The organism is Streptomyces sp. OZ13, from assembly GCF_052068155.1.
Classification (GTDB): Bacteria; Actinomycetota; Actinomycetes; order Streptomycetales; family Streptomycetaceae; genus Streptomyces.
Map to the genome: position 1 here is coordinate 450,613 of NZ_JBQHCZ010000002.1, position 111,573 is coordinate 562,185.

The window sequence follows — 111,573 nt, forward strand, 5'->3', positions numbered from 1 at the left end:
CAAGCAGACGCTGAACGTCGGCATCTACTCACTGTCCACCGGTGTGCCCGAGAACATCCTGATAGCGGCGCTCACCATCGCCTCCATACCGACGCTGCTCATCTTCCTCCTCTTCCAGCGCAGCATCATGAGCGGACTCACCGCTGGCGGCCTCAAGGGCTGACAGGCCCGGCGCCGCCCTCGCGCCCCCGCCCCCGCGCTCACCCATGAAGCCTCCGCCGCCGGCCCGTCCTTGACGCCTCGCTGTCCGGGCCGGCGGTGGAGATCCCTCTGCCCGAAAGGACCTCCCGTGGCAGCCCCTCATTCGGACCGCACCGACAACTGGTGGCGCAGCGCCGCCATCTACCAGGTGTACCCGCGCAGCTTCGCCGACGGCGACGGCGACGGCACCGGGGACCTCGCCGGCGTACGGGCCAGGCTGCCGTATCTGGCCGAGCTGGGCGTCGACGCCGTCTGGTTCACGCCCTGGTACCTCTCGCCGCTGGCCGACGGCGGCTACGACGTCGCCGACTATCGCACCATCGACCCGGCGTTCGGCACCCTGGCCGAGGCGGAGAAGCTGATCGCGGAGGCCCGCGAGCTGAACATCCGCACCATCGTCGACATCGTCCCCAACCATGTATCCGACCAGCACGCCTGGTTCCGTGCCGCACTCGCCGCGGGACCGGGCAGCCCGGAACGGGAGCTGTTCCACTTCCGCCCCGGACGCGGCGAGAACGGCGAACTGCCGCCCAACGACTGGCCCTCGCAGTTCGCCGGCAGCACCTGGACCAGGGTCGAGGACGGCGAGTGGTACCTCCACCTCTTCACACCCCAGCAGCCCGACCTGAACTGGGCACATCCGGCCGTCCGCGAGGAACACGAGGACGTACTGCGCTTCTGGTTCGAGCGCGGCGTGGCCGGCGTACGGATCGACTCCGCCGCCCTGCCGGCCAAGGACCCCGACCTGGCCGACTTCGTCGACGGCCGCGACCCGCACCCCTACATCGACCGCGACGAACTCCACGACATCTACCGCTCCTGGCGGGCCGTCGCCGACGAGTACGGCGCGGTCTTCGTCGGCGAGGTGTGGCTGCCCGACGCCGAACGATTCGCCCGCTACCTGCGCCCCGACGAACTGCACACCGCCTTCAACTTCAACTTCCTCAGCAGCCCCTGGGACGCGCGGCGGCTGCGCCGCACGATCGACGACACGCTCGCCGAGCACGCGCCCGTCGGCGCCCCCGCGACCTGGGTGCTGTGCAACCACGACGTCACCCGCACCGTCACCCGCTACGGCCGCGAGGACACCGCCTTCGACTTCGCCGCCAAGGCCTTCGGCACACCCACCGATCTGGAACTGGGCACCCGGCGCGCCCGCGCCGCCGCACTGCTCACCCTCGCGCTGCCGGGAGCCGTCTACCTCTACCAGGGCGAGGAACTGGGACTGCCGGAGGCGGAGATCCCCCCGGACCGCATCCAGGACCCGATGCACCACCGCTCCGGGGGGACGGACCCGGGCCGGGACGGCTGCCGGGTGCCGCTGCCCTGGACCGCGGACGCCCCGTACAGCGGATTCGGCTCCCGGACCGAACCGTGGCTGCCGCAACCGGCGGACTGGGCCGCCTACGCCGCGGACCGCCAGGCCGGCGACCCCGGGTCGATGCTCAGCCTCTACCGGGAAGCCCTGCGGCTGCGCCGCACCGAGCCCGGCTTCGGCGACGGCCCGTTCACCTGGCTGCCCGCCGGCGGCCCCGCCGTGCTCGCCTTCGCCCGGCCCGGCGGGCTGGTGTGCGTGGTGAACTTCGGCGCGGAACCCGTCCGGCTCCCGCCGCACACACGCCTGCTGCTCGCCAGCGGCCCGCTGGACGACGGCGGACGGCTGCCGCAGGACACGGCGGTGTGGCTGCGGACCTGACCGGCCGCGCCGACGCCGGCGGGGGGACGGCGAGGGCCCGGGACGCGTCGCGTCCCGGGCCCTCGCCGATCGGTCAGGCGGCGTTACCGGCGCTCATCGCGCGGTGCGCGCGGATGATGTCCGTGTAGCGGTGGCCGCTGCCCTTGATCGTGCGGCGCTGCGTGGCGTAGTCGACATGGACGAGGCCGAAGCGCTTGTCGTAGCCGTACGCCCACTCGAAGTTGTCCAGCAGGGACCAGGCGAAGTAGCCGGCCAGCGGGGCGCCCTTGCGGACGGCGCGGGCACAGGCGGCCAGGTGCTCCTCCAGGTACCGGGCACGCTCCCGGTCGTCGATGCTGCCGTCGGCACGGACGACGTCCGGGTAGGCGGAACCGTTCTCCGTGACGTAGAGCCTGTGCGCGCCGTACTCGTCGGTGAGCCGCAGCAGCAGCGCCTCGATGCCGTTCGCGTCGATCTCCCAGTCCATGCCGGTGCGCGGCACGCCGGGACGCTCGACCTGCCGGGCGAAGGGCGCGGGACCGGTGGGATCGTCGGTGACGACCGCGGGGAAGTAGTAGTTCAGCCCCAGCCAGTCCAACGGCGCGGCGATGGTCTCCATGTCGCCCGGCAGCTCGGGCAGTTCGACGCCGTACACCTCGAGCATGTCGGCGGGGAAACCGCGCCCGTGGACGGGGTCGAGCCACCACCGGTTGGTGTGGCCGTCCATCCGCCGGGCCGCCGCGACGTCCTCGTCGCGGTCGCTCGCGGGAGCCACCGTGGACAGGTTGTTGACGATCCCGACCTGCGCGCCGGGCGCCGCGGCCCGGATCGCCCCGGCGGCCAGGCCGTGACCGAGCAGCAGGTGGTAGGAGGCGCGGACGGCGGCGGTCAGATCGGTCGCTCCGGGGGCCATCCGGCCCTCCAGGTGCCCGATCCACGCGGAACACAGCGGCTCGTTGAGCGTGGCCCAGTGCTTGACGCGGTCGCCGAGCCGTTCGGCGACGGCGGAGGCGTACGCGGCGAGGTGGTGCGCGGTGTCCCTTTCCGGCCAGCCGCCCCGGTCCTGAAGGGCCTGGGGGAGGTCCCAGTGGTAGACCGTGACGGACGGGGTGATGCCCGCCTCGAGCAGTCCGTCCACGAGCTGGTCGTAGAAGTCGAGGCCCTTGGCGTTGACCTCGCTGTCACCTCCCGGCACGACGCGGGGCCAGGCGACGGAGAGGCGGTAGGCGTTGGTTCCCAGCTGCTTCATCAGCGCGATGTCCTCGCGCCAGCGGTGGTAGTGGTCGCAAGCGACATCGCCGTGGTCGTCGCCCGCGATCCTGCCGGGGGTGTGCGAGAACGTGTCCCAGATGGACGGCGACCTGCCGTCCTCGGCGACCGCGCCCTCGATCTGGTAGGCGGAGGTGGCGGTGCCCCAGGCGAAGTCCTGCGGGAGGGCGGCGATGTCGGTGAACTCGGTCACGGACGTCCTTTCTGACAAGGGATCAGGGGATGGCGCGGCGGAGCGCCGGTCACTTCACGGCGCCGGCGGTGAGTCCGGTGACCAGGTAGCGCTGGAGGAGGAGGAAGCCCGCCACCACGGGGACGGAGACCACGAGGGACGCGGCCATGATCTGGTTCCAGTACACGTCGTTCTGCGTCGAGTAGCCCTGGAGGCCGACGGCGAGCGTGCGTGTGGTGTCGTTGGTCATGACGGACGCGAAGAGGACCTCTCCCCACGCCGTCATGAAGGCGTAGACGGCGACGGCGACGATGCCCGGGATCGCCGCCGGCACGACGACCCGGAAGAGGGCCTTCAGCGGCCCGCAGCCGTCGACCAGCGCGGCTTCGTCCAGTTCCCTGGGCACCGAGTCGAAGTAGCCGATCAGCATCCAGATGGAGAACGGCAGCGAGAACGTGAGATAGGTGAGGATCAGCCCGCCGCGTGAACCGAACAGCGCGACACCGGTCGTGTTCCCGATGTTGACGAAGATCAGGAACAACGGCAGCAGGAACAGGATGCCGGGGAACATCTGCGTCGACAGCACGGACACGGTGAACAGCCGCTTGCCCCGGAAGCGGTACCGGCTGACGGCATAGGCGGCGAAGATCGCGATGATCACCGAGCAGACGGTGGCCGCACCCGCCACGATCAGGGAGTTGACGAAGTACTTCGCCAGCGGGACGGTCTCCCAGATGTCGAAGTACGGGCGGATCGTCAGCCCGCTCGGCATCCAGCGGAACTCGCTCGACACGTCCTCCAGCGGTTTGAGCGAGCTGGAGACCATGACGTACACGGGCAGCAGCACGAAGCCCGACAGCAGGGTCAGGAAGATCCGCCGCGACCACACGAAGGACCGCGGCGCGGCCATCGGGGACCTGGGCACGGCGGTGCCGGTTTCCGGAGAGCTATGCATCGGTGGCCTTCCTCCCGCGGGAGGTGAAGAAGAGGTAGACGCCCGTCACCAGCAGCAGGAAGAGCAGCAGCAGTACGGACATGGCCGCGCCGGCGCCGAAGTTCCAGGTGGCGAACGACGACTGGTAGATGTGGATGGAGATGAGATCGGCGGCTTCCGGCGCCGACTTGCCGAACAGCACGAACGGCGTGTTGAAGTCGTTGAACGTCCACAGGAAGAGCACCAGCACCAGCACCTGGTTGACGCTCCGCAGCGACGGCAGCGTGATCTTGCGGATCTGCTGCCACACACCGGCGCCGTCGAGCGCTCCCGCCTCGTACAGCTCCCTGGGGATGTTCTGCAGACCGGCCATGACGATGAGGAAGGCGAACGGCCAGCCCTTCCATACGGAGACGATGAGCAGTGCCCAGAAGCTGTTGTCCCCGATCAGCCAGAAGGAAGGGCTGTCGGTGAGCCCCAGCTGGTCGTGGAGCACATGGTTGATCAGTCCGTTGTCGCGCTGGAACATGAACGACCAGGTGATGACGGCGGCGTAGACGGGCAGCGCGTACGGCACCAGGAACAGGGCCCGCAGGAAGCCGCGGCCCTTGAACGTCTCCTGCATGAAGACCGCCGCAGCGGTGCCGAGCAGCCAGCACAGGCCGACGGACAGGACGGTGAACAGGCACGTGGTCGTGAACGACCTGAGCAGTGACTCGCCGGCCGGTGTGTCGAAGTCGACCGCGAATCGGAAGTTCTCCAGGCCCCGCCACGGGGCGGCTCCCCAGTCGCGCAGGTAGAACTGGGTGAGCTCCTTGAAGCTCATCGCGACGCCGATGACGATCGGCAGCAGGTGGATAAGGATCTCCAGCAGCAGCGCCGGGAGCAGCAGCAGGTACGGCAGCGCCGTGCGGCGGGTCCGCCCGGGGCGGCGCGGGCCGCGCGCCGCCCCGGGGGAGTTCTTCCGCACGGCCGGTTCCCCGGTGGCCGGGACGACGGTCGTGTTCATGAGAGTGTCGCTCACTGCTGGGGCATCTGCTGCTGGGCCTTGGCCAGTTCGGCCTTGACGGACTCGGTGGTCACCTCGCCGCCGTCGGCGGCGGAGGCGAAGAGGTTCTTGACCGCGGTGCCCACGACCGTCTCGAACTGCGACTCGCTCGGGACCTGGGGGAGCGCCTCGGCGCTGGTGGCGAGGGTGTCACGCAGCACCTTCAGCTCCGGCCGGTCGAACGCGGGGTCGCTCTGCGCGGCCTTGACCGGCGGTATGGACCCGTAGGTCTTGCAGAGCAGCTTCTGCTCCTCGTCGCTGGTCATGAACTTCACGAACTCCAGGGCCCCGTCCAGGTTCTTGGTGTTCTTGAAGACGGCCATGTTGATGCCGGCGACCATGGAGTTGACGTTCTTGCCCTGGCCCGGGGCGCCGGACCGGACGGGCACCGGCGCGACGCCCCACTCGTCGTCGCTCATGCCCTGGGACTTGAACGTGGAGGCGGCCGCCTGCCACAGCACCATCGCTGTCTTGTCCTTGGCGAAGTCGCTCAGCGACTGGTTCTGGGCGTACTCGGCGTTGCCCGGGGCGATGATCTTGTCCTTCGCCATGAAGTCCACGTACTGCTTCACGGCGGCGACGGCGCCGTCGGAGGTGAAGTCGGGCCTGCCCTCGGCGTCGAAGAAGTCGGCTCCGTGCTGCTGGCCGAGGACGAACACCTGATGGATGTTGTTGGACAGGTTCGCACCCTCCGCGCCGAGGGCCCACTTGCCGTCCTTCGACAGCTTCTTGCCAGTCGCGACCATCTCGTCCCAGGTGGCCGGCGGCTTCTCGATCCCGGCGTCCGCGAACATCTTCTTGTTGTAGTAGAGCGCGTACGACATCGAGTACAGGGGCACCGCGGCCGGGTCGGAGCCGGCCGCGCCGGTCGAGCCGAGCGCGGCCTCCACGAAGCGGTCCTTGCCGCCGATCTTGGAGAAGTTCTTCTCGTCCCACGGCAGCAGCGCGCCGGTGGACTGGAGGGACGCGGACCAGGTGTTGCCGATGTTCAGGACGTCGGGGCCCTGGCCGGAGGTGGTGGCGGTCATGATCCGGGTCAGCAGGTCCGACCACGGAACGACCTCGAGCTTGACCTTGATGCCGGTCTTCTGCTCGAACTTCTTCAGCTCCGGCTCGAGGATCTTCTTGTCGGCCTCGATGTTCGGACCCTGGTTCGACGCCCAGTAGGTGAGGGTCTTCGGCGACTCGTTGGAACCGCCGCCTCCGGCGGACGAGCCGCCGCCGCACGCGGTCGCGGTGGCGAGCAGGGAGACGGCGACTGCACCACTGGCTACCGCTCTGTATCTGCGCATAACTCCAGGTGTCCCTTCCGGAGGGGTGGTGCCGCGGGGAGGGGTCGACAGGCTGCGGCTTCAACCTCTGAATGCCTCACGGCTTAATTTAGGACGTGAGTTAAGCTTTCGCGGGCGGCATCGTCAAGGGGTGGAACCCGGCGCACTTCCGGGACAGCGCAGGCCGAAGGAGCGAAGGATGTCTGGACGAAGCGGGCGAACGGTCAATGACCTGCGGCGGAGCAATCGCGCGACGGTACTGCAACGGTTGTATTTCGATGGCCCCATGAGCAGGCAGGCCCTCGGTCCCGCCACCGGGCTGAGCTCCGGCACCATCAGCAACGTCGTCGGCGAACTCATGGGCGACGGCCTGGTGGAGGAAGCCGGCAGCATCGAGTCCGACGGCGGCCGCCCCCGGACCCTCGTCCGCGTCGCGCCCGGCAGCGGGTGCCTGATCGGTGTCGACGTCGGGGAAACCCGGGTGCGGGTGGAGCTGTTCGACCTCACGCTCACCGAACTGGCCGGCACCGAACGGCCCTTGAACGGAGTCGGATACGACGTCGGCGTCATCGTGGAGCACGTCCGCCACGCCATGGAAGAAGTGCTGCACGCGACGGGAGTCGGCGTCGACGGACTCCTCGGTGTGGGCGTCGGCGTGCCCGGCATCGTCGCCGCCGCACCAGGGTGCGGGGCGGTGGTCCACGGCCAGACCATCGGCTGGGACGCGGTCCCGCTGGAATCCCTGCTGCGTGCCTCCTGCCGGCTGCCCGACACGGTGCCGTTCTTCATCGAGAACGGCGCGAGGACCCTCGGCCAGGCGGAGATGTGGTTCGGGGCCGGCCGCGGCGCGCAGAGCGTGGCCGTGATCCTCTTCGGCTCCGGCGTGGGCGCCTGCCATGTCACGGACACCGCCGAACAGGGCAGGGCCCTGGAATGGGGCCATCTGACGGTCAACGTCGGCGGCCGCCGCTGCCGTTGCGGAGCGCTGGGCTGCCTGGAGGCGTACGCGGGGGCGGAGGCCCTGGTGGACCGGTGGCGCGAGGCGGGCGGCAGGCCGCCGGAGGGGGCCGACGAGGAGACGGCACTGACGGCGCTGCTCTCCGCGGCGTACCCGGGCGGCGGTGAGGGGACGTGCCCCGGCGACGGTGACGGGGCGGATCCGAACGGCGGTGAAGGGGTTGGTCGGGTCGGCGGTGACGGGACGTGCCGGGACGGCGGTCAGGAGGCGGATCCTGTGGCGCTCGCGGTCGTCGAGGAGACGGCGGAGTACCTCGGTGCCGGGCTGTCCGGCCTGATCAATCTCTTCCAGCCCGAGCGCATCCTCATCGGCGGATGGGCCGGACTCCAGCTCGGCCCGCGCTTTCTCGACGCCGTGAGGGAGCACGCCACTGCGTACTCGCTCCGTTATCCGGCCGGACGGGTGACCATCGACCTGGGCCAACTGGGGCCGGACGCGGTCACGGTCGGTGCGGCCACCCTGCCGCTGGCCGGCTTCCTGGCGGGCGGTGGCAGGCCGGCGGAGCCGGTGCGCGAAGCGGTACCGCCGGCGTGGCGGTCCGCGTTGGACGGCCGGGTGCCGAGCTGACAGCGGGGGAGTGGAGGGGGCAACCCCACCGGGCCCGGCCCAGGTTCGTGCGCCGGCCGCCGGTGCTGACCCCGGCGCTGCCGTCCGGCTTGAGACAATGGAACCGCACACCCCTGACCTACTGCTGAGGAGGCCGCCGTGGCAGTCGAACCCGACCGGCCCGCCCGCTCGCAGGCCGGGTCCGTCCGGATCGTGGAAGCGGACGGCCGGCACGCCGTCCTCGTCTTCTCCGGCGTCCTGGACACTCACGCGCTGCGTAGGCTCGAGGAACGGCTCCTCGACCCACGGCTGCGACAGTCGGGCACCTGGGTGCTGGAGATGAGCGGTCTCGAACGGATCGACCTCGCGTGCGCCTACGGCCTGCTCCGCGCCGTGACCGTCGCGCCGGAGCCGGTCGGCATCACCGTCCGAGGCGCCCGCCGTGGCGTGGTGCGGACCTTGCGGCACGCGGGAGTCCACGCGGTGGCCACGATCGAGACCTGACCGGCCACGCCGGTCCCGGGCTGTGCCATGCCGCCCGGAGCCCGATGCGCCGGCGCCCTGCCGTGACGACCCCTCCCTCACCGCCGGCCCATCATGGACCCGGCTGCCGGACCGTAAGAGGGCGCCCTACCGCCCGGCCGGCCGGGCGCCGTCCCGCGCGGTGCGGGCCCCGTCGAGGAAGGCGCCGAGCCCGGCGTCGAAGGTCACCGACGAGCCGGTGAACAGTACCGTCCCGTCGGGCGCGACGTAGACCTTGCCGCCGCCCCGGACGGCATGCACGACGCACACGCCCGCGCCGTCCTCCAGCTCGACGACATTCAGGTTCCCGCCGGGCGTGACGTCCGTCAGCCAGGTCCTTCCGACTTCCGCCAGTCGTTCTACGTCGATCGTGCTCACCGGCCGTGCCTCCTTCCGCTGCGGGGTTGTGTCGGCATCCCGTCCGTCGCATCCGGCACCGGGCGCACGGGCACCGCTGCCGGTGGACGGCTCGACCAGGATCTCGCAACCCTCCGCCGGGATGCGGGCACGTTTGGGACGGCCCGTTCCGCGATGGTGCACAGCCCGATGGCGTGTGCGATGCAGCAGCACGGCATCCGGGCGCGGCAGCGGGAGCCAGGCAGGCGCTGCTCCGGGAGGGGAGGCGCCTGTTCTCAGGCAGTGGCTACGGCGCTGTCGGCCTGGCGGAGATCGTCCAGGCAGCCGGGGTGACCAAGGGGGCGCTCTGCCGCCACTTCACCGGCAAGACGGACCTATTCCGCGCCGTCCTGGAGGAGCTGCGGCAGGAAGTGGGCCGACGCGTGGCTGCGGTCGCCGACGCCGAAGGTGACCCGTGGGCCCAGCTGACCGCCGGCTGCCAGGAGTTCCTCACGGCGACCACTGATCCGGACGTCCAACAGGTCATGCTCGGGCCTGCTGTGCTGGGACGGAGCCAATGGCGCGCGCGATGGACGAGGCCGCCCTCTGGCTGGCGTCCTCCTCCGACCCCGAAGATCTGCCCCAAACCAAAGCCGCGCTGGGGCAACTGCTTCAGGCGCTGCGCGCAGACGGGGGCGCGGATGCCCGAGTTGCTTCAGCATGCCCGCCCTGACCGGCGTCCGTTACGACCCCAACTCCCGGTGCTTCTACGACTGCAGGCGCACCGATGGGTGAGCGGCGGAGCAGACAGCGCACGGCGGCATCTCGTCGACCGCGCGGGTGAATGTTGTGCCGACGGGTCCATCGGGAGCTTGGCTCGACCAGACAGCGCGCCATACTGTGCAAATGTCCGCACAGGAGAGAATTCCCCCGCTGATCCACCAAACGTGGAAAGACTCTGACATCCCTGCGGAATGGCAGGAGTGGGCCGATTCCTGGCGTCTGCACCACCCCGACTGGGGGTATCGGCTGTGGACCGATGCGGACAATCGCGCATTCCTCGAGGAGCACTATCCGTGGTTCCTGCCGATTTACGACGGCTACCCCGAAGCAATCATGCGGGCAGACGCAATTCGTTATTTTCTGCTCGACCACTTCGGCGGGCTGTACGTGGATCTGGACTTCGAGTGTCTGCGGTCCGCCTCCGGCATTCTTGACGGGCGCGACCTCGTCCTCGGCTGCGAGCCGGACGTGCACACCCGGCTGCTTCTGGCTCGCCGGCGCGGATTCGACCGCATCGTCGGCAACGCGTTCATGGCGTCGCGGCCGGGCCACCCGTTCTGGACCCACGTGCACCGCCAACTCGTCAGTGCGCACAAGCTGCCCAGCACCTTGGACGCGACAGGCCCGTTCTTCCTCACCCGAGCGGTCGACAGCGCCCCTGCGACCGACTCGATCACGGTTCTCCGCCCGGAGGTGCTGTACCCAAAGGTGAGCCCGTACGCGACAGAGCTGTTCGGGCCGCAGGAAACCGACTACGACAGCGCGTACGCGGTGCACCACTGGTCGGACAGTTGGGCGTTCGATACGTCCGCGCCGCCGCGGATGTCCGCCGGTAAACGGTTTCCGTTCTGGGTGAGCCAGGAACTGCAACCGTCTGCTGACGGCATGCTCAGCCTTGACACCCAGCGCCGCCGCTGGGCCTCGGGCGCGCCGGCACCGACGGTGTCATGCCTGATGGTCACCAAGGACCGCTCGGCGACGGCGCGACGGGCGATCACGTGTTTCCGTAACCAGACCTACCGGAATCTGGAACTGGTAGTCGTGGAGGACGGCACGGACGACGCCCTGGAGCAGCACATCCGCAATCTGAGCGATCCTCGGATCTGCTATCACCGGCTCCCCCCGGAGGGGCGGACGCTGGGCGAGCTGCGCAACGAGGCGGTGGACCGGGCCACCGGGCCCTATGTGTGCCAGTGGGACGACGACGACCTGTACGACCCGGAGCGGGTCGAGACGCAGATGGCGGCGATTCTCGCGCTCGGCACCGAGGCGTGCTTCCTCGCCCGGGAGCAACTGTGGTGGCCGGACCGGCGCAAGCTCGGGGTCTCCTGCGCACGGGTCTGGGAAGGGTCGATGGTGTGTGCGACCGACCGGATCCCGCGCTACCCGGCCCAACGCCGGGGCGAGGACACCCCGGTGGCGGAAGAAGTGGTGCGGACCTGCCGGGTCGTAACGGTCGACGCGCCCCAGCTGTACACGTATGTGTGTCATGGGGCCAACACGTTCAACGAGTCCCATTTCGCGGAACACTTTGACGTGGCGACCGAGATCTGGGCCGAACCCGCTGTTTACGCCGAGCGGTTGCTGGCCATGGCGGCCCGGCTGCCGATCGAGCCCAAGGACATCGCCCATGCGGAGACCGGCACCACCATCGCCCGCACCCCCGAGCGGAAACCGCGGCCGACTGCCGTGCCCGCGACGGCCGCGGCGAGTGAGCGGCCCTTGCTGCTGGTACTCAGCCCGCTCAAGGACGCTGCCGCGTTCCTTCCCGGCTATCTGAACCGCCTTCGCACGCTGGACTACCCCCGCGAGGCGATCTCGTTGGGGCTGCTGGAGGGCGACAGCAGGGACGCGACACCGGAGATGCTCCAGCAGGTCCTGCCAGGGCTCGAGGCGGAGTACCGGCGGGTCACGCTTGTGCGCCGGGATTACGGGCTCCAGTTGGCCGGACCTCGTTGGGAACCCGGCATCCAGCGCCGGCGCCGGTCGGTGCTGGCCAAGGTACGCAACCACCTGGTCTCCCGGGCCCTCGTCGACGAAGAGTGGGTCCTGTGGCTCGACGTCGATGTCACCGGCTACCCGGCCGACCTGGTCCAGCGTCTGCTCGGCGCACGCAAGGACATCGTCGTTCCGCACTGTGCCACCGCGCCCGGTGGGCCTACGTACGATCTCAACACCTTCGTCCTTCACCCGAGGGCCGGCACGCTCAACTGGTCCCAGTGGCTGCGTGACGGCATCCTGCAGCCCCCGAGGGGGTTCGGCCGGATGTACCTCGACGAGTTGCGCGGGGAGGGGCTGCTTCGCGTCGACTCGGTCGGCGGCACCGCATTGCTGGTACGCGCCGACCTTCACCGTGACGGTCTGATCTTCCCGTCCTTCCCTTATCAGCACCTCATCGAGACCGAGGGTTTCGCCGCGATGGCCCGGGACATGGGTGCCGCTTGCTGGGCAATGCCCGACCTGGAAGTGCTGCACCCGCACCATGCCCAGGCGCCCGCGCACGCCGAGGCCGTTCCGGTTCCCTGAGGCAGGGCCGCGATGGGCCGGCACAGCCGGCCCATCGCGGAGAGTAGTCGTTTTGACACATTTGGTAGTCAAACTTACGGTGGTCCTACTGCCCTGCCGCGACGTTCATCGGCATCCCGGGGCAGATCCCCCACAGAAAGGCGCCACCGTGAAAGCCCGCGCCATCACTTCCCTGGCTCTTCCCGCCGTTCTGGCCACTGCCGGACTGGTCGGCACCGCAGAGGCGGCTTACGCCTCCCTCGGTCCGGATCCGGCGGCCTCCGCGAAGCACGGACAGCAGATACAGCCCATAGGTGACGTCACCCTCACACAGGGGACCCATCCCCACTGCCCCCCGTTCGGCAACGTCACAGTCACGGACTACGGACACTGCTGCACGCCCGTCGGCAACGTCACGATCCCGGACTACGGGTACTGCTGCACGCCTGTCGGCAACGTCACGGTCGCGGACTACGGGTACTGCTGCACGCCCGTCGGCAACGTCACGATCCCGGACTACGGATACTGCCGCGACGACGATCACCACGACCACAGGCCCAACAGGCCTCACCACGCGGCGCTCGAACTCCACAGCTAGCACGCGGTTCGGCAGGTCGGCTACGGCGCGGCCCCGGAACGGGGACGGGGGCGGCGCCGCCCGACCTGCCACCCGCGACCACACTTCGAGGATCCTCCTCTCCCGTTTCCGTTCCGAAGCGAAGGACGGCGCATGCCCAGTTCCCACCCCGTGGTCTCGGTGGTCATCCCGTGCCATGACTACGGCCGTTATCTGCCCGAGGCGGTGTCCAGCGTCGTTTCCCAGACGTTCCGCGACTGGGAGATCGTCATCGTCGACGACGGCAGTACCGACAACAGCGTCGAGGTGGCCGAGGCCCTGATCGCCCGTAATCCCGACCGGCGCATCAGGCTGCTCCAGCAGGCCAATGCCGGGGTGTCCGCCGCACGGAACACCGGGATCGAGGCCAGCGCCGGCCGGTACATCCTTCCATTGGACGCCGACGATGTGATCGCAGCCACGATGCTGGAGAAGACCGTCGCGGTCCTGGACGGCGACCCCGGCATCGCCATCGCCTCGACCGATGTGTTCGCCTTCACCGACGACGATCTGCCTCCGCAGGCGATGCCCTTCCCCGCCTACAGCAGGGAACTGCTGCTTCAGCGGCTGATCATGTTCTACTGCTCGCTGTTCCGCCGCGAGGCATGGGAGACCGTCGGCGGGTACAACGAGAGCATGAAGGCCGGAGAGGACTGGGATTTCTGGGTCGGCTGCGTGGAGCACGGTTTTGATGCTCACCACATCCATGAGCCGCTGTTCGGGGCGCGCAACAAGGACACAGGACTGCACGTGGAAGCCGTCGAGAACGATCTGGCGATCCGAGCGCGGATCGTGGCCAACCACCCGGGCCTTTTCAAGCCGATCACCCGCAACTGGGCGGAGGCCGTACTAGGCCAGGACGCGGACGCCTGTCTGCGGGACGAGCACGTGCCCGACGACATCCTCACCCGCGCTGCCGAGATGGACCAGTTCCTGACTGCGGTCATGGCCCTGCAGCGCACGACGCGGGTGCAGTACTACCACATCAAGCGGCTGGAGAAGGCTCTGGCCGCTCAAACCGACACCGCCGGCCCGCCCACCCGTGAAAAGGACGCGTCCGCGACGGTTCCCGCCCTTTGACGGCTGCCGGAACGCACCCTCGCGGAGCCTACGCAGCAGGGACGCCGGCACTACGGGCTGATCCAGAATCTTGCCCGTACGGCCGGAACGTCGCTCTGGCGACAGAAGAAGGCGCCTGATGGGACCCAGGTCAGGCGCCTTCCTCAGCCCTGAAGGCATCTTCGCCCGGGACGACTTCGCGGCACCGTGCACGCTGTACGAGCAGCCGTACCTGCCCGGCACACGCGCGAACCCAGGCGCTACGCAGGCCGGAGCGATGAAGTTCAGACGCGTTCCATCGGACGGTGCGGACCCGCGGGCAGTTCGACGGCGATCGTGTCGCCGGGGCGGACGGTACCTCCCTGCCGGACCACGCCCATGATCCCGGACTTGAAGGTGAAGTCGCCCGTCGTCGCGTCGAGTTCGAAGACCTCCTTCAGGAGGCCCTGCTGGAACGTGTTGATCTGTGAGCACGGATTGCGCAGCCCCGTCACCTCCACGATCGCCTCCTCGCCGAGGCGCAGCAGCGCCCCGGTGGGCAGCCCGAGCAGGTCGATCCCGCGCGTGGAGATGTTCTCGCCGAGCTCACCCGCGGCCACGGTGAAACCTTTCGTGGCGAGCTCGTCGAACAATTCCTCGTGCATGAGGTGCACTTGGCGCAGGTTGGGCAGGTGCGGCTCGTGCTGCATGCGGAACCGGTGCTTGACCGTTTCCCCGGCGTGGACATCGCCCTCCACGCCGAGACCGGCGAGCAGCGTGATGCTCTCGCGGTTCGGCTTGCTGAACGAATACGTCCCGTTGCTGCTCACAGCTGTGACCCGCGCCATCGTCGTGCCCACTTCTCCTCGCCCGGTACGACCTTCGGTACGGCCAGCGTACTCAACGGTGAACGGCAGTCCGCCGGCGTGAAGGCGGGGAGCGGCGGCCGTTCGGCAGAACCTCGTCGAGCGGGCCGCCCACCCCGGTCCGCCGGGCCGGCCGCGAGGTCTCCGGGGTTCAGTCCTTCTTGGTCGATGAACCTCCACCGGAGACCTCGCTCGCCTCACGATCACGACACGTCCGTCACACCGGACGTCCAGGTAGGCCTCAGGTGCCCGGTGCCGAGGCGTGTCCGATGAACATCAGAGCGGGTTGAGGCGGGCTTTGAGCAGGCAGAACTCATTGCCTTCCGGGTCGGCCAGCACATGCCACTGTTCTTCGCCGGTCTGGCCGATGTCGGCCGGGCGCGCACCGAGCTTCAGCAGGCGCTCGAGCTCGGCGTCCTGATCACGGTCCGTGGCGTTGACGTCGATGTGCAGCCGGGACTTCCCCTTCTCCGGTTCGTCCCTGCGACTGAGGAAGATCGTCGGCTGCGGACCGCCGAACCCTTCGCGCGGCCCGATCTCCACCGAGCCGTCGTCCTCGCGATCGAGCACGACGAAGTCCAGGACCTCGCACCAGAACCGTGCCAGCACCTCGGGGTCGCGGCAACCGAGCACCAGTTCACCGATACGACATGCCATTGACGAAACCTCTTCTCCGCCTGGGAACCGCCGGGGAGGCCACATGCGAACTCGTGGCCACAGCAGCGAGAACAACCCCGCGACCGTACCGGACCAGGCGATCACGGGCGAGGTGATTTCGGGGCCGACCCTGTCCGGGCCGCGGCCGCCGTCACCGTCGGTCCGAGCCCACTCCGGCTGCGCTCATGATCCGCCGCACGGCACCCGGCCGTCCCGCACCCACGGCCGCAGCTTCTCGGGATTCCGGACCGCCCAGATGCGGGTGACGCGGCCGTCGGCGACATCGAACGACGCCACGGTCATGACGGCGCCGGCACGCTGGGCCACCAGCCCCGGCGCACCGTTGACCGAACGTTCCAGGAGTTGGAGCCCCGGAGCCTTGTCGGCGATGGCGACCATGTACTGGGCGATGCGCGCACCGCCTTCGATCGGGCGCAGGACGGTACCGACCATGCCGCCGCCGTCGGCGGTCATCACGGCGGCCGGGTCGAGGAGGTCGACGAGGGCCGCGATGTCCTTGGCCTCCCATGCCTCTTTGACACGCCGTACCGCGTCGGCCTGTCCGGCCGCCGTCACCGGAGCCCGAGCGACACGCACCCGCCGCCGGGCGGAGGCCGCGAGCTGCTTGCAGGCGGCAGGGGTCCGGCCGAGGATGTCCGCGATCTCGGCGAACGGGTACCGGAAGACGTCGTGCAGGACGAACGCCACCCGCTCGGCGGGCGTCATCGACTCCATGACGACGAGGAGGGCCATGGCCACCGATTCGTCCAGGACCATCTGGCCGGCGGGGTCGGTGCCATGGCCGTGGCCCCGCTCGGCGTGGTCGGGCAGCGGTTCGGGCAACCACGCGCCGACATAGCGTTCACGCCGCGCCCGCGCCGAGCCGAGCACGTCCAGGCAGATGCGGCCGGTGACCTTCGTCAGCCAGGCCCCGGGGGACAGGATCTCGTCCTGGCGGCTTCGCGGCAGCGCGTACCAGCGCGCGTAGGCCTCCTGCACGGCGTCCTCCGACTCGGCCAGCGATCCGAGCAACCGGTAGGCGACATTGATCAGTTGGCGCCGCTCACCGGCTATCTCATCGGTGCTCGTCCCAGCCGTCCCCATGCTCCCGACCGCCTCCTCGCCTTACCTTTCGCAGGCCCGCGTCGTCGGCCTGGTGAGACCTTATCGATCTACTGCCCCCAGGGCGGAAAAGGGGACCGTGGCATGGCAACCCGGACGACGGCACAGCGGCGCTTCTCGTTCCTGCAGATCGCGATCACTCTGCAGACCCTGACCCTCTTCCTTCAAGCGGTCTCCGCCGGGATGCTGCTGACCTCGTCCTACGGAGCGACGCTTCACAGTGTCGGAGCCCGCGTGATGTACGGGGCGTCGATGCTGTATCTGTTCGCGGCGGTGGCGGCGTGGAAGCCGGGTGGCGGCTCGCCCCGGCCCGTCCTGCACGCGTCCGGCTTCCTCGTCCTCGCCTCGGCCCAGGTCGTGCTCGGCATCGCGCACATACCGTCGCTCCATGTCCCGCTGGGCGTCCTGATGTTCGGACTGAGCGTGCTGGCACTGGCGCGGCGCTGAAGTCGGAACCGGGGCGTACAGGGGACCAGCCGTGGCCTGCCCGGCGGATCCGGCACGCAAGGGTCCCCGGCGAGCGGTCGGCACCGCTCGCCGGGGACCGTTCAGCCCTTGGGGCTACGGCTTCTCCCCGGCGTGGAGAGCACTCACCTCCTCGGCGGTGAGTGCCTTGTCGAAGGCGTGGACCTGGTCGATCGAACCGTTCCAGAAGTCGACGTTCCCGCCGTTCCACCGGGCACGGCCGACGGAGAGGGGGCCGGTGCTGACGTCGGCCGGGCCGGGCTCGGCGGTCGCCACCAGCTTGCCGTCGAGGTACAGCTTGATGTCGTTGCCCACGGTGTCGCGCACGCCGACGAGGTGGTACCAGCGACCGAGTTGGGGCACCGTCTCCACGCGGGCGCGGTGGCCGCCGGGTGTGCTGAACGCGAAGGCACCCTGCCCGTACTGGAGGTAGAACGGATTCTCCTGGCGGCGGCCGTCCTGGCTGACGGCGGTCGCGTAGTTGCCGGGGACCGCGTCGAGCGTGACCCAGGCGGAGACGGAGTAGCTCTTGGTGGTGTCGAGCACCGGGCCCTCGGTCTCGGCGAACTGGCCCTGGCCGTCGAACTTCAGCGCGCTGCCGCTGACGCCCGGCGTCCAAGTGGTGCCTGCGGTGAGCTCCAGGGGCTTGTTGTTGGGACCCTCGTCCCGTGCGGTGGTTCCCTGGCCCTCGTCGAGGGCCCAGTGGCCGCCGCCCTTCAGCTCGTCGCGCTCGCCCGCGGCGGCGCCGGCCGCGATGATCCTCCGGTTGATGTCGCGCACCTTGACCGGGTCGACCTTGATCTCCCGGCGGTCGTAGGTGTACAGCCCGTTGAGTTCGTTCTCCAGGTCGGAGATCTGGGTGTATACGGAGCCGGACAGTTCGGCGCCGGCCTGCTCGAGGTAGAACTTCTCGGTGTTCTCGACGTACTTGCGGGTGAGCGCGTCCTTGTCGGCCACACCGCTGTAGATCACCGTGGGAGCGCCCGGCCACATGTGGCCCGGGGTGCGCAGCGTGAAGCCTCCGTGCTCGCCGTCCATCGCGGCCCGGTTCGCGTCGGGGAAGGCCGGGTCGGTGTTGTTGTAGTCGTGGTGGTCGATGATGTCGCCCTTGCCCGAGTCGCCCTTGGAGTTGCAGCAGTTGACGCCGCTGTGGGCATTGACGACACGGGACGGGTCGGCGGCCTTGACCGACTCGGCGATGCGGCCGCTCTCCTCACGGTTCCACTCGCCCCAGCCTTCGTTGAAGACGATCCAGCCGATGACGGAGGGCGAGTTGTGATGCTGGCGCATCATCTCCCGGCCCTGGTCGACGAAGGCCTTCTGTCCTGTCTCGTTGGTGATGTTCCCGGAGACGAAGTCCTGCCAGACCAGCAGGCCGAGCCGGTCCGCGTGGTAGAACCAGCGCGGCGACTCCACCTTGATGTGCTTGCGGACGGCGTTGAAGCCGAGCTTCTTGTGGGCCTGGAGGTCGAAGGCCAAGGCTTTGTCGCTGGGCGGGGTGTAGAGCCCGTCGGGCCAGAATCCCTGGTCGAGCGTGGCGAGGGAGAAGACCGGCTTGCCGTTGAGCACGAGCTTCTGGAAGCCGCCGACCTTCTCGATCCCGATCTTGCGCATCCCGAAGTAGCTGTCGATCCTGTCGGTCGACCTGCCGTCGGTCAGCTTGACGTCGAGGTCGTACAGGTACGGGTCGTCCGGGGTCCACAGGTGCTGCTTCGCCACGGGCAGCCGCAGCTTGCTGTTGGCGGGCCCGCTGACCCTTCCGACGACCTCGCCGTTCGTGTCGCGGGCGACGGCCTCGACACGGGCGTTCGCGGAGGCGTCGTCGGACTCGACGGTCACCGCCAGGCTGCTGGTGTCGATGTCGGGCGTGGTGACGACGTCGTCGATCGAGGCGTCGGCGACGGGTTCCATCCAGACCGTCTGCCAGATGCCCGAGGTCTGGGTGTAGAAGATGCCGCTGGGGTTGGTGGACTGCTTGCCCATCGGCTGGTTGGCGCCGCCGGTGTCGGTGACCGCGACGACGACCTCCTGCGGTCCGGTGCCCTTGAGCGCGTCCGTGACGTCGGCGCTGAAGGCGTTGTAACCGCCGGTGTGTTCGGCGACCTGCTTGCCGTTGACCCAGACACGGGCCCGGTAGTCGACGGCGCCGAAGTTGAGCTTCAGCCGGTTGCCCCTGCCGACCTTCCAGTCACGGGGCACGTTCACCAGCTTGCGGTAGAACATGTGGTCCTCGTGCCGCTCGAGCCCGGACAGCTGCGACTCGACCGGGAACGGCACGATGATCTTCTCGTCGAGGTCCTTGCCGAAGACCGGCTGCTCGCCCGCGCCGGCGCCACTGAACTGCCAGGGTCCGTTCAGGTTCTTCCACTTGCCCCGCACCTGCTGCGGGCGGGGGTACTCGGGCAGCGGGTTGTTCTTGTCGACCTTGTCGCCCCATGCCGTGGTGAGCCGGTGTGTGGAGGCGTTCCGCGCCGAGCGGATGATCTGCGGCACGGTCTCGGTGCCGGCCTTGAGGCCGCCTTCACCGTCGTAGACCACCTTGACCTGCTGGTTCTTCTGGATCGGCGCCGCGAGGGTGACCAGCAGGGAGTTGGGGTCGCCGGAGTCGACCGCGACCGAGCTGATCGGCATGGCCGTCGTGTCGGCCTCGATCTTCAGGTGGTCCTTGACCGCCTCGATGTCGCCGACCTCGTTCTCGAACCGGGCCCGTAGCTGCCGGCCGTCCTCGGCGACGGACAGTTCCACCGGGTAGACCTGGAAGCCGGCGGGCGGGGTGAAGGCCGTCTCGGGCACGAGCTGCTTGCCCATCGACGGACTCGACCACCGCAGGAACATGTTCGCCCCGCCGAAGTCCTGGAACATCTCCAGACGGAACTCGAGCTTCTCGCCGGCGGTCAGCCTGACCGGCGCGCTGGTCTGCTCCCTGTCCCAGTCCGGCTCCCAGTGGTCGATGACGGGCTTGCCGTCGATGAACAGCCGGAAGCCGTTGTCGCCGATGCCGTAAAAGGTGTAGTCCCCGGTGGCGGGCGCCTCGATCATGCCTGTCCAGCGGGCGGTGGTGTGCTCCGCGCGCCCGGTCAGCGACTCGAATGTGGCCGCGAGGCCGGGGAAGTTGACCTGCGGATCGAGCGATACGCCGCCGAGGTCGGCGAAGTCCCGGGCACCGGGCGCCGACATGCTGAAGTACTCGCCCTTGAGGCCGTGCACCTCGATGGCGGCGTTCTCGGCGGCGGACCCGGACACGGTGCTGATCGGCTCGGCGGCCGACGCGGTGGGCACCAGGCCGCTGACCGGCAGCGTCAGGACGGCTGCGGTCAGCAGGGCCCACAACCTGGTTCTGGGGCGGGTGAGTTGTCTTGTCATCGAATCTTTCCTCGCACAGAGGGATCGGAGCCGGGCCTGTGAGGAGTGATGCGCAGATGGGATCCGGTGATGGGGGTGTCCGCCCTCGAGGAAGGCGGCCTCCGCGTCCGGGCACGCTCGTCGAGCGGCCTCGGCCGTCGGCCGCCCACGGGGGCAGGGCACCGGCGCAGGCAGCGGCCGGCGTCCCTCGCCGGCCACCGTTCCATCGTTGGAAAACTGTGTGCAGCGGAATGAGAGCACGCCGCCCGGCGGCTGTCCAGGCCCCGCGCAGGCCGGCTCCACGGACCGGCCCTGACGTCAACGGGCGCGCGTGCCAACACATTTGGGAAACGTCACGCAACACCCTTGCCGCATGTCGACCGGCAGCTATATAACGTTGTAAATCCGGGGTCGTCAACGGCCGTTCGGACGCGTTCCACCTTCTTTTCCCAGGTCAGAGTGTTTCTGACCAGAGCCTGCCGTACCGGTCGCAGGCTGACTCTCCGTACCCACGTCGCCCGACCGCACGCCACTCGGCGGTGCGCTCACCCCCGCCTAGGAGTGTCCTGAGATGACCATCCCGAAGAGATCTCGCTCGCTCACCGTCGCCTGTCTGCTCGCCGCGACCGCGACGCTGGCCGTGTCCGGCTGCGCGAAGTCGGAGACCACGAGCAACGCCGGCGGTGACAGCAGCCAGGCCGCCCAGGCGGCCGAGACGCCCGCCGCAAGCTCCGGCGCCGGCTGCACGCTCGAGACCTACGGTGCCCCGAAGCTCGACCTGAAGGACGCGGTCGTCGGCTTCTCCCAGTCGGAGAAGGAGGCCAACCCCTTCCGTATCGCGGAGACGCAGTCCATCAAGGACGAGGCCGCGAAGTTGGGCGTCAAGAAGCTGCTCACCACCAACGCCCAGTCCCAGCTGTCCAAGCAGATCAGCGACATCCAGGACATGCTCGCCCAGGGCGCCCAGTTCCTCATCGTCGCCCCCCTGAACTCCGACGGCCTGGAGCCCGCGTTCAAGGCCGCCGCGGCCAAGAAGGTCCCCGTCCTCACCATCGACCGCAAGGTCAATGCCGGTGCCTGCAAGGACTATCTGGCCTTCCTGGGCTCGGACTTCGTCGAACAGGGCAAGCGTGCCGCCGACGCGATGATCAAGGCGACCGGCGGCAAGGGCAAGGTCGCCATCCTCCTCGGGGCCTCCGGCAACAACGTCACCACCGACCGCACCAAGGGCTTCGTCGACCAGGTCGCCGCCAAGGCGCCCGGTCTGGAGATCGTCGCCCAGCAGACCGGCGAGTTCGCCCGCGACAAGGGCCAGCAGGTCATGGAGCAACTCATCCAGTCCAAGCCGGACATCACCGCCGTCTACGCGGAGAACGACGAGATGGCACTCGGCGCCGTCACCGCCCTGAAGTCCGCCGGCAAGAAGCCCGGCAAGGACGTCAAGGTCGTCTCCATCGACGGCACGCGCAACGCCGTCCAGGCCCTGGTCAACGGCGAGATGAACGCCGTCATCGAGTCCAACCCGCGCTTCGGTCCGCTCGCGTTCGCCACCGCGCAGAAGTTCTACGCCGGTGAGGAGATCCCGGAGAACGTGATCATCAGCGACCGCGCCTACGACGAGTCCAACGCCAAGGCGTCCATCGGTGGAGCGTACTGACCGAGCTCGCTCCGGGCCGCCGCGGTGCTCATGCCCGCGGCGGCCCGGGAACCATCCCACACGATCTCCGGAAGGCCGAGTTCATGGCATCCCCCGAAGCGGCAGCGTCCGCGGCGACCGGCGAACCGCCGTCACCCACGCCGACGGTGCTGGAGGCCCGCGGCGTCAGCAAACGCTTCCCGGGCGTGGTTGCCCTCGACGACGTCTCGTTCACCCTGCGTGCGGGAGAGACCCACGCGCTCGTCGGCGAGAACGGGGCTGGCAAGTCCACGCTGATCAAGGTACTGACCGGCGTCCACCGCCCCGACGGCGGCGAGTTGCTGCTGTCAGGTCAGCAGGTGCACTTCGCCCGGCCCTTCGAGGCGCAGCAGGCCGGCATCTCCACGATCTACCAAGAGGTGAACCTCGTCCCCTTGATGAGCGTGGCCCGCAACATCTTCCTCGGGCGCGAACCGAGGACCCGGCTGGGACTCATCGACTTCGGGCGGATGCACAGCGAGGCCGCCACCCTGCTGGAAGGCTTCCGCGTCACCGTGGACCCCCGCCGGCCCCTGCACACGCTGGGCGTCGGCACCCAGCAGATGGTCGCGCTCGCCCGCGCCGTGTCGGTCAGGGCCCAAGTGGTGATCATGGACGAGCCCACCTCGTCCCTGGAGCCGCGCGAGGTCGAGACCCTGTTCCGGGTCATCGGCGATCTGCGCCGGCAGAACATCGCCGTCCTCTACGTGAGCCACCGCATGGACGAGCTGTACCGCGTCTGCGACCGCGTCACCGTGCTCCGCGACGGCCGGCACATCCACACCGGCGACCTGGCGGACCTCGAGCGGGTGCAGCTGGTGTCCATGATGCTCGGCCGGGAGATCACCGAGGTCCGCCGGCACGGTGTGACCAGCTTCGGCGACGAGGACCACGACATCGCGCGCAAGCCGGTCCTCACCGCGAACGGACTGACCAGCAGGCATCGGCTCGACGACATATCGCTGGATCTGCACCCCGGCGAAGTGCTCGGTCTCGGCGGCCTGTTGGGATCGGGACGCAGCGAGACGGCCAAGGCGCTCGCCGGCGCGCTGGCCCTGGACAAGGGAACGATCAGCGTGGCCGGCCGGGTGCTCCGCCGGATCTCGTCCGCGAGCGCGATCCGCGCCGGGATCAGCCTGCTGCCCGAGGACCGGAAGGCCGAGGGCATCGTGCCGGGCCTCTCCGTACGCGAGAACATCGTGCTCGCCGCCCTGCCCCGACTCTCCCGCGGCGGCATCGTCTCCCGCAAGCGGCAGGACCGCGTCGTCGACATCTTCATGAAGCGTCTGCGCATCAAGGCGTCGAGCCCGGAGCAGAAGGTCGGCGAACTGTCGGGCGGCAACCAGCAGAAGGTGCTGCTCGCCCGCTGGCTGTGCCTGGAACCCAAGGTGCTGCTGCTCGACGAGCCCACCCGCGGCATCGACGTCGGCGCCAAGGCCGAGGTGCAGGCGCTCATCGACGAGCTCGCGCAGGAAGGGCTCGCGGTGCTGCTGATCTCCTCCGACATCGAGGAACTCATCGAAGGGTCCGACCGGATCGTGGTCCTGCGGGGCGGGGCGACGGCAGGCGAGCTGACGGGCGACCAGGTCAGCGAGGCCGCGCTGCTCGCGGTGCTCGCCGACCACGCGCCGGCGCCGGTGCCGCCGGGGGCGGAGACCGGCGCCGATGCCGATGCGGGGGCGGAGACCGGCGCCGATGCCGATGCGGGTGCGGGTGCGGGTGCGGGTGCGGGTGCGGACGGCGACGCCGGGGCCGCCGACCCGCTGGACCCGGCCCCGGACGCGGGCCCCGGCGCGACCGCGGGCCGAGCCGCACTTCCTGACTCCGCCTCGGCCCCGCTGCCGGACCCGGCTCCGAACCGGGGCGCGGGCCCCACCCCGGCCGCGACCCCCACCCCGGCCGCGACCCCCACCCCGGACGCGGTCCCGGCCCCGCTTCCGGACCGGGAGGAGGCCCCTGCCCCGGACGCCGGCTCCGACGCGGCACCGGGCCGAGCCGCACTTCCGGACCCGGCCCAGGCACCGGATCCGGCCCCGGTTCCAGGCCGGGCCGCAGCCGATGTCCCCGCCGATCTCGCGGCCGACGCCCCGGCCGCCGATGTCCCGGCCGTCAAGGAGGACCTCCGATGACCACCCACGCCCCCGCAGCGCCGGGGCGGAGCCTGCCACGGCTGCCCGGACCCGCGTGGTTCCAGGAGTACGGCGTGTACGCCGCGGTGGCCGCGCTCCTCCTCTTCAACGCCTTCTTCACCGAGCACTTCCTCACCGCCGACAACCTCCGCACCCAGCTGATCCAGGTCGCCCCCGTCGTCATCGTGGCCCTGGGCATGGCCCTGGTGATCGGCACCGAGGGCGTCGACCTGTCGGTGGGTTCCGCCATGGCACTGGCGGCAGCCGTCCTGCCGCTCTACCTCGGCTACGGCCTCGTTCCCGCTCTGCTGATCGCGCTCCTCGCCGGAGCGGTGGTCGGCGCGGTGAACGGCACCCTCGTCTCGGTGGTGGGCCTTCAACCCATCGTCGCCACACTCGCACTGTTCGTCGGAGGCCGGGGGATCGCCCTGGTCATGGCGGACGGGCAGCTGAAGCAGATCGCCAATCCCGACCTGCTGGCCCTCGGCACCGGGAGCTTCCTCGGCATCCCGCTCGTCGTACTCATCGCCGGAGTCCTGGCGCTCGCCGTCGCCTTCCTCGTCCACCGAACCACCTTCGGACGGCAGGTCGTCGCGATCGGCGGCAACCGGCCCGCCGCGGCCCTGGCCGGCCTGCCCGTCAAGCGCGTCCTCACCGGTGTCTACATCCTGTGCGGCGTACTCGCGGCACTCGCCGGCATCCTGGCCACCGCCCGCCTCACCGCGAGCGATCCCTCCTCCCTGGGCAACCTGATGGAGCTGTCCGCGATCACCGCCGTGGTCGTGGGCGGGACACCGCTCAGCGGTGGCTCCATCCGGGTGCTGGGCACCGTCGCCGGTGCACTGCTGATGCAGCTGCTGCGCGCCACGCTCGTCAAGCACGACCTGCCCGACTCGACCGCCCAGATCGCCCAGGCGGCCATCATCATCGTCGCCGTCTACGTCGCACGGGAGCGCCGATCCCGATGAAACTCTCCTCAGTTCTCGACCCCGCCGGGACACGAGCCCCGTCGCCCGGGCCCGGCGGGCACGCCGGCCCGGAGGCCGGGACCGGTGTGTCCGGCGGACAGCGCGTCGCCTCGCTCGTCCAGCGGCAGGGCGTGCTCGCCGTCCTGCTCCTCGTCGTCGTGATCGCCTCCTTCATCTACCCGACGTTCGCCACGCTCGACAACGCCCGTGGTGTGACGGTGCAGGCGTCCTTCCTCGCCATCGTCGCGCTGGGCATGACCATGGTGATCATCACCGGTGGCATCGACCTCTCCGTCGGCTCGGTCTTCGCCCTCGGCGGCGTGCTCGCCGCATGGGCCTCCCAATGGGGCGCACTCCCGGCGCTGTTGGTGCCGCTGGTGGTGTGCGGAGCGATCGGCGCGCTCAACGGGGTGCTCATCGCCCGCGTGGGCATGGCCCCCTTCATCGTCACGCTCGCCTCCCTGCTGGGCGCCCGTGGGCTGCTGCTCGCCATCACCGACGAGGGCGCCACCACCTATCTGGTGCCCAAGGACTCGGCGTTCGCCGAGCTCGGCCAGGGCAGCGTTTGGGGCTTCGGCCACCCGATCCTGATCGCCCTGGTGCTCTTCGCCGCCGGCGGCGTGGTGCTCCAGCGCACCTCGTTCGGGCAGACGCTCTTCGCGGTGGGCGGCAGCAGCGACGCCGCCGTGCTCATGGGGCTTCCCGTGGCACGGGTCAAGCTCACCGTCTATCTGCTGAGCGGACTGCTGGCCGGCCTGGCCGGGGCGATCAACGCGGCACGGCTCTCCTCGGGCGTGACCATCATCGGCGTCGGCATGGAACTCGACGCGATCGCCGCCGTCGTCATCGGCGGCACCCTCCTCGTCGGCGGCGCCGGCTCCCTCAGCGGCACGCTGTGGGGCGTGCTCCTGCTGGCGGTGATCCAGAACCTCATCAACCAGATCGGTTCGCTCAACTCGTCCTACCAGTCCGTGGTGAGCGGCGGATTCCTCATCGTCGTCGTGGTCGCGCAGCGGTACCTGGCGCGAAGCCGAAGAACCGCTTGAGCCGGGCGGCGGCCCGCGGACCTCGGGGGGACCGGGTCCGCGGGCCGCCGCCCGGGCGACCACCCCGAGCCCGGACAACCCGGCCGCCTTCCGGTCGGCTCGAGTCGAACACAAGGAGTGCCGTGGGCGTCAGCCTCAAGGACGTCGCGCAGCGGGCAGGCGTGTCGATCAAGACCGTGTCGAACGTGGTGAACAACTATCCCCATGTCACACCGCACATGCGCGCCAAGGTGCAACAGGCCATCGACGAACTCGGTTACCGTCCCAACCTCACGGCACGCCATCTGCGCAAGGGGCGCACCGGCATCATCGCCTTCGCCGTTCCCGAACTCGGCAACCCCTACTTCGCGGAGCTGGCCGGCGCCGTCATCGACGCCGCCGCCCGCCACGACTACACGGTGCTCGTCGATCACACCGCCGGCCTGCGCGAGCGGGAGCTGCTGGTCAGCCAGGAGTTCCGGTCGCACGTCATCGACGGACTGATCCTCAGCCCCATCCATCTGGAGACCGAGGACCTGATCGGCCGTCAGGAGACCTCGCCACTGGTGCTGCTGGGGGAGCGGGAGTACGAGGCCCCGTACGACCAGATCGCCATCGACAACGTGGCCGCCGCCCGCACCGCCGTACGACACCTGCTGGACCTGGGCCGCGAGCGCATCGCCTTCCTCGGCTCACGCACCGACCGCGAGCGCCGGCCCGCCCACCTGCGACTGCGCGGCTGGCGCGAGGAACTCGCCGCCTCCGGCCGGGAACCGGACGAGACGCTCGTCGTCGCCACCGACGGCTACGGGCGCGCCGACGGCGCCGCCGCCATGGCCGCTCTGCTCGACCGGGGCCGGCAGCCCGACGCCGTGTTCGCCTACAACGACCTGATCGCCATGGGAGCGATGCGCACGCTCACCGAACGCGGACTCGCCGTCCCGGACGACGTCGCCGTGGTGGGCTTCGACGACATCGAGGAGAGCCGCTACGGCAGCGTCACACTCACCACCGTCTCTCCCGACAAGCAGGCCATCGCCCGGCTGGCCGTGGAGAGTCTTGTCGAACGGCTCGCCGGTCACGTCATGGCCGAGCCGCGCAGGGCGAGACCCGGCTACCGGCTCGTGGTGCGTGAATCGACCGGCCCCGCAGAGGCGCGGGAGGCCGCCCGCGAACCGGTTCATGAAGCCGGCTCCGCACCGGTTCAGGAAGCCGGTCCCGCACCGGCGACGTAGAGAGACCGGAACCCGCCGCCGACGACGACCCGGCATCAGCCCGGCGACGCTCCGGCACGATCCCGGCGACCACCGCGATCCGCCCCCCACCGGCCCACCGTGTTCTATGGGGACACCATCCGCCACGAGGACTCAACATGCCCCGACCCACCGCGCAGCACAGGCCGTTCGGAAGTACACCGAGCGGAGAGGACATCGGCCTGTGGCGACTGGAATCCGGCACCGGCGTGTACGCCGAGGTCCTCACCTACGGCGGCATCCTGCACGCACTCGGCGTGCCCGGCACCGGGGGCGACACCGCCTCCGTGGTCCTCTCCCTGCCCTCCGCCGACCAGTACGCGGAGAAGAGCCCCTACTTCGGCGCCCTCATCGGCCGGTACGCCAACCGCATCGCCCATGGCCGCTTCACCCTCGACGGGGCGACCCATCACGTCCCCGTCAACGACCGCGGGCACGCACTGCACGGCGGTCCGGAAGGCTTCGACACGAAGCTCTGGCACGCCACCCCGCTGGTCGAGGACGACAGGGCGGCGGTGCGGCTCTCGTTGCACAGCCCTGACGGCGAGATGGGCTTTCCCGGCGCGCTCGATGTCACCGTCACCTACGCGCTCGACCCCTCCGGCACCCTCTCCCTGTCCTTCACCGCGGAGACGGACCGGCCGACGGTGGTCAACCTCTGCAACCACGCCTACTTCAACCTCGCCGGGGCCGGCGACATCCTGGCCCACACGCTTCAGGTCGACGCCCCCGCGTACCTGCCGGTCCGAGAGGACGGCATCCCGACGGGCCCGGCACTCGACGTCGCGGGCACGCCCTTCGATCTGACGGCACCCGCGCTTCTGGGGGACCGGCTGTCGGCACCGGACGCCCAGATGGAACGGGCCGGGGGCTTCGACCACTGCTGGGTCCTGTCTGCCGCCCCCGCCGGCACACTGCGGCGCGCCGCCCGGCTCACCGCCCCGGCCGAGGAACGGGTCATGGAGGTGTGGACGACGGAACCAGGACTGCAGGTCTACACCGCCAACCAGCTCAACGGCTCACTCATGGACGGCCACGGACGCAGCCTCGGCCGCCACAGCGCCGTGTGCCTGGAGACCCAGCATTTCCCTGACGCGCCCAACCGTCCTGACTACCCGAGCACCGTCCTGCGCCCCGGCGCGACGCTGACCAGCCGCACGGAGTTCCGCTTCCCGCACCTGCCGACGTGATCCCCCGTCACTGCCGCAGGGCTGCCCGCAGCCACGCCGCCGCGGCGATCAGCAGCAGGCCCTGGGTGCCCACCGTGACCCACAGCCCCCGGCCCGCCCCGAGCCACATGAACAGCAGCGGGCCCCCGAGGATCACCACCGTCGTGGCGGTCAGCGCCGCCGCCGCACCGACTGCCCTCGCCCCCCGGACGGGGGGCCGAGGAACCCGTTGAAGTTCATGAGGAACGTCAGGGCCCAGCACCCGAACCCCGAGCCCAATACCACCAGTACCGTGCCCACGGCCACCGCGAGGTCGACCGCCCAGTGCGCCATGCCCATGCGGGGAGTGTGCTCCTGCCGGAACTCGACAGGCATGAGTACGGGTACTCGACCGCTGCTCCAGGAGCGCCCGCCACGGCACGCACGTCCGTGGTGTCAGGAGATGTCCGCGCCCCGCAGCAGCAGTTGCACCACCGCCAGCGCGGCAACAGCGATCGCGGCCCGGAAAGGCCACTTCCTGTTGCCGTGCCGCACGGCCGTGGCAGCCACCGCCGCACACCCGGCCGTGGCGGCGACGGCCTGTCCGATCACCCCGGGCGTGCCCGGAGGCCCGGCGGTGAGCACGCCGAGAGCCGTCAGCATCACCGCGGGAGCGAGCCACCGGCACGCGGTGGGCCCCATGCGCTGCGGCAGGCCCCGGACACCGGTCGCGAGATCGTCGTCGATGTCCGGGAGGACGTTGACGAGGTGTGCCCCGACGCCGAGCACGGCGCTCCCGACCGTCGCCCACCAGGCGGGCCACGGCTGGGACGGCAGTCCGAGCGTGACGAACGCGGGCAGTGAGGCGAACCCGAGGGCGTAGGGGAGCGGGGAGAGCACGGTGCCTTTCAGGAGGAGGTTGTAGGCCCAGCCTCCGGCCACCACTCCGGCCAGGTGCACCGTCGCCGCCGTCACCCCGCTGAGCAGGGACAGCGGCACGCAGAGAGCCAGCGCCACCGCGGCCGCCCTCGCCACCACGTGCTGCGCCAGGGTGCCGGCGGCCACCGGTTTGTCCCGGCGGCCGACCGCGGTGTCCCGCCGCGCGTCGACGGCGTCGTTGCACCACCCGACGGAGAGCTGTCCGGCCAGCACCGCGGCCGCGACGCCCAGCGAACCGGCGGGCCCGCGGCCGGCCGACAGGGCCAGCGCGGTGACGAACACCGTCACGGCGACCGTCGCCTCCGGGTGGCACGCACGCAGCAACACCAGTAGCCGGTGTGTCGCCCGAGGGGAAGTCGCGCAGGGGTATAGAGACACGGGTGCAAGGTAATGACCGGATCGACCGTGAGGAGACATCCCGGTATGCGTGTCCCCGCGCTCGATGAAATGGCCCCCGCCCCCTCCTTCGCGTCGAACCGGACCACCACCGTCGTCGCTGTGCGGACCGCTCTGCCGTCGCACCGGTACGCCCAGAGCGACCTGACCGAGCTGATCGGTGATCTGTGCCTGCCGCCGGGCGAGGACCGGGGCCTGCTGCGCCGCCTGCACCGCTCGGCGGGAGTGCGTACCCGTCACCTCGCCCTGCCCATCGAGCGGTACCCGGGGCTGACCGACTTCGGGCGGTCCAACACCGCCTGGATCGAGGCCGGTCTCGCGCTCGGCGAGGAAGCACTGGTGGGCGCCTTCGAAAGCGCCGGGATCACAGCGGCGGACGTGGACCTCCTGGTCTGCACGTCCATCACCGGAGTCGCCGCTCCGTCGCTCGACGCCCGCCTCGCCGTTCGGACGGGAATGCGGCCGGACGTGAAAAGGATCCCCGTGTTCGGACTGGGATGCGTTGCGGGCGCCGCGGGTCTGGGCCGGATCCACGACTACCTGTGCGGCCATCCGGAGGACACCGCGGTACTCCTCAGCGTCGAACTCTGTTCGCTGACCCTCCAGCAGCGCGACGGATCGCTCGCCAACCTCGTGGCGGGGGCACTCTTCGGGGACGGCGCGGCAGCAGTCGTCGCCCGCGGCGGCCGGGCGGCGGGGCCGGACGCCGGCCGGCCGCGGGTGGTGGCCACACAGGGCCGGCTGTACCCGGACACCGAACACCTGCTGGGCTGGCAGATCGGCGCCGGCGGCTTCCGCGTCGTCGTCGACGCCGGCATCCCCGACATCGTCCGGGCCCGCCTAGGCCCGGACCTGCGGGCCTTCCTCGCCGCCCGCGGCCTCGGCCCGGACGATGTCGGCACCTGGATCTGCCACCCCGGGGGCCCGAAGGTGCTCTCCGCGGTCGCCGACACGCTCGACCTGCCCGAAGGCGCCCTGGAGTCCGCCTGGAAGTCACTGGCGAGCGTGGGGAACCTGTCCTCCGCCTCCGTGCTGAGGCTTCTCGAGGACATCGACACGACCGGGCGTCCCGCACCCGGGACCTGGGGCGTACTGCTCGCCATGGGCCCCGGGTTCTGCACCGAGTTCGTCCTCCTGCGCTGGTGAGGAAACGCTGATGCTCTGGTACACCGTGCTCGTATCCGCCGTCGCGGCGGAACGCGTCGTGGAACTCGTCGTCGCCAGGCGCAACGCCGCCTGGACCCTGGCCCGTGCCGGCGTCGAGCACGGCCGCGGACACTATCCCGTCATGGTGGCCCTTCACACGGCTCTGCTCGCGGGCTGCCTGATCGAGGTGGCGATCGCCGACCGGCCGTTCGTCCCCGCCCTCGGCTGGTCCATGCTGGGCGTCGTCGTGCTGGCCCAGGCACTGCGCTGGTGGTGCATCAGGACCCTCGGCCCCTACTGGAACACCCGTGTCATCGTCGTTCCCGGAGCGCGCCTGGTCCGGGCCGGCCCCTACCGTTTCGCCCGCCACCCGAACTACGTCGCCGTCGTCGCGGAGATCGCGGCCCTGCCACTGGTGCACTCCGCCTGGCTGACGGCCGTCTTGCTCACCGCGGCGAACGCGGTACTGATGGGCGTCCGCGTCCGCTGCGAGAACACCGCCCTCGCCCAGGCCGTGCCGGCATGAGCCCGGCTCACGACCTCCTGGTCGTCGGAGGCGGGCCCGCCGGCTTGGCCACCGCGTTGCACGCCGCGCGGGCGGGCTTCGACGTCGTCGTGGCCGAGCCGCGCACAGCGCCGATCGACAAGGCGTGCGGCGAGGGACTCATGCCTGGCGCGGTACGGGCGCTGCAGGCGCTGGGCCTGAAGGTCCCCGGCCAGCCGATCGCCGGCATCCGTTACGTGCAGGGCACGCGCGCGGTAGAGGCCGCGTTCCGGCAGGGTCACGGCCTCGGCGTGCGCCGCACCAGCCTCCACGTGGCCCTCCACAAGGCGGTCGTCGACGAGGGAGTCCCCGTACTGCCCCTCCGGGTCAAAGGCGTGTCCCAGGACGCCACGGGTGTGACCGAGTGCGGCACCGGCCTGCGCGCCAGATGGCTGGTCGCCGCGGACGGCCTCCACTCGCCGGTGAGGCGGTCGCTCGGACTGGTGACCACCTGCCGCGGCACGCCTCGGTACGGATTGCGCCGGCACTACGCGGTGCCGTCGCGGTCCCCGTACGTCGAAGTCCACTGGGGCCCGCACGGGGAGGTCTATGTGACACCGCTCGGCCCCCGGCTCGTGGGCGTCGCCCTGCTGACCTCTCGGCGCTCGTCGTTCGGCGCGCAGCTCGCCGGCTTCCCCGAACTCGCCGCCCGGTTCCACGCCGGGGCGGCCGTGACGGACGTCCGCGGCGCGGGGCCGCTGCGGCAGTCGGCCGGCGCCCGCGTCCACGGTCGCGTGCTGCTGGTGGGCGACGCCGCCGGATACATTGACGCGATCACCGGGGAAGGTCTCTCGCTGGCCCTGACGGGCGCCGAAGTGCTGGTCGACCATCTGCGCCGCGGGACGCCCGCCGCCTACGAGTCGGCCTGGCGTGCGGCCACCCGGCGACACAGGTTCCTGACCGAGGGGCTCGTGCGGGCCCGGCAGCAGCCCCTGCTGGCCCGGCTGATCGTTCCCACGGCCAGAAGACTCCCGGGCGTGTTCACCGCCGCGGTGAACGCCCTCGCGTGACCGGATGCCCGCCCCCGCCGCCGTCCCGCATGTGCTGCGGCCGCGCCATCAGCACGGCGACGTCGTCCTGCGGGCGTACGGGCAGCAGTTGCCGCAGGACGCCGTCACAGAGTTCCTCCAGCGGCTGCTGATCATGGTCCCGCAGCGCATGGGCCAGTCGGCCGAGGCCCTGATCGAGGTCGCGGCCGCGGGTCTCGATGAGGCCGTCGGTGTACAGGACCAGCAGACTGCCCGGAGGCAGCGGGATCCGCTCGGCCCGGAAGTCCTGCCCTCCCGTTCCCAGCGGAGTGCCCGGAGGGCCGTCCAGGTAGGTGATCGCTCCGCCGGGCGACGCGACGGCCGGCGGAGGGTGGCCGGCCCTGGCGATCAGACATCCGCCGGAGACGGGATCGTGGACGGCGTAGACGCAGGTCGCCATCTCGTCCTGTCCCATGTCGGCCACCACGGCGTCGAGCGAGCGGAGTACCTGCGCGGGCGGGATGTCGCTCCGCGCGAGCGTCCGCACCGCGGTGCGCAGCTGCCCCATGACGGCCGCGGCGTGGATGCCGTGGCCCATGACGTCTCCGATGACCAGTCCGGTTCTGCCCCCGGGCAGCGTGATGACGTCGAACCAGTCGCCGCCGACATCGTGTTCGCTGGCGGGCAGGTAGCGGCCGGTGAGCTCGAGGCCGCCGACCGTGGGGAGCTCGCTGTTGGTCAGGCTGCGCTGCAGAGTGAGGGCCGCCGCGCGCTGGCGGGTGTACATGAGCGCGTTGTCGATGTTCAGTGCCGCTCGTGCGACGAGTTCGTCGATGAGGACGCAGTCCTGCTCGTCGAAGGGCTCGTGACTGCTGAGCCGCGTCACCACGACGGCCCCGAGTACCTTGCCCCGCGCGACCAGCGGGATCAGCCGAGCCGAGCCGAGGGTCTTGAGGTACGCGCGCAGGTCGTCGGCCCGGGGGTCGGTGATCAACGCCGGCACGTCGGAGCGGTACAGATCGGTCGGACGCCCGTCGGCGATGACCCGTTCGTACAGGGATCCTTGCGGAATCCGGGACATCATGCCGGGCACGAGTTTCGCCGTGGGGGCGGACGGATCCGGGAAGGTGGCGGCCATCCGGCGGACCACACCGTGCGTGGATGCCGCGGACTCGTCCGGTTCGATGAGCTCTTCGAGGAGTTGCACGTCGGCCGAGTCGGCGAGCTGGGGCACCAGCACCTGCACCACCTCCTCCGCGGTCTGCCGCAGGTCCAAGGTGGTGCCGATACGAGTACCGGCCTCCGCGAGCAGGGCGAAGCGGCGCCGGGCGCGCTCGGCCTCGATCTCGGCCCGCTGGCCTTCGGTGATGTCGATGAGGGAGGCGATCAGCCCCAGCGTCCGGCCCGAGCCGTCGACCAGCGGAGCGTACGAGCAGGACCAGGTCCGGTCCCGCTCCGGGTCGGCGGCGGTCCGGCCCGTACGGCGGACGTCGACGACCGCGGTGCCCCGGTCCAGAACTTCCCGCATCGTCGATTCGAGTCCGGCGGCGTTGACGCCGGGCACCACTTCCGAGAGCCGTTTGCCCAGATGCTCGGCGGCGGAGACACCGTTCATCCGTGCCAGGGCGTCGTTGACCCGCAGGAAACGCAGATCGGTGCCGAGGGTGGCCAGGCCGATGGGCGACTGGGTGAAGAGACTCTCCAGGGCCGCCAGCGATTCCCGCATACGCAGCACCTGCGAGGTCTCCACGGCGATGAGGAGGGCCCCCGGCTGTCCCTGCGCGTCGGCGGCCGGGACGATCCACATCTCCATGGTCACGCGGTGGCCGTCACGATGGCGCACGGACAGGGTCCCGACCACGGTTTCCCCGGCGTGGACGCGGCGCGTGAGCTGATCGGCCAGGGGGCCGTTGCCCTCGGGCACCAGCAAGGCGGACGCGGGCCGGCCGAGAATGTCCTCGGGCCGGTGCCCGAGCAGGTCCTGGGCGGCCAGGGACCACTCCACGACGCGTCCCTCCGCGTCTTCCCTCCACAGCGCGATCGGAAGCAGTTCGCGGAGCACGCCCGCGTATCCGACAGCGCCTACGGGCGGCACCTGGCCCGCCGACCGGTGAGCGTCCAATGAGACCTCACTACAAATGGATCATTTAATACCAAATCACCCTATCCGAGACTCCGTGGTCGGGCCCGGCCCGGCACGGATCGGCCTTACTCGGGCACGGCGTCGGGGTTCTGCGCGGCGTCCTTGCGGCCCTGCGGTGTCGGCTTCGCGTGGATGTACAGCTGCCGGCGGTCCGCCACATCGACGTGCGGGGGCAGCGGCAGTTCGAAGCGCACCGGGCGGCCGTGGTCCGCCATCTGCCGCGCGGGGTTGTAGACCCGGTTGAAGCGCCACAGCATCCGGGCGAAGTTCGTCTGGCCCCGGGCCAGGTTGGCCGCCAGGATGCGCCCCGCGCCGAACGCGGTCCGCAGGCCGAGGTGCTTACGGTTGATCACCGACTGCGTGCGCACCAGCTCGCGGTAGAACTCCTCCAGGGGCAGCGTCGTCGGCACGACCGCGTGCTGGATGTCGAAGAGCCGGTAGTCGCGGGTCGTCAGCTTCCGTGCCTCGGTGTGCCAGATCTCCGTCCCCGGATACGGAGTCATCACGGTGAGGTGGACGATCTCCGGAACAGAAAGGGCGAATTCCCGGACGACCCGGAACCGCTCCCGGTCCCAGGCCGGATCGACGATCAGGTTGATGGCGACGGTGATACCGAGCTTCCGCGCCGTCTCGAGGGCGTGGAAGTTCTCATCAGGGCTGATGCGCTTCCGGTAGAGGTCGAGCCCTTCGGCGTCGATCGCCTCCATACCGAGGAACATGTATTTCAGGCCGAGACGTGACCAGCGCTCGAAGATCTCCCTGTTGCGCAGCAGAACATCGGCACGGGTCTCGAGGTAATAGCTCTTGCGGATACGGCGGCGTTCCAGCTCCGCGGCGATCCCGTCGCCGTGTTCGGGACGGATGAAGGCGACGTCGTCGACGATGAAGACGTTCCGCTCCCGGATGCTCGCCATTTCCTCCGCGGCGACCTGCGGAGAAGCCTTTCGGTAACTGCGGCCGTAGAAGGTCCAGGCGGAGCAGAAAGAGCAGTCCCAGGGGCAGCCGCGGGTGAATTCGATGGAGGCGCAGGGGTCGAGCTCGCCGATGAAGTAGCGGCGGCGGTGCCGCAGGAGATCGCGCGCGGGGCGAGGGGAGTCGATGCTGTGCAGCATCGCGGGCGCCGGGCCCCGGCCCTCCAGGGTGACCGCCCCGGGCACGGAGGACAGGCCGCCGTCGCGGGCGGCGTCGAGGAGCGGCCCGATCGCCGTCTCACCCTCGCCGCGAGCCACCGCGTCCACGGCGCCGTCGGCCTGCTCCAGGACGTCGTCGGCGACGAAGGACACGCTGTGCCCGCCGAAGAAGACAAAGACGCCGGGCAGCCTGCGCTTGGCGTCCTGGGCGATCTCGATCGCCTCGGGAATGTTCGCCAGGTAATTGAGAGAAACGCCGATGGCCTCCGGCCGGAAGGATTCCATAAGGCGCGTCAGCGCCGTATGCGACTCGGTCTGCAGGTCGATCACCCGCACCTCATGACCCGATTCCCGTGCCGCACCCGCGACACGCTCGAGGCCCAGCGGCTCCAGACGCAGGAAGATCTCCGAATACATGAGCGCGCTCGGATGAATCAACAGCAACCGCATGCCGGCCTCCAACTCGTAGAAGAGGAAAACCCACACCCTTGTGCGAGCACTCCGGGCCCTGTCGGTCACCCTCGTGGCCGCGCTGCGGAGTGCGAGACGGTGGCATGAGATGTCGGCAAGCAAACACCTCGTCACATCCGAGTCGCGGGACCTGACGGAGGAGAGCGCCCTTCGTGTCTCGTTTCCGACTCGCATGGCGGCACGTCACGGGCCGGAGCGGGGGCGGCTGCGTGTACGGCGGCAGGCGTCCGTGTGAGCGGTGGTGGCCGTCAGCTCCTGCACGTCCCTGTCCGACCCGTCATCCGGCGCAGGTGCAGCACGGCACACACCGGGGCCGATACGGGACCGACGAAAGGCGGCCGTGTCGATCGGTGCCAGGACGCTTATGGTGCACAGACAGGGCCATGTACGTCGTGACCGCCGTAAGTCGTGGTATCCCGGGCGGATGACGGCAGGATGACGCCGGCCTGACAGCAGGTCCGTAGCCCCGGGCTGTTCGTGACCCGTGGGCCAGGACGGAGAAGCGGTCCCCGCATCCTCACTCGCAAGGTGTCGTTCATCGCGGGCGCCGTCACCACGAAGGCCGACCTGACGACGGACGGTGAAGGGGCGTTCCACCACGAGCAGCGGCCCGTGGGTGGCGGCGCCGCCGGTAGGCGGGCTCGTCATCGCGCGTGACCAGGGCGGGGCTGCCGCGAGCGGCAGGCTGAGGAATTTCGTCCCCGCGCCCATGGGGCGAACCCGCGATGAGTACGCCGTGAGTTCACCCGCTGAGCTCAGCGTGTCAGCTCAGCCGGTGGCGAACGTCCGGCGCCCAGAAGGTCCTTGTGCGGGAGATCAGTGGGGGATGCCGTCGATCAGGTCCCGTGCGCCCTGGCGCAGCAGCGCGACCGCGACGGAGGTGCCCAGGGTGGCGGGGTCGAGGCGTCCGGCCCACTCGTGGGCGTTGAGGATCACCTTGCCGTCGGGGGAGAAGACCTTCGCCCGCAGGGACAGTTCACCGTTCCGCTCGCACCGGGCGTAGCCCGCGATGGGGCTGTTGCAGTGCCCTTGCAGCACATGGAGGAACATGCGCTCGGCCGTTACCTCCCGGTGCGTGCCGGGGTGGCCCAGGTCGCTCACCGTGTCGATCAGCGCCGAGTCGCCCTCCCGGCACTGCAGGGCCAGGACCCCCGCGCCGATCGGCGGGCACATCACCTCGGTCGACAGCGTCTGAGTGATCACGTCCGCCCGCCCGATGCGCTCCAGTCCCGACACGGCCAGGAGCAGCGCGTCCGCGTCGCCCGCGGCCAGCTTCTCCAGGCGCCGGTTGGCGTTGCCCCTCATCGGCACGCACTCCAGGTGCGGGTGCGAGACGGCCAGTTGGGCGGTGCGGCGCACGGAAGAGGTGCCGATGCGGGTGCCTTCGGGCAGCTCGTCGAGCGTCAGGCCGCCCGGGTGGATCAGCGCGTCGCGTACGTCGTCGCGCTCCAGGAACGCCGCGAACACCGTTCCCGCCGGCAACGGCCGGTCCGCGGGCACATCCTTGACGCAGTGCACCGCGAGATCGGCCTCGCCCGCGAGCAGAGCGGCGTCGACCTCCTTGGTGAACGCGCCCTTCCCTTCGACGAGGGACAGGTCGCCCATCCATTTGTCGCCGGTGGTCTTGACCGGGACGACCACGGTCGTGATGCCGGGGTGGAGTGATGCCAACTCGGCGCGGACGCGCTCCACCTGGGCGAGCGCCATGGGGGAGTCGCGGGAGACGATGCGGATCCGGTCAGGGGTGGACATGGCGTCCACGATAGACCGCGGGACAGGGCGCTACGGTCCCGGACACCGACGCGCCCCCGTCCCGATACGGTGAGTTGCTGTGCCGCCGGCAGGACGCGGGCCGTCGTCGCCGGTGCACCCCGGCCGTCCCTCGCCGGTTCGCCCGTTGCGCCCGCCGGATCGCGCGCCTGGGAAGGGCCGGCCGGAAGCAACGGCCCCGACCCGGCAGCCCTATCGGAACGCGGCGACGTAACGCCGCGACCAGTCGGCGAAGGTACGCGGCGCACGGCCGAGAACACGCTCGACATCGGGGCTGACGCGCTGTTCCGCGCCGGTCGGTTCGCCGAGGATGGCCAGGGTCGTCTCCACCACCGGTTCGGGCATGAACCGCAGCATCTCCTCGCGGGCCTCTTCGCGGGTCTGCTCCATGAACCGGACCGGTTCACCGAGCGCTTCGCCGATCGCCGCGGCCCGCTGCCGGGGCGTGCTCGGCGCGGGTCCCGTCAACTCGTAGATGCGTCCGCCGTGTCCGTCCTCACGCAGCGCCACGGCGGCGACCTCGGCGATGTCGTCCGGGTCGACGGTGGGCAGGCCGACGTCACCGAAGGGTGCGGCGACGCTCCGGTGCGCGCGGACCGTCTCGGCCCAGGCGTAGGCGTTGGAGTTGAAGCCACCGGGCCGCAGGATCGTCCACGTCATGCCGGACTCGCGTACGGCGTCCTCGATCGTGCGCGCCGTGTCCCCGTGCGAGGCCGACTGCGGCCTGGTCGCGACTCCTTGGGAGGACAGCAGGACGACCCGGCCGACTCCTCCGGCCTTGGCGACGTCCAGGATCTCGTACGGGTTCAGCAGATGCGCGCTCGCACCGCCGTTCTGCAGGAACAACGCGTCGGCGCCGTCGAACACGGGGCGCAGGCTCTCCGCGTCGGTCAGGTCCGCCGCCCGGTGCGGGACGGCCTTCGGGACGTCCGCGTCCTTGATGGTCCGGGACGTCGCGGTCACCCGCTCACCGCCGGCCGCGAGGACCTGTACCAGCGAGCGTCCGACATTGCCGGTCGCCCCCGTCACTACGATCATGACAACTCCTCTGTGTTTCCAATGTGGTTACCGATGCACGGGCTACGGGTCGGAGTGCCGCCGACCTCTTGTCCGGGCGATGTGGGGACGCTAACACCGGCGGTATAGTAGGTACCTACAGGAAAGTGGCTAACCGATAGGGATGTGTATGGCACGCGAAGCGACCCGGACGCCGCCCGCCGCGTCCGACCCGGAGCTGGCCTGCCCGATCGGGCCGGTCGTCGACATCGTGTTCAGCCGGTGGACCACACCGATCCTGTGGAGCCTGCACACCTACGGGCGGCAGCGATTCGTCGAACTGGAACGGCGGATCGCCAGGATCACCCCGAAGGTGCTGACGCAGCGGCTGAGGCAACTGGAACGCGACGGCCTCGTCGTACGCACCTACCATCCCGAGGTCCCCCCTCGGGTCGAGTACGAGATCAGCGAACTCGGCCGCAGTCTCGCCCCGCTCTTCGCGCACCTGGCCGAATGGGCCGCCGACAACCTGGACAAGGTCGAGCAGGCGCGGCACGACTACGACACCGTTCCGGTCCGCTGATTCACCTGGTCGGCGGCCGTCCCGCCGCCGGATGGCCGGGCCGTGTGCGCCGCTGCCCGTTGCCCATCGCGCCGACGACCCGTTACCACGGTGTGTCCGGACCGATGGATGGAGGCGACATGGGGATCCTCGACAGCGCGCGCGTGGCCGTTCGGCTGCCGGCACAGGACCTGGAGCGAGCGAGGCGCTTCTACTCCGAGAAGCTCGGGCTCGAACCCGTCGACGAGCGCCCGGGCGGGCTCCTCTATCGCTGCGGGGGCGCGGACTTCGCCCTGTTCCGGTCCGCGGGAGCTTCGCCCGGGACCTTCACGCAGATGGCGTTGGAGGTCGACGACCTCCGGGCCGCCATGGACGAGCTCAAGCGGCGCGGCGTGGTGTTCGAAGAGGTCGATCTGCCCGGTCTGAAGACCGTGGACGGCATCGCCGAGATCCAGGGGAACTATCCGAGCAAGGGCGCGACGGGCGAGCTCGGGTGCTGGTTCCGTGACAGCGAAGGCAACATGCTGGGACTCGGCCAGCCGGTCCGCTGACGGACCACCGCGCGTACCGCTCGGCGAGGCGGCGACCTGTAGGGGCCGGTGGTGCTGGGCTTCAGGGCTGAGCAGCGGCCCCCGGCCGCTATCCCCGTCGTGGACTGCGGACCTGACACGGTGTCGTCTACGTGGAATCGGCCGACGAGACGATGACGGCCGGATGCGTCGGCATGGATCTGATGCCTGTCGAGCGGATGCTCCGGCAAGGCCGACTTCACGGCCGGATGCGTCGCTCGGCGGCGTCGAACGCGGGCGCGAGCGGGGCCAGCGCCGTGCGGAGTTGGTCGGGCAGTGAGCCGGAGGGCACGACCAGCCCTCCGGCGCCGAGACTCCCCGCGACCCCTGCGTTCCCGGCCGGCCGGAGCCAGCCTTCCAGCGCGATGCGCACCGCCGCGGCCACGCTCGCCGCGAGAACGCGGGCCGTGTGCGCGCCGGCGTCGACCAGGCGTTCGGCGATCACCGCCGTGAGAGGGGGCTCGATGCCGGCGGTGGAATCGAGGAACGCGTCGCGCAGCGCGGTCCGGGTGATGATCAGCAGCAGCGCCTGATGTTCGCGCTCGCCGGTGTTCGCGTACTGCTCGATCACCGCTTCGGTGACGGCGTCAGCCAGGCGCACTTCCGCGGGCCGGGCCGCGACCGCCGCCGCGATCCGCGCCTCCCGGTCAGCGGTGACAGCGGAGACGATCGCCTGCTCGCGGCTGGCGAAGTAGTTGTTGTAGGTGCGCGGCGAGACCCCGGCCGCCTCGGCGATGTCCTCGACCCGCACTTGGTCGGGTCCGCGCTCCACGGCCAGGCGCAGGGCCGCCTCGCGCAGCGCCTCGCGCGTGGCCTGCTTCTTCCGCTCCCGCAGCCCTGGTGGTGGTGTCGTCACGGCGTCAGCGTTCCATAAAAGTCGCGCGCACGCAATCTTGCGTGCGCGCACTTTTCTTGTCAGTCTCGACCGACCGAGACCGACAGGACCGAGACCGACAGACAGGGACGTCACCATGCGCGCCAGAGGAATGACCTACGACACCGGATTCGTCGTGCACGGCCAGATGTCGCGCGAGCACTTCCACCCCGAGGTGGTCCGGCGCGAGCTCGCCATCATCCGCGACGACCTGCACTGCAACGCGATCCAGATCATCGGCGGCGACCCGGACCGACTGGAACTGGCTGCCACCGCCGCCGCCGAACTCGGCCTGGAGGTCTGGTTCTCGCCCTATCCGCTGGAACTGGGTCCGGAGCAGATCCTCACCCTCTTCCGCGACTGCGCCGAGCGAGCGGAACGGCTCCGGCAGCAGGGGGCCGGCGTCGTGTTCGTCGCCGGGGTCGAGCTGAGCGTGATGAACCGCGGGTTCCTGCCCGGAGAGAGCCCCGAGGAGCGGGTCGAGCAACTGATGAGCCGACCCGAGCGGCGGGCGGAAGCGATGCGCGAGCTCGGCGTGCGCATCAACGCATTCCTCCGCGACGCCGCGGCCGCGGTCCGCGAGCGCTTCCAGGGCAAACTCACCTACGCATCCATCCAGTTCGAGCAGGTCGACTGGACTCCCTTCGACATCGTGACGTTCGAGCTGATCCGCTCCGCCGAGGTCGCCGACCGATTCCGGGACGCGGTGCGCACCCTGGCCCGTGACCCGAAGCCGCTCGCCATCACCGGATTCGGCACCGCGGCCTACCGCGGCGCTGGGGACCGCGGTGGGCGGGTGCTGGAAGTGGTCGAGTACGACCCTGGGACCAGGGCCCCGGTACGGCTCAACGGCGTGTACGAGCGTGACGAGGCCGGCCACTTTCTCGGATGTCGAAGGGGCTCTGGCCTGTTTCGGGATCAGTGTGCAGGTCCACCGGCTGATCCACGGCCTCTCCGTGCCGACCTCTCTGACACGGCGGTACGGGGAGTTCGCGCCCCGCGCCCGGTTCACGGAACTGCAAACCGCGATCCTGTCTCTGGGGCGTACCGTCGAGCCCGACGACCTCACGGGGGACGTCCACCGCTATCGCTTGCCCGGGTCCGATGCTCGCATCTTCGTCATCAGCGACCCCGACCCGTATGGGGCCGGCGCCCATGATCTCGATGATCAGGAGGCTCATCAGGCGGGCGACGTGTGGGCATTGAGCGTGTCCCCGGCATGGTGGGGAGCTGCACCAGGGGCCGAGGCGCGGTGACGGTCAACGCCCGTCAGCGAACGTGGTCGCTCTTCGGCCCGATGCCTTCGATCCTGGTCGGAGTTCCCTCCGGGCCGAACGAGTGGTGGAAGGTGAAGGCGTGCGGCGCGGAGCCGTGGTCGTGGAGGTGTTCCAGCCTGGAAACCCCGTCCTGCCAGGTGGGTATCGCGCCGTCGGAGATCCACCAGATCACGTAACTTGGGTGCCCTGTCCTCTCGAACCAGTCGTAACGCCTGTTCAACGCCTCACGGTGCAGCCCGGTGTAGACGGCGTCGAAGGCGGGGCGCAGGTCGGTCCAGAGTGAGAGGATCGCGGCCAGGGCGGTGGTTTCCACCGTGTGGCCCTTGCCGTACCAAGTCGGTACGGCGAACTCTCCCCATGCACCCCAGTCCGCCTCGAAGAGCATGCCGCGGTCACCGTCTGCCGCTTCAGCACGCGCGAGGTACCCGGGGTGCTGGCTGATCTTCCGGTAGACGGCCTCACCACTGTCATAGAGCTCGCGCGTGAGAGGTCCGGGATCGGCGAGAGGTGACTTCAGGACGCCGAATGTGTACAGCACAAGATGGGGCATGCGTCTCTCCCTGGTCGGGGTGCCTGGTGTGGACCCGGTTCGGTGGCTTACGCACGGGGCGAGGATCCGTGGGGCGCGATCAACTCATTCCGTCGCGGGCGGCTCAGCCTGAAGGAAGTCCTGTGCGACCGTGGGCGATCGCCGAAGACCAGGTGAAGGTAGCTGTCTCTGCGGGCCATGTCGAAGTTGCGTTTTCCCTGTCCAAGTGGCCTCTTGCGCCGGTCATTGCGGGTGCTGGGGCGGTGACGGGCGGGGCAGGTTGCGGGGTACCAGGAGATCCACTCCGGCCGATCGGTTCGCCCGCCATGCCCGTCCGCACCCCTGACCGACAGCCCCGGCGCAGCCCCCTCGTCGGACCGATGATGCCGCCCCGGCCGTCGGGCTTCGGCGGATACCCCGCCGGCCGGGCCCGCTCCGCGTCCGCAAGCCCCCGCCCCTCGCGCAGCACAATGCTCCGGGAACCCTGGCAATCGCCTGATTCGCCGGACAGGAACCAGACGGCCGGGCGGAGCCGGGATCGAAAAGCAACTTCCGTCCTTGACTAAACAATTGCTCTACTAAACCGTTTACTGGACAACGTTGTCAATCCAGTGCACAGTAACGCCCCGGAGTGATGAATCCGCTCCCTCCAGGGAAAGGGCGAACGTGATGGTGTACGGAGCACTGGACATCGGGGGCACGAAGATCGCCGGCGCGCTCGTGGACGAGGAGGGCGGGCTGCTCGTGCGGGCCGAGCGGGCCACCCCCGCCCGGCGGCCGGCCGAAGAGCTGATGGGTGCCGTGACGGCGGTACTCGACGAGCTGGCCTCGCACCGCGCATGGGACGCGCTGTCCTGTCTCGGAATCGCGAGCGCCGGTCCCCTCGACACGGCGGCCGGCACGGTGAGCCCGGTCAACATCCCCGCCTGGCGCCGGTTTCCGCTGGTCGAGCGGGTGCGCGCGCATCCGCGGACGCCGCTCGGTCTCCGTCCCGTACTGGTGGGTGACGCCGTGGCGATGACAGCGGCCGAACACTGGCTCGGCGCGGCCCGCGGGGTGGACAACGCCCTGTGCATGGTGGTGTCGACCGGTGTCGGCGGCGGACTCGTACTGAACGGCCGCCTCCACCCCGGGCGTTCGGGGAACGCCGGCCACATAGGCCACATCACCGTGGACCTGGACGGGCCCCTCTGCGCCTGCGGCGCCCCCGGCTGTGTCGAGGGGCTGGCCAGCGGCACCGCCATCGCGGCCCACGCCCGGGCCGCCGGCTGGACCGCCCCGCCCGGTGCGACGCCGGACGCCGCGGCGGTCGCGGCCGCGGCCAGGGGAGGGGACGTCCGTGCGCAAGCGGCGTACGAGCGCGCCGCGCAGGCGCTGGCTGCGGCGATCGCGGCGACGACCGCTCTCGTCGAACTGGACCTGGTGGTGATCGGAGGCGGCGTGGCACAGGCCGGTGACACCCTCTTCACGCCCCTGCGCCGCCGCATGGCGGACTACGCCGTGCTCGACTTCACCCGTGACGTGCCGATCGTGCCGGCCCGGCTCGCCCTCGACGCCGGGCTCATCGGGGCCGCGGCTGTCGCGTCGGCCGCTGCCGGCCATCCGGCCGTGCAGGTGGCGGCGCCCCGCCCGTAAGGGGGGCGGGGCAGTGGCGCAAACGGTGTCCACGGAGTCGGCCGAGATGAACAACTACTAAACTTAACCGGTTTGGCTTCAAGTGTTGTGTCCATGTCTTTCGGCGCCTAACCTCTCTTCCAGTCGCCCGTACGAAAGACGAACTGCCACCGCTCGACGCTGCTTTGACCGGCAAAAGGCGGCAGTCCGTCCGGGTGACCTCTTCTTCCCGCCGACCGGTGGGAGCCGCAGTCAATACCCGGTCGGCGGGGACCCTGTCCCCGCCCTGCGGCGTATCCCTTGCGATACCTGCCGAATTCCGGACGTTCAGAGTTCCGAATCCGGACTCCGGATGCATTGCGGCAGGGGGACAAGAGCGTCCGAACGACATGACACTTCCGCGCGCCCGGGCCACCGCGCCCGACGCACGCGTGCAACCACGTTGGGAGCAGACCATGAGAAGGAAACTGGCCACCGCGGCGGGAGCGCTGCTGGCCATGGCCGCCACCCTGTTCGCCGCCCCCGCCCCGGCCCACTCGGCGGAGGCGGCGTCCGGGTTCCACATCAGCGAAGGCCGGCTGCTGGACGCCGGCGGCAACGACTTCGTCCTGCGGGGCGTCAACCACGCCCACACCTGGTATCCGAGCCGTACGACCCAGGCGCTCAAGGACATCAAGGCGCTGGGTGCCAACTCCGTACGGGTCGTACTGAGTACGGGCGACCAGTGGACCAGGAACGACGCAGCCGACGTCGCGAACGTTGTCGCGCAGTGCAAGGCGAACCGGCTCGTCTGCGTCCTCGAGGCGCACGACACGACCGGGTACGGCGAGGCCGGTGCCGCGGTCCCCCTCTCCCGCGCGGTCGACTACTGGATCGACGTCCAGGCCGCGGTCAAGGGCCAGGAGAAGTACGTCATCCTCAACATCGGCAACGAGCCCTACGGGAACTCCGGATACAGCGCCTGGACATCCGGCACGACCGACGCGATCAAGCGGCTGCGCGCCGCCGGATTCGACCACACCCTCATGGTGGACGCGCCGAACTGGGGCCAGGACTGGTCGTTCACCATGCGGGACAACGCCGCCGGCGTCTTCGCCGCCGACCCCGACCGGAACACCATGTTCTCGATCCACATGTACGGCGTCTTCGACACCGCGACCGAGGTCAGGGACTACCTCAACCGGTTCGTGTCCAACGGACTTCCCATCCTCGTCGGCGAATTCGGCGACGCCCACTCGGACGGCAACCCCGACGAGGACGCCATCATGGCGACGGCCGAGCAGCTCGACGTCGGCTACATGGGCTGGTCGTGGAGCGGCAACGGCGGCGGCGTCGAATACCTCGACATGGCCACCGGCTTCAACGCCTCCCAGCTCAGCCCCTGGGGTCAGCGCATCTTCAACGGCGCCGACGGGATCAAGCAGACCGCACGCGAGGCCGGCGTCTTCACCGGCGGCCCGGCGGCCGGCGGCTGCCAGGTCACGTACCGGCTGAGCGACTGGGGCAGCTCCTTCAACGCCGATGTGACGATCCGCAACACCGGCACCACCGCCGTCAAGGGCTGGCAGCTCGACTTCGCCTTCCCAGGTGACCAGAGGGTCAACTCGGCCTGGAACGCCAAGGTCGTCCAGCAGGGGGCACAGGTCCGTGCCACCCATGAGCCCTGGACCGAGACCGTCCCCGCCGGCGGCAGCGTGAGCTTCGGCCTCAACGGCTCCTCCAGCGGCGCCAACGGGATCCCCGCCGCCTTCACCCTCAACGGCACGCCCTGCGCCAAGGGCTGACGGGACACTCGTCCTGCCGGGCACCGGAACGCTCCAGGGCCCCGACCGGGAAGGTCGGGGCCCTGGAGCATGTCCGCCGTGTCAGGTGCGCTGCGGTGCGGGCGCCGTCGATCCGCGGGGGGTGAGCGAAGGAGTGGGCACCTGAAGGGCCCCGCTGTGCGTCCCGTCGAGCACCGCGAACAGCGTGCGAGCGACCTCCGCGCCGAAGTGGTGCACGTCGTGGCTCATGGCCGACAGCGTCGGATGGGTTATCCGGCACAGCTGGGAGTCGTCCCACGCCAGCAGTGACACGTCGTCCGGGATGACGAACCCCATCTCGGCCGCGACGCCCGCACCGGCGACGGCCATGATGTCGTTGTCGTACACGATGGCGGTGGGCCGGTCCGCGGAAAGGAGCAGGGACCGGGTGGCGCGGGCGCCCTCCTTGCCGTCGAACCCGGTGGAGATCTGCCGGCCCTGCTCCAGTCCCAGCTGGCGCATCGTGGTTTCGAAGGCGGCGGCCCGGATGGAGCTGTGCCCCAGTCCGGCCGGGCCGCCGACGCGTGCGATGCGGCGGTGGCCCAGCGCGGCCAGATAGCGGACCGCCTCGGCGGCCGCGGTCGCGTCGTCCGTCCATACGGCCGGGAAGGCGCCGGTCAGGGACGGATGCCCGACGGCGACCGCCGGCAGGCCGACGGCCTGCAGTGCCGGCACCCTCGGGTCGTCGTCGTGGAAGTCGACCAGGATCGCTCCGGCGATCGTCCGGCTGCGCCACCATGTCTTGTGGAGGTCGATCTCCTCGTCGAGGTCCCGTACCAGGCGCAGCAGCAGCGAACAGGAGCGGTCCGCCAGGACGCTCTCGATGCCGGAGATGAATTCCATGTAGAAGGGTTCGAGGCCGAGCAGCCGGGCGGGCCGGCACAGGGCCAGCCCCACGATGTCGACCCGCTGGCTGGAGAGGCTGCGTGCGGTCAGGTTCGGCGCCCAGCCCAGTTCGCGTGCGGCGGCGAAGATCCGCTCGCGGGTGGCCTGCGAGACGCCCGGCTTGTGGTTGAAGGCGAGCGAGACCGCCCCCTTGGAGACACCGGCACGGGCGGCGACGTCCTTGATCGTGACGCGAGTCGTTCCCGTCACATCACGTCCACGCTGAACAGGGCGGCCCGCACGTCCTCGACGTCCACGGAGCCGCAGCCGCTGACCTTGATACGGGTCCGCTCGCCGGGCAGGAGCGTCGTGAGCCCCTGGTCGGCGGCGGCTCGGGGGCCGAGCCGGTCGGCCTGGAGGAGGAGGTCTCTGACCAGAGTGTGTGCGCTCACCACGATGTCGACTCTATCGCTCTCGCCCGGGACCGGTTCCACAGCGATGTCGTACCGGGGCCGGGGATAGGCGAAATCCTTGTCGCGAACGGGGAAGTGGAGAGCGCGCAGGCCGTCGGCGTCGGCGACGAGGAACTCCTTCGCGGACCGCTCCGCGGGTGCGAGCGCCGGCGGAACGGGCATCCGCACGACCGAGCGCGGTCCGGCGGTGACGTCGACGACGCCCTCGTGCACCGTGGTGCCGTCCGCCTCCAACAGGCGCAGGGCCACCGACGTCCGCCACACGGCGGCGGACTGGTTGACGACGGCGAGCGTCAGGCCTTCGTCGCCCGGCTGGAGGGTGAGGAGCCGGTCCGCGTACACGCGGCGCAGCTCGTGGTGAAGGGGCTTGAGCCTGCCGTCGCCGTCGACCGCCGACCACGAGCTGACCGGCCAGCAGTCGTTGAGCTGCCAGACCACCGTGCCCGCGCAGACGGGCCAGTGGGAGCGCCAGTGCTCGATCCCGGCGGCGACGGCACGGGCCTGGACGACCTGGGTGAGGTAGTGCCAGCGGTCGAAGTCGTCGTCGGGGAGCGGGAAGTGGCGGGCGACACCGCGGTTCAGTTTGCCGTTGCCGTCCTCGGCCTTCTGGTGGTGCAGCATGCCGGGGGAGTCGGGTGCCGGCCGCTCGCCGGGGAGTGCGCGCCGCAGGGTCGCGATCGCGGGCGGTGCCTGCCAGCCGAACTCGGCGACGAAACGCGGGACGCTCGCGCGGTACTCGGCGTAGTCCTGGCGGTTCCATACCTCCCACGAGTGGAAGGTGCCGTGGGCCGGGTCATTGGGGTGGTGGTCCCAGGAGCCGGACCAGGGGCTTCCCGCCGTGTAGGGGCGGGTGGGGTCGAGCTCGGCGACCACACGGGGCAGCAGGCCGAGGTAGTAGCCCTCGCCCCAGGAGTCGCCCGCGAGTTCGCTCTCCCAGCCCCAGTCCCTGAAGCCCCACAGGTTCTCGTTGTTGCCGTTCCACAGCACCAGGCTGGGGTGCGGCATCAGCCGGACAACGTTGTCGCGGGCTTCCGCCTCCACCTCCCCGCGCAGCGGCTGCTCCTCCGGGTAGGCGGAGCAGGCGAAGAGGAAGTCCTGCCAGACCATCAGGCCGAGCTCGTCGCAGGCGTCGTAGAAGGCGTCGTCCTCGTAGATGCCGCCGCCCCAGATCCGCACGAGGTCGACGTTGGCGCCGGCGGCCTGCTCGAGCCGGGCGCGGTAGCGATCGGGGGTGATCCGGGAGGGGAAGACGTCGTCGGGGATCCAGTTGACCCCGCGTGCGAAGATCCGCATGCCGTTGACGACGAGGGTGAAGCCGGTGCCGTACTCGTCGGCAGAGCGGTCGAGCTCGATCCGGCGGAAGCCGATCCGGCGCTGCCAGACGTCCAGAGGACCGTTCTCGTCGGACAGTGTGACCTCGAGGTCGTACAGCGGCTGCCCGCCGTAGCCGCGCGGCCACCACAGCCGCGGGTCCGCCACTTCCAGCTCCAGCACCGCCTCTTCGCCCTCGAAGGTCACTTCGGCCTGTACTCCGGCGACCGTGGCCCTGGCCGTGAGCGGCCGCCCCTCACCCCGGCGGGTGCGCTCCGCCTCCAGCCGTACCTCCACCCGGCCGGTGCCGTCGGCGACGGTAACCAGCGGCCGGACCTGCGCGAGGCGTGCGGTCGACCAGTGTTCCAGCCGGACCGGCCGCCAGATCCCGGCGGTCACCAGCGTGGGTCCCCAGTCCCAGCCGAAGCTGCACGCCATCTTGCGGATGTACTGCGACGGTTCCGGATAGACGTTCGGCCGGGACCCGGTCAGGGAACGGACCGCCTCCGCCTGGTCGTAGGCGGAGGCGAAGTGGACGTCCAGGGGGCCGGTGCGGCCGGTGACGTCGAAGCGGTAGGAGCGGTGCATGTTGCGGGTACGGCCCAGTTCCTGGCCGGCGAGGGTGATCAGCGCGGCGGTGTCGAGGCCGTCGAAGACCAGGTCGGTCCGCTCGTGGGCACTGTCGTGCGTCAGGTCGGTGAGGTAGGTCCACCCGCGCCGGCCGACCCAGGCGACTTCGGTCTCGTTGAGTCCGATGAAGGGGTCGGGGATGACGTCGGCGGCCAGCAGATCGGTGTGGACGCAGCCGGGGACCCGAGCCGGGAGCAGCGCCTCTTCGTGGCGCACGCTCCACCCCTCGGTGAGCTGGGTGACGTCCTTCATGGTGCGGCTCCAATCGCCTGACTCAGGCCGTGGATGTACGACGTCGCACAACCTAACCCGGTGATCAGGCCCTGTCCATAAACCGGTCAAGCTTCGGTTCTTTCGTCGGTTGCCCCCTCCAACCCACGCTGAGGGGCTTGAAGACGGTTCGCCGGTAACGATTAGGCATCGTGGTGGAAATCAGAGCTTTACCGGTTCACCTCATGCCTGCCATAGTGCCGACATCCCACCCGGACCTGAGCCGCAATCCTGAAGGAGTTGGGCACATGGGGAAGAAGAAGACGCTCGCGGGCGTGCTTCTGGCCGTCGCGACCTTGACCGTCGCGGGGTGCAGTGGCGGAGGAACACCCTCCGCCGAGACGGCGACGGTTCCCGCCGACCCGAACGAGGTGGCCGGCACGATCACCGTCCTCACCCACCGCACCGATCTCGTCCAGAACGGCGCGATGGACGCGTACGCGGCGGAGTTCAAGAAGATCTACCCCAAGGTCAAGGTGAAGTTCGAGGGCCTCACCGACTACGAGGGAGAGGTCAAGATCCGGATGAACACCGACGACTACGGTGACGTCCTCATGATCCCGGCCGCCGTGTCCAAGAACGACTACCCGAAGTTCTTCGCCCCCCTCGGTCCCGCCGGCGAACTGACGGCCAAGTACCGCTTCAGCGACAAGACCGACGTCGGCGGCAAGGTCTACGGCATCGCCCAGTTCGGCACGGCCAACGGCTTCGTCTACAACAAGTCGGTCTGGAAGAAGGCCGGCGTCACCAAGTGGCCGACCACTCCCCAGGAGTTCCTCGCCGGGCTCCGGGCGATCAAGTCCAGGACCGGCGCCGTGCCGTACTACACCAACTTCAAGGACGGCTGGCCCCTGGTCCAGTGGGGCGGCAACCTCGGCTCCGTCACCTGCGACAGCGACGCCGGCAACAAGCTGGCGGGCCCCGTCTCTCCCTGGAAGCAGGGCGGCGAGCTCAACGTGAGCGACACGCTCCTGCACGACATCGTCAAGGGCGGACTGTCCGAGAAGGACCCCAACACCACCAACTGGGAAGCCTCCAAGGGCATGGTGGCCAAGGGGGAGATCGGCACGATGATGCTGGGCTCCTGGTCGATCACGCAGATGAGGGACGCGGCCGAGAAGGCGGGCGCGAAGCCGGGCGACATCGGTTTCATGCCGTTCCCCGCGCAGAAGGACGGCGCATTCTGCGCCACGGTCGTCTCCGACTACCAGCAGGCCGTCAACATCCACTCGGAGCACAAGGGAGCGGCCCGGGCCTGGATCGACTGGTTCACGGAGAAGTCCGGCTACTCCGCGAAGGAGGGCGCTGTTCCCACCATGAAGTCGGCCCCCATGCCGGACACACTCAAAGACTACGTTGACAACGATGTCACGTTCGTGGAGCGCTCCGAGACCAGGACCGGGCAGGTCAACGCCATAGACAACGCCGCCGAGATCGGTCTCAACACACCCGACTACCGGCAGAAGCTGATCGACATCGCCCGCGGCGCCCAGAGCGGCAGCCTCCAGGACTTCTTCGCCGACCTCGACAAGAGGTGGGACGAGGCAGCGAAGACCGCCGGCTCCTGACAGACGGCGGAGGCGGGCCCCGGCAGCACCACACCGGCCGGGGCCCATCGCCTGCCGCGCATCAGCGGACGACGAAAGGCCCGACATGACCGAGACGACCAAGACGGCGGCCGCGCGACCGCCGCGCGCCGCCACCTCCTCGCACAGGACCAGGACGGCGAGCGACCCTCACGGCACGCCGAACCGTCGGGGACGGGGGCGGACGCTCCGCCGGATCACCCCGTGGATGTTCCTGGCCGTGCCCCTGGTTCTGCTGATCACGTTCACCTATGTCCCCGTAGGGAACATGATCTATTACAGCTTCACCGACTGGGACGGCATCAGCCCCGACCCCAACTTCACCGGGGCCGACAACTACATCCAGATCTTCACCCGGCCCGAGCTTTTCCGGGTGTTCTTCGTCAGCTTCTACTACCTCGCCGCATCCGTCGTGCAGATCGTCGTCGCGCTGTACTTCGCGACGGTCCTCAGCTTCGACATCCGCTTCCGCAACCTGTTCAAGGGGATCCTCTTCTTCCCCTACCTGATCAACGGCGTGGCCATCGGCTTCGTCTTCCTCTACTTCTTCCAGGACGGCGGCACCCTGGACTCGGTCCTCTCCTGGTTCGGCGCCGGCACCGACCATGCCTGGCTCGGCGACCCGACCTCCGCCAACACCTCACTGGCCGGCGTATCCGTCTGGCGTTTCACCGGCCTGAACTTCGTCCTGTTCCTCGGGGCGATCCAGTCCATCCCCGGGGAGCTCTACGAGGCCGCCCAACTGGACGGCGCGAGCAGAGGGCAGCAGTTCCGGCACATCATCGCCCCGAGCATCAAGCCCGTGCTGAGCCTGAGCATCATCCTGGCGGTCTCCGGATCCCTCTCGGTCTTCGAGATCCCCTACATCATGACCGGCGGCGCGACCGGCACCTCGACCTTCGTCATCCAGACGGTCAAGCTCGCCTTCCAGTTCAACAAGACGGGGCTGGCCTCCGTGGCCGCCGTCGTGCTGCTCCTGATCATCCTGCTGATCACCTGGATACAGCGCCGTCTCGTACCCGACGACAAGGTGGACCTCGTATGACCACGGCCCCGCAGACGAACCTGCCGCCGCGGGAGCCCCTGCCCCGGCGGACGGACACGGCCCGCCGCACCCCGCGAGCCGGCCGGATCGGCCCCGCCCTGGTGTACCTGTCGCTGGTCGCCGCCTCGCTGGTGGTCCTGCTGCCCCTCGTCGTCGTCTTCCTGACCTCTCTCAAGACGTCCGGCGAGGTGGCCGACGGCGGTGCGCTCTCCCTGCCGGGGGACTGGCTCAACTTCGGCAACTACGCGACCGCGTTCTCCGACGGGAAGATGCTGACCGCGTTCGGCAACACCGCGTTCATCCTGCTCTTCTCGATCACCGGCACGGTCATCATCGGCTCCATGACCGCGTACGCCATCGACCGTTTCCACTTCCGGGCGAAGAAACTCGTGATGGCGCTGTTCCTGATCGCCACGCTGGTGCCGGGCGTCACCACGCAGGTCGCCACCTTCCAAGTGGTCAACAGCTTCGGCCTGTTCGACAGCCGGTGGGCCCCGATCCTGCTCTACATGGGCACGGACATCGTCTCGATCTACATCTTCCTGCAATTCGTCCGGGGCATCCCCGTCTCCCTCGACGAAGCCGCCCGGCTGGACGGCGCGAACTCCTTCACCGTCTACCGCAAGGTCATCCTGCCGCTGCTCAAACCGGCGATCGCCACCGTGGTGATCATCAAGGGGATCACCGTCTACAACGACTTCTACATCCCCTTCCTCTACATGCCGTCCCAGGAACTGGGCACGATCTCCACCGCCCTGTTCCGCTTCAAGGGGCCCTTCGGTGCCCACTGGGAGAACATCTCGGCCGGCGCGATCCTGGTGATCCTGCCGACGCTGGCCATCTTCCTGTTCCTCCAGCGGTACATCTACAACGGTTTCGCCCAGGGCGCGACCAAGTAGCGGCACCACCGTTCGCGCAGAGCCGCGGCGCACCCGCGCCGCGGCACGCCCGGACGCACGGTGACGAGTACGGCCGGGAAGGACGTGTACCGCCACGAAAGGGGAGTCCGCCGATGGCGACGCCGGAGAGTCCGCTCGACCACCGGTACCGCGGTGAGCATCCCGTCCGCACCCTGCGCTATCTCTTCCGGCCCGAACGCGCGCGCATGGCAGGCGCGGTCGTCGTGTTCTTCGGCAAGCACGCCCCCGTGTGGCTGCTGCCGCCGCTCACCGGCGGGCTGGCCGTCATCGCCGTCGTCACGCCCGCCTTCCTGCCCGTGTTCGTCGTCCTCGTCCCGGCCTCCGCCCTCATCGTGGTGACCCTGCGGTCCCGGCTGCGCGACCGCAACGCCTCCTTCCGCCGCTCCGTGGAACGACTGTCGTCCAGCGTCAGCGAGATGACCACGCTCATCCCCATCACCCGCGCCCACGGCCTGGAACGCGCGGCCCTGCGCCGGGTCGACCACGACCTCGACACGGTGCTGCGCGAAGGATCACGCCTGGATCTGCTCAACGGCCGGTTCGGGTCCCTGTCCTGGATGGTCCTCAACACCCTCGGCATGGGCTGCCTGGCCGGCGCCGCGCTCGTCGCCTACTACGGATGGCTCGACATCACACCGGGCGCCGTGGTCATGCTCAGCGCCTACTTCTCCAGCCTCACCGGCTCCGTCACCACCCTGCTGACCCTGGCACCCGTCATCGGCAAGGCGCTCGAGTCCGTACGGTCCGTCGGCGAGGTCCTCCAGGCTCCCGACCTGGAGGAGAACGACGGCAAGGAGCATGTCGCCGCCGTGGCGGGGGAGTTCCGCTTCGAGAGCGTGAGCCTCACCTACGACACAGGGGACCGCCCGGCTCTCGACCGCGTCGACCTCACCGTTCCGGCCGGTCAGACCGTCGCACTCGTCGGAGGTTCGGGCGCCGGCAAGTCCACCGTGCTCAGTCTCGTGCTCGGGTTCCACCGCGCGACCCGTGGCCGGATCCTGCTCGACGGCCGGGACCTCGCGGAACTGGATCTGCGCAGCTACCGGCGGTTCCTCTCCGTCGTCCCGCAGGAGTCCATCCTCTTCGAGGGCAGCATCCGTGACAACGTCGCCTACGGGCTGCCGGACGTGGACGAGCCGGCCATCCGCCGGGCACTCACCGACGCCAACGCGGCCGAGTTCGTCGACCGTCTGCCCCACGGCCTCGACACCGTGGTCGGTGAGCGCGGGGCCCGCCTGTCCGGCGGCCAACGCCAGCGGCTGGCCATCGCCCGGGCGCTGATACGCGACCCGCGCGTGCTCGTCCTGGACGAGGCGACGTCGGCGCTCGACGCCCGCTCGGAGGCGCTGATCCAGCAAGCCCTGGCCCGGCTCGTCTCGGGCCGTACGGTGTTCATCGTCGCCCACCGGCTGTCGACCATCAAGAACGCCGACCGGATCGTGGTCCTGGAGCACGGCCGCGTCAAGGAGGCGGGCACCCACGGCGAACTCCTGGCACGCGGCGGAGCCTACGCGCGGCTGCAGAGCGCCCAGATCTCGTGACGCCCCGCCGCCCGAAGGCTCTGAACTGCTCCTGAGGGAAGCAGCGCCCGCCGCCGGCGCCCAGGTGGGTAGCGGCGGGTCTCACGCGGCGCGGGCCTGGCGCCGGTACCCGCCGGGCGCGAGCCCGAACTCCCGCTTGAAGGCCTTGGCGAAGGCGAACTCCGATCCGTAGCCGGTCCGTGCCGCGACCGCCGTCAGCGGGATGTCGGACTCGCGCAGCAACCGCGCGGCGGTCGTCATGCGCCAGCGGGTCAGGTAGGCCATCGGCGGCTCCCCGACCAGCACGTTGAAGCGGCGGGCGAAGGCCGCCCGGGACAGACCCGACCGGGCGGCCAGGGACTCGACCGTCCACTGCGTGCCTGGTGCCTGGTGGATCGCGGTCAGCGCGGGGGCGACAGCGGTGTCACGCAGGGCCGCGGCCCAGCCCTGAGCGGTGTCCGCCGGCTGGTCGTCCAGCCAGGCGCGCAGGATGTACAGGAGCAGCGAGTCGATCAGCGAGGGCACGATGCCGTCGGAGCCGATGCGCGGATTGTCCAGCTCGGCCCCCAGGAGCTGCACGGCCGCGCTGAGCTCCGGATGGCGGCCGTGCCGGGTGGGCAGGTGGAAGATCGCCGGCAGCCGGCTGACGAGCGGATGCGGACGCCCCTGGTCCAGGTGGTAGTTGCCGCACAGCAGGCTGGCGCGCGGGCCGTCGCCGCCCAGGGAGACGGACCCGATGGGCGACCCGTCGCTGTACTGCTCGGGCAGCGCCTCCTCGGCCGGCGTGGAGGGATGGTCGGCGAGGACGTGCCCGCGGCCGTCACGTACGAAGATCACGTCACCGGGGCCGAGCGGGACCGGCGGTGTGTCGTCCAGCGGGACGAGCCAGCAACTGCCGTGGAGCACCACGTGGAATCCCGCTCCCGCGACCGGCGGCAGCCGCAGCCCCCAGGGCGCCCGGCCGTCGGTACGGACGGACGAGGGGCTGCCGGTGCGCATGGAGGCCAGCGCCTCGGTGAGGATGTCCGCTCCCTTCTCCGCCGGGAACGATACGGGCCGCCCCCGAGGACGAGGGCGGCCGGTATCCGTGTCAGACCGTCAGCACGACCTTGCCCTGCACCCGCCCCGACTCGATCAGCTCGTGCGCCTTGCCCGCCTCGGCCAGGGGGAGGGTCTCCTCGACGTGGGGACGGAGCCGGCCCTCGTCCACCAGCGCGGCGATCGCCTCCAGCGCCGCGCGGTCCGGTTCCACCGACACCCCGGCGAAGCGCCGGCCGGCCGCCTCGACCGCGGCGGCGAGTTCGGCGTCACCGTGCTCGAGGATGGTCACCAGCATGCCTCCGGGACGCAGCACCTGGAGCGAACGCGCGCCTTGGGCGGTGGAGTCGAGGACGACGTCCGCGTCCCGCACCGCCTCGGTGAAGTCGGTCGTCCGATAATCGATCACCTCGTCGGCGCCCAGGCCGCGCACGAACGCGTGCCTCGCCGCGCTCGCGAGGGCGGTCACGTGCGCGCCCCGTGCCTTGGCGATCTGCACGGCGAGATGTCCGACGCCACCGGCAGCGCGGTGGATCAGGACCCGATCACCGGCTTTCAGGGCCGCCGCGTCCACCAGTCCCTGCCAGGCGGTGAGCGCGGCGAGGGGCAGGGCCGCGGCCTCCACATGGCTCAGCGAGGCGGGCTTGCGGGCGAGCTGACGCGAGGGGGCGACGACGTACTCGGCGTACGCGTTCGCCGCGCGGGGGAAGAACGGCATCCCGTACACCTCGTCACCCACCGCGAACCGGGCGCCAGGGCCTGCCTCTTCGACGACACCGGACACGTCCCAACCGACACCGAACGGCGGCTCGCCGAGCAGCGGGTAGGCCCCCGACCTGACGGCGGCGTCGACCGGATTGACCGCGGCGGCGCGCACCCGGACGAGCACCTCCCTGGACAGCGGGCGGGGACGTGCGGTCTCGACGACCTCCAGTACCTCGGGGCCGCCGAAGGACTTCTGTATGACAGCGCGCATCAGGATCTCCCTGTGGATTCGGTGTGTTGACTTCACCGTAGGGAGATCGAACGAGCCGCTGTATGGCCGACCGTCTTGCTCACATGTCCGATCGTCTTGCGTCGCGAGCGCCTCGGTACCACTTCTGCCGGTCGGGTACGGATACGTGTCACGCCCCTGTGCCCGCGCCGTGGCCCCTTGCGCTCGTGGCGGAGCACCGGGCGGCCGGCGCGGATGTGCGATCCCGGGCCCCCTGTGCGAAGAAACGTGCAGAACTGCTGTTACCGGCACGGGAGTCGATGTCCAGGGTGGTGCGCGGGGTGGCGCGGCCGGTCGTGTGCGGGGGTGAGCGTGAAGTTGCCGCTGCTCGCGGGCGGTCGATGTAGGAGTCAGTGAATGTCAGGGTCACGGCGGCCTGCTACGCGTGATCCGTACATCCGACAGTTACGGAAATGTCCGTAAACGGTAACTCGGTGGCGTCGTCGGGCCGTCGTGCCCGCCGCAGCCGCAGAGTCGGGTCCGCCGGGCTCGTCAGGGGCCGGTGACCGCACCGCCACCACCGCTGTCACAGCGGGTGGCGCACAGTTTCGAGGAGACATCACCTATGTCTGCTGCTTCAACCTCCCGTCGCATCGCGGCGACCGTTCTCGCCGCCGGTGCCGTCGTCTCGGCCGTCGCGCTGCCGGCCTCCGCCCACGACGGGGACCGTCGGCACCGCGAGGAAGCGCGGGTCGAGATCAGCGCCGTGCAGACCGGCGACCGCGGCCGCGACCACCGCTCCAACCGGGCGCTGAACGCCGAATGGGTCGAGATCACCAACAACAGCCGCCGTCCGGTCAACCTCGACGGCTGGACCCTGCGCGACCGCGACGGCAACCGGTACCGCTTCGACGACTACCGTCTCGCCGGCCGCTCGACCGTCCGTGTCCACACCGGTTCCGGACGCGACACCCGCACCGACCTCTACCAGGACCGCCGCCACTCGGTCTGGGACGAGCGCTCCGACAAGGCGACGCTGCTCGACCACCGCGGCCACACCGTCGACACCGAGTCCTGGGGGCGTGACCACCGCCGCTGACGCGCGGCCGGGCCGGGCGGGCCGAGGTGTCCCACCTCGCCCGTCCCGCCGGTCATGCGTCTGACCGCCCGGCCCACCACAGACCCGGCCGGTGCCTCGTGAGTCCCGCGAGGCACCGGCCGACTGCTGTGCCGGGGTCGAGGCGTCCCGAGAGCGGACCGGCGTCACCGCTCACGGGGCAGTTGCCGTGGCCACGCCGGACGTCATGACGCGAGCCCTTTACGCGGCGGCTTTCCCCCGGTAACTTCCCGCCGTTGTAAAGGTTTTCGGAAAGTTTCCGACCGCGCTTCCGGGCGCGGTTCCTGCGGCTTGGCGGCGCGTCGAAGCAGTGGGCGGAATCGGACAGGTGCTCACCGAGCATCTGCTCTTGTCGACATCCGCGGCGTACCCACGCCGTGGCCTCCTCCCATGGAGAGACGCATGAAACGCACTCCTGCCCGGGTGCTCCGACGCCCCTTGGCGGCAGCCGTCGCCGCCTGCGCCCTGCTTGGCCTGACCGCGGCCGTGCCCGGCCCCGCGGCGCCCGCGACCGCCCCGGCCGCCGCGGCCGAGAACACCGCAACGGTCTTCTACTACACGAAGACCAAGAACTGGCCGGCCTACAACCTGCACTACGCACCCGACGGCGGAGCATGGACCACCGTCCCGGGCGTGGCGATGCAGACCGCCTGCGCGGACTGGGTGAAGAGGACCGTGGACCTCGGCGCCGCGGCGGGTCTCCAGGCCACCTTCAACAACGGCTCCGGCACATGGGACAACAACGGCGGCAAGAACTACGCCCTCGGCACCGGCAGTATCTCCGTCAAGGACGGCGTCGTCGCCCACTCCGACCCCTGCGCCGGCGGCGCGGACCCGGATCCGACACCCGCCCCCGGCAACGCCGCCACGGTGTACTACTCGACACATGCCCTGGGCTGGTCGACGGCGAACATCCACTACCGCCCCGCGGGCGGGGCGTGGACGGCGGTGCCGGGCATCGGCATGCAGGCCGCCTGCGCCGGCTGGTGGAAGCAGACCCTCGACCTCGGGGCGGCGACCTCCCTGAGCGCCGCCTTCAACAACGGCAACGGCGTCTGGGACAACAACAACGGCGGCGACTACACCATCGGAACCGGCACCAGCACGGTCCGGAACAACACCGTGACCCCCGGCGCGGCCGATCCCTGTGCGGGAGAGGTGCCCGACACCCGGGCACCGACCGCCCCCACCCGGGTGACCGCGAGCGCCGACGGCGTGTCCGTCGTCCTCACCTGGGAGCCCTCCACCGACGACCGGGGTGTGACCGTGTACCAGGTGACCCGCACCGGCGGCACCGGCGGGAGCGTCGTCACCGACGTCGCGTCCACCGTCTTCTCCGACGGCGGACTGGAGGAGAGAACCGCCTACACCTACACGGTGAAGGCGGTGGACGCCGCCGGGAACCTGTCGGCCGCCTCCGTCGCCGCCACGGCGACGACCGGCACCAGGCCCGAAGCGCCCGCTCCCGGCAAGCCCTTGGGCACGGACCCCCGCAAGGACCCGATCTACTTCGTCCTCACCGCCCGGTTCAACGACGGCGACACGTCGAACAACCGCGGCGGAAGCAAGCACAAGGCCTCAGGGAACGAGGCCAACAACGACCCCATGTTCCGCGGCGACTTCAAGGGACTGGTCCACAAGCTCGACTACATCAAGGCCCTCGGCTTCTCCGCCGTATGGGTCACCCCCGTCGTGCTCAACCGCTCCGACTACGACTACCACGGCTACCACGGCTGGGACTTCTACAAGGTCGACCCCCGCCTGGAATCGGCCGGCGCCTCCTACCAGGACCTGATCAACGCCGCCCACGCCAAGGGCATGAAGATCTACCAGGACGTCGTCTACAACCACTCCTCCCGCTGGGGAGCCAAGGGCCTGTTCGTGCCGACCGTCCACGGCGTGCGCGACTCCCAGTGGAGCTGGTACTACGACGAGAAGCAGCCCGGTTTCGAGTACGACGGCCTGACCGTCGAGACCAAGTCGGGGAAGTCGTACTACAACGGTGACCTGTGGTCGACGGCGGAGCCCGCCGGAAACACCTGCGTCGACTGGGGCAAGCCGACGCAGTACACCTCCCCCGAGGGCTACCGCATCTACAACTGCCAGTGGCCCAGCCCGACGTCAGGGATGTTCCCCAAGAACCTCTACCACAACTGCTGGATAGGCAACTGGGAGGGTGAGGACTCCCGTTCGTGCTGGCTCCACGACGATCTCGCCGACCTGAACACCGAGAACGCCCAGGTGCAGAACCACCTGATCGGCGCCTACAACAAGTACATCGACATGGGCGTCGACGGCTTCCGCGTGGACACCGCCGTCCACATCCCGCGCACCACCTGGAACCGCCGCTTCCTGCCCGCCATCCAGGCGCGCGTCACCCAGCAGCACGGCGCCGAGGCCGCGAAGAACTTCTTCGTGTTCGGTGAGGTGGCCGCCTTCGTCAACGACAAGTGGAACCGCGGCTCGGTCAACCACTCCGCCCAGTTCTACACCTGGAAGGAGCGCCAGGAGTACAGCGCCGACGACCAGAAGGCCGCGCTCGAGATGTACGACCACGAGCAGCAGCTGGGCACGTCGAACCAGCCCACCTCCGCCAACGCGTTCCTGAACGGCAACGCCTACCACGCACCGGACCACAGCAGGTTCTCCGGAATGAACGTCATCGACATGCGTATGCACATGAACTTCGGTGACGCGCAGAACGCCTTCAGCAACGGCAAGGACTCCGACGACAGTTACAACGACGCCACCTACAACGTCGTCTACGTCGACAGCCACGACTACGGCCCCAACAAGAGCAGCGAACGCTACACCGGCGGCACCGACGCCTGGGCCGAGAACATGTCGCTGATGTGGACCTTCCGAGGCATTCCCACCCTGTACTACGGCTCGGAGAGCGAGTTCCAGGCGGGCAAGAAGATCGACTGCGGGCCGAGCTGCCCACTGGCCACCACCGGCCGTGCCTACTACGGCGACCACATCGCCGGAGACGTCAAGGCCTCCGGATTCTCCAAGGTCGAATCCGCCACCGGCGCGGTCGCCGCCACCCTGGAGAAGCCGCTCGTCAAGCACGTGCAGCGGCTGAACGAGATCCGCAGGGCGATCCCGGCCCTCCAGATGGGTCAGTACTCCACCGAGGGCATCACCGGCGGCATGGCGTTCAAACGCCGCTACACCAGCGGCGGTACGGACAGCTTCGCGCTCGTCACCGTCTCCGGTGGCGCCGTGTACACCGGCATCCCCAACGGCACCTACACCGACGCGGTGACCGGCGACACCAGGACCGTCGGCGACGGCAGGCTCACCGTCGCCGCGCCCGGAAAGGGCAACCTGCGCGTCTACGTCCTGGGCGGCACCGGAAAGATCGGAACGGCCGGCCCCTACCTGAAGTAGAGGCACCACCGTGTCCGCCGCGGGAGTGAGGGTGAGGTCCACTCCCGCGGCGGTCGCGTCCCGGGAGGCGACCGACGGGCGCAGGGCGAGCGCTCTCCCGCGACGGCCGGCGGCCGTTTCCCCACCCCGCGGGAGTGCATGGCGACGCCGGGAAGGGACCCCAGGTGAACGGCAGTTCGGCAGGTCATCCCTTCGGTGATCTCCGTCGCGGCGCTCCACGAGCCTCGGCACCCTTCCCATGAAGGCACCGGTGCGGATCACCTCCGCCCCGGGCAGGCACGGCCACCGCGCTTCCCGTACGGGGGCGCGGGCCGAGGGGGAGGGGTGGACCCATGCAGGGGACCGGACACGGGCGCGGTCAGGACACGCACGACACGGTGCTTCTGGCCGCAGGCGTCGCCGACCTGGCGGTCAGCACGGTGAGCGGAGCGCTGGACGGGTTACGCGGGCTGCTCCGCCGGGCCGACGTGGCCGAACTGGCCGACGAGGGGCGGCAGGACATCAAGGCCCGCGGCCGCCTCGCCCTGGACCGCTGCACCTCGACCTCGCCGCCGCACATGGAACTGCTGGCCCGGCACGCGACCGCCGTGCGTGGTCGCGGCGATGTCTGACAACGGTGAGCGAGAGGCGTTCAAGGCACGGGTGGACCACGTCCTGCTCCATTTCGTGGAGGAGGAGATCGACCATCTCCTGGCCGTCGACGCCGACCTCGCCGCGGTCGCCGACCAGCTGCGGATCGCCACGAGCCGCGGCAAGCGGCTCCGGGCGGCCTTCTGCTACTGGGGCTGGCGTGCGGCCGGCCAGCCCGACAGCGACGCCCTGGTGCGCGCCGCCGCGGCCATGGAACTCGTGCACGCCGCGGCCGTGGTACACGACGATCTGATCGACGACAGCCCCCTGCGGCACGGGCTGCCCACCGCGCACGTCGCCCTGCGCACCGCGGTGGCCGCGAGCCCCCGCCCCAGGGCCGCGGCCAGGTCCCTGGCGATGCTCGTGGGTGATCTGCTGATGTCGCTGGCCGGGCAGCTGTTCACCGCCTGCGGTCTCCCCGCGGCCTATCTGTCCCGGGCGCGGCCGCTGTGGGCGGTCCTGGCCCGCGAACTCGTCGCGGGGGAGTGCCTGGAGATCCTGCGTACCGGGACCCGCCCCGACACCGCCGCCTCGCTGAAGGTGATCCGCTACAAGACCGCCAAGTACACCGTCGAACATCCGCTCCACATCGGCGGCGCCCTCGGCGGGGCCTCCCACGACCTCCGGGAAGCGCTCTCCGACTACGGGCTGCCGCTGGGGGAGGCGTTCCAGCTCCGTGACGACCTCCTCGGACTGTTCGGCGACCCCGGCCGTACGGGGAAGGCGAACGCCGACGACATCGCGGCGCACCGGCCCACCGCGCTGCTGGCGCAGACGTGGCAGGAAGCCACCGCGACGGAACGCGCGGAGCTCGGAAGGCTTTTGGGGAACGGTATCCCGGACGAGGCGTCACTCGCCCGGGTGCGGGCGATCATGCACCGCACCGGGGCCCCCGCCCGCATCGAAGACATGATCAGCGGCCGGGTACGTGCCGCACTCGACGCCCTCGAGCAGACCTCCCTTCCCGCCGATGCCGCCCACGCGCTGGGCGGACTCGCCCGGGCGGCCACCGTACGCCTGCACTGACGATCCACCACCCCGGCCCACATCGCCGCGTCTGGCCCACGGAGGAGCCGTGATGACCTACACCGAGCAGTCCCTCGACGCCCTGCGGACGGCAGGCGACGAACTGGCCGACGCGACCGTCGCCACGCTCTTCGAACGGGGCGAGGTCGGCACGTTCAACACCCTCATGCGTTACGTCTCCACGGCCGGCGCTCCGCTGCCGGACGGGCTGCCCGAGGTGGCCCGCGAGTACCTCCACCAGACCGCCGCCCCGCCGTCCTGGGTCGACTGGGAGGAGATGGAGAGGGCGAGGATGTTCTTCATCGACAACAACGTGCACATCTCCACGGCCCTGTCGTTCGCGTCGATGCCCGCCTGCTACGTCCTGCCCCATGTCGCCAGGCTGCTGTCGGCGACGCACTCGCTGAAGTACCCCTCCAAACGCATGGCGGAGACCGGCCAGTTCACCGTCTACCTCATGCAGCCGGGCGCCTTCGAAGCCGGCAGCCGCTTCATCCCCGCCGCGCAGAAGGTGCGGCTGCTGCACGCGTCCGTCCGCCACCACCTGCGCCGCGAGGGCCGCTGGGACACCGAGAACCTCGGTACGCCGATCTGTCAGGAGGACATGATCGGCGGCCAGATGATGTTCTCCATCCAGGTGCTCGACGCCCTGCACCGGCTGGGCATCCACATGAGCACGGAGGGGGCCGAGGCGTACTACTACGCCTGGCGTGTCGTCGGCGCCATGCTCGGCGTCGACCAGGACCACGCACCCGCGGATCTCCACCGGGCCCGACAGTTCTCCGACCTCTACATGACCCGGCACATGGGCCCGAGCGAGGAAGGGGCCCACCTGACCCGCCAACTCATCGACCTCTACGAGGAGGTCGTCCCCGGCACCCTCTTCGACCCCGTCGTCGGGGCCCTGATCCGCTACCTCGTCGGAGACACCTGCGCCGACTGGCTTCAGGTGCCCCGCACTGCCTGGGACACGGCGGTCAAGGCCGCCCCCGCCCTGCTGGGCATCCTCGAATCGATCGAGGACCGCTCGCCCCTCGGCGCCTGGGCCCTGGACCGCCTGGGTCACTTCACCACTCTCTTGGAGCTCAGCTCACTCACCCGCGGCCGCGTCATGCACTACGCCATCCCGGAGGAGCTCAAGAAGGACTACGGCGTCACCGCCGCGCGCACTGCCCGCTGGACCCCTCCCGCCCCCACGGTCACGACCTGAGCCCCGCGAGCCGGCCGGGAACCGCATGCCGGTCGGCTCGAGGGATACGCGGACAATATGACTGAAAAGGACGAAACGGGTAGCAGCAGGCGGAGAGCACCGCGGAAGCGGCGAAGAAGGCCGAGGAGGAGCGCGCGGAGGCGGAACCGTTCAGCTGTCCCCACGCCGGGCGCCGCTTCGGGACCCACGGTGGTACGCGCCGCCAGCAGTCCCAGCCGGGGATGCCCGTCGAAGAGCTGTTCGGCAGCGGTGAGCGCCCCGGGCTCCCACCACGAGTCGTCGTCGCTGAAGGCCACGTGCGGCGTGCGGGGCGTGACGGACGCCGAGGTTACGGCCGAACGGCCCCCGGATTCCGGTCCGGTGTCAGCAGCGTGACGCCCGGGTGCTGACGGGCGACGGCTTCCGCGGTCGCGTCGGTCGACGCGTTGTCGACGGCGATCACCGGAGGCCTTTCGGGCAGCTCCATGAGCCGGTCGAGGGTGTGCAGCAGTTGATCCCCGCGGTTCCGGCTGATCACGACGACGGTGGTGCGGGAGTCGATTGTCATGGCGCGGACGTCTCTCCGGTGCTCGTGTCAGTGTGCCGAACGGTGAAGGGTCATCACGTTTCCCTGCGTCATCACACCATGCATGTCCCGTCCTTTATGGGGCAAAAGTAACGAACGGTAATGCCGGCGCGGGTCGGGCAGGCGCCCAGGGACGAGGCGGGCGCCGCGCCGGGCCGGCCGGCGAAGCGTCGGATCGAGTCCGCGTCCGGGCCGGACGAGTGCGGCTCCCTGGACGGTCCTGGATTGCGGGGACACGTGACCGGGCGTCTCATGGGCGGCAAGCCGCTGTCCACGTCTTCGCCCCGGTGGGCGCGGCCTGCCTTGAGTCGGCCGGGAGGCAGTGTGTCAGGACGGTGGTGGTGCGGGCGGGCGGCCGCGGTAGCGGCGCTCGTCCTCGCGACGAGCGCCTGCGGCTCGCTCGACGAGAGGCGCGACGATGTCACCGCGGAGGTGACGGCCTTCGAACAGGCTCTGGGCGCCGATGAGTTCGCACGCATGTGCGCCGCCCTCGCGCCGGAGACCCTGGAAGAGCTGGAGCAGTCGGGCAAGAGCCCCTGTGAGCAGGCGATCGGGGAAGCGGAGCTGACCGAGGCCGGTGCGGTGCGTCGCGTCGACGTGTACGGCGACCAGGCCCGTGTCGTACTCGAGAAGGACACGGTGTTCCTCTCCCACTTCCCGACCGGCTGGAAAGTGACAGCGGCCGGATGCACGCCACGCGAAGGCCGGCCGTACCAGTGCGAACTCAAGGGCGGGTGAATGAGGCCATGAGAACACTGTTCGTCGGAACCCTGGTGATGATCGCCGGTGGTCTCGCGTACTTCATGGCTCTGGGGCTGATGCACCGATGAGCTCCATGTCCACGGCCGGCGAGGGCAGCGCACCGACCCGTCGTCCCGTATGGCGGTTCCTGCACCACAACAGCCTCGGCCTGGTCTTCCTGGCGGCGTTCCTGCTCGCCCTGGCAGGACAGGCGGTGGCCGGACAGGCGGAGTTCAACAACCAGCTGATCGCCGACGGCCTCGCACCCGTCAGCTTCGGGGTCTATGTGGCTTCCTCCGACTTCGCTGTCGATGTCACCGAGAACTGGCAGTCCGAGTACCTGCAGTTCTTCCTGTACATCTTCGGCACCGTCTGGCTGCTGCAACGCGGTTCACCCGAATCCAAGGAACTGCACAAGGCGGGCATCGAGTCGGACGAGGACCAGATGGTCGGCGAGCACGCCACGGAGGACTCGCCTCGCTGGGCCGCGGCCAGGGGCTGGCGGGGAACGCTCTACTCGCGCTCCCTCGGCCTCGTCATGGGCACCATCTTCCTGCTGTCATGGCTGGCCCAGTCCGTCGCCGGTGTCGCGTCCTACAACGAGCAGCAGCTGCGCGGGCTTCAGGCCCCGACCAGCTGGCCCGACTATCTCTCCTCCGCGGACTTCTGGAGCCGCACACTCCAGAACTGGCAGTCCGAACTCCTCGCCATCGGCTCCATGGCCGTCCTCGCCATCTACCTGAGGCAACGCGGATCACCGGAGTCCAAGCCCGTGGGCGCGGCGCACACGGCGACCGGTGTCGAAGGCTGAACGTCCTGCTCCGCGGTGCGGCCCTTCGTCAGCCGACGTACCGGCGGGCGGTGGAGTGCCGCTGCGACTCTTCGAGGAGCGACAGGCGCTTTTCGACGGCCGGCGGTACGACCTTCCGTTCCCGTACGACCCAGGGAAGTCCGGCGAGCGCGGCGCCGAAGGCACGCAGCGACGCGCGGTCACGCGGAACGGTACGGGCGAGGTGCAGCGTCCGGCGGACCGCGGGAACGACCGGACGGCGCAGCCAGCAGAACCAGAGCGTGTTGCGCAGACCGTCGACGCGCCGCCCGGTGGCGTCGCGTGCGGGGGACGGTGCGTGGTGGACCGTCATGCTCTCGTCGTAGGTCAGCCACCAGCCGAGCGTGGTCAGGTCGGTGGCCGGCAGTTCCTCCTCGCCGCCCAGCCACAGCCGCTCGCTGAATCCACCGGCCTCGGTGAACGCCTCGACACGCAGCACCGACGCCCCCGCGAGGAACGAGCCCAGGGCGGGACCCGGCAGCCATGCCGGTCCCGGGACCGGTGAGTCGCACAGCTCGGCGACGATCGGGTCCTCCCTGCCGCCCGGTTCGACGACGATCCGGGCGGTGACCACCGCCCGCCGCTCATGGCGGTCCAGGAGGTCCCCGGCGCGGGACAGCGATCCCGGCTCCCACCAGCAGTCGTCGTCGCAGAAGGCGACGTAGGGCGTGGTGACGTGCCGCACGGCGAGATTGCGTCCCACAGCGCCGAGGTTCGAGCCCGGGTTGAGCAGCCGCACCTCGGGACGCAGTCGGCGTACCGCTTCCGCGGTGCCGTCGGTCGAGGCGTTGTCGGTCACGATCACGGGCGGCCGCTCGGGCAGACGCGCCAGTTCGCCGAGGGTGCGCAGCAGCTCCTCACGGCGGTTGTGGGTGATGACGACGACGGTGACGCGCGGATCGCTCATGTCACGGCTCCCTCTCCGGAACGAGCCCGCCCCAGCGGTGTTCCGTCCCGGACCGGTGCGGTCACGGCCGTACGCCCGCGCCGGGTGCGGGCTGCCGGACGACGGGCGGCTCGCCCGGTGCGACGACGGCGCGGCCGCCGCGTCCGCAGTGGACGACCCGCTCACCCAGGCCCCGCTCCTCGGCCGCGTGGAGGAAGTCGGCCAGCGGGGACGTCATCACGGTGTACTCCTCGTAGTGGACGGGCAGGAGCCAGCGCGGACGCAGCCGTTGGGCGAGCTCCACGCCCTGCGCGCCGTCCATGGTCACGAGGAGTCCACCCGGCAGACGGGTGCCACCGAGGTGGAGCACCGCCAGATCCATGTCCGGGTACCGGCGGCCGATGGCGTCGATGCCGTCGAACAGCAGCGTGTCGCCCGAGATGTAGAGCCGAAGATGTGCCGGGCCTCGCGGCGGGCCGAACTCCAGCAGGCTGCCCATCACCGGCGGCAGCAGGGGCCGCAGGGCTCCGCCGGCGTGCCGGCCGGGCAGGGCCGTCACGGTAGCTTTGCCTTCCTCGCCGATCAGGGTGTGGCTCTGCCACGACCGGAGCCCGTCGGCCCGGCGGAAGCCGTGCACGAGGCGGAGGCGGCGGGAGGCGTGCGGCGTCGTGATCACGGGCAGTGACCGGTCGAGGTGACGGCGGGCCACACGGTCCCAGTGATCGCCGTGCAGATGCGAGAGCACGATCGCGGTCAGGTCGCGAGGCAGCTCACCGACCCCCATCGACGGCTCGGTGAGCCGGCGGCTGACGAGTCCGTGACCGAGATACGCGAGCTGCCCGCGGTGCAGGAAGTTCGGGTCCGTCAGCAGGGTCAGGTCGCCGTAGCGGATCAGGGTCGTGGCGTTGCCGATGAAGTCGATGCTGACCGGCAGGCCCGGGGCGGCGGACATACGGTCTCCTTCGGCCCGGTCAGCCCCGCGGCTCCGGGCGTTCGATGCGTCCGTGCCGCCACGGGTGCCCCTGTCGCGCGAGGTGAACCTGGGGCCCGGGTGAAGCCGGCCCCGTCCGCCGGAAGGTCGCGACCGCCCGCGGCCGTCGCCGTCAGGCCGCCGCGGACAAGGCCGAGAGGATCGCCGTGTCGGTGCGGGCGTGGACGACGAGCCGGGTGCCACCGGTGTCGGCGTTCGCCTCGAGAAGGCGTCGCGCCGGCGCGCTGTGCGTGGCGACGGACATCAGGACACCCAGGTGGTGGCACATGCGGTGGGCCTTCAGTACGGCGCCGACGGTGACGCCGCCGGTGGCCGGCTCCTCGAGCACGACGACGACCGGACTCGGCCCGTAGGCGTGCACCAGATCGCTGATCTCCTGCGACAGCGCCGATCTTCGGCCGACGTCGGTGGCGCTGTGCAGGGTCACGACCAGAAAGCCGTCCTCGAAAGCGTGGGACACCATCACCGCCTCCGATGCCGCTCGCCGCGTGGCGATCCGGTCAGAGGCTGCCCGCTCCGCGTGCCGTGATGCGCACCGGCCGCTCAGGGGGTCTGCGCGTCACGGTCCAGCGGGCCCCAGCGCCCCGGCTGCCGCTCGATCACGGCTGTCGCCTCGCTGATGACCTCGTCGGCGATCCAGCCGAGCGGTTCCACATCGCGGACAAGCGGTTCGTTGTCCGGACCGCGGCCCGCTTCCCGGCCGTGCAGGACCCACGGCCGGGCCCGTTCGTCCTTGACCCGTGGCAGATGGGAGTAGTCGTACAGCCGGCGGGCGACCCATGTGCGGACGGGCCGGTCCCCCCACCAGGACTCCACGTCCAGCGGGCTGGCGGACAGGCCCGGCATGGAAGCGCCCGTCAGGTCGTCGGTGCTGGAGACCGAGCCGAGGTCCGGCTCGGGTCCACGGGACCACCGCACGTACAGTCCCTGCCGGGCCGTGACCAGTTCCGTCAGCGCCTCGATGCTCCCGAAGGTGGGGATTGCCTCGTTCTCGCTCATGTCCCCTCGATTCTTGCCCGGCACTGCCCGTCGGATGCGTGCGACAGGCCGGGAGCACGTCGCCCGATGAACGGCGGCGCCCTGCCGTGACCGTGCGGTCGGCCCAACTTCACCGTGACGGATCATCGCGACGAACGCCATCGAGCTGTCCGTCCGGCGCGGGTGCCGAGTGCGGCGGGGCCGAGGGAGATGGCCGGGGGAGCGGGGACCGGTCGGCGGCTCCCCCCCAGGTGAGGGGGCAGGCTCAGGCGATCATCGCCTGGCCCGCGCACAGGCGGGACAGAAGGGCCGGCCGGTGGAGCTCTGCCACGGGTTCGAGGAGGTCCGGGTGGCGCAGCAGGGCACCGGCCCGCCGGTCGCGCTCATCGGGATCCACCAGGCGGCGGAACCCGGCCGGCGGTCCGTCGCCGTGTCCGCCGTCGCCGAGCGCGGCCACCGCCGCCGATGCCAGGTCCGGGCTGGCGAGGAGGCAGGCCGCCCAACTGGCGACGACCTCGTCGACCCAGGTGCGCCAGGCGTACTCATCGGCGTCGTCGAGCCCGGCCCCGTCGGAGCCGGTGATCCAGTCCAGCCGGGCGGACCCTCCCGCCCCGGCGACGGCGACCAGAGCCGCGTCGACGGGTGTGGGATAGCGCAGCGACGCGGCCACGGTCACGGCCTGGTGCGCCTGCGCGTGGGAAAGTGCGGAATCCAGCACGCCACCTCCCGAGGGGAAGGCGCGCGACATCCACTGGGCTGTCGCCGCTATGAGCGAGGTCAGGTCTGCGTGCACTGTGGCGTCCGATGTGGTCCTGGGGAGCGATGTGCCCGGCAACGCTATCCCCGCCGGTCACCTGGGGAAATGGCGTGGGTCACGGGAAGGCAGTGGCTTCGGCCACACCGGGCGGGGGACCGCTTCGCCCCGCGGACGCGCTTCGGCGCGTGCTTTCGGGCAAACCACTGTGTCGTCCACTGATCACGGCGTCCGTCCCGCGACACTGACCCCCATGGAGCCGGTGACCTTGGGCGTGGAAGAGGAGTACCTGCTGCTCGACGCGGAGACGGGGGTGCCGGTCCCGATGGCCGAACAGGTGCGTGCGGCCGCAGGCCTCGAACCACTCGTCGAGGAGCACGAACTGCAGTCCGAGCTGTTGCAGGTGCAGGTAGAGGTCGCCACTTCCGTCTGCACCCGGCTCGAGGAGGCAGGCGGCCACCTGCTGCGCCTGCGCCACGCGGTCGGCGCCGCCGCGGAGGCCCACGGGTGCCGCCTCGCGGCATGCGGGACACCGCCGAGGAGAGGCCCGGTCAACGCGCCGGTGACCGAGCAGGCCCGCTACCGCGCGATGCGGGTGCAGGCTCCGCAGCTGGTCGCGGAGCAGCTGGTCAGCGGCATGCACATCCATGCGGCGGTCCCGAGTCCGGAAGTCGGCGTGGCCGTACTGAACCGGCTGCGGGGCTGGGTGCCCGTCCTGGTCGCCATGTCCGCGAACTCGCCCCTGTGGGACGGGCAGGACACCGGCTTCGCCAGCTGGCGCACCTTGATCTTCGGCCGCTGGCCCGTGAGCGGCCCGCCGCCCGCGTTCCGGGACCTCACCGACCACAGGGAGCGGATCGAGGCGCTGCTCGGCAGCGGGATCATCTCCGACAAGGGACAGCTGTACTGGCAGATCCGGCTGTCCGACCGCTTCCCCACCGTGGAAGTACGGTGCCCCGACGTGCAGTTGCGGGCCGACGAAGCGGTGATGTTCGCCGGGATCGTGCGCGCGCTGGTCGTCACCGCCATCCACGAGACGGCGGTCGGCACGCCGGCGCCCGTCATCGCTCCGGAACTGATGCAGGCGGCGAACTGGCAGGCCGCCCGCTACGGTCTCGGCGGTCACCTGATCACGGCGACGGGCGAGCGCCGCAGTGCCGGAGACGTCGTCGCGCAGCTGATCGAGCACATCACGCCCGCGCTGGACGCCGCCGGCGACACCCGTGAGGTGATTTCGCTCGTCCATCGCCTTCTCCAGCAGGGAACCCCCGCCGACCGCCAGCGCCGGGCGCTCGCGGAGGGCGGCATCAGGGCGGTGATCGACCTGATCACCTCCGAGACCACGGCACCGTGACCGCGGATCCCATGTTCGACACGCGGTTTCCGGGTACTCATGCGCGGTGACGCGACGATCGAACGGGAGGAGCGCCACGATGACCGTGCCCGAGGAGAACCGGCCCAAGACGCGAGCGACCGACGAGGTCGTCACGGAGAAATCGGCGGCGGCCGAGGGATCGGCGACAGAGACCGAGCAGGGCCGGAATGCGGCACAGGAGGAACGCCGGCCGTCCGGGAGCACCATGCGCGAGGCACTGGACGATGCCGGGGTCAAGCCTGAGGACTACGAAGAGTAGTCGCGCGCGTGAGCAAGGAGGTTTCCCATGGCGCACACCAACGTGCCGGAGGTGCTGTAAGCGATCAAGGGCGTCGACTTCCCGGCCGACAAGGAGAAGCTGATGTCGGCGGCATGCGGGGCCGGCGCCTCGGAGGAGGTCGTCAAGGCGTTGCGCGGTATTCCGCCCGAGCGGTGGCGCGTTCCGTCCGGACGGATCCGGACTCGGACCTCGGACACAACGCGAGCCAGAAGGCCGAACAGGCGCGCAAGGGCGGCAAGCCGGGGCTGTCCGAGCATCTGCGTGACGCGTCGAAGACGCCGATCCAGGAGGAGCTGGACCGCTGAGCGGGGACCGCGGCCTCCAGGACCGCGACGACCCAGGACCGCGACGACCCTGGACGGCTGACGCCCCACGGCGGCGGGTCCGCCACCTGGGCGCAGCCGTTCAATGGCGACCGGCCGGTCAGTCCGGCGTCCCGACCCGCCTCGTCACGAAGCCGCCCTCCCCGTCGAACCGCACCTCCACCACGGCGTCGAAGCCGTCCGCGGTCGTCGGCTCGCGCAGGCGGCCGCGCGTGGCGTGGATGCCGACGTCGGGCACCCGCGCCCGGCCCTCACGCGCCGCGTTGCGTCGCAGGGACCCGGTGATGTCCGGGGGGAACCAGTACGCCGTCACCCGGACACCGTGCGCACGGGCCGCACGGATGAGCGGGGTCCACTCCTCGGGCGAGGGGTTGGTGTTGTCGACGGCCACCGCGCTCCCGGACACGAGGAGGTCCTCGATGAGCCGCATCTGCCGTTGCTGCTTGCGCCGGGCCGAGCGCGGCAAGAGGTCCTTGCTCACCAGCGCATAGCGTTCGGCGAGGCGCTCCCTGTAGAAGGTCGACTTCCCCGACGCCTGCAGTCCGACGAGGACCGCCATCTCCGGTCGTGCGCTGTTGGTGTCCACTTCGTCGAGCCTCTCACCGACGCCGGCCGGACGTCCGGCTGCCCGGCGAAACCGTGCTCGTGGCGGGCCGCGCCGTACGCATTGTTGCGGCCGCGCACCGCCCGGTGGGGACGGTGCGCGGCCGCGGTGCGGGACTGCCGCCGGGAACGGTGGCCTCAGGACTCCTTGCTGACCTCCTTGCTCACGGCGGCCGGCGAGTCGTACCTCTTGCTCGGCAGGGAGTCGAGGGCGGACATGATGTCCTTGCCTGCTCCGCGCTTGCTCGCCTGGTCGACGATCTCTTCCTTCGACGCGGGGTAGTTCACGCCGCCGAGGGCCTTCTGCATTTCGATGGGGTTCACGTCCATGCGCCGATGGATACCCCTGGCTGTCGAGGACGGACACCGGATGCCACTCGAGTCACCCCAATGGAGCGCGGTCCGCCGCTCCGGCGACTCGGAGGGGGCGACCCGTGGGCGGATCGACGGCCGTGCCTCGCCTCTGCCGCCGGGATCGGTGTGGGACCGTGGAAGGACCAGGCACGGGGTCGGGCTTCGGTTCCCGACGGCTCATGGAAGTGGGTGCGTGGTGACGTGAGCGACCGGGACGCGGACGTGCGGCGCATGCTGGTGGGGTTGCTCGCCGACAGCCATGTGATGTCCTTCGACGACCTGCCCGAGCTGGTCTCCCGGCACGCGGCCACCGCCGGTCTCACCGATGTCCTGATCTACCTGGGCGATCTCCAGCGCGATGTGCTGCGGCTGTTCCCGGCGGAGAGCCGGTCGCCCGAGGGGAAGCACCCGGCGGAGGTGCCCGTCGAGGGCTCGGTGGCCGGGCGGGCCTACCAGTACGGCAGTATCACGGCCGGCGCGACCGGCACGGACGGCGCACATGGCTGGTGGATCCCGTTGCTCGACGGCACCGAGCGCCTCGGGGTGCTGCACATCGCCGCGCCGGCCGACGACGAGAGCGCCCAGGAGACCATGCTGGCGCTGGCCTCGCTGGTGGCGATGATGGTGGTCAGCTGCCGGGTCACGAGCGACTCCCACGCCCGTCTCAGCCGCAGCAGAGCGATGAACGTGGCCGCGGAGATGCAGTGGCAGCTGATGCCGCCGCGCACCTACGCGGACGGCCGGGTCACCATCGGAGCCGTGATGGAGCCCGCCTACCAGGTCAGCGGTGACGCCTACGACTACGCCGCCGCGGGGAACGTCGTCCACCTGTCCGTCTTCGACGCCATGGGGCACGACACAGCGGCCGGTCTGACCGCGAACCTCGCCGTGGGCGCCTGCCGTAACCGCCGCCGCCAGGGAGCCGGGCTCGCCGAACTGGGGGATGCCATCGAGAAGGTGATCCTCGAACAGTTCGGGCACAACCGCTACGTCACCGGGATCCTCGCCGATCTCGACACCACCACCGGCGTCCTCACCTGGACGAGCAGGGGACATCATCCCCCGGTCGTCATCCGGGGCGGACGCTGGAGCAGCCTGCTGGACTGCCCTCCCTCCCACCCCATGGGCAGCGACCTGGGCCTGCCGACCACGGTGTGCAGGGAGCATCTGCAGCCGGGCGACCGCATCGTGCTCTACACCGACGGCATCACGGAAGCACGCACGGCGACCGGTGTGGAGTTCGGACTCGCCGCCTTCGTCGACTTCCTGATCCGTCACCACGCCGACGGCCTGCCGGTTCCGGAAACCCTGCGCCGGCTGATGCGCGCGCTCCGGCAGCACCACAGCGACCGGCTCCAGGACGACGCCACGATCCTGCTGTGCGAATGGCTCGGCCCGGAGAGACTCTCCACCGCGAGTACCGCCCCGGTGGCCGGAGTGCCCCTCCCGGACCAATGAGACCGCCGACGGGGCGGCTCACCGGACGGCGGACGGGCGGCTCGATCGGGGCGGTTCGACGTGAGGGGGCCGGCAGGACGGCCGCGGCACCGTGCGTCCCGTCAAGAGCTCTCTTCGTCGTCCTTCTGTACCCCCTCCAGGGATTCCCCGCTGCCCGTACCACGGGAGTCGTAACCCTCCGTAGCGCTCGCTGTCCCAGGAACCGTGCGCTCCTGTGGCTGCTGCTCGCGTCCCGAGTGGGCTCCCGGGCCGCGGTCGGCCTCCCTGCGTTCCTTGTCCTGGTGGCGTTCCCGGTCGTTCTGCGGAGACTTCTCGGTTCCGGCCATGGACGCTGCACTCCCTTCCCGTTCCGGACGGAGAGCCGTTCCTGCTTCTGACACGTGTGTTCGGTGTACCCCGTTGAGGAAGACGCATGTCCGGGCCGGTGGCAGGGAGGGTGTGAGGCCGGGGCGAGCATCAGTCGGATGCGGGGCCCTTGATGCCCGACACCCGTCTGATGCCCGGGCGCCTGACCCGCTGGCAGGGTTTCCCGGGTCACCGGACGGACCGGTGCTCCCCAGAGAGGTCCCGCGACCCATGAAGCGAATGTCACCCGCCCTCGGCACGGCGGCGGCCGGGATGGTCGCCGCTGTCGTCACCGCGACGTCGTCGCTGACCGGGGCCGTGCACCCGCAGCCGGGCGGGACCCCCGCCCGTCCCGCCGCGAGCGAGCACCACCCGGCCGGGCAGTGGCTGCACACCTGGGTGTCGATGCCGCAGCTGACGGAGCCGGGCAACATGCCACCCGCGCCGTTCACCCGGCCCGGCCTGGTGCTGGCCGACAGCACCGTGCGCCAGACCGTGCACGTGTCGACCGGCGGGCAGCGGCTTCGGCTGCGGTTCTCCAACGCCTTCGGGGGCACGGCACTGCCCATCACCGCCGCCGCCGTGGCTCTTCCCGTCGACGGACGGGCAGGCGTCAGCGGCATCCGACCGGGATCGTCGCGACCGGTGACCTTCGAAGGGCGCTCCTCCGTCACCGTCCCGTTGGGGGCGCAGGCGGTCTCCGACCCGCTCGACTTCGATCTGAAGCCCGGTTCCAACCTCACCGTGACGCTCTATCTGGCCGACGGGCAGGCGTCGGAGTCCATCACCTCGCACCCCGGCTCCCGGACCACCACGTATCTGAAGGCCGGCGATCACGCACAGGAAGCGGAGCTGCCCGGGGCGACCGGTACGGACCACTGGTACTTCCTCAGCGGTGTCGAGGTGTGGTCGCCCCGCGCCGCCGGAGCCGCCGTGGTGCTCGGCGACTCGCTGACCGACGGCCGCGGGTCCACCACCAACCTGAACAACCGCTGGCCGGACCTGCTGCTGCGGCGACTTCAGTCCCGGCGCGGCACGGCGGACACCGCGATCCTCAATCAGGCGGCGGGCGGCAACCGGGTGCTCAACGACGGTCTCGGTCCCAACGCCCTGGCACGGCTGGACCGTGACGTCCTGGCGTCCAGCGGTGTGGAGTGGCTGGTGGTCTTCGAGGGGGTGAACGACATCGGCACGGCCGCAGCCACCCCTGCCGCGCAGAAGGAGGTCGTGGACGATCTGACGGCGGCCTACGGCCAGATCGTCACCCGGGCGCACGCCCAGGGCATACGGGTGTACGGGGCGACGCTGACACCCTTCGGGGGCAACGCCGGCTACGACGACCCCGACGGCCACCGCGAAGCTTCCCGGCAGGCGGTCAACGACTGGATCCGTACCGGCGGACGGTTCGACGGAGTGATCGACTTCGACAAGGTGGCGCGCGATCCGGACAGGCCCCGGCAGTTGTTCCCTGCCTTCGACGTCGGTGACCACCTGCATCTGAACCCGACGGGGTATCAGGCGCTCGCCGACGCCGTGCCCGCGTCCCTGTTCCGGTAGCGCCGTTGCCGCGGCACCGGGGAAGTTACCTTCAGGTATGCCGTGACTTCATGCATGCGCAGCAGTAGAACGTGTTCCCATTCACTCGAGAGTGAGGAACATCACATGAACTCTGTGCCCTTACCGGGTCCCGGTGTTAGAGGACCGTCGCGCCGCCGGCTCATAGCAGGAACCAGTTCTATTCTGGGGGCCGCCATCCTCACGGGTCACGGCCCCGCGGCCGCCCGCGCGACCTCCGCCCTCGCCGCCCCGGCCGCCGCCCCGATCCCCGACGGGGCACACGTCTCCGCTCTGGTCATCGGCACCGGATACGGCGGCTCGGTCGCCGCCCTGCGGCTGGCGCGGGCGGGCGTCGACGTCCACATGATCGAGATGGGGATGTCCTGGGACACCCCGGGACCGGACGGCAGGATCTTCGCCAACACCACGAAGCCCGACCACCGTTCCTTCTGGCTGCGCACCAGGACCAAGCAGCCGCTCAGCGGTTTCCTCGGCTTCCCGCTCGACAAGGACGTCCCCCGGTACACCGGCGTCCTCGACGCGGAGGAGTTCGGCGGCATCACGGTCTACCAGGGCCGCGGTGTCGGCGGCGGCTCACTGGTGAACGGCGGCATGGCCGTGACGCCCCGGCGCGAGAACTTCCCCGCCGTCCTGCCGTCGGTGAACGCCGACGAGATGTACGACGTCTACTACCCGCGCGCCAACGCCGCGCTGGGCGTCGGCGTCGTCGACCAGGGCTGGTGGGAGTCCGCCGCCTGCTACCAGTACGCCCGGGTCGGGCGGAAGCACGCCGAGCGTTCCGGCTTCCCGTTCGTCCTGGTACCGGGCGTGTACGACTGGGACTACCTGGAGCAGGAGGCGGCGGGCACCGTTCCCGCGTCCGCCCTCGCGGGCGAGGTCCTCTTCGGCAACAACCACGGCAAGAAATCGCTGCCGAAGACCTACCTCGCCCGTGCCACCGCGACGGGCAGGGTCTTCGTCTCGCCGCTGCACAAGGTCACCTCGGTCGCACCGGCCGGCGGTGGCGGCTACACGGTCGTCATGGAACAGCTGAACACCGGCGGCGACGTCACCGCGGTCAAGGCCGTCACAGCGGACAAGGTGTTCTTCGCGGCCGGCAGCGTCGGCACCGGCAAACTCCTCACCCGGCTGAAGGCCACCGGCGTACTGCCCGGCCTCAACGGCGAGATCGGAAAGGGCTGGGGCGACAACGGCAACGTCATGTGCGGCCGCGCCAACCACATGTGGGACGCGACCGGCAGACTCCAGGCCTCCATGCCCACCGCGGGCATCGACAACTGGCGGGCCGGCGGGGCGTTCGCCGAGGTCGCGCCCCTGCCCACCGGCATCGAGACGTACGCGTCCTTCTACCTGTCCATCACCAGGAACCCGCACCGCGCCGCTTTCTCCTGGGACGCGGCCGCCGGCAGGGTCGTCCTCGACTGGCAGACCGCATGGAAACAGCCCTCCATCGACGCCGCCAGGACGATCTTCGACAGGATCAACGCCAAGGAGGGGACGATCTACCGCACCGACCTCTTCGGCGCGTACAAGATCTGGGGCGACCACCTCACCTACCACCCGCTGGGAGGCGCCGTACTGAACCGGGCGACGGACAACTACGGCCGCCTCCACGGCCATCCGGGGCTCTATGTCATCGACGGCTCGCTGATCCCCGGCAACACCAGCGTCAACCCGTTCGTCACCATCACTGCGCTCGCCGAACGCAACATCGAGAAGATCATCGCCACGGACCTGTGACGGCGACGGCCGGTACGACCGGCCCGCCTCGGCCGGCTCAGTGACCGGGCAGGACGCACATGGTGTCCAGCCCCAGCACATGGTTGAGCCGGCCGAACGCCAGCCACGCGCCGATGCTCATGCTCAGCTCCACTATCTCGGTCTGGCTGTAGTGCGCCGTCATCCGGCTCCAGAACCCGTCGTCGAGGCCGTGGTGGTCGGTGGCGTACCGCTCCGCGTACTCGGCGGCCAGCCTCGTGCGGTCGTCGAAGGCGTCGGTGGTGCGCCAGCCGGTCACCGCGTCGGCGAAGCCGTCCTCGACCGTGCGGCCGTCGCGTTCCGTCCGCCAGTCCAGGCAGAAGGAGCAGCCGTTGATCTGCGCGATCCGCAGCCGTGCGGCCTCGAACTCCCGCAGCCCGAGAGTGGTGTGGGCGTACACCGCCAGGGAGAAGCCGGAGGCGGCCGTGCCGATGCCGGGGACCATCTCTCCCCATACGTACTCGATCGGGTTCCTGCCCTCGGGGATGTCGATGTTCATCGTCGTCTCCTTCCCAGTCTGCCGACCGCCGGGCGCAGCGGGACGTCCAGCGCGTCGTAGAGGCCCGGTGGCGCGTCCACGAGCCAGTCGACTGCGCTCACCAGCCGGCCCACCGCGGTGGCGTTGCCGCCCGCGGACCGGTTCTCGTCCTCGTCGCTCGCCTCGACCGTGACCTCGATACGCGGACGGCCCTCGATGATCACCCGGTGTGCGCCCGTGCCGTCGGGCGGCGCCGGCCAGCCGGGCGCGCAGGACGGGTGGATGCGGGTGATGTGCTCGACGACGATGCGGGGTTCGCCACCGACGATTCCCTGCACCTCGAAACGCACCGCGCCCTGGGTGCCCGCCCCGAACTCGCCCATCGTCCTGGTGCTCACGGCGGCGTCCAGCGGACAGCGTTCCAAGGTCTCGCGGATCTCGTCGAGTTCGACGCCGAGGGCCCTGGCCATCAGCCGTATCTGTCCGCCCCACACCATGGTGGGGACCGTCTGCGCGAGCATCGGCGGCGCGTAGTCCATCGGCATCCCCATGCCGATCAGATACCGGACCGAGTCGGGCTGGTCGTAGGTGGAGTAGTCGAAGATCTCCTGGCAGCGGATCGCGTCCACGGTGGTGCCGAGCCCGCTGATCAGCAGTGGCAGTACGTCGTTGCCCCAGCCGGGATCGACGCCGGAGACGAACAGTGAGCCGCCGCCCGCCTCGACGGCGGCCAGCACCGGGTCCCGTAACTCCGCGGGGGCGTTCCGCGGGTCGTAGAGGGCGTACATCGCCGGGGTGACGACGACGGCCCCGGCCCTGATCGCCCGGACGACGTCGGCGAGCGCCTCGTCGGGGCGGACGTCCCCCGTCGCCGTGTACACCACCGCCCGCGGACCGGCGGCCAGCACGGCTTCGACGTCGTCGGTCGCCGCGATCCCCAGCCGGTGTCCGAGTCCGCCCAGTTCACCCGCGTCACGGCCCACCTTGGCAGGGTTGTGGACGATGACGGCGGTGAGTGCCAGCGCCGGGTGGGCCGCGACGGCTCGGATCGCCGCACGGCCTGTGTTGCCCGTTCCCCAGACCACCGTGGAAATCATGCGCCGGAGGGTAACTCCGGCGCCTGAAGGTTCCTAGAGCCATGACGGCGGGCATTCGCCCGGTCGCCCCGTCGTCTTCCGGCCGGCCCTGTCGGACCGTGCGGCGTACGGCCCGGGACGAAGCGACCGTCAGCCCAGAGCGAGAAGGACGGCCGCGGCCGTCGCGCTCACGAGGCCGGTCACCTGCCATCGGTTGACTCTCTCGCCCAGCAGCGCAAGCCCGAGGATCGTGGGGACGGCCGGGTAGAGGGAGGCCAGGACGACGGCGACGGCCAGCATCTGCTGCTGCGCCGCCCAGAGGTAGAGGATCAGGGCGAGGGCCGCTCCCGCCCCGATCGTGAGCGCCCGCACCTGGAGCCGCGCCGGTCGGCGGAAAACGGCGGCGTGCCGCCACGCGCTCGGTACGAGGAGGGCGACGGCGGCGAGCCGGCCGGCGACGACGGGCCACAGGCCGCTGACGGCGTCGGCCTGGGCGAGCCCGATGTACTGCACGGCCACCCCCAGGCTGGCGATCAGACCGTCCACCGCCCCGTGCCCGGCCCGCGTCGGCTCTCGGCCGTCCCGCGCGCTCCTGCCGCCACCGGCGACCAGCCACAGCGCCGGTACGGTGACGCAGATGCCCGCCCAAGCGGTGGCGGTCGGCCGGTCTCCCAGGAACAACACCCCGCACAGAACGGAAAGAGCCACACCCGTCACGGCACTCACCGGTACGACGACGCTCATCGACCCACGGCTCAGGCCCCGGTTGAGGAACAGCATGGCCGTTCCGCTGCCGGCACCGGACAGCGCGCCCACAGCATGTCGCCCGACCGGACCGAGTCCGCGGGCACGACGAGCGCGGCGACGAGCGCCAGGAGCAGGCCGCCGACCTGACCGAGAAACGTGACCACGGCGAAATGGACCCGGCGCGACAGCAGACCGCCGGCGAAGTCGACGACGCCGTAACAGACTGCCGAAGCCAGCGCGAGAAGTGCACCCATTCGCTCACAGTGCCCCGCCGGGACGCCGTGATGTTGTTCCCGCGCCTCGGATGTACCACCGGCCGGTCGACGTCTCGCCCGCGGCAGGCCTGTCCGGCGGCCCAGGGGCCGATCGGCAGGCGCCGGCGCACACGGTCGCGACCCGGCCTGAGCCTGGTGGTGGTGACACCAGGCTCAGCACACACTCCCTGCCTCCTCGGCGGGCCCGCCAGGATGACCGGCATGAACCCACCCACCACTCTGATCACCGGCGCGACCCAGGGGCTGGGCCGCGGGATCGCGCTCGACCTCGCGCGCCGCGGCGGCACCGTGCTGCTCCACGGCCGTGACCGGGTACGCCTCGACGCGGCGGCGGCCGACGTGCGGGCGACCGCACCCGGGACCACCGTGCGCACCTACCTCGCCGACCTGGCGGACCTCCGCCAGGTGCGGGCGATGGCCGAGCGGATCCTGGCCGAAGAACCTCGGCTCGACGCACTGGTGAACAACGCCGTCGCCGGCGGCGGCTCCGAGCCGCTGCGGCGCGAACTGAGCGCCCAGGGCCACGAGTTGCGCTTCGCAGTCAACCATCTGGCGCCGTACGCCCTCGTCCGTGGCCTGCTGCCGCTGCTGACGTCCTCCGCGCCCGCCCGCGTGATCAACGTCGCCTCGATCGGACAGGAGCGCATCGACTTCGACGACATCATGCTGGAGCGGGGCTACGAGGGGCTGCGCGCCTACTGCCGCAGCAAGCTCGCGCTGATCATGGCCACCTTCGAGCTGGCCGGGGAACTCGCCGGCACGGGCGTCACCGTCAACGCCCTGCATCCGGCGCACCTGATGGACACCCAAGGGGTGCGGGATTACGGCCTCACGCCCGTCGTCGGCGTCGAGGAAGGCGTCAGGCCGACCGTACGGCTGGTCACCGACCCAGAGGTGGCCGGCGTGACGGGCCGCTACTTCGACCGCTTCACCGACTCCCGCGCCGACGAACAGGCTTACGACGCCGACGCCCGCAAGCGCCTCATGGAGCTGACGCACCGCCTCGTCGGGGAGACGCACAGCGTGCGTTGAGAGCCCACCGGCGCCGAGGGCGGGCGACCCTGGTCCCGATGGGTGTCGTGTTCACGTAATTCTGGGGAACCGGCCACCACGGCGGCGGCAGCGTGACACCGGCCCACTGAAGACTTCCCGGCGGTTCGTACCGAACAGCCAAGGAGGACCTTGTGGGCGTACGTCCCGTATCCCGGCGGCAGTTGCTCGGCTTCGGCGGCGCAGGCGCCGCCGCACTGATGCTCGGCACCGGCGAGTGGGGCTCCGGCTCCGCGTTCGCCTCGCCGGTCATGAAGGACGATCCGTTCTCCCTCGGCGTCGCGTCCGGCGAGCCCCGCTCCGACGGTGTGGTGCTGTGGACGAGACTGGCCCCGGAGCCGTTCGCGCAGGACGGAAAGGGCGGCATGCCGGACCGGCCGGTCCGCGTGCAGTACGAGCTGGCCCACGACAAGCGGTTCCGGCGGGTCGTCCGCCGCGGGAGCGTCGTCGCCACACCGGAGCTGGCGCACTCGGTCCACCCCGAGATACACGGGCTCCTGCCGGACCGTGAGTACTACTACCGCTTCCGTGCCGGCTCGTACGTCTCACCCGTCGGCCGCACCAGGACCACCCCGCCGCCCTGGAGCACCCCCCGGGACCTGAAGTTCGCGTTCGCCTCCTGCCAGGCGTGGCAGGACGGCTACTTCACCGCCTACGAGCACATGGCGCAGGAGGACCTCGACCTGGTGGTCCACCTCGGCGACTACCTCTATGAGTACGGCGTCCAGTCCAACAGGCGCGGTGTGGTCACCGACCCGAGGTTCCACACGGAGACGGTCGACCTCGCCCGCTACCGCCTCCAGTACGGTCTCTACAAGTCCGAGGCGCCGCTCCAGCAGGCACACGCCCGCTTCCCGTGGATCATGACCTTCGACGACCACGAGGTCGAGAACAACTGGGCCGACGGCATCCCGGAGAAGGACCAGGACCCGCGGGCGTTCACGCAGCGCAGGGCGGCCGCCTTCCAGGCCCTGTACGAGCACGCGCCGCTGCGTCGCGCCCAGTTGCCGCAGGGCCCCGACGTGCAGATGTACCGCAGGCTCTCCTACGGCAGGCTCGCCGACTTCACGATGCTCGACACCCGGCAGTACCGCGACGACCAGCCGTGCGGCGACGGCGCCTCCGCCGACTGCGCCGACCGCTTCGCCCCTGACCGCAGCCTCCTCGGCGACCGTCAGCGCGACTGGGTCCTGAACGGCTTCAGCCGCTCCGCCGCCCGCTGGCAGGTGCTGGGCAACCAGGCGCCGATGGGCCAGACCGACCAGGACCCGGGACCGGGCACGACCGTCTGGATGGACCCCTGGGACGGCTACGTCGCGGAGCGGAACCGTCTCCTCGCGGAGGCCGAGGGACGGGGAGTGCGCAATCTCGTCGTCATCACCGGCGACCGCCACCAGAACTACGCCTGGGACCTCAAGCGCGACTACGAGGATCCCGGGTCGGCGACCGTGGGCAGCGAGTTCGTGGGGACGTCCGTCACCAGCGGCGGCGACGGCGCCGACATGACGGCCGAGGGCACCAGGTTCCTCGCCGCCAACCCGCACATGAAGTTCTTCAACGCCCAGCGGGGCTACGTGCGGGTGCGTGTCGAACCCGAGCGCTGGACGAGCGACTTCCGCGTCCTGCCGTACGTGACCCGGCCGGGCGCTCCCGTGTCCACCCGCGCCAGCGTCGTCGTCGAGGACGGCGTACCGGGCGTCCAGGTCTGACGAGCGGCACCGCGTACCCGGGACTGGCCGGGTACGCGGTGCGGTCGGGTATGAGGGTCTGGGCCGGACGGGCGCGCGGCACGGGCCGGGCCTAGCCGGTGGCGCGCCCGGTGAGGAGATCGCGGACCCGGTCCACCATGCCCATGCCGGGAGCGAGCAGCTTGTTGGCCCGGGCGGTGTCCGGCGTGGAGGGGTGCGGACGGGTGGGGGCGCTCTGCTTGGCCCTGCGGACCTTGTCGCCCAGCTCCATCAGCAGGTCCGCGCTGCACGACTCGGCGAGCAGCGGGAACAGCCGCTTCTCCTCGTCGGCGACGTGCGAGGTCACGGCGGTCTTCAGCTGGGTGATCAGGGTGTCGAACCGGGGATCGTCGGCCTGGCAGCCCTCGAGCTCCTTGAGCATGCGTTCGATCTGGGCGTGGTCGGAGATCTCCTCGTCCGCCAGGTCGTCGCCGTCGTCGACGAAGCGGCGGACCGCGGGATACAGGTACTCCTCCTCGGCGACGGAGTGCCGGACGAGTTCCTTGGTCAGTTCGTCCGCCAGCTCCCGCCGCCGTGCGTCTCCGGCGGCCTGGGCCTCGATCTCGGCGAACATCTGGTCGACCTCTCGGTGGTCGGCCGTCAGTTCCTGGATGACGTTCCCGCCGTGTGCCATGTCCTGGCGTCCTCTCTCGCTTGCTGCGAAGGATCCCCCCACGGGCGTGGCTGCCGCGCCTCATCGGCGACACTAACGCGGGTACCCCGCTCCGGCGCGCCCACAAGGCGTCGGACACCCTGGGGTTCCGCCACCGGCGGGAAGTTTCCCCGGCGGCCGTTTCAGAGCTGTCGGACCGTCACGAGGCCCCCGGCGGCAGGCCGGTCCCCGCCGCGCGCAGTTCGCGGGCGTACGGAGGTTCGGCCCCGGCCTTCGTGCAGGTGAGCGCCGCGGCCCTGGCCGCGAATCCCAGCACCTCGCGCCAGCGGTCCGGTGACAGCGACCCGAGCGCTCCGGGCGAGAGCAGTTCCCGCTCGGACAGGGCGTGCAGGAGCGCCGCGTTCACGGTGTCGCCCGCCCCGATGGTGTCCACCACGCGGACCCGTTCCCCGGGGACGGAGTACCGGCCGCCGTCCCGGGTGAGGACCGTGAGCCCGTCCCCGCCACGAGTGAGCACCACCGCCGCGGGACCCGCGGCGAGCCAGGCCCCGAAGTCGGCCCCCAGCCAGTCGGCGTCCTCCTCGCTCAGCTTGAGCATCGACACGTGCGGGAGCCAGCTCCTGAACCGGGCGCGGTAGGCGTCCGCGTCCGGGATGAGACCGGGCCGGACGTTCGGGTCGAGCGCGACGAAGACGCCGCGCGCCGCCTGCCGTCGCATCAGCTCCTCGTACGCGCTCGCGCCCGGTTCGAGGACCAGCGAGCAGGTGCCGAGCGACAGGGCGCGCGTGGCGGCGGGCAGCTCGGGCGGCACGGTGAAGAGACGGTCCGCGGTGCCCTCGACGTAGAAGGTGTAGGCGGCGGAGCCGCCGGGGCCGATCGCCGCGACGGCCAGCGTGGTGGGCTCGGGGCCGCGCTGCACGAGTGCGGTGTCCACCCCCTCCTCACGCAGCCGGCCGATGAGCGACTCGCCGAAGGCGTCGGTGGAGATCCGGGAGCAGAAGGAGACGTCGGCGCCGAGCCGGCCGAGCGCGACGGCGGTGTTGTAGGGGCCGCCGCCGCGTGCGGGCAGCAGGGGAGCCGGCAGCGCGCCACCGGCCTGCGGCACGAGGTCGATCAGCGCCTCACCGGCGACGACGATCACAGCGCCTCCCCTTCGGTCCGGCCCGCGACCGGGGGCCCAGCGGCGGCACGGACGATCGCGGCCGCCGCGGGGGCCGCGTCGTGCACCGGGGCGGTGGAGCGCATGGACCGGCCGAGCATGAAGGCGCCTTCGAGCAGCGCGATCACCGACCGTGCCGTCGCGCGGGAATCGACGATGCCGAAGGAGCCGTAGAAGGCGGCGAGGGCGTCGGTCCACGATTCGAACACCTCCGCGGTCGCCACCCGCAGTGCCTCGTCGGTGCCCGCGATCTCCAGGGCGATCGTGGCGATGGGGCACGGGTCCGCGTAGTCGAGATCGAGCAGCGTCTGCGCCGCCCCGGTGAACGCCCGCGCGGTCGTCTCGGCCGGGTCGGCGGCCCGGTCCTGGAACAGTTCGCCGATCAGCGCCAGGTAGGCGGCGCCCGACGTGCGGACCACGTCCTCGCCGAGCTCGCTCTTGCCGCCGGGATAGAAGTGGTAGGCGGACCCGTAGGTCGCGCCCGCCGTCGTGAGGATCTGCTTCATGCCCGTGGCCGCGTAGCCCTGACGCCGGAAGAGCTCGGTGGCAGCGGCCAGGATGCGCGCTCGTGTGTCGCCTGTCGTTCTCATCTCGGATAGTCTCTCACTAGATCGATCGATCCAGTAGGGGATGCCGATGCATGAGATCGAACTGAGTGCCGGGGTCGTGGAGTACACGGACACCGGCGGAAGCGGCGAGACCGTGGTGCTGGTGCACGGACTCGGCTTCGACGAATCGGTGTGGCAGGCGGTGGTGGACGGCCTCCGTGCCGACTTCCGGGTCGTGGTCCCCGTGCTGCCGATGGGGAGCCACCGCCGGCCGATGCGCCCAGGCGCCGACCTGTCGGCGCAGGGCGTGGCGAACCTGCTGGCCGAGTTCCTCGAACGGCTCGACCTTCGGGACGTCACCCTGGTCCAGAACGACGCCGGTACGGCCCAACTGCTCGTCGGCGTGCGCGACGAGCGCGTCCACCGGCTGGTCCTCACCTCCTGCGAGGCGCTGGACAACTATCCGCCCGGAGTGCAGGGCAGGACCCTGCAGTTCCTGAGCCGGGTACCCGGCGGCATCTTCCTGCTGCTCCAGTCCTTCCGGGTGCCTCTGCTGGTCCGGCTGCCCAACTCGCTCGGCGGCATGGCCCGGCACCCGATCCCGTACGAGCTGGTCCGCCGCTGGTACGGCCCCCTGCTCACCGACAAGAGGATCAGGCGGGACTTCGCCGCCTTCCTCCACAGCACGCGGAAGGACACCTACCTGCGGGCGGCGGAGCGACTGCGCGACTTCCAAGGACCCGCCCTCGTCGCGTGGGGCGCGGAGGACCGCATGATGCCGCACGAGACCGGCCGCCGGCTCGCCGCCCTGCTGCCGCGGGGCGAGTACGTCGAGATCCCGGACGCCCGCACCCTCGTCCAGCTCGACAACCCCGGCGCCCTCTGCGCCGAACTGCGTCGGTTCATCAAGGAGTCACCCGTCCCACGCCGACAGGACCCGACCGGCTGAGAAAGTGGGTGCGTACGTCTGAGGACCCGTCGTGGAAAGGACGCACCCGTGACCGAGGCACCATCCGTCTTCGCCGGACTGGACGCACGACTCCCCGCCCTGCGCGAGCTCTACCAGGACCTCCACGCCCATCCGGAGCTGTCCTTCCAGGAGGTCCGCACAGCGGGCATCGTCGCCCGGTGGCTGCGGGAGCAGGGCTGGGACGTGACCGAAGGGGTCGGTGGTACCGGCGTGGTCGGCGTGCTCAGGGTGTCCGACGGGCCCGTCGTCCTGCTCCGGGCGGACATGGACGGCCTGCCCGTGCGGGAGGCGACGGGCCTGCCCTACGCGTCCACTCGCACGGGGGTCGACGCCGACGGCAACGAAGTACCCGTCATGCACGCCTGCGGACACGACATGCACATCACCTGCCTGCTCGGCGCGACGGCTCTGCTGGCCGCCCACCGGGACGCCTGGCGGGGCACCGTCGTCGCCGTGTTCCAGCCGGCCGAGGAGGTCAGCGGGGCGCAGGCCATGATCGACGACGGGTTCGCCGAACGCTTCCCTCGCCCGGACGTGTGCCTCGCACAGCACGTCGGCCCCATTCCCGTGGGCACCGCGGCGACCAGGCCGGGCGCGGTCATGAGCGCCTCCGACAGCTTCGCCGTACGGCTCTTCGGTCGGGGCGGCCACGGTTCGGCGCCGGAGAACACGGTCGATCCGGTGGTGATGGCCGCGGCGGTCGTGATGCGTCTCCAGACGGTGGTGTCGCGTGAAGTGGGGGCGAACCAGGCCGCCGTCGTCACGGTGGGTTCCCTGCACAGCGGGACCAAGGAGAACATCATCCCGGACACCGCCGAAATGAAGATCAACATCCGCAGCTCGGACCCCGCCGTCCGCACCCGGGTGCTCTCGGCCGTCGAGCGGATCGTACGGGCGGAGGCCCTCGCTGCCGACGCGCCGAAGGAGCCCGAGTTCACCCGCCTCAACAGCTTCCCCCTGACCGTCAACGACGCCGACGCGACCGCCACCGCGGTCGCGGGGCTCGAGTCGGTGCTCGGGGCGGGTCAGGTCTGGACGCTGCCTCGGCCCATCACCGGCAGCGAGGACTTCGGCGCGTTCGGCTCCGCCATGGGGGTGCCTTCCGTGTTCTGGCACTTCGGCGGGGCGGATCCGGCGCTGTTCCCGGACCCCGATCCGGCGACCCTCGTCGGCGGCGGGCTGCCCCCGGGGGTGGCGTACAACCACTCACCGCAGTACGCGCCCCTCCAGGACCCGACCATCGGACTCGGCGTCCGGGCCCTGCTGGGCGCGGCCGGGCAGTGGCTCGGCCCGAAGACGCCGTAGCGGGGGCCGGCCGGGTCGTCAGGGCCCTGTCCGTGACAACGGGTGCGGCGGCCGTCCCGGAACCCGGGACGGCCGCCGCCCTGCGCCCCCTGTCCTACGTCAGGGGCTCGATCCAGATGTTGCGGTAGCGGACCTTGCTCCCGTGGTCCTGGAGGCGGATCGGGCCCGCGGCCGGCCCTTCCGGTGCTCCGCCGCCGGTCGTGCCCGCCACGGCCACGTCGTCATGGACCGTCGTGCCGTTCCACACCACGGTGACGCGGGCGTCCTCCGTCTTCCTGCCCGCCTCGTCGAAGCGCGCCGCGCGGAAGGTGATGTCGTACGTCTGCCAAGTACCCGCCGGCTTCGCCACGTTGACGTCCGCGGGCTTCCGCTGGTAGATCGCGGCCGCCCCGTCGATCTTCGGTGTCGTGTCGCCGAAGGAGTCGAGCACCTGGATCTCGTAGCGGTCCTGGAGGTACACACCGCTGTTGGCCCGGTCCTGTCCCGTCACGTCCGGCGGAAGCTCGGGCAGCCAGAACTCGGCGTGCAGTTTGAAGTCACCGAACGCCTGCTTGGTGCGGATGTCGCCGCAGCAGACCTCCATAGCACCGTCCGTCAGAGGCCATTGCGCGGTGCGGCCGTCGGTCTGCTGCCAGGCCGACCGGTCCGCCCCGTCGAACAGGACGACTCGGCTCCCGTGGGGATGGACGGTGATCATGTCGAGATTGACGTGGCCGGTGTCGCCGCTGTCGTACCGGTAGGTGATGGTGTTTGCGCCGGCGCGCAGCGTCAGTTGTTCGGTCCGGGTGGACCATTTGTTCCACTCACCGGTGCTGAGCAGCTTCGACTGTCCGATCCTGCTGCCGTTGACGTACACGCTCACGGTCTTGGTACCGGTGAAGGGATGCGGCCCGTTGGCGTAACGCAGACCGACGTCGTAGGTGCCGGCCTCGTCGACGTCCACGTCGAAGGTGGTCGAGGCGCCCTCGGTGCCGTATCCGTCGACGAAGCCGCTGCCGGAGTGACCGGCGTGCTCCGTGTCAGTGCCGGCGCCGCCCGCGAGCCGCGCCTCCTCGGCCTCGTAGAGCGTGACCTTCGGTTGTCGTCCGGGCATGGCATTCAGTGTGTACCACGCCTCCGTGCTCCACAGCGCCTCGCCGCTCGCGGAGCTGAACGGGCGGGGCGAGCGCACATGGACCACCCGGTCGGGCTTGAGGCCGGGGATGGCGAGGGTGACCTTCTTGCGGTCGGCGGACAGCGCGGCGGACCGCACGGTCAGCTTCTCCTCGTCCACCTTCGGACCGCCGTACGACGGTGTGGGGACGTATCGCCACTGTGCGACCTGGTAGCGGGCGGCCAGCGTGTCGGCCGTGGCCTGGGAGAGCGGCTGGGTGTACTCCAGCTCGAAGCCGTCGGACCTGGCGCGCATCGCCAGGATGTCGAAGGCGTCCTCGCCGTTCGGTGTCAGCTTCTGCAGGCCGTGGGTGAGTTTGCCCTCCTGGCCCCAGTTGCCGCCCGCGCCCAGACCGCCGGCGTAGATGGCGCCGTCCGGGCCCTGGCTGATCCGGTTGACGCCGGCCTCGAGTCCCTGGGTGTGCCGGAACACGGCGCCCTGGTCCTGGCCCTTGACCTTCTCCAGGAACGCGCGCTGGAGGCCGCCGTAGGTGACGTCGCCGAACAGCAGCTGCCCCGCGTAGGGGCCCTTCGTGAGGTGGAGCGGTGTGCTGGGCGAGTTCGCGATCTCGTTCTGCGGCAGCCACAGCACGGGCTTGCTCACCGGGTTGGCGTCGAAGGGGCCGTCCGGGTTCGTGAAGTGGTTGAAGAAGCGGTCCTGCTTGATCCGTACCAGCTTGGAGGCGGGCAGCCAGCCGCCCTGGTTGTCCGTCACGAAGATGTCACCGCCGGGGCCCCAGCCGATGCCGTTCGGGGTGCGCAGACCGCCCGCGACGTACGACACCTCGCCGGTCTTCGCGTTCACCTTGATCGTCGTGCCGCGGTTGCGGGCGGGCTGCGGATCGGTCGTCGCGCCGCCGTAGTTGATGGCCACGGACAGGTTGAGGTAGAAGAAGCCGTTGCGGTACAGCAGACCGAAGGCGAACTCGTGGAAGTTCCCGCCGAAGGGCCAGGTCGCCACCGTGCGCCGTTCGTCGACGACGTCGTCCCCGTCGGTGTCGCTGAGCTCGGTCAGTTCGTGCTTCTGCGACACATAGATCTTGCCGTCGACGGCCTTGATGCCCATCGGTTCCTTGAGGCCGCTCGCGACCTTCTTGACCGTCACCTTGTCCGGCCCGGTGTCATGGGTGACGTTGCCGAGGAGGTAGACCTCGCCCGTGGTGTTGTCGGTACCGCCCCACGTGGTGACGGCGAGCCGGCCGTCGGGCAGCCAGTCCATGCCGGTGATCTGCGGCTCGAAGCCGGCCGGCCGGAGGTCGGTCAGGTCGTAGCCGGGGTGGACCCCGGTCAGCGGCAGGCCGTCGCCGGGGGAGTCGGCGCCGCTCTCGCACTCCTTGCGGCCCGGCGCGGTCACGCGTACGACACCGGCGTCGGTGCTCAGGACCGAGTTCGGCACGACGGAGAAGCCGGTGGCGCCGGGGGGCCGCCAGGCGAGCGTGATCTGCTGGCCGCCGGTGCGGTCGAAGTGGTCGATCCGCAGCGCGTGGTGACCTGCGGTCAGCTCCACCGTGCCGTCCTTGGGCTCGGCGCCGTGCAGGCCGTCGTGGTCGATGACCGGCCTGTCGTCGATCAGCAGCCGTGAGCCGTCGTCGCTGGTCAGCCGGAAGGTGTAGGAACCGTCCTGGGGAACGTCGATGTTGCCGATCACCTGGGACACGAAGTGGTCGCCGGCGCCGAAGTCGTCGGTGGAGCTCCAGTCGATCGCCGGCATCAGCTTGTCGACGTTCGGCGTCTGTCCCGGCTTGATGGAGCAGATCTTGCTCATGGGGAGCTGTATGTCGAAGACGCGCAGTGTGACGCCGGGTTCCTGCGGCGGCAGGTCCTCCGCGGCTCCGGCCGCTGCGGAGGCCGGCGGCGACATCAGGCAGCCTGCCAGGAACGAGGCGGCGACCAGGCCGGTCACCCGTCTGCGAAGTCGTTGGTGCAGCCGTGGATTCATGCATCCTCCCGGGCTCCCTGGCGGCGGGAGCACGTAACGGTGGTGAACGTGGACCACAACGCGCGGCGCGATCGGCCGATGCTGATCCGGAGGTTCGAATGAACGCGGTTCGGATGAGAGCAGTGCAGAGGAACGCGGTAGGGATGAGCGCAGTGCAGAGAGCCGAGAGCTCCCAGGAGTGCGCCGCAAACCCTAGGAGTCTTTTGTTGACGGTGTCCATACTTCGTCATCACTGAGAACAAACTTCGCCGTCGCACAGGTGAAGTGACGGCATGTCGGCTCGACTCGGCGGTCCGAGCGAACAAAGTTGACGAGTTGTCACTTCTTGCGCCGAGGCCGGTTCGATGCTTGTTCTTGTTCGTAACGGCGCGCTTACGAACATCCATTGACACCCGACTGTCGACCCCGCCAGAGTCTTCCCCGCCAGTGATGCCGATCGCGGACCGAGGAGCGTTCCATATGCCCGAAATTCCCGCAGTCTCACGCCGCTTGCTCCTGGGAGGAGCCCTCGCCACCGGCGCACTCGCGGCCGGTGTCGGCTCCGCACAGGCCGCCCCTGTCATCGAGGCCGCCACCGCCGTCGACGCCGCACCGCGGCGCAGGCCGGGCCAGAAGTCGATGATCGACGTCGCCTTCGAGCCCTACCGGACCGTCCGGGTCGGAGTGATCGGACTCGGCAACCGGGGCCACGGGATGAGCGAGGGCTGGTCCGTCGTCCCCGGCTGCACCGTCACCGCCGTCTGCGACATCCGTGCCGAGCGCGCCAAGCGCACCGCCGACCGGCTGGTCGCCACGGGCAAGCCCCGTCCCGCCGAGTACAGCGGCTCGGACGAGTCGTTCGCCCGGATGCTGGAACGCGACGACATCGACCTCGTCTACATCGCCACGCCCTGGGAGTTCCACTACCAGCAGGGCAGGGCCGCGCTGCTGGCAGGCAAGCACGTCATCGTGGAACTGCCCATCGCCACCGGACTGGACGAGCTCTGGGACCTCGTCGACACCTCCGAACGGACCCGCAGGCACCTGATCCTCTCCGAGAACTGCAGCTACGGCCGCAACGAACTGGCCATGCTGAAGATGGCGCACGAGGGCCTCTTCGGCGACGTCACCAACGGGCACGGCGGCTACCTGCACGACCTGCGGGCCCTGCTCTTCTCCGACACCTACTACACCGACGCCTGGCGCCGCCTCTGGCACACGCGCAGCACCGCCTCCTTCTACGCGATGCACGGTCTGGCGCCGGTCGCCGCGGCCATGGACATCAACCGCGGGGACCGCATGACGGTGCTGCGCGCCACCGCGACCGAACCCAAGGGCCTCGCCGACTACCGGGAGCGCTTCGTCCCGCGCTCGCACCCGTCGTGGCAGGAGACCTACATCAACGGAGACCTGGTCACCTGCCTGATCGACACGGCCAAGGGCCGGGTCATCAGAGCCGAGCACGACGTCAGCTCACCCCGTCCGTACAGCCGCATCAACTCCCTCGCCGGCAGCCGGGGCATCTTCGAGGACTACGCGGGCACCTCGACGACCGGCGGACGCATCTACGTCGAGCCCGACCACAGCGGGCACTCCTGGCGCGACTTCGACACCTACCGCAAGGAGTTCGACCACTGGCTCTGGAAGAAGATCGGCGACGACGCCGCGAACAACGGCGGCCACGGCGGCATGGACTACGTCCTGCAGTGGCGCACCGTCCAGCTGATGCGGGCGGGACTGGTCCCCGACATCGACGTCTACGACTCCGCCGCCTGGTGCGCTCCGGTACCGCTCAGCGTCAAGTCGCTGGCAGCCGGCGGCCGTCCGGTCGAGGTCCCCGACTTCACCCGGGGCTCCTGGGTGAATCTCCGCACAGGTCTGGACTCCCGTACCTCCGAGATGCCCCCCGTCGCCTGAGTTCACCGCTCGGGCGGACCGACAGAAGGAGCAGACAGTGAGATCAGCCGGACGGACAACTTCTCTCAGAGCCATGGCGGTGGCGGCGGCACTGCTCGTTCCCGCGCCCGCCGCGGCCGCCGCCGCATCGGAGCCCGCGCCGGCTCCCGCACGGACAGAGGTGACGATAGCGCCCGTCGACCTCGCGGGCCCGGCCGTCTCGACGGTGAGGGTGACCGTCAAGAACGCCGGACCCGACCGCATGCGTTCCTTGAAGGTGTCGTTCGCCGGGCCGGTGGGCTGGGCGGTCCAGCCGTCGGTCCACAGCGTGGACGGCACCTTCGCCGCCGGCGCCACGGCCGCCGCCGAGTTCCGCATCCAGGTGCCGGAGCCGCGGCCCGGATTCACGGTGCGGACCTTCACCGCCACGGCGACCTACAAGGGCGGCGACGGAGCCGGAACGGCGACGGCGACCCGCTCCCAGCGCAGCGGCACACCGCTGGCGGACCTCGCGGACGCCTACAACAACGTCGGCGTCACCGACGAGAGCAACACCACGCCCGGCAACTACGACGGCGGCGGCAACAGCTTCTCCGCGCAGAAACTCGCCGACGTCGGCCTGACCCCGGGCGCCACGGTACGGGCGCTGGGCGCCGAACTGACCTGGCCGGAGGCGCCCGCGGGGACCAAGGGCAACGTCTCCAGCGCCGGCCAGGCCGTCACCCTGAGCGGCCGGGGCAGCAAGCTCGTCTTCCTCGGCTCCGGTGTCGGCAGCGGCGCGACCGGAACGGCCACCGTCTACTACAAGGACGGCAGCACCGGCACCGGCTCGTTCGGCTTCCCCAACTGGTCGTTCGACCCGGCGAACGCCCACGGCGCGACGCTGGTCGCGTCCTCCGACGGCCGCAACCGGCAGAGCGGGTACGGGAACGCGGGGATCGCCTACCGCATCTTCGCCCACTCGATCCCGCTCGACGCGGCCAAGGATGTCGACTTCGTGGTCCTGCCCGGCAACGGGAACATCCACGTGTTCGACATGGCCGTCGCTCCCTGAGAACCCGGCCGTGACCCCCGGGCCCGCCGCGGAGCACGCGGGCCCGGGGAACGCGTGCTCAGACGGCGTGGACCTTGATGCCCGCCTCACTGAGCCGGGCCGCCATCTCGGACGGCAGCGCCGAGTCCGTCACCAGCACGTCGACGCGATCCAGGCCGCAGATCCTCGCGAATGCACGCCGGCCCATCTTGGACGAGTCGGTCACCACCACGACCCGGCGCGCCCGCTCCGCGAACAGCCGGCTGATGCTCGCCTCGTCCTCCTGATGCGTCATCAGCCCCAGCCGGGGATCCACCCCGTCGACCCCGAGGACGGCCACGTCCAGGACGACCTCGTTCAGCACGCCCACGGTCAGCGGGCCGACGAGCTCGTAGGTCTGCGGACGGGCGACACCCCCGGTGACGACGATCTTGATCTGGGGGCGTACGGCGAGCTCGCCCGCGATGTTGAGGGCGTTGGTGACGACGGTCAGCGAGGGCGCGGTCATGTCGGAGGGCTCCCGCCGCCCGCCGCCTGCGGCCCGGAGCGCCAGGGCCCGCGCCACCTCGGTCGTGGTCGTGCCCCCGTTGAGGCCCACGACATCACCCTCGCCGATCAGCTCCGCGACGGCCGCGGCGATGCGCTGCTTCTCGGAGGCGTGCCGGGACTGCTTGTAGCGCAGGGGAAGCTCGTAGGAGACACCGTGCGCGACGGCGCCGCCCCGGGTGCGCACGAGCATCTGCTGCTCGGCGAGCTCGTCGAGGTCCCTTCTGATGGTGGCGGGCGACACCTCGAGCGTCGTCGCGGCCTCCTCGACCTCCAGCTTGCCCTCGGCGGCCAGCAACTCCAGCAACCTGCTCCACCGCTCGTGCTTGGACATGTGTCGGACTCCTCCGGGGCCTGGATCCTGCGCTCCCACACGCTAAGGGACGCGGAGCGGCCACTTGCCCGAGGGGAGCATGCTGCTGGATACTGCGCAAGCGTGTGCTTGTAGTTGCTCGATAGTGCGGCTGATTGCGCAAAATCATGCAGGCGCCGCCGGGTCGGTGCAAGGGAGGCCGTACCGGGCCCCCGGCCCTACCCTCCCGCCACCCCTCACGAAGGAGTTCGTCCCTTGTCACCCCACGGTTCCTCCCGTACCTCGGCCGAGATCGCCTCGCAGCCCGACGTCTGGCGCCAGGCGGCCCGGTCGCTCCCGCGACATGCCGCCGCCCTGCCCCGCCGGGGCGAGCGCGTCGCGGTCATCGGCTGCGGAACCTCCTGGTTCATGGCCCAGTCCTACGCCGTGCTGCGTGAGAGCGGTGGCCACGGCGAGACGGACGCCTTCGCGGCCTCCGAGTTCCCGCACGGCCGCCGCTACGACCGCGTCCTCGCCATCACCAGGTCGGGCACCACGACCGAGGTGCTGGATCTGCTGCGGCGGGTGAAGGGCACCGTGCCCAGCGGGGCGATCACCGCCGACCCCACGACGCCCGTCATGCAGGCGGCCGACGCGGTCGCGGTCCTGGACTTCGCCGACGAGGAGTCCGTCGTCCAGACCAGGTTCGCCACCGCCAACCTGGCGCTGCTGCGCGCCCATCTGGAGGCGGAGGACGCGCTGCCCGAGGGCGTACGCCCCCTCGACCGGGCGATCGAGGACGCCGAGCGGGCCGTTCTCGAGCCCCTCGACCCCGAGGTGTGTGCCGCCGAGCAGTTCACCTTCCTCGGCACCGGCTGGACCTACGGCCTGGCGCTCGAGGCCGGGCTGAAGATGCGTGAGGCGGCCGGCGCCTGGACCGAGGCCTACCCGGCGATGGAGTACCGGCACGGGCCGATCAGCATCACCGGCCCCGGGCGCGTGGCATGGGCCTTCGGCCGGCTCCCGCACGGTCTCGCGGACGATGTCGCACGGGTCGGCGGCACACTCGTCGCCGGCTCCTCGGACAGCGCCCCGGGCCTGGACCCGCTCGCCGATCTCGTGCGCGCCCAGCGCCTCGCGGTCGCGCTCGCCGAAGCGCGCGGCCACAACCCCGACCGGCCCCGCAACCTCACCCGGTCCGTCGTCCTCGAGAACAGCCATGCCTGAGGCGCGCGACCGCCGCTCCCGTACGACCGTCACCGTGGAGGAAGTCCATGCCGCTCACGCCCACTGAGGACATCGTCCGCTCCGCTGTCCAAGGCGGCGTGGGCGTCGGAGCGTTCAACGTCGTGCAGCTCGAACACGCGGAGGCCATCGTCGCCGGCGCGGAGGCCGCCGGCCGGCCCGTGATCCTCCAGATCAGCGAGAACACCGCCCGCTACCACGGGGCGCTGGAACCGATCGCGCTCGCGACCCTCGCCGTCGCCCGTGCGTCGCGCGCCCCCGTCGCCGTCCACCTCGACCACGCGGAATCGCGGGACCTCGTGCACCAGGCCGTCGAACTCGGGTTCACCTCCGTCATGTTCGACGCGTCGAAGCTGCCCTACGACGAGAACGTGGCCGCGACGGCGGAGATCACCGCCCACTGCCACGCTCGGAACGTCTGGGTGGAGGCGGAACTGGGCGAGGTCGGCGGCAAGGACGGTGCGCACGCGCCCGGCGTGCGCACCGACCCCGCCGAGGCGCGCGCGTTCGTCGCCGCCACCGCCGTCGACGCCCTCGCGGTGGCCGTCGGCAGCTCGCACGCCATGCTCACCCGGGACGCGGTCCTCGACTTCGCGCTGATCACCCTGCTCCGGGACAGCGTGAGCGTCCCGCTGGTCCTGCACGGCTCGTCCGGCGTCGGGGACGAAGGACTCACCAAGGCCGTCGCGGCCGGCATGACGAAGGTCAACGTCTCCACCCACCTCAACAAGGCGTTCACCGACGCGGCCCGCGCCTACCTCGACGCCCACCCGGAGACGGCCGACCCCCGCAAGTACCTCGGCCCCGCCCGGGACGCCGTGGCCACGGCCGTGGCCGGGCTGCTGGCCGTCCTGCACGGGGAGCGCTCCGGCGGGCACACGGCGACGGGAGCGGCGGTCACGGCAGGGGCGTCCCGCCCGTCGCGTTGACGATCTCGGCCGTGATGTAACCGGCCTGCGGGGAGGCGAGGAACACGTAGGCGGGCGCCATCTCCGCAGGCTGGGCGGGCCGGCCGAACAGCGACTTCTTGCCGAACTCGGCGGTGTCCGGCATGGTCGCGGGGATGAGCGGCGTCCAGACCGGCCCCGGCGCCACCGCGTTGACGCGGATCCCGTCGGACGCCACCATCTGCGCCAGGCCCTGGGTGAAGGTGACGATCGCGCCCTTCGTCATCGCGTAGTCGAGCAGGTGCGGGCTCGGTTTGTAGGCCTGTACCGACGTGGAGTTGATGACGCAGCCGCCCCGGGGCATGTGGGGCAGGGACATCTTCGACACCCAGAACATGCCGTAGAGGTTGGTGCGCATGACGCGGTCGAACTGTTCCGTCGTGATCGCGCCGATGCCTTCCGGCTGCGACATCTGGTAGGCGGCGTTGTTGACCAGGATGTCGATGTGCCCGAACTCGGCCACCGCTCGGTCGACGAGCCGCCGGCACTGCTCTTCCTCGCGGATGTCGCACGGGACCGGCACCGCCTTGCGACCCGCGTCCACGATCAGCCGCCGTGTCGCCTCCGCCTCCTCGGTCTCCTCCGGGAGATGGGTGAACAGCACATCGGCGCCCTCACGCGCGAAGGCGAGCGCCACCGCGCGGCCGATGCCCGAGTCGCCGCCCGTCAGCACGGCCTTCAGATCACGCAGCAGACCGCTGCCGCGATAGCTCTCCTCGCCGTGATCCGGCGGGGGGTCCATCGGACCCGTCCAGCCCGGGTGCTGCTGTTCCTGCTTCGGGAACTCCGGCTCCGGGTGCTTGGCCCCCGGATCCCTGGCCTCCTGGTTCTCCTCGGGCACGGCCGACTCCTCCCTTGCTGCGGATGTGTGCCTCGGCGGGCTACCCCGCCTACCCTCCGGTGCCGCGGGAATGCCCGCAAACGGGGCAAAGTATCGCTGTTCGGTCCGCCCGGCGTCCGTGTCCGCGGTGAGTCGCGCAGGGTGCGCGCCCGGAAAGCGCAGGCGTTCGCCACACCCGGTACGGGAAGGCCGGATCAGCTCGTCATGGCCTGGCCAGGGGCGGGCCGGTGCCGGCGGGGACCGTCCGCGGCGGAGGCGGCCCGGGCGAGGGCGGGGGACTTGCAGTCCGGCGCCGTTCGCGGGCCCGGCCGCGCCTCGCGTGCCGGCCACCCGGGCGGGGGGCGGGTTGCGGGGCGTGGGGCTGTGGGACCCGGGGCGGGAACAGCCGCTCCTCGTAGCGGTCCAGTGCGAGCACCAGCCCGAGGAGCAGAACGGGCAGCAGCAGCGCGACCACCATCGCGACGGCGCCCGCGGGACCCGCTGTCATGGCACCGGCTCCGCACCGGGGAGCGGACAACCGCCAGGCAGATCTCTCGCCCCCGCTCCCGGACGACGGGCCGCACACACGTCGCGGTCCAGGAAGTGAATGCGTTGCGTGGGCTGCTGCGGCAGCCGTGCGATGTCTGCCATGACAATGCGCCTGCCCCGCCCGGCACCGCTTACGCCGCCGCCACGCCGTCCGAGCGGCGCCGGCCGGGGTCCGGGCGTTCTCGTCTTTCATGGCCGGGGGTGACGCATCGAGCTCCCATGAGGGGGCACACGACAGATCTCGACCTCGGCGGAGAGTGGTGGGCATGCGCACGGTGGGCGTGGAGGAGGAGCTGCTCCTCGTGGATCCGGACTCGGGCGAGCCGCGTGCCCTGGCCGCGGCGGTGCTCGCGTCCGCCGAGCGGGAGGGCGGCGACGGCCGGGAGGTGTTCGAGGCGGAGCTCCAGCGTGAACAGCTCGAGTTCGCCACGCTTCCGCAGGTGTCGATGGACGCTCTCGCGGACGAGATCGGCCGCCGCCGCGCCGAGGCCGCCCACCACGCCGAACGTCTCGGCGCGGCGGTCGCCGCGCTGGCCACCTCGCCGCTGCCGGTCAGTCCGTCGCTGTGGGGCGGCGAGCGGTACGGCTGGATGGCGGAGGAATTCGGCCTGACCACACAGGAACAGCTCACCTGCGGGTGCCACGTCCATGTGGCGGTCGAATCCGACGAGGAGGGCGTCGCGGTCCTCGACCGCATCCGCCCCTGGCTCCCGGTCCTCGTGGCGATCAGCGCGAACTCACCGTTCTGGCAGGGGAAGGACAGCGGCTACTCCAGCTACCGCAGCCGGGTCTGGGCGCGCTGGCCGTCGGCGGGTCCGGTGGAGCTGTTCGGGTCCGCCGACCGCTACCACGAGCAGGTCGAGGCCATGGTCGGCACCGGGGCCCTGCACGACCAGGGAATGATCTACTTCGATGCCCGTCTCTCCCACCGGTATCCGACCGTGGAGATCCGTGTGGCGGACGTCTGCCTGGACCCTTCGACGACGGTGCTCGTCGCCACGCTCGTCCGCGGGCTCGTGGAGACGGCTGCACGCGAGTGGCGGGAGGGTCTGCCGCCCGTGCCGCACGGTGTCTGCCTGCTGCGGCTCGCGGCGTGGCGCGCCAGCCGCTCCGGACTGGAGGAACGGCTGATCCACCCGCTCACCATGCGCCCCGAACCGGCCGCCGACGTCGTACGGGTGCTGCTCGACCACGTCGGCGACGCCCTGAAGGACACCGGCGACGCGGAGCGCGCCGCGGACGCGGTCGCCGCACTGCACGCGGACGGCAACGGCGCCCGCTTCCAGCGCGACCTGCTGCACCGGACGGGAAGCCTGCGGGACGTCGTCGCCGCCTGCGTGCGCAGGACCGCCGGCCACTGACGCCGTGGCCGGCCCCCGGACGAACCCTCAGCGCCGCTCGCCGGTCGGCCGTCGAGGGACACGACTGCTGCCGAGGTCTTGGACGCGGCCCGCCGCGGCATCACGACCCGCGGCGCGGACCCGCCGTGCCGAAGACGCATGGATCTCCGCTCCTGGGGCATACGCCCATCGGGCCCCGCCGCGCCTCCCCCGTCGCGGCGGGGTCTCCCTCTGCCCCGGTTCCGTCGTGGGTCAACCGCTTCGGCGGGCGGTCACCAGGAGGTACTCCCACTCCATGGCGAAGCCTCCCGAGCCGGAGTCGTGCTCGCGGGCCAGCTCGGTGAGTGCGCTGTCCAGTTCGGCGACCCGGTCCGGGGATTCGGCGATGTTCCGGTAGACGGCGATGGTCGGCCCGTACACGGCCTTGAAGTAGTCACGGAAGGCTTCCGGTCGGTCGAAGCGGTCCACCCGCACCGTCCGCCGGCGCATCTCCAGGCCGTTCACCCCGTCGCCGAGGAGCGCCCTGACGTGCTCCTCCTTGCCCCACAGCGGTGGGGGCTGCGCACCCGGGGGCGGCGGTGGGGCGTACGGCTTCATCGCGGCGAACATCTGCCCGATGAACCCCTCCGGCGTCCAGTTGATCAGGCCGACGGTCCCGCCCGGGCGGCAGACCCGGAGCAGTTCGCCGGTCGCTGCCTCGTGGTGCGGGGCGAACATGATCCCGACGCAGGACATGACGGTGTCGAACTCGCCGTCGCCGAAGGGGAGCGCCTCGGCGTCGGCCTCGCGCCACTCCAGCTCCACGCCCTGCTTCCGCGCCTGTTGCCGTCCGGCCTCCAGCAGCTCCGGCGTGAGGTCGCAGGCGACGACATCGGCGCCGGCCCGCGCCGCGGGGATCGACGCGTTGCCCGTCCCGGCCGCGATGTCCAGCACCTTGTCGCCGGCCGCCACGCCGCACGCCTCCACCAGGGTCGTGCCCAGCTCGGGAATGAGCTCACCGGCCAGGGTGGGGTAGTCGCCCAGCGCCCACATCTTCCGGTGCTTCGCCTTGAGCGCCACGTCCGCCTGGACGTCGGCCTGGGCCGCTTCGGTAGCGTCAGTCATGACAGACCTCCTGGGGAGAGTCTGGCCGAGGCCGTCGGGTAGCGGCCTTTCCGACCGTTTTCACCAGCTCTGCCGAATTGCTTCCGGTGCTTTCCACGATAGGGAGAGGTGGGTGGTCTCCGCCTGGTTTCTCCGTTTCACGCCCCGGTCCACGTCCGGCGGCGCCCGATCGAGATCGGCGCTGTCCGGCGTCGCCCCGTCACGGTCGGCGGGTTCGGTGCTTGCCCGTTCCGCCCCGCCCCACCCGAAGACTCAGGCGACCTCCAGCACGATCTTTCCGCGGGTGCGCCCCTCCGAGCTCAGCCGGAACGCCTCGCCCGCTTCGGCGAGGGGCAGCGCGTGGTCGACGTTCACGGTGAGGCTGCCCGAGTCCGCGAGCCGGCCGAGATCGGTGAGGTCGGCGGTGCTCGGCCGCACCCAGACGTGGTGCCCGCCGCGCTGTGTGACCGAGGCGTCCACGACGGACGCGACGCGGGTCCGGTCGGTGAGCAGCTGCCGGGAGACCTCCACGGCGTCCTCGCCGACGTAGTCGACGGCTGCGGTGATGCCGTCGGGCGCCAGCTCGCGTACCCGCTCGGCGAGGCCCTCCCCGTAGACGACCGGCTCGGCGCCCAGCGAGCGCAGGAAGTCGTGGTTGCGTTCGCTCGCCGTACCGATGACGCGGGCGCCCAGGGCCACCGCGATCTGCACGGCGAACGAGCCCACACCGCCGGCGGCGGCGTGCACCAGGACCGTGTCGCCACGCGTGACGCCGATGCGGGCCAGGGACTGGTGGGCGGTGAGCCCCGCGAGCGGCAGGCCCGCGGCCTGCCGCCAGTCGAGAGAGGAGGGCTTCTTCGCCAGCGTGCGGACCGGGGCGGCGACCAGCTCGGCGAACGTGCCGTGCTGCACCTCGTCCTTCCTGACGTAGCCGCAGACCTCGTCGCCCACGGAGAACTCGGTCGCGTCCAGGCCGACCGCCTCGACGACGCCGGACATGTCCCAGCCGGGGATCAGCGGGAAGTGGACGTTCATGATCGGGTCGAGGTATCCGGCGACGATCTTCCAGTCGACGGGATTGACACCGGCGGCCTTCACGCGGACCAGGACGGCGTCGGGTGCGATCTTGGGATCAGCGGTTTCGGTGAGCCGCAGGACTTCAGGGCCGCCGTAGCGGTCGGCTGTGATCGCTCGCATGGTTCTTTCTACACCCCGGTGCGCCGCCGCCCCGATCGTCCGCCGCCTCGTGTCGGCGCCGCCCGGGCGGGTACCCGCGCAGCGTCCGGCACCGCTGGAGACGTTCGACGAGGGAGGCGGAATGAGCGACGAATACCGGCCGGAGGGCTTCGAGGACACTGACGCCCCGCTGCCGCGTGACATGCCCGACCAGCAGGCCGGCGCGGCGGAGGAACCGTCGCCCGAGCAGGAATCGCCGGACCGGGCCGGGGACGGCGGCGCCGAGCAGCCGGAGGGGGCGGGCGACGACGTGCCCGACATGGACGAGGCGGGCGCCGGCCCGCGCGGAGCCCCCGGCGACGAAGGCGGGCCGTCCGGGACGCCGACACCGGACGAATCCACCGGCTGATCCACGACGCGCCGGCGCCGACCCCGGTTGCCGCAGCGGATACTTCCGCCCGGGGGCCGTTCCCGTACGCCCGCGATCGGTATTCTCCTGCCGAACGGTCGAACGATCAGCGGTGATCCGGCAGGGGAGGCCACAGGGCATGCGGGAGCCGAGCGAGGTGCGGCGGAGGCGGATCCTCGCTGTGGTGCGGTCGAGAGGGTCGGTGCGGGTCAGCGACCTCGCCGGCGAACTGGAAGTCTCGGTCGTGACCGCCCGCCGGGACGTCGAGGAGCTCGCCAGGGCGGGCAAGCTGCGACGCGGGCACGGGGTTGCCCGCTCGATCGAATCCGCGGCGCAGGCGCAGGTGCCCGCGTCCGCTTCGTCGGATGCCGCGAACGATGCGGCGGTAGCTCTTGTCGTCCCTGAGCGGCACACGTACTTGTACGAGACCATGCACGGCGCCCGTACCGTGCTCGACGCCGCCGGGATACGGGTGGCCCTGCACATCACCTCGCAGGCCGCGGGGGCCGAACGGCCACTCGTGGAGCGCGCCTTGGCCGACGGCGCGCGGGGACTGCTGATCGCCCCGCGTTGGCGCACGGTGGCCGAGGAGGAGGCCGGCCACGCCTGGCTCTCGGACCTGGACGTGCCCACCGTCCTGATGGAGCGCAGGCCGCGCCGGGGGAGCGGGCTGCATGCGATGGACTCCGTCTGTTCCGACCACTGGTACGGGATGCATCTCGCGGTCGAGCACCTCGTGTCGCTGGGGCACCGCAGTATCGTGCTGGCCGCGCGGGACGACAGCCCGACGGCGCGGGCGTTGCGTTCCGCCTTCGCCCGGATCGCCGGGGACCGCGAGGAGGTCGAGGCCTGGGACGTCGTGCTGAGCGCCTCGACCTCGGAGGCCGTCGATCCGGCGGGAGCAGGCGATCGGGACGGCCCCGTCTCCGGCGACGGGCTCGCCCGCCTGCTGCGGGAGCGCGGCTTCACGGCTGCCGTGCTCCACGGCGACGTCGACGCCCTGATGCTGGTGCAGCAACTCGCCGACAGCGGAGTGCGGGTGCCCCAGGACTGCTCGGTGGTGGCCTACGACGACGTGGTGGCCGCCTTCGGCAGCACCCCGCTCACCGCCGTCGCCCCGCCGAAGGCCGCGGTGGGGCGGGTGGCCGCCGAACTGCTCGTGCAGCGGCTGTCCCGGCCGGGCGCGCCGCCTCAACGGACGGAACTCCTCCCCGAGTTGAAGATCCGCGGATCGGCCCAGGATCTCCGGTCTGATCGTTCGACCGTTTGAGTTTCTTCTGATCGTTCTCTTGACCTTGATCGACCAGTCGCTCAGGATGCTCTGTGTTCCGTGCTCCCGAGTCGCCCCGCTGTCTTCCTCCACAAGCGGTTTCTGTCCGGGCCGTGCCGACCGGACAGAGCCGCGGCACGCCCGCCCACCCCGCGAGGAGAGAGATGCCCCGCTCGTCAGGTGCCGCCCCCGGCCGCTCCGCCCGCCCCCGTGCCGCGCTCGCCATGGCACCGGACGCGGCAGCCGCCGTGCTCGACCCCACCGCCCTGGCCGCCCTCGCCGACATCTGTGTTCTCGCGCCCGGACCCGCCCTCGACGACTTCTCCACCGGGCGGGCGCGCGAAGTCCTCCGCGACACCGAGGTCCTGGTCACCGGCTGGGGCTGCCCGCCGCTGGACCGGACCGTACTCGACGCCGCACCCGAGCTGCGCGCCGTCGTCCACACGGCCGGGTCCGTACGCGGCCATATCACGGAGGCATGCTGGGAACGCGGCATCGCGGTGTCCTCCGCGGCCGCGGCCAACGCCCTGCCGGTCGCCGAGTACACCGTCGCCATGATCCTCCTCAGCGGCAAGCGCGCGTTGGAGAGCGCCCGCACACTGCGGTCGGAGCGCCGCCGCCCCGCGCTGCTCGGGACACCGCGCGACATCGGCAACTACGGCCGGACGGTGGGCATCCTGTCCGCCTCCCTCATCGGGCGCCGGGTGATCGAGCTGCTGCGCGCGTACGACGTCGAGGTGCTGCTGCACGATCCGTACGTCGACGAGGACGACGCCACCGCGCTCGGCGTCGAGGCCGTGGGCATCGGCGAACTGTTCATCCGCAGCGACGTCGTCAGCGTCCACACCCCGCTGCTGCCCGACACCCGCGGTCTCGTCGGCCGGGAACTGATCGGCGCCATGCGGCCGGACGCCGTCCTGATCAACACCGCCCGTGGAGCCGTCATCGATCAGGACGCCCTCACCGAGGCGGCCGTCCAAGGCCGCATCCGTGCCGTGCTGGACGTCACCGACCCCGAAGTCCTGCCGCCCGAGCACCCGTTGTGGGACTGCGACAACGTCACGATCACACCGCACATCGCCGGCTCCCTGGGTAACGAATGGGGGCGGCTCGCGGAGCTCGCCGTCGCGGAGGTCGCCCGCTGGGCGGGCGGCGAGGCATTCGCCCACCCCGTACTGCGTGAGAGGCTGGCCCGTCTCGCATGAGCCTGCAACTGCCCGGCGTCGACCGGGTCCTGAGTCCGTACACCGGGTACACCCGAGAGCACTGGGAGGCGGCGGCCGACGGCCTGCTGACGGCCGCCCGGCGCTGGTCGACCCCAAGGGGTGCCCTGCTGGACCTGCCGGGACGCCCCTCCGCCTCCGGGGTCCGCTCCGACGGACTCGAGGGATACGCCCGCACCTTCCTCGCCGCGGCCTTCCGGGTCGCGGGAGCGGGCGGCGACGACCCGCACGGATGGCTGGAGAGGTACGCCGAGGGCATCGCCGCCGGAACCCGCACCCCCGGCCGGGACGACACCGAGTCCTGGCCCGTGATCCTCGGCCACGACGTCGCGGGCCAGCCCATGGTCGAGTCCGCGTCCGTGGCCCTCGGGCTGCGGATGACCCGGCCCTGGCTGTGGGACCGGCTCGAAGCGGACGTCCAGGACCGGGCCGAGGAATGGCTTCGCGGCGCCCTGCGCCACGTGCCCTCGCCCAACAACTGGTACCTCTTCCCGTACACCGTGGCCGGGTTCCTGGAATCGGTGGGCCGCGGCGACGAGGAGACCACGCGTGCCCGCGAGCGCGCCCTCGAACTGCTCGACGGCTGGTACCGCGGCCAAGGATGGTACGCCGACGGCGACGGCCGGGCGTTCGACCACTACAACGGCTGGGCCCTGCACCTGTATCCGGTGCTCGACTCCCATCTCGCAGGCGCCGCGGCAGACCCGTACGCGCAGCGGCTGCGCGAGCACCTGGAGAGCTACGGACTCCTCTTCGGCTCGGACGGGGCGCCCGTCCACTTCGGGCGCTCGCTCACCTACCGCTTCGCCGCCGCCTCCGCGGTCGGCCTCGGTGCCGTCACCGGCAGCACGCCGCTCGAGCCGGGGGTCTCCCGCAGGCTGATCAGCGGGGCGTTGCGCTACTTCCTCGACCGTGGCGCCGTCGGCCGTGACGGGCTGCTCGCCCTCGGCTGGCACGGGCGGCACGAGGAGACGCTGCAGAACTACTCCGGGCCGGCGTCCCCGTACTGGGCGTCGAAGGCGTTCGTATGTCTGCTAGCCCCGGCCGGGCACCCGCTGTGGACCGCCACGGAACAGGCCGCGCCGAGTGAGGGAGCCGACCGGGTGCTGGCGCTGCCCGCGCCCGGGCTGCTGGTGCAGAGCACCCGCGCCGACGGAATCGTCCGGCTGCACAACCACGGCAGCGACCATGTGCGCCCCCAGGAGGGGGAGTCGGCCGCCGACGACGATCCGCACTACGGCCGTCAGGCGTACTCCACCCGCACCGGTCCGACGTCCACCGCCAACACCGCCGACAACCACCTCGGGCTCGTGGTCGGCGGCGTGCGCAGCGTCCGCCGCCGCATCCACCCGCTGGGCGCGGGCGGGGGTGACGGGTGGGGCTGGGCCGCGTCCTGGCACCGGCCGGTGTTCCCCGCGGGGCCGCCCATGGTGCCCGGCCTGAAGGTGGAGAGCGTCACCGTCGCCCGCGGTGGGATCGAACTGCGCGTGCACCGGGTGACCGGCGCCCCGCCCGGTGCCCGCGTCGAGCAGACGGGTTGGGCGACCGGCCCGGACGAGGCGCTGCACTCGGCGCTGCATCCGCTGCACGGCTGGCTCGAGGGGGACCAGGTACGCGCGCCGCAGGGGACCGCGTACACGCCGTGGGCCGTGATGCCGCGGCTCGCCGCCCCGGTGCGGGGCACCCGCGTCTATGCGGCGCTGGCGGTGCTCTCCGGCGATCCGCAGAGCCCTCCCGCGGCCGATGCCGTCGCCGCTGTGACCGTGGACGACGACGGCTTCGAGGTGCGGTGGGCCGACGACGGCTCCCGGACCCGGATCACCTTCGATCCCGTCTGCGTCACCTGCCGGGCCGCGCACCGGCCATGACGGGCGGGCCGGGCGGGCCGGGTCCGGAGTCCCGGCCCGCCCGGCCGGCGGCGGAGTGCTCAGATGCCGAACTCCGTGGGGGAGAGCCCCAGTACGGCGCAGGCCTCACGGATGATCTCCAGCTCGGACGGCTCGACGTAGCCGTCCGCGCCGGCGATGACGATGCCCGTCTGGATCACGGCCCTGGCCTCCGTGGGCTTCTTCGCCGCCTTGGCGACCTCCTGCATCACCTGCGCCTTGCCCAGCAGGAAGTTGGCGGAGAGCTGGTCGGCGTGCTTGTTGAAACGCTGGCGCAGCTGGTCCGCCGGGAAGTTCTGCAGGACGTCGTTGCCCAGGATCAGCGACTCGACGTGCTGCCGCTCCGCCTGGTCCACATGCCCGTCGGCTGCGGCGACCAGGGCGCACATCGCCATGCTGGCATCCCTGAACGCCCCGCTCTTCAACTCCGTCTTCAGCGAGGTGAGCTGTGTCTTCAGCGCGCTCACCAGCTGGGCGCGGGAGCCGCCCGAGGACCGTGAGCCCGTGCCGTGCCCGCCGGGGCTCCGGGTGCCCTGGCCCTGCTGCAGATTCTTGGCCTGGTCCTTGATCCGGTCCCACATTGCCACTGGTGCCACCTCGGCTTCTGTCGAGCGTCGTACGTGCGGCGACCGCGTGTCGCGGCCGCGTCACCCTGCCAACGCTCGGGCACGCCCACACGTTCCGGCCCCGGCGACCCTGTCCGGGTTCGGGCCGGTCACACCGCGGGCGGTTCCGAGAGGTCGAGTCCGGCGTAGTAGCGGCCCACACCGTCGAGATAGCCGGCGTCAGCCGTCTCGCTGTCCCTGCTGAACGGCGGGGCGTTCTTGATCTGCTCCTTCGTGGGGACGACGGTGACAGTCCGCTGCTCGGCGTTGATCCGCCGGACGAACCCCGCGGGCACGAGAACGCTCCGCCCGAAGACCCACGCGCCGGTGTCGACGACGAGGTGCTGTCTGCCGGGGGCGTCGGACTGCCGGTCGACGTGCCCGAGAACCCCGTCCGGCGTCTCCACGGTGAAACCGGTCAGGTCCCGTCCCGGTCGGTGGCCGATGCCGGGCGAGTAGATCCACATGTCCTGCAACGTGAATCCTCCTGATCGTCGAATCGTGGTCGAATGACTGCCCCTGCGGAGCGCCGGGTGTCCGCACAAGGATGCCCGGTCCGCAAGATTGTGCCCCTCCGCGGCGGCAGAGATGCCGTCGTGTCCCGGACACACCGGTCGAGCGCCCCCTGTGCGCGCTTTTCGACTCTTCCGGATCCTTCACGCGGCTTTTCGTACCGCAGGAGCCGTGGCCTGTGACGACTGACCTCAGTGCCCGGTCGTCCTCCCCTCCTGTGGTGCCCATGCCGGAACCACGGCGCCCCCGCCGTTGCGGACCGCCTGGACGACCGCGTCGTGCAGTGCCCGGCTGGCTTCCTCGGAAGGGCACGGTGTGGGACTGCCGGCCATCGTGAACCAGTCAGTCGCACCCGTGAACTGCAGAGCGACCTGTGCGGTGTCATCGGCCCATGTGGTGTGGACGGTGAGGTTACCGGTCATCACCCCGGTCTCCTCCGTGAGGGCACCGCCGCGTCCCGTGTATACATCGCGAGTTGTCCATGACGCCCAGCTCATTACTCCAGACTCACACCATGACGGCGGATTCGCGAACGCCCTTCGTTTCCGACGCCGAGTGTTGCCCGAAAGACACCTCAGAAATCGCTTTCCGCATGTCACGCGCAGGGAACCGGCGATGTTTGAGGCGGGACCGATCGGAGAGCAGACAGACATCCATGACGTCGAATACAGCTGGGATGTGAATTCCGTGGCTGAGAAGAAGAAGACCCGCGCCAAGATGGAACAGGCCAAGGGCAAGGCCAAGGAAGCCGCGGGCCGTGCCGTGGGCAACGAGAGGCTCACAGCCGAGGGGCGGGCGGAGCAGGCCAAGGGCGACGCCCGCCAGGCCAAGGAGAAGACGAAGGACGTCTTCCGCCACTGATCGAAGCATGCCGTCGGCCCGTGCGGCTCTGATGCCGACGGGCCGGCCGGGACAGCACCGGTGGCTTTCGTCCGGACCGGGCCCGGCAGGACCGGAACAAGACGCCCTCTAGGGCAGAGCGGCGCCGCGCGCGGAGATCCAGAGCTCGTACCACTCCTCATGGGTGAGCTCAGGGTCCCGTCGCGCGGCGTCGGCGCACGCACGGATGCGTTCGGGCCTCGCGCTGCCGATGACCGGCGCGATCCGAGAGGGGTGCCGCTGGAGCCACCACAGCAGAACCGTCTCCGGCGAGGTGCCCTTGGCTTCCGCGAGCGATGTGACGAGCCGTGCCGTCGCCTGCTCCGCCAAGGTTTCCTGGCGGCCCGTGAAGCGTCCCTGCGCCAAGGCGCCCCAGGCCTGCAGACGAATGCCGTTCGAGCGGCAGTGCTCCACCGTCCCCAGCGGGAAACCGGTCGACGCCGCCTCCGGGGTGTTCACGAGGACGCCCCCTTCGAGCCAGTCCCGGCGGTGGAGGCTCATCTCGAGCTGGTTGGCGGCCAGCGGCAGCCCGAGGAAGCTCTGGAGGAGCGAGATCTGCGGGCCGCTCATGTTCGAGACGCCGAAGCGGCGCACGAGCCCCTGCCGGTGCAGCGATGTCAGTGCCTGTGCGACGTCCTCCGGGTCGGCCAACGGGTCCGGCCGGTGCAGCAGCAGTACGTCGATGACGTCGGTACGCAGGCGGACGAGACTCTCCTCGACGCGCCGGACGATGCTCCCGCCCCGCAGGTCGTACATGCCCGGCCGTTCACCGTCGGCGAGCCGGATGCCGCACTTCGTCTGCAGGACGATGCGTTCGCGCAGTCCCGGAGCCCGAGCGAGGACCTCGCCGAACACGGCCTCCGCCTTGCCGTGCCGGTAGATGTCGGCGTGGTCGAACGCCGTGATCCCGCTGTCGAGTGCCGCCTCGACCGCCGCCTCGGCGTTCGCGATGTCCGACGCGCCGTACGGCGTCGTGTCCCAGGCCCCGCCCAGTCCCATGCATCCGTAGAGCAGCCGCTCCGCGCCCGTGTCCGCGTTCTTCGTCACGGGTTCACCCTTCCACGGCCGGGTGCGGGTGCCCAAACGGGTATCCGCGGCGCCGGCTGCCGGACAGGCGCGGGCCGCGGGCCGGAGTGACGATGGAAGGAAGGCGCCGCGCGGCCGCCACGTGTTTCCAGGTCGCGAGGCGCAGGGACCGGGAGGCGGTCATGGAATATCCGGAGAGCTACGAACTCATCTTCCAGGCGGCGGCCGTGGACGACGTGGTCGTGGTGCGGCGTACCGACAAGACAGGACCGGGCGGCAACCCGATCTACGAGGACGAGACGGGGATCGTACGAGCCGAGGTGAGCGGCCAGAGTGAGGTACGGATGCTCGCCAGCGGCGGTCATCAGGCCCATGAGCTGCCGGTGATCGCGCGGACCGCGCAGGTGTGAAGGCCGTACGGACCAGAAGGACCAGAAGATGTGAGGTGCCGGAGGGCGTGACGCGCCGGACGGCTCAGGTGAGGCGCCGCCGGAATGCGCACGTCGTGGCACGGCATGCGTGGCAAGGCGACGGTCGGCGGGCGTTACAGGGCGACGGGCGGGGCGGGCACCGCGTGCCGGGCGGTGGCCGCGTCACACCCGGCGATCGCTGTAACCGCAGACCCAGGCCAGAGCGGAGTGCACGCCGCGCACGTAGTCCCGCGTGACGGGATCGCTTGCGGCCTCGTCCTCCCGGACCACCGCAGCGTCGATCTCCGCGGTCAGCAGTTCCATGTCCGGCACGCCGTCGACGCCTGCTCCGGTGACGGGCGATCGGGCGTCCCGGCCCAGGGCCCATCGGTATCCCGCCGACACCCCGTCCCGGTAGCCGGGCGGGGCCTCCCGTGACGAGAGGAGCCGGGGCAGTTCGCGTTCCGCCGCCTCGGCCTCTGCGTAGGCCCTGACCCCCACGGGTTTCCCTTCGTCCCGCTGCGGTTGCGCAGGAGCGCTCACTGGTTTCACCTTTCCCTCCGGCCCGCTGGCCGTCTTGGCGGGCCGCCGGCGACACCCTCGTCGCGGGATCTCGCCGGCAGCTTGTCCATGTCGGGTACCCACGTCGGCCGCCGAGTCACGGGCGTGTTCCGGCGAACCTGCTCGGCACGTACCCGCCGCCCCGGGATCCAGCAGGCATCCGGCCCGTCGGGCGATCGGCGGCGGCAGGAGGGGAGACAAGGGCGGCCCCGCCTCCGGGGGGATGGAGGCGGGGCCGCAACGCCTCGCCGACGGCCAGGGGGGTGGGCCGGACGAGCGCTCGGGCTTCTCGTGCCCCGTTCACGCAGGGGTATGCACACGACTTTCCGGAAATCCGGAATCCGTCGGCCGGGCCGGAAGGAACCGGGCTGCGAACGGCCCCGGCGCGGCGCATGGTGGTGGCATGCGGCTGCTGCTGACCTCCGACACCCATGTGCCGAAACGGGCCCGGCAACTGCCCGAAGAGCTTCTGGAGGCCGTCCGACGGGCAGACGTCGTGATCCACGCCGGCGACTGGGTCGACGCCGCGACCCTCGACCTCTTCGAGTCCCGCTCCGCGCGTCTTCTCGCGGTGTACGGGAACAACGACGGACCCGACCTGCGGGCCCGTCTGCCGGAGGTCGCGCTGGCGGAGCTCGGCGGGTTGCGCATCGGCGTCGTCCACGAAACGGGTCCCGCGCAGGGCCGCGAACGGCGGTGCGCCGAGCGTTTTCCCCAGCTCGACGTCCTGGTGTTCGGGCACAGCCACATCCCGTGGGACACGACCGCCCCAGGCGGGCTGCGGCT

General features: G+C 70.7%; 104 protein-coding genes and 3 pseudogenes (2 of these 107 cut by a window edge). 57 read left to right on the plus strand and 50 right to left on the minus strand.

Annotation, left to right across the window (positions count from 1 at the left end):
* Window positions 1-163 carry the final stretch of a carbohydrate ABC transporter permease gene (locus tag ACTMTU_RS05690; RefSeq protein ID WP_441262345.1) on the plus strand. Its footprint begins 713 nt before the window's first position, so only the last 163 of its 876 coding nucleotides appear in the window; its start codon lies off the left edge, out of view; it ends in the stop codon at window positions 161-163.
* 126 nt (window positions 164-289) lie between these two features.
* The gene (locus ACTMTU_RS05695; protein WP_441262346.1) at window positions 290-1,897 is read left to right on the plus strand and encodes a glycoside hydrolase family 13 protein; all 1,608 of its coding nucleotides are present in this window, start codon (window positions 290-292) and stop codon (window positions 1,895-1,897) included.
* A gap of 73 nt (window positions 1,898-1,970) precedes the next feature.
* Here ACTMTU_RS05695 and ACTMTU_RS05700 read toward each other — a convergent pair whose 3' ends face one another.
* From ACTMTU_RS05700 to ACTMTU_RS05715, 4 genes are read right to left on the minus strand one after another with little or no spacing between them, the layout of a single operon-like run.
* Window positions 1,971-3,338 carry a GH1 family beta-glucosidase gene (locus ACTMTU_RS05700; RefSeq protein WP_441262347.1) on the minus strand — a complete coding sequence of 456 codons (1,368 nt, stop codon included), beginning with the start codon at window positions 3,336-3,338 and terminating at the stop codon, window positions 1,971-1,973.
* 49 nt (window positions 3,339-3,387) lie between these two features.
* Window positions 3,388-4,227 (minus strand): carbohydrate ABC transporter permease, encoded by an 840-nt coding sequence (locus tag ACTMTU_RS05705; protein WP_441262596.1) that lies wholly within the window; start codon window positions 4,225-4,227, stop codon window positions 3,388-3,390.
* 37 nt (window positions 4,228-4,264) lie between these two features.
* A complete protein-coding gene (locus ACTMTU_RS05710; RefSeq protein ID WP_441262597.1) occupies window positions 4,265-5,260 on the minus strand; it encodes a carbohydrate ABC transporter permease in 996 nt (331 codons plus the stop codon).
* 11 nt (window positions 5,261-5,271) lie between these two features.
* Window positions 5,272-6,591: an ABC transporter substrate-binding protein gene (locus ACTMTU_RS05715; RefSeq protein ID WP_441262348.1), complete on the minus strand. Its 1,320-nt coding sequence runs from the start codon at window positions 6,589-6,591 to the stop codon at window positions 5,272-5,274.
* A 178-nt stretch (window positions 6,592-6,769) separates the two neighbouring features.
* Between ACTMTU_RS05715 and ACTMTU_RS05720 the strand changes: the two genes are divergently transcribed.
* Together ACTMTU_RS05720 and ACTMTU_RS05725 are read left to right on the plus strand one after the other, a co-directional pair.
* A complete protein-coding gene (locus ACTMTU_RS05720; protein WP_441262349.1) occupies window positions 6,770-8,155 on the plus strand; it encodes an ROK family transcriptional regulator in 1,386 nt (461 codons plus the stop codon).
* Between the two features lie 138 nt (window positions 8,156-8,293).
* Window positions 8,294-8,638 carry an STAS domain-containing protein gene (locus ACTMTU_RS05725; protein WP_441262350.1) on the plus strand — a complete coding sequence of 115 codons (345 nt, stop codon included), beginning with the start codon at window positions 8,294-8,296 and terminating at the stop codon, window positions 8,636-8,638.
* A 126-nt stretch (window positions 8,639-8,764) separates the two neighbouring features.
* On the opposite strand, the gene ACTMTU_RS05730 is transcribed toward ACTMTU_RS05725, so the two are convergent.
* A complete protein-coding gene (locus tag ACTMTU_RS05730) occupies window positions 8,765-9,034 on the minus strand; it encodes a hypothetical protein (protein ID WP_441262351.1) in 270 nt (89 codons plus the stop codon).
* Between the two features lie 173 nt (window positions 9,035-9,207).
* On the opposite strand from ACTMTU_RS05730, the pseudogene ACTMTU_RS05735 reads away from it, so the two are divergent.
* Window positions 9,208-9,342, plus strand: a pseudogene (locus ACTMTU_RS05735) (hypothetical protein); the annotation flags it as partial.
* 45 nt (window positions 9,343-9,387) lie between these two features.
* On the opposite strand, the gene ACTMTU_RS05740 reads toward ACTMTU_RS05735, so the two are convergent.
* Window positions 9,388-9,531: a hypothetical protein gene (locus ACTMTU_RS05740; RefSeq protein WP_441262612.1), complete on the minus strand. Its 144-nt coding sequence runs from the start codon at window positions 9,529-9,531 to the stop codon at window positions 9,388-9,390.
* Here ACTMTU_RS05740 and ACTMTU_RS05745 point away from each other — a divergent pair.
* From ACTMTU_RS05745 to ACTMTU_RS05760, 4 genes are all read left to right on the plus strand, one after another.
* A complete protein-coding gene (locus ACTMTU_RS05745) occupies window positions 9,478-9,954 on the plus strand; it encodes a hypothetical protein (RefSeq protein ID WP_441262598.1) in 477 nt (158 codons plus the stop codon). The genes ACTMTU_RS05740 and ACTMTU_RS05745 overlap by 54 nt on opposite strands.
* Complete coding sequence (locus ACTMTU_RS05750; RefSeq protein WP_441262352.1) at window positions 9,842-12,301, plus strand: glycosyltransferase; 2,460 nt, start codon at window positions 9,842-9,844, stop codon at window positions 12,299-12,301. The genes ACTMTU_RS05745 and ACTMTU_RS05750 overlap by 113 nt, the downstream gene beginning before the upstream one ends.
* Window positions 12,302-12,449: 148 nt before the next feature.
* Complete coding sequence (locus tag ACTMTU_RS05755; RefSeq protein ID WP_441262353.1) at window positions 12,450-12,878, plus strand: hypothetical protein; 429 nt, start codon at window positions 12,450-12,452, stop codon at window positions 12,876-12,878.
* 132 nt (window positions 12,879-13,010) lie between these two features.
* The gene (locus ACTMTU_RS05760; protein ID WP_441262354.1) at window positions 13,011-13,976 is read left to right on the plus strand and encodes a glycosyltransferase family 2 protein; all 966 of its coding nucleotides are present in this window, start codon (window positions 13,011-13,013) and stop codon (window positions 13,974-13,976) included.
* A 263-nt stretch (window positions 13,977-14,239) separates the two neighbouring features.
* Here the strand turns inward: ACTMTU_RS05760 and ACTMTU_RS05765 are convergent, their stop codons facing one another.
* From ACTMTU_RS05765 to sigJ, 3 genes are all read right to left on the minus strand, one after another.
* Window positions 14,240-14,782, minus strand: a complete 543-nt coding sequence (locus ACTMTU_RS05765; protein WP_441262599.1) for an MOSC domain-containing protein — start codon at window positions 14,780-14,782, stop codon at window positions 14,240-14,242.
* 294 nt (window positions 14,783-15,076) lie between these two features.
* Window positions 15,077-15,457, minus strand: a complete 381-nt coding sequence (locus ACTMTU_RS05770; RefSeq protein WP_441262355.1) for a VOC family protein — start codon at window positions 15,455-15,457, stop codon at window positions 15,077-15,079.
* A 183-nt stretch (window positions 15,458-15,640) separates the two neighbouring features.
* On the minus strand, window positions 15,641-16,561 hold the full coding sequence (gene sigJ, locus ACTMTU_RS05775; RefSeq protein ID WP_441262356.1) for an RNA polymerase sigma factor SigJ: 921 nt from the start codon (window positions 16,559-16,561) through the stop codon (window positions 15,641-15,643).
* A 102-nt stretch (window positions 16,562-16,663) separates the two neighbouring features.
* On the opposite strand from sigJ, the gene ACTMTU_RS05780 reads away from it, so the two are divergent.
* Window positions 16,664-17,026, plus strand: a complete 363-nt coding sequence (locus ACTMTU_RS05780; protein ID WP_441262357.1) for a hypothetical protein — start codon at window positions 16,664-16,666, stop codon at window positions 17,024-17,026.
* Between the two features lie 114 nt (window positions 17,027-17,140).
* Here the strand turns inward: ACTMTU_RS05780 and ACTMTU_RS05785 are convergent, their stop codons facing one another.
* On the minus strand, window positions 17,141-20,407 hold the full coding sequence (locus ACTMTU_RS05785) for a LamG-like jellyroll fold domain-containing protein (RefSeq protein WP_441262358.1): 3,267 nt from the start codon (window positions 20,405-20,407) through the stop codon (window positions 17,141-17,143).
* A 550-nt stretch (window positions 20,408-20,957) separates the two neighbouring features.
* Between ACTMTU_RS05785 and ACTMTU_RS05790 the strand changes: the two genes are divergently transcribed.
* From ACTMTU_RS05790 to ACTMTU_RS05815, 6 genes and pseudogenes are all read left to right on the plus strand, one after another.
* Window positions 20,958-22,043: an ABC transporter substrate-binding protein gene (locus ACTMTU_RS05790; RefSeq protein ID WP_441262359.1), complete on the plus strand. Its 1,086-nt coding sequence runs from the start codon at window positions 20,958-20,960 to the stop codon at window positions 22,041-22,043.
* Window positions 22,044-22,126: 83 nt separating this feature from the next.
* Window positions 22,127-23,704: pseudogene (locus ACTMTU_RS05795) on the plus strand (sugar ABC transporter ATP-binding protein); the annotation flags it as partial.
* Window positions 23,705-24,186: 482 nt separating this feature from the next.
* Window positions 24,187-25,158, plus strand: coding sequence for an ABC transporter permease (locus ACTMTU_RS05800; protein WP_005308015.1), 972 nt, complete (start codon window positions 24,187-24,189; stop codon window positions 25,156-25,158).
* Entirely contained in the window at window positions 25,155-26,204 is a 1,050-nt protein-coding gene (locus ACTMTU_RS05805; RefSeq protein WP_441262360.1) for an ABC transporter permease, read from the plus strand. Before ACTMTU_RS05800 ends, ACTMTU_RS05805 begins: the two co-directional genes overlap by 4 nt.
* A 122-nt stretch (window positions 26,205-26,326) precedes the next feature.
* Window positions 26,327-27,418 (plus strand): LacI family DNA-binding transcriptional regulator, encoded by a 1,092-nt coding sequence (locus tag ACTMTU_RS05810; protein ID WP_441262361.1) that lies wholly within the window; start codon window positions 26,327-26,329, stop codon window positions 27,416-27,418.
* Between the two features lie 137 nt (window positions 27,419-27,555).
* A complete protein-coding gene (locus ACTMTU_RS05815) occupies window positions 27,556-28,626 on the plus strand; it encodes an aldose epimerase family protein (RefSeq protein ID WP_441262362.1) in 1,071 nt (356 codons plus the stop codon).
* Window positions 28,627-28,633: 7 nt separating this feature from the next.
* On the opposite strand, the gene ACTMTU_RS05820 is transcribed toward ACTMTU_RS05815, so the two are convergent.
* The 3 genes from ACTMTU_RS05820 to ACTMTU_RS05830 all read right to left on the minus strand — a co-directional run bounded on the left by ACTMTU_RS05820 (window position 28,634) and on the right by ACTMTU_RS05830 (window position 29,940).
* Complete coding sequence (locus ACTMTU_RS05820; protein WP_441262363.1) at window positions 28,634-28,765, minus strand: hypothetical protein; 132 nt, start codon at window positions 28,763-28,765, stop codon at window positions 28,634-28,636.
* 11 nt (window positions 28,766-28,776) lie between these two features.
* Window positions 28,777-28,944 (minus strand): hypothetical protein, encoded by a 168-nt coding sequence (locus tag ACTMTU_RS05825; RefSeq protein WP_441262364.1) that lies wholly within the window; start codon window positions 28,942-28,944, stop codon window positions 28,777-28,779.
* A gap of 96 nt (window positions 28,945-29,040) precedes the next feature.
* The gene (locus tag ACTMTU_RS05830) at window positions 29,041-29,940 is read right to left on the minus strand and encodes a UbiA family prenyltransferase (RefSeq protein ID WP_441262365.1); all 900 of its coding nucleotides are present in this window, start codon (window positions 29,938-29,940) and stop codon (window positions 29,041-29,043) included.
* 6 nt (window positions 29,941-29,946) lie between these two features.
* Here ACTMTU_RS05830 and ACTMTU_RS05835 point away from each other — a divergent pair, with 6 nt between their 5' ends.
* Genes ACTMTU_RS05835 through ACTMTU_RS05845 form a run of 3 tightly spaced genes read left to right on the plus strand, consistent with a single transcriptional unit; the run spans window position 29,947 to window position 32,619 of the window.
* On the plus strand, window positions 29,947-31,065 hold the full coding sequence (locus tag ACTMTU_RS05835; RefSeq protein WP_441262366.1) for a type III polyketide synthase: 1,119 nt from the start codon (window positions 29,947-29,949) through the stop codon (window positions 31,063-31,065).
* Between the two features lie 10 nt (window positions 31,066-31,075).
* On the plus strand, window positions 31,076-31,591 hold the full coding sequence (locus ACTMTU_RS05840) for an isoprenylcysteine carboxyl methyltransferase family protein (protein ID WP_441262367.1): 516 nt from the start codon (window positions 31,076-31,078) through the stop codon (window positions 31,589-31,591).
* On the plus strand, window positions 31,588-32,619 hold the full coding sequence (locus ACTMTU_RS05845) for an NAD(P)/FAD-dependent oxidoreductase (protein ID WP_441262368.1): 1,032 nt from the start codon (window positions 31,588-31,590) through the stop codon (window positions 32,617-32,619). Before ACTMTU_RS05840 ends, ACTMTU_RS05845 begins: the two co-directional genes overlap by 4 nt.
* Here the strand turns inward: ACTMTU_RS05845 and ACTMTU_RS05850 are convergent.
* The 4 genes from ACTMTU_RS05850 to ACTMTU_RS05865 form a co-directional block, all read right to left on the minus strand.
* Window positions 32,591-34,699, minus strand: coding sequence for a SpoIIE family protein phosphatase (locus ACTMTU_RS05850; RefSeq protein WP_441262369.1), 2,109 nt, complete (start codon window positions 34,697-34,699; stop codon window positions 32,591-32,593). The two genes, ACTMTU_RS05845 and ACTMTU_RS05850, sit on opposite strands and share 29 nt — an antisense overlap.
* A gap of 86 nt (window positions 34,700-34,785) precedes the next feature.
* Window positions 34,786-36,300, minus strand: coding sequence for a hopanoid C-3 methylase HpnR (gene hpnR / locus ACTMTU_RS05855; RefSeq protein ID WP_441262370.1), 1,515 nt, complete (start codon window positions 36,298-36,300; stop codon window positions 34,786-34,788).
* An 837-nt stretch (window positions 36,301-37,137) separates the two neighbouring features.
* Window positions 37,138-38,073 (minus strand): hydroxymethylbilane synthase, encoded by a 936-nt coding sequence (gene hemC, locus ACTMTU_RS05860; RefSeq protein WP_441262371.1) that lies wholly within the window; start codon window positions 38,071-38,073, stop codon window positions 37,138-37,140.
* 210 nt (window positions 38,074-38,283) lie between these two features.
* Window positions 38,284-39,129 (minus strand): NAD(P)H-binding protein, encoded by an 846-nt coding sequence (locus ACTMTU_RS05865; protein ID WP_441262372.1) that lies wholly within the window; start codon window positions 39,127-39,129, stop codon window positions 38,284-38,286.
* A gap of 142 nt (window positions 39,130-39,271) precedes the next feature.
* Between ACTMTU_RS05865 and ACTMTU_RS05870 the strand changes: the two genes are divergently transcribed.
* Entirely contained in the window at window positions 39,272-39,670 is a 399-nt protein-coding gene (locus tag ACTMTU_RS05870; protein ID WP_441262373.1) for a winged helix-turn-helix transcriptional regulator, read from the plus strand.
* A gap of 119 nt (window positions 39,671-39,789) precedes the next feature.
* Window positions 39,790-40,200, plus strand: a complete 411-nt coding sequence (locus tag ACTMTU_RS05875; protein ID WP_441262374.1) for a VOC family protein — start codon at window positions 39,790-39,792, stop codon at window positions 40,198-40,200.
* Window positions 40,201-40,417: 217 nt separating this feature from the next.
* On the opposite strand, the gene ACTMTU_RS05880 is transcribed toward ACTMTU_RS05875, so the two are convergent.
* Window positions 40,418-41,074, minus strand: a complete 657-nt coding sequence (locus ACTMTU_RS05880; protein ID WP_441262375.1) for a TetR/AcrR family transcriptional regulator — start codon at window positions 41,072-41,074, stop codon at window positions 40,418-40,420.
* A 130-nt stretch (window positions 41,075-41,204) separates the two neighbouring features.
* Here ACTMTU_RS05880 and ACTMTU_RS05885 point away from each other — a divergent pair, with 130 nt between their 5' ends.
* Window positions 41,205-42,251, plus strand: coding sequence for a hypothetical protein (locus ACTMTU_RS05885; RefSeq protein ID WP_441262376.1), 1,047 nt, complete (start codon window positions 41,205-41,207; stop codon window positions 42,249-42,251).
* A gap of 110 nt (window positions 42,252-42,361) precedes the next feature.
* On the opposite strand, the gene ACTMTU_RS05890 is transcribed toward ACTMTU_RS05885, so the two are convergent.
* Window positions 42,362-42,919: a DUF3291 domain-containing protein gene (locus tag ACTMTU_RS05890; RefSeq protein ID WP_441262377.1), complete on the minus strand. Its 558-nt coding sequence runs from the start codon at window positions 42,917-42,919 to the stop codon at window positions 42,362-42,364.
* A gap of 648 nt (window positions 42,920-43,567) precedes the next feature.
* On the opposite strand from ACTMTU_RS05890, the gene ACTMTU_RS05895 reads away from it, so the two are divergent.
* Both ACTMTU_RS05895 and ACTMTU_RS05900 read left to right on the plus strand, forming a co-directional pair.
* Entirely contained in the window at window positions 43,568-44,533 is a 966-nt protein-coding gene (locus ACTMTU_RS05895) for an ROK family protein (RefSeq protein WP_441262378.1), read from the plus strand.
* 434 nt (window positions 44,534-44,967) lie between these two features.
* Entirely contained in the window at window positions 44,968-46,296 is a 1,329-nt protein-coding gene (locus ACTMTU_RS05900) for a cellulase family glycosylhydrolase (RefSeq protein ID WP_441262379.1), read from the plus strand.
* 81 nt (window positions 46,297-46,377) lie between these two features.
* Here the strand turns inward: ACTMTU_RS05900 and ACTMTU_RS05905 are convergent, their stop codons facing one another.
* Entirely contained in the window at window positions 46,378-47,409 is a 1,032-nt protein-coding gene (locus ACTMTU_RS05905; RefSeq protein ID WP_441262380.1) for a LacI family DNA-binding transcriptional regulator, read from the minus strand.
* The gene (locus ACTMTU_RS05910; protein WP_441262381.1) at window positions 47,406-49,805 is read right to left on the minus strand and encodes a glycoside hydrolase family 2 protein; all 2,400 of its coding nucleotides are present in this window, start codon (window positions 49,803-49,805) and stop codon (window positions 47,406-47,408) included. Before ACTMTU_RS05910 ends, ACTMTU_RS05905 begins: the two co-directional genes overlap by 4 nt.
* Before the next feature lie 266 nt (window positions 49,806-50,071).
* Here ACTMTU_RS05910 and ACTMTU_RS05915 point away from each other — a divergent pair, with 266 nt between their 5' ends.
* The 4 genes from ACTMTU_RS05915 to ACTMTU_RS05930 all read left to right on the plus strand — a co-directional run bounded on the left by ACTMTU_RS05915 (window position 50,072) and on the right by ACTMTU_RS05930 (window position 54,915).
* Entirely contained in the window at window positions 50,072-51,391 is a 1,320-nt protein-coding gene (locus ACTMTU_RS05915) for an ABC transporter substrate-binding protein (RefSeq protein WP_441262382.1), read from the plus strand.
* An 85-nt stretch (window positions 51,392-51,476) separates the two neighbouring features.
* Window positions 51,477-52,454, plus strand: coding sequence for a carbohydrate ABC transporter permease (locus tag ACTMTU_RS05920; protein WP_441262383.1), 978 nt, complete (start codon window positions 51,477-51,479; stop codon window positions 52,452-52,454).
* A complete protein-coding gene (locus tag ACTMTU_RS05925) occupies window positions 52,451-53,353 on the plus strand; it encodes a carbohydrate ABC transporter permease (RefSeq protein WP_441262384.1) in 903 nt (300 codons plus the stop codon). Before ACTMTU_RS05920 ends, ACTMTU_RS05925 begins: the two co-directional genes overlap by 4 nt.
* Before the next feature lie 113 nt (window positions 53,354-53,466).
* Complete coding sequence (locus tag ACTMTU_RS05930) at window positions 53,467-54,915, plus strand: ABC transporter ATP-binding protein (RefSeq protein ID WP_441262385.1); 1,449 nt, start codon at window positions 53,467-53,469, stop codon at window positions 54,913-54,915.
* An 81-nt stretch (window positions 54,916-54,996) separates the two neighbouring features.
* Here ACTMTU_RS05930 and ACTMTU_RS05935 read toward each other — a convergent pair whose 3' ends face one another.
* On the minus strand, window positions 54,997-55,917 hold the full coding sequence (locus tag ACTMTU_RS05935; protein WP_441262600.1) for an AraC family transcriptional regulator: 921 nt from the start codon (window positions 55,915-55,917) through the stop codon (window positions 54,997-54,999).
* A 67-nt stretch (window positions 55,918-55,984) separates the two neighbouring features.
* Window positions 55,985-56,908: an NADP-dependent oxidoreductase gene (locus ACTMTU_RS05940; RefSeq protein WP_441262386.1), complete on the minus strand. Its 924-nt coding sequence runs from the start codon at window positions 56,906-56,908 to the stop codon at window positions 55,985-55,987.
* Window positions 56,909-57,491: 583 nt separating this feature from the next.
* Here ACTMTU_RS05940 and ACTMTU_RS05945 point away from each other — a divergent pair.
* The 5 genes from ACTMTU_RS05945 (at window position 57,492) to ACTMTU_RS05965 (ending at window position 64,242) form a co-directional block, all read left to right on the plus strand.
* Window positions 57,492-57,965, plus strand: a complete 474-nt coding sequence (locus ACTMTU_RS05945; RefSeq protein WP_441262387.1) for a lamin tail domain-containing protein — start codon at window positions 57,492-57,494, stop codon at window positions 57,963-57,965.
* Between the two features lie 420 nt (window positions 57,966-58,385).
* On the plus strand, window positions 58,386-61,376 hold the full coding sequence (locus tag ACTMTU_RS05950; RefSeq protein ID WP_441262388.1) for a carbohydrate binding domain-containing protein: 2,991 nt from the start codon (window positions 58,386-58,388) through the stop codon (window positions 61,374-61,376).
* A gap of 332 nt (window positions 61,377-61,708) precedes the next feature.
* Window positions 61,709-61,987, plus strand: a complete 279-nt coding sequence (locus tag ACTMTU_RS05955; protein ID WP_441262389.1) for a polyprenyl synthetase — start codon at window positions 61,709-61,711, stop codon at window positions 61,985-61,987.
* Window positions 61,980-63,032 carry a polyprenyl synthetase family protein gene (locus ACTMTU_RS05960; RefSeq protein WP_441262390.1) on the plus strand — a complete coding sequence of 351 codons (1,053 nt, stop codon included), beginning with the start codon at window positions 61,980-61,982 and terminating at the stop codon, window positions 63,030-63,032. Before ACTMTU_RS05955 ends, ACTMTU_RS05960 begins: the two co-directional genes overlap by 8 nt.
* Window positions 63,033-63,084: 52 nt before the next feature.
* Window positions 63,085-64,242, plus strand: a complete 1,158-nt coding sequence (locus ACTMTU_RS05965; RefSeq protein WP_441262391.1) for an oxygenase MpaB family protein — start codon at window positions 63,085-63,087, stop codon at window positions 64,240-64,242.
* Between the two features lie 176 nt (window positions 64,243-64,418).
* Here the strand turns inward: ACTMTU_RS05965 and ACTMTU_RS05970 are convergent.
* Window positions 64,419-64,789 (minus strand): annotated as a pseudogene (locus ACTMTU_RS05970) (glycosyltransferase family 2 protein); the annotation flags it as partial.
* Between the two features lie 342 nt (window positions 64,790-65,131).
* Here ACTMTU_RS05970 and ACTMTU_RS05975 point away from each other — a divergent pair.
* Together ACTMTU_RS05975 and ACTMTU_RS05980 are read left to right on the plus strand one after the other, a co-directional pair.
* A complete protein-coding gene (locus ACTMTU_RS05975; RefSeq protein ID WP_441262392.1) occupies window positions 65,132-65,545 on the plus strand; it encodes a hypothetical protein in 414 nt (137 codons plus the stop codon).
* A gap of 88 nt (window positions 65,546-65,633) precedes the next feature.
* On the plus strand, window positions 65,634-66,359 hold the full coding sequence (locus tag ACTMTU_RS05980) for a DUF6766 family protein (RefSeq protein ID WP_441262393.1): 726 nt from the start codon (window positions 65,634-65,636) through the stop codon (window positions 66,357-66,359).
* 28 nt (window positions 66,360-66,387) lie between these two features.
* Here ACTMTU_RS05980 and ACTMTU_RS05985 read toward each other — a convergent pair whose 3' ends face one another.
* The 5 genes from ACTMTU_RS05985 to ACTMTU_RS06005 all read right to left on the minus strand — a co-directional run bounded on the left by ACTMTU_RS05985 (window position 66,388) and on the right by ACTMTU_RS06005 (window position 70,025).
* Window positions 66,388-67,284, minus strand: coding sequence for a glycosyltransferase family 2 protein (locus ACTMTU_RS05985; RefSeq protein WP_441262394.1), 897 nt, complete (start codon window positions 67,282-67,284; stop codon window positions 66,388-66,390).
* A 61-nt stretch (window positions 67,285-67,345) separates the two neighbouring features.
* The gene (locus ACTMTU_RS05990) at window positions 67,346-68,215 is read right to left on the minus strand and encodes an MBL fold metallo-hydrolase (protein WP_441262395.1); all 870 of its coding nucleotides are present in this window, start codon (window positions 68,213-68,215) and stop codon (window positions 67,346-67,348) included.
* 151 nt (window positions 68,216-68,366) lie between these two features.
* The gene (locus tag ACTMTU_RS05995) at window positions 68,367-68,717 is read right to left on the minus strand and encodes a hypothetical protein (RefSeq protein WP_441262396.1); all 351 of its coding nucleotides are present in this window, start codon (window positions 68,715-68,717) and stop codon (window positions 68,367-68,369) included.
* Between the two features lie 80 nt (window positions 68,718-68,797).
* Window positions 68,798-69,253, minus strand: a complete 456-nt coding sequence (locus tag ACTMTU_RS06000) for a DUF6098 family protein (protein ID WP_441262397.1) — start codon at window positions 69,251-69,253, stop codon at window positions 68,798-68,800.
* A gap of 244 nt (window positions 69,254-69,497) precedes the next feature.
* Complete coding sequence (locus ACTMTU_RS06005; protein WP_441262398.1) at window positions 69,498-70,025, minus strand: hypothetical protein; 528 nt, start codon at window positions 70,023-70,025, stop codon at window positions 69,498-69,500.
* Between the two features lie 214 nt (window positions 70,026-70,239).
* On the opposite strand from ACTMTU_RS06005, the gene ACTMTU_RS06010 reads away from it, so the two are divergent.
* The 3 genes from ACTMTU_RS06010 (at window position 70,240) to ACTMTU_RS06020 (ending at window position 71,946) form a co-directional block, all read left to right on the plus strand.
* Window positions 70,240-71,340: a carboxylate-amine ligase gene (locus ACTMTU_RS06010; RefSeq protein WP_441262399.1), complete on the plus strand. Its 1,101-nt coding sequence runs from the start codon at window positions 70,240-70,242 to the stop codon at window positions 71,338-71,340.
* Between the two features lie 79 nt (window positions 71,341-71,419).
* On the plus strand, window positions 71,420-71,620 hold the full coding sequence (locus tag ACTMTU_RS06015; protein ID WP_441262400.1) for a hypothetical protein: 201 nt from the start codon (window positions 71,420-71,422) through the stop codon (window positions 71,618-71,620).
* 173 nt (window positions 71,621-71,793) lie between these two features.
* Window positions 71,794-71,946, plus strand: a complete 153-nt coding sequence (locus ACTMTU_RS06020; RefSeq protein WP_441262613.1) for a hypothetical protein — start codon at window positions 71,794-71,796, stop codon at window positions 71,944-71,946.
* Window positions 71,947-72,064: 118 nt separating this feature from the next.
* Here the strand turns inward: ACTMTU_RS06020 and ACTMTU_RS06025 are convergent, their stop codons facing one another.
* Window positions 72,065-72,550, minus strand: coding sequence for an AAA family ATPase (locus ACTMTU_RS06025; protein ID WP_441262401.1), 486 nt, complete (start codon window positions 72,548-72,550; stop codon window positions 72,065-72,067).
* Between the two features lie 155 nt (window positions 72,551-72,705).
* Entirely contained in the window at window positions 72,706-72,897 is a 192-nt protein-coding gene (locus ACTMTU_RS06030; protein WP_441262402.1) for a DUF2795 domain-containing protein, read from the minus strand.
* 255 nt (window positions 72,898-73,152) lie between these two features.
* On the opposite strand from ACTMTU_RS06030, the gene ACTMTU_RS06035 reads away from it, so the two are divergent.
* Complete coding sequence (locus tag ACTMTU_RS06035) at window positions 73,153-74,379, plus strand: PP2C family protein-serine/threonine phosphatase (RefSeq protein WP_441262601.1); 1,227 nt, start codon at window positions 73,153-73,155, stop codon at window positions 74,377-74,379.
* A 101-nt stretch (window positions 74,380-74,480) separates the two neighbouring features.
* Here ACTMTU_RS06035 and ACTMTU_RS06040 read toward each other — a convergent pair whose 3' ends face one another.
* Window positions 74,481-74,705, minus strand: coding sequence for a hypothetical protein (locus tag ACTMTU_RS06040; RefSeq protein WP_441262403.1), 225 nt, complete (start codon window positions 74,703-74,705; stop codon window positions 74,481-74,483).
* Window positions 74,706-74,955: 250 nt separating this feature from the next.
* Between ACTMTU_RS06040 and ACTMTU_RS06045 the strand changes: the two genes are divergently transcribed.
* A complete protein-coding gene (locus tag ACTMTU_RS06045; RefSeq protein WP_441262404.1) occupies window positions 74,956-76,281 on the plus strand; it encodes an SGNH/GDSL hydrolase family protein in 1,326 nt (441 codons plus the stop codon).
* Window positions 76,282-76,386: 105 nt separating this feature from the next.
* The gene (locus ACTMTU_RS06050; protein ID WP_441262405.1) at window positions 76,387-78,042 is read left to right on the plus strand and encodes a GMC oxidoreductase; all 1,656 of its coding nucleotides are present in this window, start codon (window positions 76,387-76,389) and stop codon (window positions 78,040-78,042) included.
* A 37-nt stretch (window positions 78,043-78,079) separates the two neighbouring features.
* On the opposite strand, the gene ACTMTU_RS06055 is transcribed toward ACTMTU_RS06050, so the two are convergent.
* The 4 genes from ACTMTU_RS06055 to ACTMTU_RS06070 all read right to left on the minus strand — a co-directional run bounded on the left by ACTMTU_RS06055 (window position 78,080) and on the right by ACTMTU_RS06070 (window position 80,615).
* A complete protein-coding gene (locus ACTMTU_RS06055) occupies window positions 78,080-78,559 on the minus strand; it encodes a carboxymuconolactone decarboxylase family protein (RefSeq protein WP_441262406.1) in 480 nt (159 codons plus the stop codon).
* Window positions 78,556-79,635 carry an NAD(P)H-dependent amine dehydrogenase family protein gene (locus tag ACTMTU_RS06060; protein ID WP_441262407.1) on the minus strand — a complete coding sequence of 360 codons (1,080 nt, stop codon included), beginning with the start codon at window positions 79,633-79,635 and terminating at the stop codon, window positions 78,556-78,558. Before ACTMTU_RS06060 ends, ACTMTU_RS06055 begins: the two co-directional genes overlap by 4 nt.
* 129 nt (window positions 79,636-79,764) lie before the next feature.
* A complete protein-coding gene (locus ACTMTU_RS06065; RefSeq protein WP_441262408.1) occupies window positions 79,765-80,394 on the minus strand; it encodes an EamA family transporter in 630 nt (209 codons plus the stop codon).
* Window positions 80,370-80,615, minus strand: coding sequence for a hypothetical protein (locus tag ACTMTU_RS06070; protein ID WP_441262409.1), 246 nt, complete (start codon window positions 80,613-80,615; stop codon window positions 80,370-80,372). The genes ACTMTU_RS06065 and ACTMTU_RS06070 overlap by 25 nt, the downstream gene beginning before the upstream one ends.
* Window positions 80,616-80,837: 222 nt before the next feature.
* Here ACTMTU_RS06070 and ACTMTU_RS06075 point away from each other — a divergent pair, with 222 nt between their 5' ends.
* Both ACTMTU_RS06075 and ACTMTU_RS06080 read left to right on the plus strand, forming a co-directional pair.
* A complete protein-coding gene (locus tag ACTMTU_RS06075) occupies window positions 80,838-81,668 on the plus strand; it encodes an SDR family NAD(P)-dependent oxidoreductase (protein WP_441262410.1) in 831 nt (276 codons plus the stop codon).
* A gap of 218 nt (window positions 81,669-81,886) precedes the next feature.
* Window positions 81,887-83,395, plus strand: a complete 1,509-nt coding sequence (locus ACTMTU_RS06080; protein ID WP_441262602.1) for an alkaline phosphatase D family protein — start codon at window positions 81,887-81,889, stop codon at window positions 83,393-83,395.
* Between the two features lie 91 nt (window positions 83,396-83,486).
* On the opposite strand, the gene ACTMTU_RS06085 is transcribed toward ACTMTU_RS06080, so the two are convergent.
* The 3 genes from ACTMTU_RS06085 to ACTMTU_RS06095 form a co-directional block, all read right to left on the minus strand.
* A complete protein-coding gene (locus ACTMTU_RS06085; protein WP_441262411.1) occupies window positions 83,487-84,047 on the minus strand; it encodes a hemerythrin domain-containing protein in 561 nt (186 codons plus the stop codon).
* A gap of 178 nt (window positions 84,048-84,225) precedes the next feature.
* Entirely contained in the window at window positions 84,226-85,167 is a 942-nt protein-coding gene (locus tag ACTMTU_RS06090; protein ID WP_441262412.1) for a carbohydrate kinase family protein, read from the minus strand.
* Window positions 85,164-85,775, minus strand: coding sequence for a TetR/AcrR family transcriptional regulator (locus ACTMTU_RS06095; RefSeq protein ID WP_441262413.1), 612 nt, complete (start codon window positions 85,773-85,775; stop codon window positions 85,164-85,166). The genes ACTMTU_RS06090 and ACTMTU_RS06095 overlap by 4 nt, the downstream gene beginning before the upstream one ends.
* A gap of 46 nt (window positions 85,776-85,821) precedes the next feature.
* On the opposite strand from ACTMTU_RS06095, the gene ACTMTU_RS06100 reads away from it, so the two are divergent.
* A complete protein-coding gene (locus ACTMTU_RS06100) occupies window positions 85,822-86,682 on the plus strand; it encodes an alpha/beta fold hydrolase (RefSeq protein WP_441262414.1) in 861 nt (286 codons plus the stop codon).
* 48 nt (window positions 86,683-86,730) lie between these two features.
* Window positions 86,731-88,008 carry an amidohydrolase gene (locus tag ACTMTU_RS06105; RefSeq protein ID WP_441262415.1) on the plus strand — a complete coding sequence of 426 codons (1,278 nt, stop codon included), beginning with the start codon at window positions 86,731-86,733 and terminating at the stop codon, window positions 88,006-88,008.
* 94 nt (window positions 88,009-88,102) lie between these two features.
* Here ACTMTU_RS06105 and ACTMTU_RS06110 read toward each other — a convergent pair whose 3' ends face one another.
* Window positions 88,103-91,099: a family 16 glycoside hydrolase gene (locus ACTMTU_RS06110; RefSeq protein WP_441262416.1), complete on the minus strand. Its 2,997-nt coding sequence runs from the start codon at window positions 91,097-91,099 to the stop codon at window positions 88,103-88,105.
* Window positions 91,100-91,558: 459 nt separating this feature from the next.
* Between ACTMTU_RS06110 and ACTMTU_RS06115 the strand changes: the two genes are divergently transcribed.
* Entirely contained in the window at window positions 91,559-92,995 is a 1,437-nt protein-coding gene (locus tag ACTMTU_RS06115; protein ID WP_441262417.1) for a Gfo/Idh/MocA family protein, read from the plus strand.
* Between the two features lie 73 nt (window positions 92,996-93,068).
* A complete protein-coding gene (locus ACTMTU_RS06120; RefSeq protein ID WP_441262418.1) occupies window positions 93,069-94,028 on the plus strand; it encodes an NEW3 domain-containing protein in 960 nt (319 codons plus the stop codon).
* A 58-nt stretch (window positions 94,029-94,086) separates the two neighbouring features.
* Here the strand turns inward: ACTMTU_RS06120 and ACTMTU_RS06125 are convergent, their stop codons facing one another.
* A complete protein-coding gene (locus ACTMTU_RS06125) occupies window positions 94,087-94,887 on the minus strand; it encodes a DeoR/GlpR family DNA-binding transcription regulator (RefSeq protein ID WP_441262419.1) in 801 nt (266 codons plus the stop codon).
* A gap of 234 nt (window positions 94,888-95,121) precedes the next feature.
* Here ACTMTU_RS06125 and ACTMTU_RS06130 point away from each other — a divergent pair, with 234 nt between their 5' ends.
* Together ACTMTU_RS06130 and ACTMTU_RS06135 are read left to right on the plus strand one after the other, a co-directional pair.
* Complete coding sequence (locus ACTMTU_RS06130) at window positions 95,122-96,072, plus strand: SIS domain-containing protein (RefSeq protein WP_441262420.1); 951 nt, start codon at window positions 95,122-95,124, stop codon at window positions 96,070-96,072.
* Window positions 96,073-96,119: 47 nt separating this feature from the next.
* The gene (locus tag ACTMTU_RS06135) at window positions 96,120-97,019 is read left to right on the plus strand and encodes a class II fructose-bisphosphate aldolase (RefSeq protein ID WP_441262421.1); all 900 of its coding nucleotides are present in this window, start codon (window positions 96,120-96,122) and stop codon (window positions 97,017-97,019) included.
* On the opposite strand, the gene ACTMTU_RS06140 is transcribed toward ACTMTU_RS06135, so the two are convergent.
* Together ACTMTU_RS06140 and ACTMTU_RS06145 are read right to left on the minus strand one after the other, a co-directional pair.
* Complete coding sequence (locus ACTMTU_RS06140; protein WP_441262422.1) at window positions 96,988-97,878, minus strand: SDR family oxidoreductase; 891 nt, start codon at window positions 97,876-97,878, stop codon at window positions 96,988-96,990. The genes ACTMTU_RS06135 and ACTMTU_RS06140 overlap by 32 nt on opposite strands.
* Before the next feature lie 202 nt (window positions 97,879-98,080).
* Window positions 98,081-98,365, minus strand: coding sequence for a hypothetical protein (locus ACTMTU_RS06145; RefSeq protein WP_441262423.1), 285 nt, complete (start codon window positions 98,363-98,365; stop codon window positions 98,081-98,083).
* Between the two features lie 307 nt (window positions 98,366-98,672).
* On the opposite strand from ACTMTU_RS06145, the gene ACTMTU_RS06150 reads away from it, so the two are divergent.
* Complete coding sequence (locus tag ACTMTU_RS06150; protein WP_441262424.1) at window positions 98,673-99,767, plus strand: glutamate--cysteine ligase; 1,095 nt, start codon at window positions 98,673-98,675, stop codon at window positions 99,765-99,767.
* A 231-nt stretch (window positions 99,768-99,998) separates the two neighbouring features.
* Here ACTMTU_RS06150 and ACTMTU_RS06155 read toward each other — a convergent pair whose 3' ends face one another.
* Complete coding sequence (locus ACTMTU_RS06155; RefSeq protein WP_441262425.1) at window positions 99,999-100,850, minus strand: class I SAM-dependent methyltransferase; 852 nt, start codon at window positions 100,848-100,850, stop codon at window positions 99,999-100,001.
* A 252-nt stretch (window positions 100,851-101,102) separates the two neighbouring features.
* The gene (locus tag ACTMTU_RS06160; RefSeq protein ID WP_441262426.1) at window positions 101,103-102,026 is read right to left on the minus strand and encodes an NADP-dependent oxidoreductase; all 924 of its coding nucleotides are present in this window, start codon (window positions 102,024-102,026) and stop codon (window positions 101,103-101,105) included.
* Window positions 102,027-102,147: 121 nt separating this feature from the next.
* Between ACTMTU_RS06160 and ACTMTU_RS06165 the strand changes: the two genes are divergently transcribed.
* The 4 genes from ACTMTU_RS06165 to ACTMTU_RS06180 all read left to right on the plus strand — a co-directional run bounded on the left by ACTMTU_RS06165 (window position 102,148) and on the right by ACTMTU_RS06180 (window position 106,775).
* A complete protein-coding gene (locus ACTMTU_RS06165; protein WP_441262427.1) occupies window positions 102,148-102,414 on the plus strand; it encodes a hypothetical protein in 267 nt (88 codons plus the stop codon).
* 139 nt (window positions 102,415-102,553) lie between these two features.
* Window positions 102,554-103,684, plus strand: a complete 1,131-nt coding sequence (locus ACTMTU_RS06170; protein WP_441262428.1) for a substrate-binding domain-containing protein — start codon at window positions 102,554-102,556, stop codon at window positions 103,682-103,684.
* Between the two features lie 164 nt (window positions 103,685-103,848).
* Window positions 103,849-104,889 (plus strand): hydroxyacid dehydrogenase, encoded by a 1,041-nt coding sequence (locus ACTMTU_RS06175; RefSeq protein ID WP_441262429.1) that lies wholly within the window; start codon window positions 103,849-103,851, stop codon window positions 104,887-104,889.
* Window positions 104,886-106,775: a DUF2264 domain-containing protein gene (locus ACTMTU_RS06180; RefSeq protein WP_441262430.1), complete on the plus strand. Its 1,890-nt coding sequence runs from the start codon at window positions 104,886-104,888 to the stop codon at window positions 106,773-106,775. Before ACTMTU_RS06175 ends, ACTMTU_RS06180 begins: the two co-directional genes overlap by 4 nt.
* 59 nt (window positions 106,776-106,834) lie before the next feature.
* On the opposite strand, the gene ACTMTU_RS06185 is transcribed toward ACTMTU_RS06180, so the two are convergent.
* From ACTMTU_RS06185 to ACTMTU_RS06195, 3 genes are all read right to left on the minus strand, one after another.
* Window positions 106,835-107,380: a tellurite resistance TerB family protein gene (locus ACTMTU_RS06185; protein WP_441262431.1), complete on the minus strand. Its 546-nt coding sequence runs from the start codon at window positions 107,378-107,380 to the stop codon at window positions 106,835-106,837.
* 128 nt (window positions 107,381-107,508) lie between these two features.
* A complete protein-coding gene (locus ACTMTU_RS06190; RefSeq protein WP_441262432.1) occupies window positions 107,509-107,865 on the minus strand; it encodes a PRC-barrel domain containing protein in 357 nt (118 codons plus the stop codon).
* 237 nt (window positions 107,866-108,102) lie between these two features.
* On the minus strand, window positions 108,103-108,408 hold the full coding sequence (locus tag ACTMTU_RS06195; RefSeq protein WP_307710033.1) for a hypothetical protein: 306 nt from the start codon (window positions 108,406-108,408) through the stop codon (window positions 108,103-108,105).
* Window positions 108,409-108,598: 190 nt separating this feature from the next.
* On the opposite strand from ACTMTU_RS06195, the gene ACTMTU_RS06200 reads away from it, so the two are divergent.
* A complete protein-coding gene (locus tag ACTMTU_RS06200; protein WP_189472057.1) occupies window positions 108,599-108,772 on the plus strand; it encodes a CsbD family protein in 174 nt (57 codons plus the stop codon).
* A 108-nt stretch (window positions 108,773-108,880) separates the two neighbouring features.
* On the opposite strand, the gene ACTMTU_RS06205 is transcribed toward ACTMTU_RS06200, so the two are convergent.
* Window positions 108,881-109,837: an aldo/keto reductase gene (locus ACTMTU_RS06205; RefSeq protein ID WP_441262433.1), complete on the minus strand. Its 957-nt coding sequence runs from the start codon at window positions 109,835-109,837 to the stop codon at window positions 108,881-108,883.
* A 161-nt stretch (window positions 109,838-109,998) separates the two neighbouring features.
* Here ACTMTU_RS06205 and ACTMTU_RS06210 point away from each other — a divergent pair, with 161 nt between their 5' ends.
* A complete protein-coding gene (locus ACTMTU_RS06210) occupies window positions 109,999-110,226 on the plus strand; it encodes a DUF6296 family protein (protein WP_189472059.1) in 228 nt (75 codons plus the stop codon).
* Between the two features lie 183 nt (window positions 110,227-110,409).
* On the opposite strand, the gene ACTMTU_RS06215 is transcribed toward ACTMTU_RS06210, so the two are convergent.
* On the minus strand, window positions 110,410-110,727 hold the full coding sequence (locus tag ACTMTU_RS06215; protein ID WP_441262434.1) for a hypothetical protein: 318 nt from the start codon (window positions 110,725-110,727) through the stop codon (window positions 110,410-110,412).
* A gap of 463 nt (window positions 110,728-111,190) precedes the next feature.
* On the opposite strand from ACTMTU_RS06215, the gene ACTMTU_RS06220 reads away from it, so the two are divergent.
* Window positions 111,191-111,573, plus strand: partial view of a metallophosphoesterase family protein gene (locus ACTMTU_RS06220; RefSeq protein ID WP_441262435.1) — the 5' portion only. It continues 139 nt past the right edge of the window; the window shows 383 of its 522 coding nt (coding positions 1-383); the start codon lies at window positions 111,191-111,193; the stop codon falls past the right edge of the window.

What these genes read in the sequence shown, in the direction of transcription:
- ACTMTU_RS06155 (WP_441262425.1), bottom strand. Translation starts at nt 100,850, where the DNA reads ATGACTGACGCTACCGAAGCGGCCCAGGCCGACGTCCAGGCGGACGTG.
- ACTMTU_RS06095 (WP_441262413.1), bottom strand. Translation starts at nt 85,775, where the DNA reads ATGAGAACGACAGGCGACACACGAGCGCGCATCCTGGCCGCTGCCACC.
- ACTMTU_RS05790 (WP_441262359.1), top strand. Translation starts at nt 20,958, where the DNA reads ATGACCATCCCGAAGAGATCTCGCTCGCTCACCGTCGCCTGTCTGCTC.
- ACTMTU_RS05895 (WP_441262378.1), top strand. Translation starts at nt 43,568, where the DNA reads ATGGTGTACGGAGCACTGGACATCGGGGGCACGAAGATCGCCGGCGCG.
- ACTMTU_RS05815 (WP_441262362.1), top strand. Translation starts at nt 27,556, where the DNA reads ATGCCCCGACCCACCGCGCAGCACAGGCCGTTCGGAAGTACACCGAGC.
- ACTMTU_RS06170 (WP_441262428.1), top strand. Translation starts at nt 102,554, where the DNA reads ATGCGGGAGCCGAGCGAGGTGCGGCGGAGGCGGATCCTCGCTGTGGTG.
- ACTMTU_RS05885 (WP_441262376.1), top strand. Translation starts at nt 41,205, where the DNA reads ATGACCTACGACACCGGATTCGTCGTGCACGGCCAGATGTCGCGCGAG.
- ACTMTU_RS05890 (WP_441262377.1), bottom strand. Translation starts at nt 42,919, where the DNA reads ATGCCCCATCTTGTGCTGTACACATTCGGCGTCCTGAAGTCACCTCTC.
- ACTMTU_RS05825 (WP_441262364.1), bottom strand. Translation starts at nt 28,944, where the DNA reads ATGGGCATGGCGCACTGGGCGGTCGACCTCGCGGTGGCCGTGGGCACG.
- ACTMTU_RS06055 (WP_441262406.1), bottom strand. Translation starts at nt 78,559, where the DNA reads ATGAACATCGACATCCCCGAGGGCAGGAACCCGATCGAGTACGTATGG.
- hemC (WP_441262371.1), bottom strand. Translation starts at nt 38,073, where the DNA reads ATGTCCACCCCTGACCGGATCCGCATCGTCTCCCGCGACTCCCCCATG.
- ACTMTU_RS05835 (WP_441262366.1), top strand. Translation starts at nt 29,947, where the DNA reads ATGCGTGTCCCCGCGCTCGATGAAATGGCCCCCGCCCCCTCCTTCGCG.
- ACTMTU_RS05845 (WP_441262368.1), top strand. Translation starts at nt 31,588, where the DNA reads ATGAGCCCGGCTCACGACCTCCTGGTCGTCGGAGGCGGGCCCGCCGGC.
- ACTMTU_RS05995 (WP_441262396.1), bottom strand. Translation starts at nt 68,717, where the DNA reads ATGGTGTCCCACGCTTTCGAGGACGGCTTTCTGGTCGTGACCCTGCAC.
- ACTMTU_RS05770 (WP_441262355.1), bottom strand. Translation starts at nt 15,457, where the DNA reads ATGGCATGTCGTATCGGTGAACTGGTGCTCGGTTGCCGCGACCCCGAG.
- ACTMTU_RS06070 (WP_441262409.1), bottom strand. Translation starts at nt 80,615, where the DNA reads ATGGGTGCACTTCTCGCGCTGGCTTCGGCAGTCTGTTACGGCGTCGTC.
- ACTMTU_RS05780 (WP_441262357.1), top strand. Translation starts at nt 16,664, where the DNA reads ATGGCAACCCGGACGACGGCACAGCGGCGCTTCTCGTTCCTGCAGATC.
- ACTMTU_RS05925 (WP_441262384.1), top strand. Translation starts at nt 52,451, where the DNA reads ATGACCACGGCCCCGCAGACGAACCTGCCGCCGCGGGAGCCCCTGCCC.
- ACTMTU_RS06040 (WP_441262403.1), bottom strand. Translation starts at nt 74,705, where the DNA reads ATGGCCGGAACCGAGAAGTCTCCGCAGAACGACCGGGAACGCCACCAG.
- ACTMTU_RS05875 (WP_441262374.1), top strand. Translation starts at nt 39,790, where the DNA reads ATGGGGATCCTCGACAGCGCGCGCGTGGCCGTTCGGCTGCCGGCACAG.
- ACTMTU_RS06180 (WP_441262430.1), top strand. Translation starts at nt 104,886, where the DNA reads ATGAGCCTGCAACTGCCCGGCGTCGACCGGGTCCTGAGTCCGTACACC.
- ACTMTU_RS06210 (WP_189472059.1), top strand. Translation starts at nt 109,999, where the DNA reads ATGGAATATCCGGAGAGCTACGAACTCATCTTCCAGGCGGCGGCCGTG.
- ACTMTU_RS05715 (WP_441262348.1), bottom strand. Translation starts at nt 6,591, where the DNA reads ATGCGCAGATACAGAGCGGTAGCCAGTGGTGCAGTCGCCGTCTCCCTG.
- ACTMTU_RS06080 (WP_441262602.1), top strand. Translation starts at nt 81,887, where the DNA reads ATGCTCGGCACCGGCGAGTGGGGCTCCGGCTCCGCGTTCGCCTCGCCG.
- ACTMTU_RS05990 (WP_441262395.1), bottom strand. Translation starts at nt 68,215, where the DNA reads ATGTCCGCCGCCCCGGGCCTGCCGGTCAGCATCGACTTCATCGGCAAC.
- ACTMTU_RS06145 (WP_441262423.1), bottom strand. Translation starts at nt 98,365, where the DNA reads ATGACAGCGGGTCCCGCGGGCGCCGTCGCGATGGTGGTCGCGCTGCTG.
- ACTMTU_RS06060 (WP_441262407.1), bottom strand. Translation starts at nt 79,635, where the DNA reads ATGATTTCCACGGTGGTCTGGGGAACGGGCAACACAGGCCGTGCGGCG.
- ACTMTU_RS05765 (WP_441262599.1), bottom strand. Translation starts at nt 14,782, where the DNA reads ATGGCGCGGGTCACAGCTGTGAGCAGCAACGGGACGTATTCGTTCAGC.
- ACTMTU_RS06065 (WP_441262408.1), bottom strand. Translation starts at nt 80,394, where the DNA reads ATGCTGTTCCTCAACCGGGGCCTGAGCCGTGGGTCGATGAGCGTCGTC.
- ACTMTU_RS06125 (WP_441262419.1), bottom strand. Translation starts at nt 94,887, where the DNA reads ATGTCCAAGCACGAGCGGTGGAGCAGGTTGCTGGAGTTGCTGGCCGCC.
- ACTMTU_RS05800 (WP_005308015.1), top strand. Translation starts at nt 24,187, where the DNA reads ATGACCACCCACGCCCCCGCAGCGCCGGGGCGGAGCCTGCCACGGCTG.
- ACTMTU_RS05950 (WP_441262388.1), top strand. Translation starts at nt 58,386, where the DNA reads ATGAAACGCACTCCTGCCCGGGTGCTCCGACGCCCCTTGGCGGCAGCC.
- ACTMTU_RS06000 (WP_441262397.1), bottom strand. Translation starts at nt 69,253, where the DNA reads ATGAGCGAGAACGAGGCAATCCCCACCTTCGGGAGCATCGAGGCGCTG.
- ACTMTU_RS05955 (WP_441262389.1), top strand. Translation starts at nt 61,709, where the DNA reads ATGCAGGGGACCGGACACGGGCGCGGTCAGGACACGCACGACACGGTG.
- ACTMTU_RS05710 (WP_441262597.1), bottom strand. Translation starts at nt 5,260, where the DNA reads ATGAACACGACCGTCGTCCCGGCCACCGGGGAACCGGCCGTGCGGAAG.
- ACTMTU_RS06015 (WP_441262400.1), top strand. Translation starts at nt 71,420, where the DNA reads ATGACCGTGCCCGAGGAGAACCGGCCCAAGACGCGAGCGACCGACGAG.
- ACTMTU_RS06175 (WP_441262429.1), top strand. Translation starts at nt 103,849, where the DNA reads ATGCCCCGCTCGTCAGGTGCCGCCCCCGGCCGCTCCGCCCGCCCCCGT.
- ACTMTU_RS05830 (WP_441262365.1), bottom strand. Translation starts at nt 29,940, where the DNA reads ATGTCTCCTCACGGTCGATCCGGTCATTACCTTGCACCCGTGTCTCTA.
- ACTMTU_RS05870 (WP_441262373.1), top strand. Translation starts at nt 39,272, where the DNA reads ATGTGTATGGCACGCGAAGCGACCCGGACGCCGCCCGCCGCGTCCGAC.
- ACTMTU_RS05760 (WP_441262354.1), top strand. Translation starts at nt 13,011, where the DNA reads ATGCCCAGTTCCCACCCCGTGGTCTCGGTGGTCATCCCGTGCCATGAC.
- ACTMTU_RS05865 (WP_441262372.1), bottom strand. Translation starts at nt 39,129, where the DNA reads ATGATCGTAGTGACGGGGGCGACCGGCAATGTCGGACGCTCGCTGGTA.
- ACTMTU_RS05915 (WP_441262382.1), top strand. Translation starts at nt 50,072, where the DNA reads ATGGGGAAGAAGAAGACGCTCGCGGGCGTGCTTCTGGCCGTCGCGACC.
- ACTMTU_RS05940 (WP_441262386.1), bottom strand. Translation starts at nt 56,908, where the DNA reads ATGCGCGCTGTCATACAGAAGTCCTTCGGCGGCCCCGAGGTACTGGAG.
- hpnR (WP_441262370.1), bottom strand. Translation starts at nt 36,300, where the DNA reads ATGCGGTTGCTGTTGATTCATCCGAGCGCGCTCATGTATTCGGAGATC.
- ACTMTU_RS05980 (WP_441262393.1), top strand. Translation starts at nt 65,634, where the DNA reads ATGAGCTCCATGTCCACGGCCGGCGAGGGCAGCGCACCGACCCGTCGT.
- ACTMTU_RS06075 (WP_441262410.1), top strand. Translation starts at nt 80,838, where the DNA reads ATGAACCCACCCACCACTCTGATCACCGGCGCGACCCAGGGGCTGGGC.
- ACTMTU_RS06190 (WP_441262432.1), bottom strand. Translation starts at nt 107,865, where the DNA reads ATGTGGATCTACTCGCCCGGCATCGGCCACCGACCGGGACGGGACCTG.
- ACTMTU_RS05785 (WP_441262358.1), bottom strand. Translation starts at nt 20,407, where the DNA reads ATGACAAGACAACTCACCCGCCCCAGAACCAGGTTGTGGGCCCTGCTG.
- ACTMTU_RS06035 (WP_441262601.1), top strand. Translation starts at nt 73,153, where the DNA reads ATGCTGGTGGGGTTGCTCGCCGACAGCCATGTGATGTCCTTCGACGAC.
- ACTMTU_RS06050 (WP_441262405.1), top strand. Translation starts at nt 76,387, where the DNA reads ATGAACTCTGTGCCCTTACCGGGTCCCGGTGTTAGAGGACCGTCGCGC.
- ACTMTU_RS05985 (WP_441262394.1), bottom strand. Translation starts at nt 67,284, where the DNA reads ATGAGCGATCCGCGCGTCACCGTCGTCGTCATCACCCACAACCGCCGT.
- ACTMTU_RS05805 (WP_441262360.1), top strand. Translation starts at nt 25,155, where the DNA reads ATGAAACTCTCCTCAGTTCTCGACCCCGCCGGGACACGAGCCCCGTCG.
- ACTMTU_RS06110 (WP_441262416.1), bottom strand. Translation starts at nt 91,099, where the DNA reads ATGAATCCACGGCTGCACCAACGACTTCGCAGACGGGTGACCGGCCTG.
- ACTMTU_RS06085 (WP_441262411.1), bottom strand. Translation starts at nt 84,047, where the DNA reads ATGGCACACGGCGGGAACGTCATCCAGGAACTGACGGCCGACCACCGA.
- ACTMTU_RS05965 (WP_441262391.1), top strand. Translation starts at nt 63,085, where the DNA reads ATGACCTACACCGAGCAGTCCCTCGACGCCCTGCGGACGGCAGGCGAC.
- ACTMTU_RS05920 (WP_441262383.1), top strand. Translation starts at nt 51,477, where the DNA reads ATGACCGAGACGACCAAGACGGCGGCCGCGCGACCGCCGCGCGCCGCC.
- ACTMTU_RS06030 (WP_441262402.1), bottom strand. Translation starts at nt 72,897, where the DNA reads ATGGACGTGAACCCCATCGAAATGCAGAAGGCCCTCGGCGGCGTGAAC.
- ACTMTU_RS06160 (WP_441262426.1), bottom strand. Translation starts at nt 102,026, where the DNA reads ATGCGAGCGATCACAGCCGACCGCTACGGCGGCCCTGAAGTCCTGCGG.
- ACTMTU_RS06010 (WP_441262399.1), top strand. Translation starts at nt 70,240, where the DNA reads ATGGAGCCGGTGACCTTGGGCGTGGAAGAGGAGTACCTGCTGCTCGAC.
- ACTMTU_RS06195 (WP_307710033.1), bottom strand. Translation starts at nt 108,408, where the DNA reads ATGAGCTGGGCGTCATGGACAACTCGCGATGTATACACGGGACGCGGC.
- ACTMTU_RS05720 (WP_441262349.1), top strand. Translation starts at nt 6,770, where the DNA reads ATGTCTGGACGAAGCGGGCGAACGGTCAATGACCTGCGGCGGAGCAAT.
- ACTMTU_RS06120 (WP_441262418.1), top strand. Translation starts at nt 93,069, where the DNA reads ATGGCGGTGGCGGCGGCACTGCTCGTTCCCGCGCCCGCCGCGGCCGCC.
- ACTMTU_RS05960 (WP_441262390.1), top strand. Translation starts at nt 61,980, where the DNA reads ATGTCTGACAACGGTGAGCGAGAGGCGTTCAAGGCACGGGTGGACCAC.
- ACTMTU_RS05930 (WP_441262385.1), top strand. Translation starts at nt 53,467, where the DNA reads ATGGCGACGCCGGAGAGTCCGCTCGACCACCGGTACCGCGGTGAGCAT.
- ACTMTU_RS06045 (WP_441262404.1), top strand. Translation starts at nt 74,956, where the DNA reads ATGAAGCGAATGTCACCCGCCCTCGGCACGGCGGCGGCCGGGATGGTC.
- ACTMTU_RS05945 (WP_441262387.1), top strand. Translation starts at nt 57,492, where the DNA reads ATGTCTGCTGCTTCAACCTCCCGTCGCATCGCGGCGACCGTTCTCGCC.
- ACTMTU_RS06100 (WP_441262414.1), top strand. Translation starts at nt 85,822, where the DNA reads ATGCATGAGATCGAACTGAGTGCCGGGGTCGTGGAGTACACGGACACC.
- ACTMTU_RS05840 (WP_441262367.1), top strand. Translation starts at nt 31,076, where the DNA reads ATGCTCTGGTACACCGTGCTCGTATCCGCCGTCGCGGCGGAACGCGTC.
- ACTMTU_RS05900 (WP_441262379.1), top strand. Translation starts at nt 44,968, where the DNA reads ATGAGAAGGAAACTGGCCACCGCGGCGGGAGCGCTGCTGGCCATGGCC.
- ACTMTU_RS05705 (WP_441262596.1), bottom strand. Translation starts at nt 4,227, where the DNA reads ATGGCCGCGCCGCGGTCCTTCGTGTGGTCGCGGCGGATCTTCCTGACC.
- sigJ (WP_441262356.1), bottom strand. Translation starts at nt 16,561, where the DNA reads ATGGGGACGGCTGGGACGAGCACCGATGAGATAGCCGGTGAGCGGCGC.
- ACTMTU_RS06115 (WP_441262417.1), top strand. Translation starts at nt 91,559, where the DNA reads ATGCCCGAAATTCCCGCAGTCTCACGCCGCTTGCTCCTGGGAGGAGCC.
- ACTMTU_RS06150 (WP_441262424.1), top strand. Translation starts at nt 98,673, where the DNA reads ATGCGCACGGTGGGCGTGGAGGAGGAGCTGCTCCTCGTGGATCCGGAC.
- ACTMTU_RS06135 (WP_441262421.1), top strand. Translation starts at nt 96,120, where the DNA reads ATGCCGCTCACGCCCACTGAGGACATCGTCCGCTCCGCTGTCCAAGGC.
- ACTMTU_RS05910 (WP_441262381.1), bottom strand. Translation starts at nt 49,805, where the DNA reads ATGAAGGACGTCACCCAGCTCACCGAGGGGTGGAGCGTGCGCCACGAA.
- ACTMTU_RS06165 (WP_441262427.1), top strand. Translation starts at nt 102,148, where the DNA reads ATGAGCGACGAATACCGGCCGGAGGGCTTCGAGGACACTGACGCCCCG.